The organism is Hoskinsella mucinilytica (genome assembly GCF_045223415.1).
Lineage (GTDB): Bacteria > Bacillota_I > Bacilli_A > Erysipelotrichales > Erysipelotrichaceae > Hoskinsella > Hoskinsella mucinilytica.
Genome location: NZ_JBEQZJ010000006.1, coordinates 1 through 97,796, shown reverse-complemented (window position 1 = coordinate 97,796; position 97,796 = coordinate 1). Strand labels below are relative to the sequence as shown.

Annotated in this window: 80 protein-coding genes, 6 tRNA genes and 1 CRISPR repeat array; of the genes, 15 read left to right on the top strand and 71 right to left on the bottom strand. The window is 35.2% G+C overall.

Features of this window, described 5'->3' with window-relative positions:
• Positions 1-444: 444 nt before the first annotated feature.
• The 4 genes from UGRO018_RS03475 to UGRO018_RS03460 all read right to left on the bottom strand — a co-directional run bounded on the left by UGRO018_RS03475 (position 445) and on the right by UGRO018_RS03460 (position 5,010).
• Complete coding sequence (locus UGRO018_RS03475; RefSeq protein WP_416325062.1) at positions 445-1,446, bottom strand: LacI family DNA-binding transcriptional regulator; 1,002 nt, start codon at positions 1,444-1,446, stop codon at positions 445-447.
• A 93-nt stretch (positions 1,447-1,539) separates the two neighbouring features.
• Positions 1,540-2,181, bottom strand: a complete 642-nt coding sequence (locus UGRO018_RS03470; RefSeq protein WP_416325061.1) for a putative bacteriocin export ABC transporter — start codon at positions 2,179-2,181, stop codon at positions 1,540-1,542.
• A gap of 12 nt (positions 2,182-2,193) precedes the next feature.
• Positions 2,194-4,302, bottom strand: a complete 2,109-nt coding sequence (locus UGRO018_RS03465; protein ID WP_416325060.1) for a hypothetical protein — start codon at positions 4,300-4,302, stop codon at positions 2,194-2,196.
• A 117-nt stretch (positions 4,303-4,419) separates the two neighbouring features.
• A complete protein-coding gene (locus UGRO018_RS03460) occupies positions 4,420-5,010 on the bottom strand; it encodes a TetR/AcrR family transcriptional regulator (protein ID WP_416325059.1) in 591 nt (196 codons plus the stop codon).
• Between the two features lie 126 nt (positions 5,011-5,136).
• Here UGRO018_RS03460 and UGRO018_RS03455 point away from each other — a divergent pair, with 126 nt between their 5' ends.
• Complete coding sequence (locus tag UGRO018_RS03455) at positions 5,137-7,131, top strand: oxidoreductase (RefSeq protein WP_416325058.1); 1,995 nt, start codon at positions 5,137-5,139, stop codon at positions 7,129-7,131.
• 82 nt (positions 7,132-7,213) lie between these two features.
• On the top strand, positions 7,214-8,338 hold the full coding sequence (locus tag UGRO018_RS03450) for a DUF2974 domain-containing protein (protein ID WP_416325057.1): 1,125 nt from the start codon (positions 7,214-7,216) through the stop codon (positions 8,336-8,338).
• A 16-nt stretch (positions 8,339-8,354) separates the two neighbouring features.
• Here the strand turns inward: UGRO018_RS03450 and UGRO018_RS03445 are convergent, their stop codons facing one another.
• Positions 8,355-9,419, bottom strand: coding sequence for a metallophosphoesterase (locus UGRO018_RS03445; protein ID WP_416325056.1), 1,065 nt, complete (start codon positions 9,417-9,419; stop codon positions 8,355-8,357).
• 223 nt (positions 9,420-9,642) lie between these two features.
• Here UGRO018_RS03445 and UGRO018_RS03440 point away from each other — a divergent pair, with 223 nt between their 5' ends.
• Positions 9,643-10,782, top strand: coding sequence for an anaerobic ribonucleoside-triphosphate reductase activating protein (locus UGRO018_RS03440; protein WP_416325055.1), 1,140 nt, complete (start codon positions 9,643-9,645; stop codon positions 10,780-10,782).
• A 15-nt stretch (positions 10,783-10,797) separates the two neighbouring features.
• Positions 10,798-13,176, top strand: a complete 2,379-nt coding sequence (locus UGRO018_RS03435; RefSeq protein ID WP_416325054.1) for a ribonucleoside triphosphate reductase — start codon at positions 10,798-10,800, stop codon at positions 13,174-13,176.
• A gap of 545 nt (positions 13,177-13,721) precedes the next feature.
• Here UGRO018_RS03435 and UGRO018_RS03430 read toward each other — a convergent pair.
• From UGRO018_RS03430 to UGRO018_RS03380, 11 genes are all read right to left on the bottom strand, one after another.
• Positions 13,722-14,381, bottom strand: coding sequence for a Crp/Fnr family transcriptional regulator (locus UGRO018_RS03430; RefSeq protein WP_416325053.1), 660 nt, complete (start codon positions 14,379-14,381; stop codon positions 13,722-13,724).
• Between the two features lie 18 nt (positions 14,382-14,399).
• The gene (locus UGRO018_RS03425; protein ID WP_416325052.1) at positions 14,400-16,211 is read right to left on the bottom strand and encodes an aryl-sulfate sulfotransferase; all 1,812 of its coding nucleotides are present in this window, start codon (positions 16,209-16,211) and stop codon (positions 14,400-14,402) included.
• Positions 16,212-16,228: 17 nt separating this feature from the next.
• The gene (locus UGRO018_RS03420) at positions 16,229-17,398 is read right to left on the bottom strand and encodes an NAD(P)/FAD-dependent oxidoreductase (protein WP_416325051.1); all 1,170 of its coding nucleotides are present in this window, start codon (positions 17,396-17,398) and stop codon (positions 16,229-16,231) included.
• A 2-nt stretch (positions 17,399-17,400) separates the two neighbouring features.
• Entirely contained in the window at positions 17,401-18,864 is a 1,464-nt protein-coding gene (locus tag UGRO018_RS03415) for a hypothetical protein (protein ID WP_416325050.1), read from the bottom strand.
• Positions 18,865-18,968: 104 nt separating this feature from the next.
• Complete coding sequence (yunB, locus tag UGRO018_RS03410) at positions 18,969-19,646, bottom strand: sporulation protein YunB (RefSeq protein ID WP_416325049.1); 678 nt, start codon at positions 19,644-19,646, stop codon at positions 18,969-18,971.
• Positions 19,618-19,935, bottom strand: a complete 318-nt coding sequence (locus UGRO018_RS03405) for a hypothetical protein (protein WP_416325048.1) — start codon at positions 19,933-19,935, stop codon at positions 19,618-19,620. The genes yunB and UGRO018_RS03405 overlap by 29 nt, the downstream gene beginning before the upstream one ends.
• Before the next feature lie 56 nt (positions 19,936-19,991).
• On the bottom strand, positions 19,992-20,666 hold the full coding sequence (locus UGRO018_RS03400) for a potassium channel family protein (RefSeq protein ID WP_416325047.1): 675 nt from the start codon (positions 20,664-20,666) through the stop codon (positions 19,992-19,994).
• A 14-nt stretch (positions 20,667-20,680) separates the two neighbouring features.
• Positions 20,681-22,081 (bottom strand): TrkH family potassium uptake protein, encoded by a 1,401-nt coding sequence (locus tag UGRO018_RS03395; protein WP_416325046.1) that lies wholly within the window; start codon positions 22,079-22,081, stop codon positions 20,681-20,683.
• 339 nt (positions 22,082-22,420) lie between these two features.
• Positions 22,421-24,430 carry a hypothetical protein gene (locus UGRO018_RS03390; RefSeq protein WP_416325045.1) on the bottom strand — a complete coding sequence of 670 codons (2,010 nt, stop codon included), beginning with the start codon at positions 24,428-24,430 and terminating at the stop codon, positions 22,421-22,423.
• 81 nt (positions 24,431-24,511) lie between these two features.
• On the bottom strand, positions 24,512-25,207 hold the full coding sequence (locus UGRO018_RS03385) for an alpha/beta fold hydrolase (protein WP_416325044.1): 696 nt from the start codon (positions 25,205-25,207) through the stop codon (positions 24,512-24,514).
• A gap of 4 nt (positions 25,208-25,211) precedes the next feature.
• Positions 25,212-26,051 carry a radical SAM/SPASM domain-containing protein gene (locus UGRO018_RS03380; RefSeq protein ID WP_416325043.1) on the bottom strand — a complete coding sequence of 280 codons (840 nt, stop codon included), beginning with the start codon at positions 26,049-26,051 and terminating at the stop codon, positions 25,212-25,214.
• Positions 26,052-26,206: 155 nt separating this feature from the next.
• Here UGRO018_RS03380 and UGRO018_RS03375 point away from each other — a divergent pair, with 155 nt between their 5' ends.
• A complete protein-coding gene (locus tag UGRO018_RS03375; protein ID WP_416325064.1) occupies positions 26,207-27,514 on the top strand; it encodes a uracil-xanthine permease family protein in 1,308 nt (435 codons plus the stop codon).
• Between the two features lie 54 nt (positions 27,515-27,568).
• Here UGRO018_RS03375 and UGRO018_RS03370 read toward each other — a convergent pair whose 3' ends face one another.
• From UGRO018_RS03370 to UGRO018_RS03345, 6 genes are all read right to left on the bottom strand, one after another.
• Positions 27,569-30,139, bottom strand: coding sequence for a calcium-translocating P-type ATPase, PMCA-type (locus UGRO018_RS03370; protein WP_416325042.1), 2,571 nt, complete (start codon positions 30,137-30,139; stop codon positions 27,569-27,571).
• A gap of 115 nt (positions 30,140-30,254) precedes the next feature.
• Positions 30,255-30,707: a hypothetical protein gene (locus tag UGRO018_RS03365; RefSeq protein WP_416325041.1), complete on the bottom strand. Its 453-nt coding sequence runs from the start codon at positions 30,705-30,707 to the stop codon at positions 30,255-30,257.
• A gap of 2 nt (positions 30,708-30,709) precedes the next feature.
• A complete protein-coding gene (ftsZ, locus tag UGRO018_RS03360; protein ID WP_416325040.1) occupies positions 30,710-31,786 on the bottom strand; it encodes a cell division protein FtsZ in 1,077 nt (358 codons plus the stop codon).
• 21 nt (positions 31,787-31,807) lie between these two features.
• The gene (locus tag UGRO018_RS03355) at positions 31,808-33,067 is read right to left on the bottom strand and encodes a cell division protein FtsA (RefSeq protein WP_416325039.1); all 1,260 of its coding nucleotides are present in this window, start codon (positions 33,065-33,067) and stop codon (positions 31,808-31,810) included.
• 160 nt (positions 33,068-33,227) lie between these two features.
• Positions 33,228-34,646 carry a cadherin-like beta sandwich domain-containing protein gene (locus UGRO018_RS03350; RefSeq protein WP_416325038.1) on the bottom strand — a complete coding sequence of 473 codons (1,419 nt, stop codon included), beginning with the start codon at positions 34,644-34,646 and terminating at the stop codon, positions 33,228-33,230.
• A gap of 17 nt (positions 34,647-34,663) precedes the next feature.
• Positions 34,664-36,619 carry a dockerin type I domain-containing protein gene (locus tag UGRO018_RS03345; RefSeq protein WP_416325037.1) on the bottom strand — a complete coding sequence of 652 codons (1,956 nt, stop codon included), beginning with the start codon at positions 36,617-36,619 and terminating at the stop codon, positions 34,664-34,666.
• A gap of 233 nt (positions 36,620-36,852) precedes the next feature.
• On the opposite strand from UGRO018_RS03345, the gene rpmB reads away from it, so the two are divergent.
• The gene (gene rpmB, locus UGRO018_RS03340) at positions 36,853-37,044 is read left to right on the top strand and encodes a 50S ribosomal protein L28 (protein WP_416325036.1); all 192 of its coding nucleotides are present in this window, start codon (positions 36,853-36,855) and stop codon (positions 37,042-37,044) included.
• A 103-nt stretch (positions 37,045-37,147) separates the two neighbouring features.
• Here rpmB and UGRO018_RS03335 read toward each other — a convergent pair whose 3' ends face one another.
• The 19 genes from UGRO018_RS03335 to UGRO018_RS03245 all read right to left on the bottom strand — a co-directional run bounded on the left by UGRO018_RS03335 (position 37,148) and on the right by UGRO018_RS03245 (position 58,970).
• Complete coding sequence (locus UGRO018_RS03335) at positions 37,148-38,770, bottom strand: nucleoside kinase (protein WP_416325035.1); 1,623 nt, start codon at positions 38,768-38,770, stop codon at positions 37,148-37,150.
• Between the two features lie 69 nt (positions 38,771-38,839).
• A complete protein-coding gene (locus tag UGRO018_RS03330; RefSeq protein ID WP_416325034.1) occupies positions 38,840-39,448 on the bottom strand; it encodes a thiamine diphosphokinase in 609 nt (202 codons plus the stop codon).
• Positions 39,436-40,101 carry a ribulose-phosphate 3-epimerase gene (gene rpe / locus UGRO018_RS03325; protein WP_416325033.1) on the bottom strand — a complete coding sequence of 222 codons (666 nt, stop codon included), beginning with the start codon at positions 40,099-40,101 and terminating at the stop codon, positions 39,436-39,438. Before rpe ends, UGRO018_RS03330 begins: the two co-directional genes overlap by 13 nt.
• 13 nt (positions 40,102-40,114) lie before the next feature.
• On the bottom strand, positions 40,115-40,984 hold the full coding sequence (rsgA, locus tag UGRO018_RS03320; protein ID WP_416325032.1) for a ribosome small subunit-dependent GTPase A: 870 nt from the start codon (positions 40,982-40,984) through the stop codon (positions 40,115-40,117).
• A gap of 3 nt (positions 40,985-40,987) precedes the next feature.
• Positions 40,988-42,697, bottom strand: a complete 1,710-nt coding sequence (gene pknB / locus UGRO018_RS03315; protein WP_416325031.1) for a Stk1 family PASTA domain-containing Ser/Thr kinase — start codon at positions 42,695-42,697, stop codon at positions 40,988-40,990.
• Positions 42,694-43,434, bottom strand: a complete 741-nt coding sequence (locus UGRO018_RS03310) for a Stp1/IreP family PP2C-type Ser/Thr phosphatase (protein ID WP_416325030.1) — start codon at positions 43,432-43,434, stop codon at positions 42,694-42,696. Before UGRO018_RS03310 ends, pknB begins: the two co-directional genes overlap by 4 nt.
• 5 nt (positions 43,435-43,439) lie before the next feature.
• Positions 43,440-44,492: a dual-specificity RNA methyltransferase RlmN gene (gene rlmN, locus UGRO018_RS03305; RefSeq protein ID WP_416325029.1), complete on the bottom strand. Its 1,053-nt coding sequence runs from the start codon at positions 44,490-44,492 to the stop codon at positions 43,440-43,442.
• Positions 44,493-44,603: 111 nt separating this feature from the next.
• Positions 44,604-46,388: an ABC-F family ATP-binding cassette domain-containing protein gene (locus UGRO018_RS03300; protein ID WP_416325028.1), complete on the bottom strand. Its 1,785-nt coding sequence runs from the start codon at positions 46,386-46,388 to the stop codon at positions 44,604-44,606.
• Positions 46,389-46,473: 85 nt separating this feature from the next.
• Positions 46,474-47,802 (bottom strand): RsmF rRNA methyltransferase first C-terminal domain-containing protein, encoded by a 1,329-nt coding sequence (locus tag UGRO018_RS03295; RefSeq protein WP_416325027.1) that lies wholly within the window; start codon positions 47,800-47,802, stop codon positions 46,474-46,476.
• A gap of 30 nt (positions 47,803-47,832) precedes the next feature.
• The gene (locus UGRO018_RS03290) at positions 47,833-50,271 is read right to left on the bottom strand and encodes a P-loop NTPase family protein (RefSeq protein WP_416325026.1); all 2,439 of its coding nucleotides are present in this window, start codon (positions 50,269-50,271) and stop codon (positions 47,833-47,835) included.
• A gap of 146 nt (positions 50,272-50,417) precedes the next feature.
• On the bottom strand, positions 50,418-50,963 hold the full coding sequence (locus UGRO018_RS03285) for an NADH peroxidase (protein ID WP_416325025.1): 546 nt from the start codon (positions 50,961-50,963) through the stop codon (positions 50,418-50,420).
• 89 nt (positions 50,964-51,052) lie between these two features.
• The gene (locus tag UGRO018_RS03280; RefSeq protein ID WP_416325024.1) at positions 51,053-51,829 is read right to left on the bottom strand and encodes a TMEM164 family acyltransferase; all 777 of its coding nucleotides are present in this window, start codon (positions 51,827-51,829) and stop codon (positions 51,053-51,055) included.
• Positions 51,830-51,911: 82 nt separating this feature from the next.
• Positions 51,912-53,282, bottom strand: coding sequence for an MATE family efflux transporter (locus tag UGRO018_RS03275; protein ID WP_416325023.1), 1,371 nt, complete (start codon positions 53,280-53,282; stop codon positions 51,912-51,914).
• Positions 53,283-53,328: 46 nt separating this feature from the next.
• The gene (locus UGRO018_RS03270; RefSeq protein WP_416325022.1) at positions 53,329-53,886 is read right to left on the bottom strand and encodes a DUF1836 domain-containing protein; all 558 of its coding nucleotides are present in this window, start codon (positions 53,884-53,886) and stop codon (positions 53,329-53,331) included.
• 92 nt (positions 53,887-53,978) lie between these two features.
• Positions 53,979-54,623 (bottom strand): ECF transporter S component, encoded by a 645-nt coding sequence (locus UGRO018_RS03265; protein ID WP_416325021.1) that lies wholly within the window; start codon positions 54,621-54,623, stop codon positions 53,979-53,981.
• Positions 54,624-54,833: 210 nt separating this feature from the next.
• A complete protein-coding gene (locus UGRO018_RS03260; RefSeq protein WP_416325020.1) occupies positions 54,834-55,805 on the bottom strand; it encodes a P1 family peptidase in 972 nt (323 codons plus the stop codon).
• Between the two features lie 60 nt (positions 55,806-55,865).
• Positions 55,866-56,144 (bottom strand): hypothetical protein, encoded by a 279-nt coding sequence (locus UGRO018_RS03255; RefSeq protein WP_416325019.1) that lies wholly within the window; start codon positions 56,142-56,144, stop codon positions 55,866-55,868.
• Positions 56,145-56,195: 51 nt separating this feature from the next.
• Positions 56,196-58,286, bottom strand: a complete 2,091-nt coding sequence (fusA, locus tag UGRO018_RS03250; protein WP_416325018.1) for an elongation factor G — start codon at positions 58,284-58,286, stop codon at positions 56,196-56,198.
• Positions 58,287-58,298: 12 nt separating this feature from the next.
• Positions 58,299-58,970 carry an ankyrin repeat domain-containing protein gene (locus UGRO018_RS03245; protein WP_416325017.1) on the bottom strand — a complete coding sequence of 224 codons (672 nt, stop codon included), beginning with the start codon at positions 58,968-58,970 and terminating at the stop codon, positions 58,299-58,301.
• Between the two features lie 390 nt (positions 58,971-59,360).
• Between UGRO018_RS03245 and UGRO018_RS03240 the strand changes: the two genes are divergently transcribed.
• The 6 genes from UGRO018_RS03240 (at position 59,361) to UGRO018_RS03215 (ending at position 64,400) form a co-directional block, all read left to right on the top strand.
• Positions 59,361-59,822 carry a MarR family winged helix-turn-helix transcriptional regulator gene (locus tag UGRO018_RS03240; RefSeq protein ID WP_416325016.1) on the top strand — a complete coding sequence of 154 codons (462 nt, stop codon included), beginning with the start codon at positions 59,361-59,363 and terminating at the stop codon, positions 59,820-59,822.
• A complete protein-coding gene (locus UGRO018_RS03235) occupies positions 59,812-60,450 on the top strand; it encodes an HAD family hydrolase (RefSeq protein ID WP_416325015.1) in 639 nt (212 codons plus the stop codon). Before UGRO018_RS03240 ends, UGRO018_RS03235 begins: the two co-directional genes overlap by 11 nt.
• An 11-nt stretch (positions 60,451-60,461) precedes the next feature.
• Positions 60,462-61,268 carry a putative ABC transporter permease gene (locus tag UGRO018_RS03230; RefSeq protein WP_416325014.1) on the top strand — a complete coding sequence of 269 codons (807 nt, stop codon included), beginning with the start codon at positions 60,462-60,464 and terminating at the stop codon, positions 61,266-61,268.
• Positions 61,265-61,810 carry a CDP-alcohol phosphatidyltransferase family protein gene (locus UGRO018_RS03225; RefSeq protein ID WP_416325013.1) on the top strand — a complete coding sequence of 182 codons (546 nt, stop codon included), beginning with the start codon at positions 61,265-61,267 and terminating at the stop codon, positions 61,808-61,810. Before UGRO018_RS03230 ends, UGRO018_RS03225 begins: the two co-directional genes overlap by 4 nt.
• A gap of 12 nt (positions 61,811-61,822) precedes the next feature.
• The gene (gene ytvI / locus UGRO018_RS03220; protein ID WP_416325012.1) at positions 61,823-62,896 is read left to right on the top strand and encodes a sporulation integral membrane protein YtvI; all 1,074 of its coding nucleotides are present in this window, start codon (positions 61,823-61,825) and stop codon (positions 62,894-62,896) included.
• 163 nt (positions 62,897-63,059) lie between these two features.
• Positions 63,060-64,400, top strand: coding sequence for a polysaccharide deacetylase family protein (locus UGRO018_RS03215; RefSeq protein ID WP_416325011.1), 1,341 nt, complete (start codon positions 63,060-63,062; stop codon positions 64,398-64,400).
• Between the two features lie 110 nt (positions 64,401-64,510).
• Here UGRO018_RS03215 and UGRO018_RS03210 read toward each other — a convergent pair whose 3' ends face one another.
• From UGRO018_RS03210 to UGRO018_RS03115, 20 genes are all read right to left on the bottom strand, one after another.
• Complete coding sequence (locus UGRO018_RS03210) at positions 64,511-65,461, bottom strand: L-lactate dehydrogenase (RefSeq protein WP_416325010.1); 951 nt, start codon at positions 65,459-65,461, stop codon at positions 64,511-64,513.
• A 139-nt stretch (positions 65,462-65,600) separates the two neighbouring features.
• The gene (locus tag UGRO018_RS03205) at positions 65,601-66,644 is read right to left on the bottom strand and encodes a ribonucleotide-diphosphate reductase subunit beta (protein WP_416325009.1); all 1,044 of its coding nucleotides are present in this window, start codon (positions 66,642-66,644) and stop codon (positions 65,601-65,603) included.
• 14 nt (positions 66,645-66,658) lie between these two features.
• Positions 66,659-69,172 carry a ribonucleoside-diphosphate reductase subunit alpha gene (locus UGRO018_RS03200; RefSeq protein ID WP_416325008.1) on the bottom strand — a complete coding sequence of 838 codons (2,514 nt, stop codon included), beginning with the start codon at positions 69,170-69,172 and terminating at the stop codon, positions 66,659-66,661.
• Between the two features lie 260 nt (positions 69,173-69,432).
• Complete coding sequence (locus UGRO018_RS03195; RefSeq protein ID WP_416325007.1) at positions 69,433-70,074, bottom strand: hypothetical protein; 642 nt, start codon at positions 70,072-70,074, stop codon at positions 69,433-69,435.
• 69 nt (positions 70,075-70,143) lie between these two features.
• Positions 70,144-72,768 (bottom strand): heavy metal translocating P-type ATPase, encoded by a 2,625-nt coding sequence (locus tag UGRO018_RS03190; RefSeq protein ID WP_416325006.1) that lies wholly within the window; start codon positions 72,766-72,768, stop codon positions 70,144-70,146.
• A 10-nt stretch (positions 72,769-72,778) separates the two neighbouring features.
• Positions 72,779-73,045 (bottom strand): metal-sensing transcriptional repressor, encoded by a 267-nt coding sequence (locus UGRO018_RS03185; protein ID WP_416325005.1) that lies wholly within the window; start codon positions 73,043-73,045, stop codon positions 72,779-72,781.
• A gap of 277 nt (positions 73,046-73,322) precedes the next feature.
• A complete protein-coding gene (gene deoD, locus UGRO018_RS03180) occupies positions 73,323-74,039 on the bottom strand; it encodes a purine-nucleoside phosphorylase (RefSeq protein ID WP_416325063.1) in 717 nt (238 codons plus the stop codon).
• 599 nt (positions 74,040-74,638) lie between these two features.
• A tRNA-Gly gene (locus tag UGRO018_RS03175) sits at positions 74,639-74,712 on the bottom strand.
• Between the two features lie 6 nt (positions 74,713-74,718).
• Positions 74,719-74,794: transfer RNA gene (locus UGRO018_RS03170), tRNA-Lys, on the bottom strand.
• 17 nt (positions 74,795-74,811) lie between these two features.
• Positions 74,812-74,887 (bottom strand) — tRNA-Gln (locus tag UGRO018_RS03165).
• Positions 74,888-74,895: 8 nt separating this feature from the next.
• Positions 74,896-74,979, bottom strand: a tRNA-Tyr gene (locus UGRO018_RS03160).
• Between the two features lie 16 nt (positions 74,980-74,995).
• Positions 74,996-75,071 (bottom strand) — tRNA-Thr (locus UGRO018_RS03155).
• Between the two features lie 6 nt (positions 75,072-75,077).
• Positions 75,078-75,153, bottom strand: a tRNA-Val gene (locus tag UGRO018_RS03150).
• A 159-nt stretch (positions 75,154-75,312) separates the two neighbouring features.
• Positions 75,313-75,606, bottom strand: coding sequence for a cyclic-di-AMP receptor (locus tag UGRO018_RS03145; protein ID WP_416325004.1), 294 nt, complete (start codon positions 75,604-75,606; stop codon positions 75,313-75,315).
• A gap of 176 nt (positions 75,607-75,782) precedes the next feature.
• Complete coding sequence (locus UGRO018_RS03140; RefSeq protein ID WP_416325003.1) at positions 75,783-77,204, bottom strand: deoxyguanosinetriphosphate triphosphohydrolase; 1,422 nt, start codon at positions 77,202-77,204, stop codon at positions 75,783-75,785.
• Positions 77,205-77,230: 26 nt separating this feature from the next.
• On the bottom strand, positions 77,231-79,807 hold the full coding sequence (locus tag UGRO018_RS03135) for an NYN domain-containing protein (protein ID WP_416325002.1): 2,577 nt from the start codon (positions 79,805-79,807) through the stop codon (positions 77,231-77,233).
• Between the two features lie 233 nt (positions 79,808-80,040).
• Entirely contained in the window at positions 80,041-81,021 is a 981-nt protein-coding gene (locus UGRO018_RS03130; protein WP_416325001.1) for a diaminopimelate dehydrogenase, read from the bottom strand.
• Between the two features lie 475 nt (positions 81,022-81,496).
• Positions 81,497-82,219 (bottom strand): DUF5131 family protein, encoded by a 723-nt coding sequence (locus UGRO018_RS03125; RefSeq protein WP_416325000.1) that lies wholly within the window; start codon positions 82,217-82,219, stop codon positions 81,497-81,499.
• A gap of 80 nt (positions 82,220-82,299) precedes the next feature.
• Positions 82,300-82,704: a VOC family protein gene (locus tag UGRO018_RS03120; protein WP_416324999.1), complete on the bottom strand. Its 405-nt coding sequence runs from the start codon at positions 82,702-82,704 to the stop codon at positions 82,300-82,302.
• A gap of 244 nt (positions 82,705-82,948) precedes the next feature.
• Positions 82,949-83,599, bottom strand: coding sequence for a type 1 glutamine amidotransferase family protein (locus tag UGRO018_RS03115; RefSeq protein ID WP_416324998.1), 651 nt, complete (start codon positions 83,597-83,599; stop codon positions 82,949-82,951).
• Between the two features lie 217 nt (positions 83,600-83,816).
• Between UGRO018_RS03115 and UGRO018_RS03110 the strand changes: the two genes are divergently transcribed.
• On the top strand, positions 83,817-84,752 hold the full coding sequence (locus UGRO018_RS03110; protein ID WP_416324997.1) for a helix-turn-helix transcriptional regulator: 936 nt from the start codon (positions 83,817-83,819) through the stop codon (positions 84,750-84,752).
• Between the two features lie 668 nt (positions 84,753-85,420).
• Here UGRO018_RS03110 and UGRO018_RS03105 read toward each other — a convergent pair.
• From UGRO018_RS03105 to UGRO018_RS03090, 4 genes are all read right to left on the bottom strand, one after another.
• The gene (locus tag UGRO018_RS03105) at positions 85,421-85,873 is read right to left on the bottom strand and encodes a transposase (RefSeq protein WP_416324996.1); all 453 of its coding nucleotides are present in this window, start codon (positions 85,871-85,873) and stop codon (positions 85,421-85,423) included.
• Positions 85,874-86,326: 453 nt separating this feature from the next.
• Positions 86,327-87,103, bottom strand: a complete 777-nt coding sequence (locus UGRO018_RS03100) for a protein NO VEIN domain-containing protein (RefSeq protein WP_416324995.1) — start codon at positions 87,101-87,103, stop codon at positions 86,327-86,329.
• A 40-nt stretch (positions 87,104-87,143) separates the two neighbouring features.
• A complete protein-coding gene (locus UGRO018_RS03095) occupies positions 87,144-87,956 on the bottom strand; it encodes a TdeIII family type II restriction endonuclease (protein WP_416324994.1) in 813 nt (270 codons plus the stop codon).
• Entirely contained in the window at positions 87,949-89,136 is a 1,188-nt protein-coding gene (locus UGRO018_RS03090) for a DNA adenine methylase (protein WP_416324993.1), read from the bottom strand. The genes UGRO018_RS03095 and UGRO018_RS03090 overlap by 8 nt, the downstream gene beginning before the upstream one ends.
• 132 nt (positions 89,137-89,268) lie before the next feature.
• On the opposite strand from UGRO018_RS03090, the gene UGRO018_RS03085 reads away from it, so the two are divergent.
• Entirely contained in the window at positions 89,269-89,961 is a 693-nt protein-coding gene (locus UGRO018_RS03085; RefSeq protein ID WP_416324992.1) for a DNA-methyltransferase, read from the top strand.
• 189 nt (positions 89,962-90,150) lie between these two features.
• Here the strand turns inward: UGRO018_RS03085 and guaA are convergent, their stop codons facing one another.
• Positions 90,151-91,458, bottom strand: a complete 1,308-nt coding sequence (gene guaA, locus UGRO018_RS03080) for a glutamine-hydrolyzing GMP synthase (protein WP_416324991.1) — start codon at positions 91,456-91,458, stop codon at positions 90,151-90,153.
• A gap of 383 nt (positions 91,459-91,841) precedes the next feature.
• Positions 91,842-92,276: a CRISPR direct-repeat array (repeat unit 32 nt; unit sequence GTCAAGCCTTATTCCGGCTTGGGGATCTAAAT).
• A 232-nt stretch (positions 92,277-92,508) separates the two neighbouring features.
• A complete protein-coding gene (locus tag UGRO018_RS03075; protein WP_416324990.1) occupies positions 92,509-93,927 on the bottom strand; it encodes an amidophosphoribosyltransferase in 1,419 nt (472 codons plus the stop codon).
• A gap of 639 nt (positions 93,928-94,566) precedes the next feature.
• Between UGRO018_RS03075 and UGRO018_RS03070 the strand changes: the two genes are divergently transcribed.
• A complete protein-coding gene (locus tag UGRO018_RS03070; RefSeq protein WP_416324989.1) occupies positions 94,567-94,746 on the top strand; it encodes a rubredoxin in 180 nt (59 codons plus the stop codon).
• Positions 94,747-94,835: 89 nt separating this feature from the next.
• Here the strand turns inward: UGRO018_RS03070 and UGRO018_RS03065 are convergent, their stop codons facing one another.
• From UGRO018_RS03065 to UGRO018_RS03050, 4 genes are all read right to left on the bottom strand, one after another.
• Positions 94,836-95,165 carry a hypothetical protein gene (locus tag UGRO018_RS03065; RefSeq protein ID WP_416324988.1) on the bottom strand — a complete coding sequence of 110 codons (330 nt, stop codon included), beginning with the start codon at positions 95,163-95,165 and terminating at the stop codon, positions 94,836-94,838.
• Positions 95,166-95,209: 44 nt separating this feature from the next.
• Entirely contained in the window at positions 95,210-95,623 is a 414-nt protein-coding gene (locus tag UGRO018_RS03060) for a hypothetical protein (RefSeq protein ID WP_416324987.1), read from the bottom strand.
• 14 nt (positions 95,624-95,637) lie between these two features.
• Positions 95,638-95,808 carry a hypothetical protein gene (locus UGRO018_RS03055; RefSeq protein ID WP_416324986.1) on the bottom strand — a complete coding sequence of 57 codons (171 nt, stop codon included), beginning with the start codon at positions 95,806-95,808 and terminating at the stop codon, positions 95,638-95,640.
• Between the two features lie 468 nt (positions 95,809-96,276).
• A partial coding sequence (locus UGRO018_RS03050; RefSeq protein ID WP_416324985.1) for an AAA domain-containing protein occupies positions 96,277-97,796 on the bottom strand: 1,520 nt, incomplete at its 5' end.

Sequence of the window (97,796 nt, the reverse complement as noted above, 5' to 3'; positions counted from 1 at the left end):
ATACGATGCATGGATATACCTATCCTACAATCATATTATACTAAGTTAACCATAAAATGTAAACAGATAAAGAAAATTTTACATACTTTTTATGATTTGAAACACATCAAATTTTGTTAACGATACTCATTCATCACCAACGTTTTGATCAAAACAAAGTACGATATTCTTTAATCACTATGAAATACTATGACCATCACCACAAACCCCCTTTCATTTTTTATGGTAGATATGATAACACAAAACTTTGCATTTGTATCAATTATTAAAAAAACTTATATTTTTTGGCCAAATTCTTCAAATTTTCTTTCATTTTGATACTTGGTTGGTTATGTTATTGCAGTTATACACTTATCTTACAATAAGCTGATATGATTAAAATATTTCATAATTCTCCTAGTTCATGATAAGTAAATAAGCACTTAATTGTAAAAAAACAGACACTTAGGTCTGGTCACTCATATCTTTAATGCTATCTCCCTCTAATAATTCATATCCTACAATTTGTACACTAGGGACTGGTTCTTGTTTCAAAAGTTTTGCCATTGTTTCAGCAGCAATATATCCTGCTGTATCACTATCATATCGTATCGTGGTCAGTTTCGGTGTTAATAAAGAGCTGATTTCATAACCACCGAAACCAATCAATGATATTTCATCCGGAATATGAATTCCCTTTTCTTGAATGGCTTTATAAGCACCTAATGCCAGTTTATCTGTCGCACAAATGATCATATCAGGAACTCTTTTCGCTAACAATTTTTTCGTCTTATCATAAGCAACATCAAAATTAAAATCCGCATATAGTTGTTCCACATTTGTGATGCCATGTTCTTTTAACGCCTGAATGATGCCATCCCTTCGCTCTACACCAACGGATTGATCACTTTCATGCACACCAATATAAACAATATCTTTATGTCCATGCTTTGCGGCAAGCTCGCCTACCTTTTTTCCTGCTCGATAATCATCATATAATATGGATATCCCATCCTCATATTTTTGACCAACAAAAACAAAAGGCAGATCCATTTTTTTCACCAAAGAACAGTGTGCATCACTAACTTGTGTTGCGATCAAGATGATGCCATCAACATTCATCCGCCATAAGCTTTCCATATATTTTAGTTCCAACTTTTCATCATGATCCGTATTCATAATCAATGACATATAATTTTCTTTTCTAAGATATTCATCAATCGCCATCATTGTACGACTGGTTACTGTTGAATCTAGACAAGGTGCAATGACACCAATGATCCGACTCGATTTTGCCTTCAGACTTTGTGCAAATGCATTGGGTTCATAATGGTATTTTTCTATGATCTCCCTTATTTTTTTCCTAGTATCGTCTTTGACATATCCCCCATTAAAATATCTTGATACTGTACTTTTTGTGACACCACTCATATCTGCGATATCCTGCATTGTCAGCTTCTTTTTCATGATTTACTTCATCCTTTACTTTGAATCTATTATAAGCTACCTCATCCAAATATACAACGATATTTTAAAAAGGCAGCGAACACATAGCTGCCTTTACTTGGTTAGTTTTGTTAAGGTGAGGACTCTATCGGCGATTTCTGATACTTCCTTATCGTGAGTCACTACGATGATCGTTTTCCCACTTTGCTTCATTTTTTTCAAAAGTTCCATCACAATTTGTTTATTATGCGGATCTAGACTTCCCGTTGGTTCATCAGCAAGGATGATTCTACATGGTTTTAAAAGTAATCTTGCTATAGCAATACGCTGTTGTTCCCCACCTGAGCATTGATAGACTTTTTTATTCTCAAATCCACTTAATCCCACTTCTTCCAAAGCCTTCATAATTTTGTCTTTTTTATTTCCTTTTTGATAAGTAAGAGCCATCTCTAAATTACGATATACGCTTTCATCGTCTACAAGTGCAAAATTCTGAAATAAATAACCTATTTCATATCGCAGTAACTTTTCCGCTCCTCGAGAATATGGTGGATAACCTTTTTTATCAAAGTAGGTAATGGTTCCTTGATCTGGCTTTTCCAATTCGCCGATCATATTCAACAACGTACTTTTTCCACAACCGCTTTCTCCTATGATACAGACAAATTCCTGTTCCTCCACGTCTAAATCAAAATCTTTGATTACTATATTTTTTCCATAAGCCTTTGTGATGCCTCTTATCTGTAATGCTTTCATAGTACCCTCCTTTTATTTCAAAGCTTTTAAACCAGAATGACGTTCAAAGCGTCTAATTTGATATATGATAAATAAGATTTCAATCAGACCAAAGAATAAAATGTAGTAGAGAATAGCAGTTAACGCTATTTCATATAACATATATACAGCAATACTGGCTAAGATATAAGCACATAAATTAAGGATATAAATCTCATAGTATCGTTTTGCATAAGAATACCCTTGTAAATATTGTATAGATAGTTTCTTTTGATATACATCCAGATATACAAACACACTTTGAAATACAAAGGTCAAATAAACACATAGATAACCAAAGAATAAAAATGCCATAGACGTAAAAGTGATAAATTGTTTATTAAACTCTCTTTCTATTTCCGGTAGCATAGAATTGAAATATATCATCTGATCTAAATTTTGTGCTTTTAATTTTTCATCTATGCCTTGTAAATCATCTGTATCAACATAATAATCACTCATATAATAAGCACTCATTTCATCTTGTTCATCATATAAATAGATGATTGGATTATTTAGATATTCTCCAGCTTCGTCCACTTCCGAAAACTTAAGTGGTCGTAAGGAACGATCTAAATCTTCTATCCATATCGTTTGAGAAGGATGAAGTTGATTGATATAGTTTTGTAAAGATGCCGTGTTCTCATAGCGTTTTGGCACAAGCAATACACCTTTCGTTAAAGCATCAGTATCTATTATTTTATGATTTTCATCATGCTTTATTTGATAATCTTTTAAATAATTTCGATTCACAACAACATAAGGAATTTCATATTCCTCCTTAACACCATCCTTTTGCGCATCGTGATAATGAAGCATCCAATCAAAAAAATCAAATGTTTTACCATGACATTCCTGAACAACAAACTGATTGATCTTCATAATCATTTCTATATCTGATTGTGTTTGGTAAGACTCTACATTATTTATTACCTGATATCGATGTTGGCTTTCTTCTTTCATTTGATACATGGCTACTGTTCGAATCATTTGATGATAGCTATCTTTAGCCAAGGAGACAAATGGTGAAATCAACCCAACCGTTAATATAATTTTTAAAATAATATTTATTCGAATACTCATCAAATTCATTTTTTTCTTTTTCAAATCTTTAAAATCACAAAACATCCATAAATACCCATATAAAAACGCAATCACGATTAACATTAATACAAAAAAGCCAACGATTGCAAGCCCTATCACTTGATATAACTCTCGATTTATATTTCTATAAGGTCCACTTACAAAGTATAATAACAATAATTGTGAAACACTAAAGCCACAGAAAATACTCAAAAGATAGGTTGAGAATTTCTTTTTTATAATGTTTGTTTTACTAATTCCATTCAATTGCGCTACTGCAACATACTTCTTGTGTTTCACGATTTCCACAATCATCATCAAAAGCAAAGACGCAAAGGATAATCCCATACTGACACTTAAAAGATGATAGGAATCAAATTGAATTCCCTCTTCCGTGACTGAGTTTTTAATCGAATATGAATCCAGTTCTTTTACATCTCTTAAACTTTTCTCCCAAGGAGTACCTTTGATTACCCTTTGAAATTCTTCTACACTGATACCATCAACATTGATCAATACAGGCATACGATAATTTTTCGCCTGATGCCAAGGATGATAAGAGATAACATTGGAGTAATTATAAAACATAGGATTCAAGTAATCAATCAAAGCTCCTTGTTGATCCAAAGGATCCGATGTATAATACGATGTTTCCGTATTGCTTGAGTAATCAATTTGTACTTGATCCTTAGATTCAAATTGTCCTTCGTAAATATTGGTTTCTGCATAGACATATGTAGCAGTATTTTCTAGTTCAATGCCCCTATATTGAGCAGTACCTACAGCAACTGCATGATACTTTTTGAAAAGTTGATAGAAAAAGTTTTGACATTCTTCATCTGATGCAACTTCTTCCTTTAAATAAATTTGTATGGCTTTTCCTTTTGATAAATCAACGGTATTAAAATAAGCATTTGTATCTATGATGGTCATGAAATTCTGATTACCTAATGAAAAAAACACCGTAATAAAAAATAAGGTGCTTAGTAAAACAGACATGATCACAGATAACTTTTTCATAGAATATCATCCCCTCTAAAGAATGAATACACCCTCTAAAGAATGAATACACCCTCTAAAGAATGAATACACCCTCTAAAGAATGAATACCATCACATCATCTATATATAGTATAGTTTATTCCTTTGTCTTTGTCAAATCATGAATCAAAAAAAACACATATTGCATTAATTCCTCTATACTGCTTTGATACCAATTGGATGGTATTTGTTCTTTTTCTATACAACAGATATGGAAAATCAAACCTCTTGCCATGGTTAAGATACGCATTGCGATTTGTTTACTGGCATCTAGATCATGTACGATGCTTTCGATTTCATGATAAAGGCGAATAAACACCGGACGGTTTTCATCAAAAAAATAAGGATCATGATATTTGATATGACATACATAAAGCTGTCTTACCGTGGACATATCATTCAAATATACCATATGCACATAGGTATCTAGTATCTGTTCTATATTTTCTAACGGTGTTTGGGATAATTCCATATCATCAAAAACTTGATCTGCTTGCCGATAACAATACAATACTGCTGCTTCTTTACAAGGAAAATACAAATAAAAGGTACCGATCGAGATACCGGCATCTTTACAAATTTCTCTCACATTTAGTTCAGAAAGATCCACACATTTCATCAGCTTTGCGACAGAATGTTGGATTTTCTCTTTGGTCAATTCTGATTTACTCTTTTCTTTTATCTGCATAACGACCCCTCGTTTCTATTATCTTTATTTTACACGTTGAAATGAAGGAATACAAGGGTTGACACAGCTTTAAGAAAGCGCTATCATAGACATATATGAACACGTTCATTTTTTGGAGGTATGAAAATGAAAACATCTTATGAAACTGCATTTACTCCGTTACACATCGGCAAGATCGAAATACGCAATCGTTTCGCAATGGCTCCTATGGCCATGGGGCAATTAACGGATCATTGGGCGTATGCACAGGAATCTATTGACTATTTCAAAGAACGTGCCAAGGGTGGTACCGGTTTGATCATCACTGGAGCAAACTTCATTGAAAATCGGATTGAAAAACATCGGAAAGCCAGTTTTCCATGTCCATTAGAAGATCCACAGGAGTACATGACACAACTAAAGAAAATGAGTGATGGCATTCACAGCTACGGGTCTAAACTCTTTGTTCAATTGAGCGCAGGATTGGGACGTAGTGCAATTCCCGCAATGATACTAGACAATACCTTTGTAGCACCAAGTGCAACTACCAATCGTTGGGATCCTTCCATTCAACATCGTGCTTTGACAACTGATGAGGTTTATGAGCTGATCAAAGATTTTGCGACATGCGCTATGCTTGCGAAAATGGGGGGTGCTGATGGCATTGAGGTCCACGCTGTACATGAAGGTTATTTATTAGATAACTTTACCATGACATTATTCAATCAACGTGAAGATGAATTCGGTGGCGATATGATGGGTAGACTACGTTTTCCTTTAGCCATATTAAAAGCCGTAAAACAAGCATGCGGTGAAGACTTCCCTGTCATGTTACGATTCTCGTTAAAAAGCTTTATCCGTGCGAAACGTCATGGTATTCTACCTGGGGAGGACTATCCGGAAATGGGTCGAGATGTCGAAGAAGGTCTACAATTTGCGAAGATTTTAAGTGAAGCAGGTTATGATGCTTTGAATGTGGATGTAGGTAGCTATGATGCTTGGTATTGGGCACATCCTCCTTTCTTCCAAGAACGAGGTCTTTACATGCCATTCGCAAAGAAAGTGAAAGAAGTTGTGAAGGTCCCTGTTCTTATGGCCGGTCGTATGGGATATCCTGAATTAGCAAGTGATGCCATCAACCAAAATATTTGTGATATGGTAGTATTAGGAAGACCATTGTTAGCTGATCCTGATTTCGTCAATAAAATGCGTATGAGTAAGGAAGCAGATATTCGTCCTTGTTTATCTTGCCATGATGGTTGTTTTGCTCGTGCACATTCTATGCGTTTGATGTCTTGTGCAATCAATCCACAATGTAATAGAGAAAAAGAAGCGGCATTCACTCTTGCACAAGAAAGAAAACATGCACTTGTCATCGGTGGTGGTCCAGCAGGCTTAGAAGCCGCAAGGGTCCTTGCTTTACGAGGACATGAGGTCACCTTAGTAGAAAAAGAAGATCATCTAGGCGGTATGTATACTTGGGCTAGTGTTCCTTCCTTTAAGGATGATGGAAAATTATTGATCAAATGGTATGAACATCAATTAGAAGAATTGAAAGTCAATGTATGTTTGAATGAAGAAATCAAAGAAGATGATCCACGCATCATGCAGGCAGATGTCGTACTTTGTGCGACCGGAAGCAAACCTTTCTTACCTGCCATCAAGGGATTGGATCAGGCATATACAGCAGTGGACGTGTTAAAAGGCACTAAGACAATAGAAGAAGATGCTATCATCATTGGTGGTGGTCTTGTTGGTTGTGAATTAGCGATTTGGCTTGCTCAACAAGGTAAGAAAACAACGATCATTGAAATGGCAGATAAGTTGATGTCAACCGGTGCTCCAGCAGATATGAACTTACAGATGATCATGGAACTTTTAGAGCATTACCATACAGATATCCACTTAAATACAACGTTAATGGAAGTCAAGAATGGTAGTATCATCGTAAAAGAAAAAGAGGAACAAAAAGAACTTCCTGCATCAAATGTTATAGTTGCATTAGGTTATCGTAGTGAATCTACTTTATATCATAACATCCTGACCAGAGCAAAAGATATTTACAATATCGGAGATAGTTCTCATCCTAAAGATATCATGGAAGGCATCTGGGATGCTTACGAGCTTTGTTCTCACCTTTAAATCTTTGTGATCCTGTTTTGTATTTTTTGCATTGTTTTATCCTTGTGATATAATAGATGGGAAAAAGAACAGGAGTCATTTTATGGATAATATATTAACTTATATCAAATGGCGTGGTGATCTTTCCTTTTCAAATGCCCCTTTTCAAGAAGTAGATAATTTGGTGTTCGCCACGCTTTCCTATCTTCGTTTTTCCAAAGTATTTCAAAAAACCAAGAAGAAGTCACTTACCATCAAGGAAGCAAGCAATTTGTTTTTTTCCTTAGATGAACAACGCTATCGTAGTGAACATGATCTCACATTACTACGTATGATGGCAGAAAGTGTTCGTTATGGAAAGGTAAAAATACATTCTTATGTAGACCATATCGATGAAGAACAACAAAAACAGTTCTCTGCTTTAGCCTTCCAATTTCATGGCTCAGATACTTATGTTGCTTATCGTGGTACGGATAATACCCTCATCGGTTGGAAAGAAGATTTCAATATGACCTTTCTGGATACCATTCCAAGTCAATTAGAAGCACAAGAATATCTCACTAAAATTGCTCAACATACACATGGAGCATTATATGTCGGTGGACATAGTAAGGGTGGTAATTTAGCTGTATATGCAAGTGCAAGCGTGAAAGAAGAGATACAACATCGGATTCAGGCAATCTATAACAATGATGGTCCTGGATTTAATGATTCGATGCTGAAAAGAGAAGGCTATCAACGAATCGTTTCAAAAATTCATAGTTATGTACCTCAATCTAGTGTTGTTGGTATGTTATTAAATCATGAGGAAGAATATCATGTTGTCAAAAGTACACAGATTTCCTTATGGCAACACGATCCCTATTCTTGGCAAGTCATGGGTGCCGGTTTTTTAACCCTTACCATGGTGGATACATCTAGTATTTTGATGGATAAAACGATGAAGAACATGCTTATCAAGTTAACCCCTGAGCAGCGTGCTACCTTTATTGATGCCATGTATGATATCTTTCAATCTACGAATGCCAAAAGTCTAAAAGAACTGAAGGAAAATAAGCTTAAAAATATGACCATCATCGTCAAAGCATTGAACAATATCGATCCTTCTACTAGAAAAATCATGAATGAAACCTTATCTTCATTTTTCCTCAGTATGCGCAAAGCAATAGAAGAAATGTCTTTTTCAACACTAAGTGAAATAAGCAGTACGCCCGATCATGTTTCCTAACGGTGTACTGCTTTTTCTATTTTGCTGTATTTACGATATGTAGGATAACATATTCATTTTGACTTGCAAGTCGCATCGGAAATCCCCATGTACCATAGCCACTCGTCACGATCATCGGATAAGGATCATCATAACTTCCGTAAATATGAGGATAAACGATGCTGGTGAATAGCTGATTTATCGCAATTTGTCCATTATGCGTATGCCCGCTCACCTGTAATGCAACCTTTGTTTCATCATATACAGGTCGATGGTCCATCACCAACACCATTTCATTTTGAGAAACGAGATCCGCAAGTGGTTTCCGATGTTTTTCCATTTTATCTTTTCTTCCTACCAATAATAATTGATGATCAAGTAGCACTGTTTCATCTTGTAATATCTTCACATTGGCTTTCGTTAACATTGCCAGATATGCTTGTTTATTTGGGGATAGCGATTCATGATTTCCTAAGGCATAATATATTTGTTGTCGAGATCGTTTTGCTTGATCACAAAAATATTGCATATCCTTTTTCGTCGTTGATTCATCAAATAAATCACCAGCAATCAAAATCGCTTCTACACGCTCTTGTGAGGCTAACGTAAATAGCTTTTGAATCTGGGTATGTTTCACACTGGTAGAAATATGAAGATCACTAACCAACATCAGATCCATATCCTTTGTGAGCCCCGCTATTGGAACCACATATTCCTTTTTCTTGATCTGTGTAGCATTCCATAAGCTAAAACTTGTGATCAAACTAGCCATAAGCAGCGTAATCAGAAACCACCGTTTTCCGATTGCATTTGGATGATAGCGATGATAGAAACGATAGGCCCAATATACAAAAAATAATAGAATATATACAAAAAAGCTATAACTACATATATATAAGATCATGGTAGAAAGTAAATCAGATTCGATTTGATAAAAATGAAAAGAAAAGCGTAGGATCATTGATATCGCCACCAAGATACTACAACCGATATAGCATTGTTTTTGATATCGAAAGTTCATACTGACAGTGAAAAACCGATATACATCATACATACAAAAGACCATGAGGCATAAACAAGCCAAGAGAAATAGCATCATCATATGTAATACCTTCTTTCTACATTATCATAACATAGTATGGCACTTCATGGTTCTTACAAAAACGAAAGTTAGACAAAGTCATCTTTTTGACTAAGATATCGATAGACATCAATGTATTATTATGAAAATTATGAAAGTGATTTCATGCTATTGAAATGTGTCGAACTGCGTGGTATCATACCAATAGTTGAAAGTTCAACTAATTGAAAAAGGATAACAACATATGGAGAGCAGTAACTATTTATTGATGAACAATTCCATTCTGTATCGCTGTGCGCAAAAGTTTTATGACAAACAGCTTGAAGATTATCAGATTGGTGCAGGGCAAATTTTATTTTTGATCCTGATCTATGAAAATGAAGGTATTACCATGCAAAATCTAGCATATAAAGGAGCTTTTGATAAAGGAACGATTACCAAAAGCATTCAAAAGCTAGAAGAACTTGGATATGTCAAAAGTGTACCAGGTAAGGATGATAAACGTGTTCGTTGCTTATATACAACAGATGCCACCAAAAATATCATCAGTGAACTTTATCTGATTCGAAGAGAATGGTGGGAACGTTTGACCAAGAATCTCACTCAAGAAGAAATACATCAGTATGAAGTCATTCAAGAAAAGATCACCGAAAATGCAATGCAATATGATGTAGAGCAAGCAAGTGAAGATGTAAAGATCTTCGGCCTTCAAAAGCTTACCCTATTAGATTATCCGGGAAAGATGGCTTGTACCATTTTCACGGGTGGATGTAACTTTCGTTGCCCTTTCTGTCATAATGGAGATCTTGTATTTCTTCCGGAAAACATGGCAGAACTACCTGTTGATGATGTACTATCCTTCTTAAAAAAACGTGTTTCTATATTAGAAGGAGTTTGTATCAGTGGAGGAGAACCATTGCTCCAAGGAACCCTAAAGCCTTTTTTAAGAAAAATCAAAAAACTCGGATATGCCATTAAATTAGATACCAATGGAACCAATCCGGATAAGTTGAAAGAACTGGTTGCGGAAGGTCTGGTGGATTATGTTGCGATGGATATCAAAAACAGCAAAGAGCGCTATGCAGAAACCTCGGGAATACATCATATGGATCTGACTTCCATTGAAGAAAGTGTACGTTTTCTCATGGAAGGCTCTATTCCATATGAATTTCGTACTACAGTGGTAAAGGAATATCATCGCTTAGAAGATATCTTAGCCATTGGCACATGGCTAAAAGGAGCAAACGCCTACTATCTTCAGAATTTTGAAGATGGAGAATGTGTCATTCAGCAAGGACTTCATGGGCTTGAAAAAGAAGAACTAGAAGCTTATCAAGCACAGTTAAAGCCTTATATAGAGAATACTTTGATAAGAGGAATCTGAAAGGAAGAATGAAAAATGTACAACGTTATCAAAAGAGATGGAAAGATTGCAGAATTCAACATCACAAAGATTGCCAGCGCAATCAGTAAGGCCTTTGATGCTCAAGGAAAACAATATCACCCTAGTGTCATTGATATGATGGCACTACGAGTTACCAGTGATTTTGAGCCAAAAATTAAAAACGATACCATTGCTGTAGAGGATATCCAAGACAGTGTAGAATCTGTTTTGATTCAAGCCGGATATGCTGATGTCGCAAAGGGTTATATTTTATATCGTAAACAAAGAGAAAAGATCCGTAACATGAAATCAACGATTCTAGATTATAAAGATCTTGTGGATAGTTATGTCAAAGCGACTGATTGGCGTGTGAAGGAAAATTCTACTGTTACCTATTCTGTTGGTGGATTGATTTTAAATAATTCCGGTGCCATAACCGCTAATTATTGGCTTTCTGAAATTTATGATGATGAAATTGCGCAAGCACATAAAAACGGCGATATGCATATTCATGATTTAAGCATGTTAACCGGTTATTGCGCCGGTTGGAGCTTAAAGCAACTGATTCAAGAAGGTTTAGGTGGCGTTGTTGGTAAAATCACCAGTAAACCGGCAAGTCATTTGGCTACCCTATGTAATCAAATGGTAAATTTTCTTGGTATCATGCAAAATGAATGGGCCGGTGCTCAGGCATTCTCCTCTTTTGATACGTATCTTGCTCCATTTGTAAAGGTAGATCAACTAGATTATGATCAAGTTAAAAAATGCATTGAAAGCTTTATATATGGTGTGAATACGCCAAGTCGTTGGGGAACACAAGCTCCTTTTTCCAATATCACATTAGATTGGACGGTTCCAAATGATCTAGCTGAATTAAATTGTATCGTCGGTGGAAAAGAAGTAGATTTTAAATATAAAGATTGTAAAAAAGAAATGGATATGATCAACAAAGCTTTCATCGAAATTATGATCGAAGGCGATGCTCATGGACGTGGATTCCAATATCCGATTCCAACCTATTCCATTACAAAAGATTTTGATTGGTCTGAAACAGAGAACAATCAGCTTTTATTCGAAATGACTGCCAAATACGGCACACCTTATTTCTCTAATTATGTGAACAGTGATATGGAACCTAGTGATGTACGAAGTATGTGCTGTCGTCTGCGTTTAGATCTTCGTGAATTAAGAAGAAAATCCGGTGGCTTCTTTGGTAGTGGAGAAAGTACAGGAAGCGTTGGTGTTGTAACTATTAACATGCCTCGTATCGCCTATCTTGCAAAAGATGAAGATGATTTTTATAAACGTCTAGACCATTTAATGGATGTTGCCGCACGTTCCTTAAAAGTAAAACGTACGGTCATCACCAAATTGTTAGATGAAGGTCTTTATCCTTATACCAAGCGTTACCTCGGTACCTTCAACAATCACTTCTCTACTTTAGGGTTGATTGGGATGAATGAAGTTGGTTTGAATGCTAAATGGCTTCACAAAGATATGACAGATACCGAAACACAGCAATTCACCAAACAAGTATTAAACCACATGAGAGAGCGTTTGATTATTTATCAAGAAGAATATGGTGACTTATATAATCTAGAAGCAACTCCTGCAGAATCTACAACTTATCGTTTGGCTAAACACGACAAAGAACGCTATCCTGATATCATAACTGCTACAGAAGATGAAAATACCCCATATTACACGAATAGCTCTCATTTACCGGTTGGTTATACGGAGGATATCTTTGATGCTTTGGATGTGCAAGATGAGCTTCAAACATTGTATACATCAGGTACCGTTTTCCATGCATTCCTTGGAGAAAAACTACCTAATTGGAAGGCTGCGGCTTCTTTGGTTCGTAAGATTGCGCAAAACTATAAATTGCCTTACTATACTCTATCTCCAACCTATTCTATTTGTAAGAACCATGGTTATATCACTGGTGAAGAATATACCTGCCCTATTTGTGGTGAGAAAACGGAGGTATGGAGTCGTATCACTGGATATTATCGTCCTGTACAAAACTGGAATGAAGGTAAATCACAAGAATATAAGGAACGTAAAACTTATGATATCGGACATTCTGTATTAAAAGGAAGAGATGCAATCGCAAAAAAAGAAACAACAACCACTATGGAAAATCAAGAAATTAAGCAAGGAAAAGTATTATTATTTACAACAAAGACCTGCCCAAATTGTAAAATTGCAACAAACTGGTTACAAGGTGCCGGTATTGAATATGAAAAAATCGATGCTGAAGAACGTCAAGAACTAACCAAAAAATATGCAATTATGCAAGCACCTACTCTAGTTGTTATTGATCAGGATGATTATCAAGTGTATGCGAATGCAAGCAACATACGAAAATATATCGAACAAGTACAATCCTAATAAATTTGATGAAGAAAGAGTATAAAGCCTATATTCTTTCTTTTTTAGTTATGTAAACCTAAAAATTCCCAAGAACGGAAAAGTTTTCATTCATGAACTTCTGAACAGTGATAAGGACCAATCCAGAATCTCTATCATCATATCTCTACGTTATCTTTTTAGAATTACGCAGATTAGAATCAAGATTACGATCAGTGAGACTGTCGCATCCATGGTATGTACTCCTTTTCCACTCTAAATAGGAATGCTTTTCCATTTCAAAGTACCTCCCTACTTACTTATATACGTAATTTTTTTATTTCTTCATTTTTTTATTATGATCTAAAGTAGGGGGAATCAAATGAATTACAATCATTCACAAATTTTTTATGAAACTTTAATATACATACTATGATTTTGATATCATCACCATACAGAAAAATGCCGATGAACCTTAGTTTAAAGGATTATCGGCATTTAATTTTAAATAATAAATCATATTTACTTAACAATGAAAACAATCTAATATTCGAGATATGAGCTTACAAAATCAAATCATTTCTTATTTATAAAAGCTGTTCTAATCCATCTTGATTTAAAAGAATTAAAGAATGACCTTCTATTTTGAAATATCCATCCTGTTCCATATGTTTGAGCTCTTGATTCAAAGATGATCTAGATACATGAAGCGTATTTGCCCACATTGTTTGTGATTTAGGCAAAGGAAGCTTTTCCTCTTGTTTCATATGATTCACATGAAGAAGCCAAAATGCGATGCGTTCTTTGATTGTCTGATAATGTAGACAATTTAACAGCATTTGATTTTTCATACCTCGTTTTGATAGGTATAACATAAAGGAGTACATCATTTCTGTATCCTCTTTTAACATATGCTCAAAAACAGAAGCAGGCATCCAAGCTACTTCTGTTTTTTTCACTGCAATTAACGTATAGGTATATTCTTTTTTTCCTGTAAAATACAACAATTCCGGAAACACATCATAATCTTCAAAATAGGCACAACAAAGTTCATTGCCATTCACTGTATATTTCTCAGCTTTTAAACAGCCATCTACAACGAACCCAAACGCTTCTATCGGTGTGTGAACCGGACATAAAACGGCAGCAGTTTTATAAGTTTCATAACGAAGCTGTTCTGCATAAATGGGATGATGTAGACAACGATATACAAATGGTGCTTGGTGAATGTTACAATCTGTTTCCAAAAGAATACCTCCTAACGTTTATATCAAAGCCTGATCTAAAAAATCACAGACATCATCATAGTCTTTTTCTCCGTTAAAGCGCTGTAGTTCTTTTCCTGCTTTGAATAATGCCACAACAGGAATGCCTTGTACATGATATGCTGTTACCAAATCTTTACATTCATCAACATTGACATAGTAGATATGGAAACTTCCATGGAATTCTTCATTCAATGCCTCTTCCAATACAGGATGAAGGGCTTTACAATGTACGCAACGCTCTGCGCCAAACAATACCAATACCGGCTTATCTGTAGCTTGTAAGACTTGTTCATCAAATGCTCTGATACTGGTGATTGGTTCAAATAGGCTATGATCTATGGTGAATAGCTTTTCTCGTTTGGTCATATCTTCCTCATCATCTGTGGCGACACATAAGGCTACATCCTGATAATAAGGAAGGGTACCTTCTACATCAATCACTGTCTTTGCGCCAAGAGCGCCTGCATTTGCCACACGATAGGTGGTATTGTCAATACGAGGGATGGCTACCTCTTTAGGTTGTGGCTCTTGAGGAACATAGCTGTATGGATAACGATAAGCACGATAGATCATATTGTTTTTTGGTCCTGTTTCATTATGACTATAGTAAGGAGAAATCCATTCCCATACAATTTCATGTTCTCTACTTACCTCTATTATACGACCATCGCTGCCTTCTGTCACGAGCGTATTTCCATTAGGTAAGCGTTGTGCACTGGAAACATAAGGACTATAAAACTTACTTGCATCTGTTGGAATAGCATGTCCTAATTCTTTTGGTGTCAATTTCCATACAACTTCTAGCGTTATCGGATCAAATTCAAGCACTCGACTATAATCACGTTGTGCATTTTTACTACCATTTCGTGAACCGGGATTTGGTGTTCCATAACCTGCCCAACCACCATTATCAAATACCAAGAGATTTCCTTCCCCTGGAAGACCTTTAGGAATCATATGAAAATGGTGCTGTCCAATGATCCATCCTAGTTTTTTCAATTCAGGAGTGGCATTAAAATCAGGACCGATCTTCCAAACGATCTTACCACTTTCCTTATCTAAAATTGCCAGAATATTAGCTTCTCTACAATCAAAGATAATATTATCCGGTTTAAATCGTTCATCGCCTTGATCATACCACTTATTTTCACCAAGATAACTCATACAGTTTACATGTAAATAATCACCGATACCACCATCAGAAGATCTCATATTTGGATCTCTAGCAAGAATATTCAATGCTGCCTCATCAAAGCCCAATTCCTCAAAATGATCTGATATAGACCATTTCCATAAAATGTTTCCTTCCCAATCAACCTCTATCATACAATCATCTAAAAGCTTTTTATCTGATATCATAGGTTGATGTATCGTCTGATGTACCAAGATCAAGGTATTTCCTGATAAAGGTTTTGCGTCCATGCCTGGAACATAATAACCAACCGGGTTTCCCTCTCTTTGATAATCATGATGCTGACGTGCCATAAAGCGATGATCTCTACCTGGGTCATTGATTTCTTCAAAATGATCAAATTCCCAAACGATATTTCCATCATAATCAATTTCGATCAGATTAACACCATCTTGCATACCATAATCCGGATGGCGATAACCTGATAGACCCATGACATAGCCTCCAGGTAATAACTTCGGTGGCATTGCATGCATATTCCATCTTCTGATTTCATTCCCATTCATATCAAACAACAATACACCATCATTGATCAGTGGTACGATGGTATACCCATTCCAGCATTTCTCTGGATCATAAACTGTTACTCCATGTGGGAATACACTTGGTTGTCCCATTTTTCATTCCTCCGTTCTTAGTTTTCTATCTTCATCAGCTTGCCATTTTCATAATAGGCAATTGCTGGAGATGCCTTGATATTTAATCGATCATATAACAATGTCTGTCTGGTAATATCCTGACGTATGACACGATAGGTATCCTTTAATTGTTCTTCTTTCATAGACATTTTCTCTATTTGCTCATTCTCATAAGGCTGATAGAATAAGAAAGCAACCTTACCGCTATCCGGTGTCAATATCGCATCTATTTGTTTCTTTTCTTTCACATAACGCTCACTTGCTGTTGCCGCAATTGCACCATCCGCTGCAGACGTTACCACTTGCCTTAAAAAGGTTTGTGTACAATCTCCAATTGCATAGATACCCGCTATATTAGTTTCTTTTTTCTCATTAACCAGGATGTATCCCTTATCATCACATGCAAGCAAATCTTGAACTAGCTCGGTTTGGGGAACCATACCGACAAAGAAGAAGATACCATCTGCTTTGACCTCTTGAATCGTTTGATCCACAACATTTTTGATTACAAGTGAGGTAACCTCTTCATCCCCTTTGATTTCTTGAAGCGTTGAATTCCATACAAAATCAATCTTAGGATTTTGATATGCAGTTTGTGCCGCCACCTCATTACAATCTAAATGGCCTTCTTCATGAAGTACAATGATGGTTACCTTGTTCGCAAAACCTGTCAAATAATCAGCTTCTTCAATTGCTTGATCTCCTGCACCTAACACATAGATATCTTTTCCTTTGAAAAATTCAGCATCACAAGTTGCACAATACGCAACACCATGTCCTGCGAATTCTAATTCGCCTGGAATACCTAACATTCTAGGCTTTGTGCCAGTATCTAGAATGATGCAATGTGTCAAAAAATCTCCACGTCGTTTTGTCTGAACAAGAAAGCTTCCATCCTCTTGTTTCACGATACCTGTTACTGTTGTTCGTTTCCATTCATTGGTTGGATAGCTTTGAGCATGTGCTTTAAACTTTTCCATCAATCCTGCACCACTATCTGATATGACTCCCGGATAATTTCGAATTTCTCTTGTATCATTGATTCTTCCACCATAGCTTCCTTTTTCAATTAGAAGCGTTTTCCGCTGTGCTCTTCCAACATAAATGGCTGCGGCCAAACCTGCAGGTCCTCCACCAATGATAACGACATCATACATTTCACTCATATTTACCACTCCTTTGCGTATTTATCATGACGTGAATGTTTTACTTTTTCATGAGATCTACCTAATCCAAACACTACCCACCCAATACATATAAAGGTAAGAATCAGACAATAATAAGATGATAAAAAGATTTTAAATGGACCAACGATCGGTAACATTGCATTTTTGGACGAAAGCTCTTGAATCACAGTTACCGCACCCATCACAAAGGCTGAATTGATGGGGATGATTGCGGTGATATTCGTTGTCATTGCGGTCAATAGGATACATCGTCTACTAGGTGGAATATCTGCTTTTTGTCCAACCTCATCCGCTACATCCTTAAACATTAAGATGGATGGCAATACACACCCTGCCAATAATACATTAACGATACCGACTCCTAAGGCAATGATGCTCTCTGCGCCTTTTCTTGTCTTGCTCATACGACAAGAGGTTACAAAGTTACAACATACATGCATCATACCTCCTTCTACTGCGACTTGTATTAATCCATAAAGCAATATCGTAGAAAGGATGATATCTATCACCTGATAAATCCCATCTATGAAAATACCATGCATTTGCGCCCCAATTGGATCCAGATAAAACAAATCCTGTAATTGAAATACACCAAAACATAATCCAACTGCGATACCGCTTAAAATGCCAAAAGATACGCCAATAAATAAGTCACTGGTACGAAAGCATAGTAACAATAAAATAGCAATCGGAATGAGCATCCATAATCCTTGAACATTTGCCAGCTCGCTTAACTCCTTAACATTTGTGATCGAAGATGTCGATCCACCAAATAGATAAAATAGAATCATTGACAAACATCCGGCAAATAAGATATATCCCAAGCGTTCTTTCATTGTTTCAAGTAGTTTGGCACTTTCTCCTGTTGTTTTATCATGTTGAGAAGCAATCGTTGTATGGATGACTTGGGAACTTGGCGATAAAGCATCACCAAAGAAAATCCCGCTCAACATCGCTCCTGTGATGACTGTCGGATCAGCTCCTAACATCACACCTGCTGGATAGAAGATCGGTATGACCGCTAACAATGCCGCTATGGGTGCCCCAGCTCCCATGGAGATGATGCTACATCCTAAAAAAGTAAAGACCACAAAGGCACCGCCATGCAAACCTAGTTGTAAGCTAAGCCATATAAAACCTCCGCCGATATTGCCATCTACCAATACTTTGGAGAATATACCGATGACCATAAAAATCAAAATCAATCGTGCATTTCCATATTGTGCTAAACCACGAACGATCGCATTCCAGTATTCTTTTTTGTTTTTACATAATATAAAACCAAAGAATAAAGAGATGATCGCAGCCAAAATCAAGGCTTTCATGGCATAATAATGAAAACCGATCATGATGATCGCACTCAGCAATACATAAAGTAGGATTGGAAGCATAGAGAAATATTGACTCATATAAAACCTTAAAGATGCATGTTCCTCCTCTTTCATGATTTCACCAGCTTTCCTTTACCATCCATATGATAACACTACCCTTTTCACAAAACTTGTTGGATGTCCAACAGTTTCGCACATTTTGTGAATCATCTAGCAAGTCAATTGGTAAGGCTATATGGAGCAAGATCAGGTACAGTTCCATTGACTACTTGAATGACCAAAGGAAGCTCCATGGAAGTCTGATATTCACTCGTACCCACAAAAGTTATGACCTGTGCATCTACATTGACCACCAAAGATATTTTGATCAACGTATTATTGATTCCATATGCTTTTGCCTCTGTCTTGATATTACCCGTTACATCATTTAACATCTTCATTCGAACCTTTATCTTAGGGCCATGATCATACAACAAATAGGACTTCGTAAAATATCCCAAAGGGATTTCATATAAAATACCATCTTCATAGAATACTTCTTTGGTTTTTGGATCCTTTTTTCCATCTTGCGCCGCAAGCAAAGAAGCATCAATCGTATTCAATGCAGAATACAGCATTTGATTTAATTTATTTGAATCATATTCTACACTGGTTATTTGTTGGTCTTGGTTACGTTCAACCTTTAAGAAATCTGAGCTATCGTATTCCATATCTGCTAGTACTTCTTTCACGATATTATTGATGGCAAATCCTGTATGTTGCTTTGCGATAGCTTGAAGCTGAGGTTCTACAGATTGATTAAAGGAATGAATCAAAAACCATATGCCGATGCATAACACAAAGAGCCAACAAGCCCATTTCCACTTTCTACCTCTTTTTTTCTTTCGTATTTTCACAAAGCATCAACGCCTCTTTCGCTTTCATTCCAACATTCACTCCTGCTTGTTTCGCTATTTGATTGATTCCTTTTACTTCACTATTGAGCAATCCATCAAAACCATAACAATAATGACATAGCATGATGGCAGTATCCTTATTCTCATCCTCAAAATGTGATATGGATAATGCATCACTAGCTAATATGGTATGTGTCGATACGATCAAATGAATCGGATATCGTGGTAACTTCAAATAAATACCGATAAAATCTTGTTCCTGAATGCGTAATCTTTTGATTTCCACCATAGGCATTTATCCCCCTTTCTACCAGTATATGAAAAAAGAGATACAAATGTGTATCTCTAATCAATCATGTTATCAAATTTATTAATGGTATCTCCATCAGCGATAACGACCATATGATCATCACGTTCAATCTTACACTCGGCATCAGGACAGACATTCAGATCTCCTGTCACATGATTACGTATTCCTACAACATTGATGCCATATTTTCTTCTCAGATTTAATTCAATCAAGGATTTACCGACCCATTCTTTTGGTGTAGGTATTTCCACAACACTATATTCGCTATCTAAATCAATAATATCAATGATATTCTTTCCTAAAATACCCTTGGCGACCTGTTCACCCATTTCTTTTTCCGGACGAACTACTTTATTGGCACCAATCTTTGAGAAAATCTGCATATAGCGTTTATTTTTTGCTTTCGCTACAATATAAGGAATGCCCAACTCTTTTAAGTTGATGATTGCCATCACACTTTGTTCCAAGTGATTGCCCATACTAACAACCGCCACATCACAATCTTGAATTCCGGCAGCTCTTAGTTGATCGATATCTGTGATATCACACTGCATCGCTTGCGTTACGACATCAGCCATTCGATTGACACATTTCGGATCAATATCTACTGCAATGACTTCTGCATTGTATCTACTTAATGTTTTCGCAACGGTAGAACCAAAGATTCCCAAACCTAAGACTGCGTACTGACGATTTTGATATTTTTTCATAACTTACTCTCCTCTTATCCTACAATGATGGTTCCATCAGGATAATTGATCTTATCCTTACCAGCCTCATGTCGAGCCTTCACTAAGGATATGATCAGGGTAGAAATACCGATTCTACCGATATACATTAATACTATGATAATCACTTTTCCACCAAAGGTCAAGAGTCCGGTCAATCCAAGACTACTTCCAACGGTTGCCATGGCACTGACACATTCAAAAGCTATCATATTAAAGGCTTCAGGTTGAACAATAGACAACAAGAACATTCCGGTCAAAAGTGCAACGATATTGATAAAGAAAATACCCATGGCACGTATGATGGTACCATTGCCAATATGTCTTCTCATCACAACAACATTTTCTCTGCCCTTTAACATATTGATCATATAGATGACCAACATTGCAAAGGTCGTAGTCTTGATACCACCTGCAGTTCCTCCCGGAGAACCTCCGATGAACATAACGATCATCATCAACATTTGAGTACCTGCCATAATATTTGCATAATTAACAGTAGTAAAGCCAGCTGTACGAAGAGCAATGGATTCAAAGGTAGATGACATCAACTTTTCAGGAATACTGAAACTTCCCATCGTTTGCGGATTATTGAATTCCAAAGCCATGATCAAGATAGCAGGAACAATAATCAATATGATGGTAACCAACAATACCACTTTTGTATGAAGACTTAGAGATTGATGAAACTTCTTGAAGGTGATCTTTTTATGAAATAGATTACCTAGTTTATCTCGAACATCAAACCATACCGCAAAACCTAGACCACCAAGTACGATCAAGGTCATAATCGTAATACAAACAAGAGGATCATGCACATAACCTTGTAGACTGATAGATCCCAAAGTATCAAAACCAGCGTTACAAAACGCTGATACAGATAAAAATGCAGCCTTTAAGATTCCATCAATCGGACCATAGTCATCAATCATACGAAAACTTAAGATGATCGTGCCGATCGCTTCAAAAAACAGCGTATAGCGAAGAATATCCAGAAGGAATTTCTTCATATCAAATACTTTATCCTGATTCAGCATCTCTTTCATGACTTTCTTTTCATTCAAAGACAATCTGTTTTTTAATATCAGGATCAATACGGCCATGAACGTCATCAGTCCTAAGCCACCTATTTGTATCAGCAATACGATCACAAGATGCCCAAACCAGTTAAACTGATCTGCAATCGTGACGGTCGATAATCCTGTAACACAGGTAGCACTAGTAGCTGTGAACAATGCATCGATTGGAGAAAAAAACTCACCATTACGATTACTGATCGGAAGCATCAATAAAATCGTACCTGCCAAAATCACAAACAAGAAACTGGTTGCGATTTTTTGTGCAGGAGAAAGTTTTTTGAAATCCAATACCGTATGAACAAAATTCACCATTTTCATTCTATACCTTCTTTACCCTTCTCATATTCATTTGTTTTTCATTTCTTTTTAACTCATCATAATGATGTACATACATTTTACACACTTGCCCCTCAATTTACAACCGCATTTGTTAAGATTTCTCATTCTTTTGTTAAGATATCGTTAATTTGCCATACCATAAGATAGTCTAAAGACTAAAATTCAAATGAACACGATCAAAAAATAGCGTCTTTCATTGATAAACGCTATTTTTTTTAATTTGATATGCACACTACTCTGATACTGACCAAACATCACACTTACATCTCTACTGTCATCCCTTATGATAGATCTGCATAAGCTTTGATTTTACAAATGTCATGCTTCCTCCATATCACTTTTTTTCTTCGCATAAGCATGGTTTTGTTTCAGCCAAATCACCAAGTTTGTTTTCACTAAATAAACTGCCTCTGTTTCTATTTCACTCAATCCTGCTTCTTTTCTTAATGTATTAAGCATTTCTTTTGTTGTATATTCCATATAACCACAATGCTGTAAGAAGAGGACACATTCTCTCATATCGCTTCCATCCTCTTGAAGATAACGATGTAATTGACTTTCTTCCCATTGTAAAGCATACCCTTTTTTCTGCAAATATGGGGTTAGACTAAAATGATCGAATAATTCTTCTAATTTTTCCATCGCCTCTACAGGATCCTTTGAAATACCCATCAGCATATCACTTAGGATTTCTTCTTCCTCAAATCGTAAATCTTTTCGTTTGGTCGCATAAAGAATCGTTTTCTTCGTCTTATTCATAAAGAATGGCATTAAAACGGTAGTACCATCTACAAAGATCGCAAGAACTAATAAAAATAATGCTGTATAAAAATCCTTGTGTTGTGGATGAAGTCTAGATAAAGCAACCAGATTACTGTCCTCAAATTGAAGTGCATCTTTCATGGATTCTAATGTCGTAGAATAATAAGCGAAAGCTGACGCAAACTCTTGATCTGATAAATCGGTATTGATGAAGTTGTCATTGATTTCTTTTGTGATCAAAGATTGTAGCTGGAGAATATCTGACACATTGGTCATATCTTTTTTGCTGGTTGTGATCTGTGATCGTAGTGTATCATAGTCCATACATTTTTCTTCTTGTAATTGTTTCTGTAACGCAAAGCTTTGATAGTAACTTCCTAATGTCGCAGGTAACTCTTTGATTTCCATATTGGAATCGATAGATTTCATATATTGAGCCAAATGATCATATGCCTGTTTCATTTCATCGTATCCCGTGGAAGGATCATTCAAAAGCTTTTGTTTTTCTTCCATATCCTTTTGCGCAAAGGAAGCATCTTTTAAAAAAGAAACTTGTAGTTCATCAGGGCGTAATAGTTCTTCCAGTTGAGATAATCGCTGTATCTGTTGATTTTCTTTATCAATAAGATTTAAGAGCGTGCTATCTTTATTCGTGGTATCATAAATAGGATAACCATGTTCATCATAAGATATTTTGACAGAAGCATTTAGCTGTTCCTGATGTCCCTTTAAGCTTTGTTCAATCGATTTACGCATAGCCTCACTATTTTTTTTCAATTGGTTCGCATCTTGTATCAGCGAGGTAATCGTAAAAGTATCTGCAGTTTGGTTAGATTTAGATAACATATCATTACGCAAATTCTCATAATCCTTATAAAATGCTTGATAATTCTTTCGAATATCAATCTCAGGAGAAATTTGTTGATTCACGATTCCTGTATAAGAGAAAAACATCGAGGTACACATAAAATAAAGTAACATCAAAGTTCTTCCTAAGGTAAAACGCTGACGATGTACGATAGCATTCGCCAATACCAAAAGACTACATTGAATAACGAATGTGATCAATACCGCAGCACCGGGTGCCATCTCTTGAAAATAGAAGCTAATACCACGATAGGTTGTCGCAAATGATACATATTGAAGAAAAATCGTTCCAACCAATACAACTGTTTGAATCGTTATGTTCACAAAGCTATGGGTATCCTTTAATAAGGCTTCCTTATATAAATGAACGCCTTGCTTGATGTAATGTTGTCCATCATAGCGTTTCAGGTATCTTGTCGTTTTCTCCTTACAGCTTTGATCAAAATGAGTAATGACGATACCAGCTGATGTAAACGGCAACAACAACATATGTAATAGCTTTAATATAAAATCTGTCATAATCGATGTAAATTCAAAACATAGCTGAATCACTAATACGATCGGTGCACTAACGATGTATGCTATTTTTCCAATATATGTCTGAATTTGTTCCAACGTTTGTTTTCTTGTCTTTTTATTAACGATAAAGTATACCAATAACATCACAAGCATAAAAATTAAAATCATTAAAAGATTCATGTATATCCCTCTTTCCCACCACCATTATAATAAAAACTTATAAGAAAACAGGAAAGGAAAACGAAAAAATTTCTAAAGATATCATTTCTTTAGAAATTTTTTTACATGTTGATTGACAACTTCATATTGTTTATTCGCAATAAAATGATCTCCTGGTATGATATCTAACATTGCATTTGGAATCGCTCGGGCTATGTTCATAGAATGTTCTGTTTTGATCATATCATTACTTCCACATAACACCAAAACAGGACTTTTGATTGCATGTAGCTGTTTGATCGAAATCTTAGGCTGATGCATCATTAAATCTAATATCTGTAGTTTTTTGTTTGCTTCTTTATCTATGAAGGAACGTATTTTTGTCATTTCATATTGTGCCAAAAGAGTAAGCTGTACCCATTGTTTCATACCCATCGTATTAAGATTTGCGCCATTGGCAATGATCTTATTACAACGTGTTGGATAATGAATCCCTAGGGTCAATGCCGTATTTCCCCCATCACTGAAACCAAACACATGACAACGTTCGATATGTTGCTCATTCCATAGCGCAATCACATCTTCCGCAAATAATGCAAAATTCAAAGGTCGTTCTCCAAAGTCTGAAATACCATGTCCTCTCATATCCATGACGATCACTTGGTAATCATTTGAAAAAGCTTCTATTTGATGTTGAAAATAAGTATGATCCTCTCCATTCCCATGAAGAAATAAGATAGGTTCCCCACTACCATATATTTCATAATAAATATGACAATCCTGTCGCTTTAAATACATGTTCTTACCTCTTTTCATCAAATCGAGTACGATAACTACATTTCTGACAAAGCTCTTCTACTACGACCTTATTCTGAAATCCAGTTTTTATGGCTTGTGCTCTTTCTTTTTCTATGATTGAAGAAAAGGATTCCTCAAATATATTTCCCAGTGCAATATCTCCCTTACTATCTAAACAACATGGAGTGATCGTTCCATCTGATAGGATCGCACACATTTGTTTCATGCCAAGACAACTTCCTTTTGTGGAAACATGGAAAGATGAAAGATCTGGCCAAGCAAATACCTCCTCAAAATGCAAATAGGTATGTTCTTTTAAACGAATTGCACCTTTTTCAATTACCGGAATATCACAATGATATGCTTGTTTTAAATAATCAACGATTTGCATGGTCTCATGATCCAGTTCCCCTTGACGCATGCTCCATAAACGATAACTTATATAAGTATGCTTTTCAGCCAACTTGTCACATATTGAAATCACATGTTCTAAATATGCCTGTTGATAATGTTGGGGAAAGCTATGAAGAGATACATTAAGTTGACGTATCTTACCACGTAATAATACATCTTCTTTTTGTTTGAATAAGGTTCCATTACTTGTCATATTGACATTCATTCCATATTCTTCACAAAGATCCAGTATTGTTTCAAGATCAGGATGAGATAAAGGCTCCCCAAGTACATGCAAATAAACGTAGTTGGTAAAAGGTTTTATTTGCTTCAGAATATGTCTTAGCTCATCCACGCTCATCCTTCTTGGTGGACGTTGATTTTGTACACAAAAACTGCAAGATAGATTGCAGGTATTGGTAATCTCTATATATATTTTTTTAAATCGCATACTATCACCATGGTAATCTTACCATAATTGATAGAAATTTCCTAGGACAGCAGTATTTTCTTTTTCATAACTCCTATAATTATGGTATACTATGAGTGTTTTGAAATAAAAAAGGAGTAAGTATGAAAAAAGAATTTCACGAAACTGTTGAAGAAATGCCGTTGATTCTTGATGAAAATGAATTTCATGAAGAGCCTTCTGGCAACATGATCTTGGATGTTAATGAACGTCCTGATCCATTAAAGTGGCTGTTTTTAAGCTTTCAGCATGTATTTGCAATGTTTGGCGCAACCATTTTGGTTCCGACCTTAACAGGTCTACCGGTCAGTGTCGCATTATTCGCAAGTGGTATTGGTACCCTGATTTATACTGCTTGTACCAAAGGAAAGGTTCCGGTATATTTAGGTTCTTCCTTTGCTTACATTTCTGCGGTTCAAATCGCCATTGCAGCGTTGGGTGGGAATCCAAGTGCCGCACAAACAGGCTTAATGTTAGTAGGCTTGATCTATGTGATCGTTGCGATCGTTGTAAAGTTCATTGGTAAAGATTGGATCGATAAATTATTACCGCCAATCGTCATCGGACCTATGATTGCGGTGATCGGATTAGGGCTTGCGGGAAATGCTGTTGGCAATGCCGGCTTTGTTGCCGGAGGTGACCCAAAAGCAATGATCGTTGCATTGATTACATTCTTAGTTGCTGCATTGATTTCCACAAAAGCAAAAGGCTTTTTCAAAATCATTCCTTTCTTGATTGCGATCATAGTCGGATATATCATTGCATTATGTTTTGGTCTGGTTGACTTTACAGCAGTTACCAAAGCGGATTGGTTCGCATTACCGGAATTTATTTTACCATTCCACTTAGGAAACTTTAAAACCTATGAATTATATTTTGGACCTGAAACATGGGCAATTCTACCTGTTGCCTTTGTGACCATCGCTGAACATATCGGTGATCATACGGTATTGGGAAAGATTTGCGGTAAAAACTTTTTGAAAGATCCAGGTCTTGATCGTACCTTGTTAGGTGATGGAATCGCTACTGCAGTATCTGCCTTTCTAGGTGGTCCAGCAAATACAACGTATGGTGAAAATACCGGTGTCATCGGTATGACAAAGATCAGTAGTGTTTATGTTACTGCAGGAGCAGCATGCATTGCCATCGTTCTTTCTATGGTAGGTAAGATATCTGCCTTTATTTCTACCATACCGGTTTGCGTACTAGGTGGTATGAGCATATTGTTGTATGGCGTGATTGCCAGCAATGGTTTACGTGTTTTGGTAGATAACAAGGTTGATTTCGGTAAACAAAGAAACTTAGTTATCGCAAGTGCAATGTTAGTTATCGGTCTTGGTGGTGCCATACTTCCTATCGGAAGCTTTATGACATTATCCGGTACTGCATTGAGTGCTTTGGTTGGTATCATTTTAAATCTGATCCTTCCATCTGATAAAGCATAAACAAAAAGTGATGTTTTAGGTCCATCCTAACAACATCACTTTTTTTATATCAATTTACTTATCCTTAGCAATCCACTTACTGATTTCATTGATCAAAATGACACTCATACTTAAACCAAATACAATGCCCCATTCCATCAAAGAAAGCGATACTGTTTTCAAAAGTGTATGAAAGATCGGAAGCTCACATACCGAAACCTGTAAACCCAATCCAATCAATAAAGTCAAAAACAGCCATTTATTCTTGAAAACACCAACTTCGAAAATAGAATGCCTCATACTTCTTAAATTCAGTGAATGAAATAGTTGAGACATAGACAATACCATAAATGCCATGGTTTGAGCTTTTTCTCCACTGGTATTCAATCCATAACGAAATGCAACCAAGGTGATCGTACCGATAAAGAACCCATTCATCAAGGTAAAGATCATACCACCATGCGCAAACAGACTTTCTTCACGATCTCTGGGCTTTTCCTTCATGATATATCGATCTTTCGGATCCACCCCCAAAGCCAAAGCCGGAAATGCATCGGTTACCAGATTGACCCATAAAATCTGAATTGCACTCACGCAAGATACCACATTGGGCATGAAAACGATTGCCAGAAATAATGACATTACTTCACCGATATTACAACTTAACAAATATAAAACTGCTTTTTGTATATTCAAATAAATGTTTCTTCCCTGTTCTACTGCTTTAACGATGGTCGCAAAGTTATCATCTGCCAAGATCATATCGCTTGCTTGTTTACAAACATCCGTACCTGTTTTTCCCATTGCGATACCCACATCTGCATTCTTTAAGCTAGGCGCATCATTCACCCCATCCCCAGACATAGCAACGACTTCTTTACGCTTTTTAAAAGCATTTACGATTCTTACCTTATGTTCAGGTGTCACACGAGCAAATACACAGATATCCATGATCTGACTAATCAAATCCTCATCATTGATCTCATCCAACATTCTTCCTGTCATAACCTGTTTTGGATGCTTTGCGATATGCAGTTGTTTCGCAATCGCAAAAGCGGTCAATGGATGATCTCCTGTAATCATAACTACACGAATTCCTGCTTCATGGCAAAGTGCAATGCTATCTTTCACTTCTTCTCGAGGTGGATCGATCATTCCGGCAAAACCAACAAAACACATCTTTCCCTCTACAGCCTCTTCCTGTGCGCTTTTTAGGCTTTTTCTTGCAAGCGCCAATACTCGCTGAGCATCACTGCTCACTTGCTTACTGGCTTCTAAGATCCTATTTTTTTCAAAAGCTGTCATTTTAACTTGTTTACCATTGATCAAAACACTACTACATAACTCAAGGATTTTTTCAGGAGCACCTTTGGTATATGCTACATATCCCTTTTCACTTTGATGAATCGTCGTCATTAGTTTACGTGCAGAGTCAAAAGGAATTTCATTGACACGAAGATAGCTTCGTTCACAATGCGCCTTATGAACCCCTTGTTGTTCACAATAGGTTAATAACGCTACCTCTGTAGGTTCTCCTAAAATCTCTTCACTTACCACAGCATCATTACATAATGCAAATCCTCTTAACAATTCCTCGTTTTCCTTCTGTAATTCTCCATCCGCATACGTACTCACTACTTTCATATGGTTCTGGGTTAACGTACCTGTTTTATCACTGCAAATAACGCTGACTGAACCAAGTGTTTCTACAGCATGAAGCTTACGAATGATCGCATGATTTTTACTCATGACCTGAACACCAAGTGCCAAAACAATGGTTACTACCGCAGGTAGACCTTCAGGTATTGCCGCAACTGCCAAAGAGATAGAAAGCAACAGCATGTCAAATAGATTTCTACCTTGAAGTATCGCTACAATAAACATTGCTACACAAATACCCACTGACAAAATACCGAGCAATTTAGATAAATGCGCCAATCGCACTTGTAATGGTGTACTGTCTTCTTCATGTTTGGATAGCATTCCCGCAATATGGCCGACCTCACTGTCCATACCACAGCGAACTACTACACCTCTTGCCTTTCCATATGTAACGTATGTGGACATAAACACCATGTTGCGCTGATCATGAATATCTGTCACTTCCTCATAAATAGCTTCTGCATTTTTTTCTACCGGTTCACTTTCACCGGTTAGCGTACTTTCTTCTACCTTTAGATTTGTTGATGTTAAAAGTCTGATATCTGCAGGAATATAATTACCGACACTAAGCTCAATGATATCACCCAATACCAGATCTTTGGAATCTATCTCTTTTAGATATCCTTCTCTGATCACACTTGCTTTGGGACTTGATAGCTTCTCTAAAGCATCAATAGCTTTCTCTGCTTTAAATTCTTGTACAACTCCTATCATTGCATTTAATAGAATAACTACAAAGATAATAGATGCATCTATGATTTCATTTAGAAAAATGGAAATGATCGCCCCTATGATCAGAATAATGACCATTGGGTCTTCAAATTGTTCAATGAACATTTGAAATGGGGTTTCTTTCTTTTGTTTGATCAGCTCATTCTTTCCATTCTTTGCGAGTCTTTTCTCAGCCTCACTCTCACTTAGTCCAACATTTTCATCACTGCCAAATTCATGTAATACAGTATATCGATTCATTCGATACGGCATACGAGATCCCTCCTTCATAGTAAAGACTATGGAATTCAAGGTTCATTTATGTGCTGTTCGACAAAAGGACAAAAAAAAGGACAACATTCATTGTCCGATCTTCTGAAATAGAGTATCAACTGATTTGCTCTTTCTTTTTCTTAAAACTTTTCACTTTTTTCCCAAGCATATTCTCAAGAAAATTTTTCAATAGATCCAATTCACCTAATTGAAGATGTTCTGGAAATAAATCGAAATAAATTCTCTCACACTGATGTTTCTTTGTATCATATTCTATACAGCTACCACTAAAGGTCTGCATACAATCAAAATCTTCAAGTGCCAAATAAGTACCTCTAAGATTTCCCCGAATGCCATCAATATCAAATACTGCAGGACTTTCCAAAACAGCAAACCCATCAGATAAATTTCTTTTAAACTGTTGAATCTCCTTGGAATAGTTATGAGAACTACTAATCAATATAATTCCTTTTTCAAAACGTTCTACCCTTAACAAAAAACGTTCATACATTTCTTTCGCAAAGGCACTGTCTTGAAAAAAGCTATCATCGATATAATAAACCACCATAATTATCGTCTAAAAAATGATGGGATTCCTTCATCATCGTCGTCTTCCATCGTTTCTTGAAAACGAACTTTTTCAGGTTCAACCTTTACAGTTTTTTGTACAGGCTGTGTAAATACCGGCTTTTCTTCTTCTGCAGGAATTTCAAATCCGGTAGCAATCACCGTTACAATAATGCTATCTCCAAGATTTTCATTGATAGCGATACCGAAAATAGCATCGATATCATTACCTGCCGCTTCACGAATCACAGCCATTGCATCTTCTGCATCAAACAAGGTCACAGATTCTCCACCAGTAATATTGACGATTGCATTTTTTGCGCCTGTAATCTGTGCTTCTAACAATGGAGATTGAATTGCTTTTTCTGCCGCAATCTTCGCTTTATCTTCGCCATCGGCCATACCGATTCCGATCAAAGCAGATCCTTGATTTTCCATAATAGCACGTACATCCGCAAAGTCCAAGTTAATAAATGCAGGAACGGCAATCAAATCAGTTACTGTCTGTACTCCTTGGCGAAGTACATTGTCCGCTGCTTGGAATGCTTCAGTCAATGGTTTTCTACCAATGACCTCAATTAGATTATTGTTTGAAACAATGATAAGAGAATCCACATATTGTTTCAACTCAGCCAATCCAGATTCCGCAGATTGCAGACGTTTTCTTCCTTCAAAAGTAAATGGTTTCGTGACGATACCAACAGTCAAAGCTCCTTCATCTTTTGCAATCTTTGCGAATAAAGGTGCAGCTCCTGTTCCTGTTCCACCACCTAAACCAGCAGTGATAAATACCATGTCGCTTCCTTTGATTGCTTCACGAATTTCATTTTCACTTTCTTTGGCAGCTTGACGTCCTACATCCGGATTAGCACCTGCACCTAATCCATGTGTTGTTTCACGTCCCAACACGATTTTATTTTCAACCGGAGAATTCTTTAATACCTGTAAGTCTGTATTAGCCACAAAGAATTCTACACCTTTGACACCTTCACTCACCATGCGGTTTACTGCATTACAGCCACCGCCACCAATTCCAAAAACTTTGATATTTGCTACTTGTTCAAATCGTAAATCGCTCATAAAACAGTTCCTCGCTCTCTTCTATTTATCGTTATTGAGTAAAATACTTTTCAGTTTTTTTGTAAATCCACCTTCATCATCGACGGTGCTTTTCTTTGTTACACTTTCAACTGCAGATTCCATTTCATTCATATCACAGCTGATACGTTCATCTTTACGAATATTCAAGGCTTCCTTCCAGCTATAAAACAATCCCAAACAAGTGACAAGCGAACAATCTCTTGCACCTATGGTCTGTGGAACATATACCGTTGCCTTCGCATTAAACACAGGCAATAACTGTTGAAGCGATTGAATTTCACAACCTTCACCCGTAATCAAATAGCGAACATCGCCACTTTCAATTATCGGAGCACATGCTTCATTGACTGTTTCCACCCATGACGTTATGTAAGGAACTACAGCTTCCTGTACACCTTTTTCAGTGATTTGTTTCTGCATACCGCCTTCACTCCATATGTAAATCACATTGTCTTTTACAACATCATCTAAAAGATTGCATGTGTTTTGCATCAAACGAAATCCGATATGTTCTTGCAAATGGTAATCATCATGAAGACTGGTTAGCCATTTTCCATAGCCGTCTGCTAACACCTCGCAATTTACTAGTTTACCATGCGTAAATAAAGAAAGTGTTGTATTCTGTCGAGCTATATCAATTAATACCACATATTTATCAACTGTCTGCTCAAACACAGCCGCTTCCTGTGCGATTGCATAGGAATCCAAACATACATCCAGAATTTCCAGCCCCGCCTTTTCTACACACCTTGCATAAGAATAAACGATTTCTTTGTCGGCATATAACAAATCGATATCCATGATCATCATATCCGCACTTTCATCGATTGGCATTTTTCTAGAAGTGATTCCATTGGTAATATACTTGATACAACCAACATTCACAAGTTCTAGATCAGGATTTGGTTTATAGGTAATGGCCTCATTCAAACCTCCCTGTATGTGTGACAAGCGAATACGCTTGCTACCTCCTTCTGGATAAACATTTACTCGCTTGTTATGTCGTTCTACATTTACACTCGGTATTGCCAATAAAACACGTTCTATCGTAAAGCCAAGTGCATCATTTGCCTGCTTTACCACTTTACGGATTCCATTCACAACATCCTGCTCATTCGTGATTCTTTTATTTTCTACGCCCTTGATCATTGTTCTTTCAACACGTAAAATATTGAATCTAGTATCAAAGAACTCACCAACGATGAGCCTAATTTCATGATCCGCAATTTCCACTGCGGCATATATCTCTTTTCTAAACACTAGGCTTGACCCCCTTAGTTTATCATTTCATTTCATTCCTTATAATAATACCATAATTTCAAGGGTTTAAAAATACTTTCCGAAGAAAACTAAGAATTTTTTCATATTTTTTAAAAGCCTTTTCATTCCCATGTGAAAAAGAGGATGTTTCTTCATCCTCTTACTGATCTTTTTCTATATGAAATCGTTCTTCATAGTCTTCCTTTTCAATATCTATCTTTTTATGTTTCGGTTGCTTAGGTTTTTTATGAAAGAAGAAATAACCTGCTAATCCGGCAAGAATCACACAACCTGCGCCTAGACCATAAATGATATACATCAACAATTGCTCTTTATCTTTCTTATCCTTTACATAAGCATCATATTTTTCTTGTGTGATCGCTGCGGCTCCTGAAAATTTTTGTAATGTTTGTTCACTTTTATCATATTGGTAATAGGCATAGTTTCCTTGTCCATCCATAACATAAATCAAAGCATAATTTTCAAAAGCTTTATCTTCAAAGGTCCATCCGGGGAATTTTATTTTATCGATTTCCACGGTTGTAAATTTCATACCATTTCGTGTTTGAAGTTCATCTGGCACATTAATCATGATCAGATTTTTTCCAAGAACTCCAACAGGACGATAAATAGAAGTTACCTTTTGTTCTGCTTCATCATAAATATAGAAGTCATCTCCATCTTCACCATTCAAATATAATAATGTAACATTTTGTGCTTCACTTTTCCATGCCGGTATATCTTTACCACTAATTTTCACTGTTGTTTTCGTAAATGCTTTGTTATCTAGATTAGCCCCTTGAATATTTTCAAATACATTCAAGGTCTTTCCACCCAGTTCCATAGTTGTAACAGGCTTTTCCTCAACATAAACATCAATGGTATAGACACTCGTACTTCCATCTTCTGCTGTACAAGTTACTTTTACTTTATTGTTTCCTGCCTTTACACTGATTTCGCCATCACCTGTTACATTTGATTTTGAATTATTTGCTTTAGCGGAAACATTCACCTTAGTCGTACCTTCTGCTACTGTTACCTTATAAGAAGTTGTTCCTGCCTTAAAATCAGGTGATAACTTTCCATCTTTGATACTCAATGCAGATAAAGAACTATCGGAATTCTTAGGCGCTTCTTCTTTAGGTGTTTCATTTTGTGATGGAGTTTGTGTCTGTTGTGAAGACGAAGATCCTCCTCCACTATTAGATGGTATGTTAGGTGTTGGATTAGCAACAGATACACTGCTAGACCCTATTACCTGACCACTATAATCTGTTGGATTAGGAGTATCAGCATTACCAGTAGCATCAACACCAATTAATTGAACTGTTGCTGTTCCTGCACTACCTGCTGTAGCAGTAATCTTAATGTTCTTGCTTCGCTCACACCAATTTTCGCTAATTCCAGTTACTGAAGCATTTTTTCCACTTGCCGTTATGCTTCCTTCAACATTACCACAAGATATATTGACAGTAAAACTTTCTCCCGGCTCTACAGAATCTGCTGATATTGCAGTATAGCTAATAAGTTCTAAAGCAAGTATACTGCTACAAATAATTTTAGCTCTTTTATTTTTCATCAATTTGCTCCTTCATTTCATTTGATTTGGGAAATACCTAATATATGATTTTTAATTAAAACATAATCCATAGATGAGATTTTTCCATCTCCATTAACATCAGCTGCTTTTGCAGCATTCCCACTTAACTTTTTTATGTTTAAGATATGATTTTTCACTAAAACATAATCCATAGAGCTTATCTTACCATCTCCATTAACATCACCTTTTTTGTAGTCTGTGTTTGTATTTCCACCTGTGGAACCTCCACTACTACTTCCATCTGATGTATTACTGTTAGTGCCTTTTGTTAAAACCGTAATTAAAGAAGCATTCACATAACCATAAGAACGACTGAAATTATATGCATAACCTTCAATAAAAACACCCTTTTTTTCATCATGTGCATACATAGAGCTACGATCATTTACAAGTCCTGTATCTAATTGAACCTTATACCAAGTTGAGTTTCCATTCACACTGGTTCCTTGCACTTCGCCCAATATCACAAACGGATAGTTATCTACACGTGCTGAAGATCCATTTCCATTTCCTGTATTGTATAAGATTGTGGAAGAGGTGTTGGGTTCCTTTCTGATATTTATCGCATCATCACCCGTATAAACACCTGTGCTATACTTACTGGAATCTTGTTTCCCTGATTGCATTTCTAAATAATAACTTTGTGCTGCTGCTTTCTCTCCCCAATATGGATCAGAAGCATATTTTACATTCATCCCACTAGATTTATCACCTAAATGAGCTCCAAAATAACGCCAATCTGCTGGATCAGTGTATCCTTTGTCTATGTAAAATTCTGCGTGATATTTAATACTATCAGATACACTTTCATAACCAGTCGCACCATAATAAGGGTTACTATCAACTGCACCATGCCCAAATAGATTATTTTTATTTTTTGCGATAGAACTTTGTCCCCATGCACTTTCATTTGCCGCAACACCAAACATCAAAGAAGCATTGGAAGCATAATCATCTTGATTTTGAATAAAATAAGCTCCTGTATTTGACATTTTAGAAGTACCACCATCTAAGATTGCATTTACCCTTTTGTTGAAATCATCAGCAGTAAATGTCGTTTTTGTACGATGGGATAAAAATTGATAATAGTTATAAAATGGATTGTCTTTATTTACAGAACGTTGATACTGATCAACCTTATAATCTTCAATCATATTTGCATAGCTTGTGTAGAAATAATGACCATCATAACTGTAATATTTAGTTCCACTTTTCAAATAAGAAGGTGCTTTCCCTACAACCTGTGTTGAAGATGTACTACCTTTATTTAGATTGGTACTGATATAGTGATATAAATAACCATTTGAAACAGCATAATAGCTCAATGTTAAGGAACTACTATAAGGTACGATCGATACATCTTTTTTATCGACCCAACCGGTAACTCCCGCCATTTTAAATTTTACTTTCGTACCACTGCTATTGGTTCCGATATAAGCAGCATCGGCTGCATACCCACCATAGGTATAACCAGAAGTTCCGGTATTTACCTCAGTATAACTGGTCGTATCATCTTTGGTATTGAAATTCACTACACTATAAGAGGAAGATGCTCGTAATTGATTATCGGAATAAACCTCTAAATCACCAATGCTTCTAAATAAAGAACGTCTAGTCATTGCTGCATTCGCTTCTTCAAATGTATCATATTCTCCTATGGTTTCACTTTCATCACCAAAATTTAATTTCAATTCAAAAGTCGTATCCTTTGATGTTTCTTCCGGTAACTCCAGTTCCTTTTGCATATCGTTAATTTCAGGTTCCACATAAGATACGTTTCCGTCCTCATCCATGCTCAAAAACAACCCTGTCTGATCTGCATAAGACAAGCCCTCTAATTTCGTATCATTATCCCCCTCTTCTGCGAATAAGCCATGAGCTGGCGTTAGTACAGAACAAGCAAGAATTCCTGCAAAAGATACCCCAAACAATGCTTTGCTTCTTCTTTTCATATCATCACTTTCCTTGTTTTTATTAAATCACAAAATTGTCTCACTTTAATTTTAAACGATATAAATACAAAATGCAATTAACAAATAATGTGAAATCACTTACAATCCATCTAATCTGTAAATTATTCTATATTTGTTGATAAAAAAATAAATTACGTCTTGCATTTTCATAACGTAAATGGTATGATATCTAAGCAAATTATGTTTAGTATTGTACGGAAGGAGGAAACGGTATGTCAAAAGTTTGTGCAATTACAGGTAAAGGACCTTTATCAGGTAATAAACGCTCTCACTCTATGCGTGCTACTCGTCGTAACTGGAATGTAAATTTACAGAAAGTTAAAGTCGTTGTTGATGGAAAACCTCAAACGATCCGTATTAGTGCTCGTGCATTAAAAACATTAAAAAACAAAAACGCTATCTAAGAGTGATAAATGAACAGGGTGACCTGTTTTTTTTCTACTCTAATATTATAAAAAGCTCACATGAGTGAGCTTTTTTGTTTAAGCGACATCAAAGATACTGATTCTAAGCGACATCAAAGATACTGATTCCTAAAAATTCCGCAAGGATCGAACTGTTTGGAATTGCTTTTTCATCACCATCCATAAAATATTCTAATAGTTTCTTTAAACGATTTGCTTCCAAATAGGTTTTATCTTCTATCGGTACTTCTTCCAATAATGGAATGACGATTTTTTTCAATATACTCAATTCATAGACCATACTGGTGTTGAATATCATGTTAGTTTCTTCTTGGAATGGATAAATATACTTGTCTTCATTATCTCTAACATTTTTCCAAAAAGATATTGTTTCTCTGGCATTCCAGCCTCTAGTTTGATGATCTCTAGCTAGCCTTCGTATGAGACGATAATCACTTGTTGGAATACGATTATGAGCATCTAAATTCATATGGGTCAATGCATTGATATAAATTTTGTATTTGGCCTCTTGTGGAATATAAGCACTGGTTGCAGGATTCAAGCCATGAATTCCTTCTATGATCAAAATCTGATCGTCTTCTAATATAGTTTCTGCGTTTTTCCATTCACGTAATCCTGTTTTGAAATTAAAGTAAGGAAGCTTTACCGGCTCTTTATGCATCAGCTTCAGCATGGTTTCATTAAACAAATTCAAATCCAATGCATCTAAACTATCAAAATCATAATTACCATCAGGAAGTTTCGGACAGTCTTCTCGATTTTTATAATAATCATCCATAGAGATTGCCAATGGTTTCTTTCCTAATATCTTTAAATGAATAGATAAACGTTTTGAGAAAGTCGTTTTTCCGGCACTGCTTGGTCCAGCAATCAGAATAAATTTTGTTTGAGGATGATGATTTACGATATCATCTGCGACCATCCCCAGTTTCTTTTCCACCATCGTTTCACTCATTAATACAAGCTCATCCATACGATTGGCCAGAATGTTTTGATTCAATTCTGCGATATTACTAACATGGATCATTTCGCCCCATCGTTCGAATTCTTGAAAAACTTGAAATAGCTTTTGTTGATCCTTTAACTCCTTAGACCCGGATAACCATATACCAGGAGCATAATATTTTACAGCAAAATGAGTCAAATAGCCTGTATGCGGAAGCATGATTCCATAGAAATAATCATGAATACCACATAGTGTATAAATACTACTTTGCTTACTCTTTCTACAATTTAATAAACTAGCTTTATCATGCATTCCTATCCCATCAAAAAAAGCAACTGCTTCTTTGGTAGGAACCACCAATCGTTCTATAGAGGCTTTTTCTTCGATCAGCTCCTTCATTTTTTGTTCAATACACTTCACATCTTGAGGACCTAAAAATACTTTTTTATCCACCCGACAATACACACCGTCACTTAAAGCGTGTTCTAAAAACACCTTAGCTTCCGGATAAAGTAATTTTACTGCGGCAATAAATGCAAAATGAAGGGTACGCTCATAAATCATTTTTCCTGTATCACTGGTATCATATATCAATAAGAGCTCTCCGGATTCTTGAATCGGATAGGATAGATCATGTAATTTTCCATTTAACATAATTGCATAGATATGAGCAAAATCCTCTCGTTTTCTCAATAGTTGTAATCCATTTACTCCTTTTTCTACCGTTACCGTTTGATGATCAATGATGAGATCGATCATATTATCATCTTCTTTCTTTTCTTTTATTATACCTTATTTTATGCTACCAACAATGAAAAAAACCAGAAATCATGAATCTCTGGTTTCAATCATCAATACTTTTCCATAATGAATGCTTACTTGTGCAACATCTTCTATGATTTCATTTGATACGGTAAAGATATCTTGATTGGTGATCTCACAATGATCAAGTGGGTATGCTACACCGGTTTCACTGATGCAGGATGGAATCAAAGCAAGAAAGCTTAAATATGTATATTCACTTTGGGGAATTTCATAATTCCCTTCTTTTAACAAACGAATGCGATTTTGTTCATTCATTAGGATCAATGGTAATTCTCGATTCATCAACAAATATAAGTTCGCTAATTCATGGTCAATTCTTCCACCTAAGCCCCCATACAATATGATTTCTTGATAGGCTTGTTCTAAAGCATAGTGAACTGCCACTTCGGTATCAGTTTCATTTTTATGAGCAGGTAGAGGCAATACCTTTGTTGTTTCCTTGATCCATGCTTTTTCTTCTTCATTGACGCTATCAAAATCGCCAACAGCACATACCATTGAAATTCCTTGTTTGAGACAGCTCACTGCGCCATGATCGATTCCGATATAATCATATCCTTCTAATATCGGAATGGTTTGACTCATTCCTGCGACAAGTACTACTTTTGACATGATAACAAGCGGTTCACAGCTTCTTTGATATCTTGTTTGAATACATAGCTACCTGCTACCAAAGTATCACAGCCCGCTTCCACTGCCAAAGTTGCGGTTTCTTCATTGATACCACCATCGATTTCAATTCTTGTATCTAATCCTCTTGTTTCTATTTCTTTACGAAGGATTCGAACTTTATCTAAGGTATCTTCCATAAAGGACTGTCCACCAAAGCCCGGCTCTACGCTCATGATCAATACCAGATCCATTTCTGATAAATAAGGCAACAATGGTTCTACAGCTGTGTTAGGTTTGACAGATACCCCTACCATCACACCTGCTTTTCTGATTTTCTTACACAATGCAATACAAGCATCCATGTCCTTAACTGCTTCTAAATGAAAGGTAATCATATCGGCTCCTGCTTTCGCAAAAATATCTGCCATCATATCCGGTTGATCTACCATGATATGAACATCCATAAACATATCGGTACATGCCTTAAAGCCCTTTAAAATATCCGGTCCAAACGTTAAATTAGGCACAAAATGACCATCCATAACATCAAAATGCATCCATTTTGCATTGCTTTCATTTAATTCCTTCAATTGTTCACTTGTTCGTGCATAATCAAGTGATAATATAGACGGTGCAATTACTAATTCTTTCATATTGATATCCTCCTTAATATTTTGGTTTATAGGAACGAATCATAGATACGACCTCTTTGTAATGTTCATAACGAATAGGACTGATGTCCCCTTGTGCTACAGCCTCTTGAATGCGACATCCTGGTTCATTCATATGAATGCAATCATTAAACTTACAATTAAAGATATAAGGTTTAAAATCAGGGATACGTTCTTGAAGCAATGAAATTTCCATATGAGAAAAATCCATGGAAGAAAACCCTGGTGTATCCGCTACCCAACCACCTGCGACTTCATGTAACTCACAATGGCGTGTCGTATGCTTTCCTCTTCCTAATGCCTTACTGATTTCCTGTGTTTGAAGCTGAAAGGCAGGTTCAATACGATTCAACAAAGAGCTTTTTCCAGCACCGCTTTGTCCAGTTAACACACTGATTTTTCCCTTCAAAGCTTCACAAAGATCCTCTGTAGCATATCCCTTTCCACTTTCAAATACTTGATATCCGCTTTTTCTGTAATCTTTGATTTCGTTATGGATAGGATCATCTTTCTCTATCAAATCAAGCTTGGTAATACAAAGGATAGGTGTTATATTCGCATAAGCTATTTGAAAAATCAAACGATCGATCAATGTCGTAGAGAAATCCGGATCTTTACAAGACATCACAATGATGGCTTGATCTACATTTGCGATTGCCGGACGTATCAATTCGTTCTTTCGCTTTTCAATTTTTTGTATTCCAATCTGATCGGAAAAACGTTCAAAACTAACCAGATCACCAACTACAGGAGATTGATGTTTTCTTAACTTTCCCATTGCGACACACAAGTTACGATGGTTAGAAGCATCTAGTACCTCATACTGATTGGAAACAATTTTTATGATTCTTCCTTGTTCCTTCATAGGCTATTCATAGTAATACAGCATGATGTATTCTTCTCCTTCCTGTGTATATTTCGTTCCTTCTTTGGGATCGGTTTGAATTACGACATTATGTTTGATTTCTGCCAATTCCTCTTCACTGAGCTCACTTGTAGAAAGTGTGGACGTCACAACGACAAAGCCTTCTTTTTGAAGCTCATCTTGTACTTCTTCCACATTTCTCCCGATCATATTTTCCAAAACTTTCGTTGGTTTTGCGGTTACGACAAAGGTAATGCTTTCTTTTTCGTCAGGGTCTAATTTATCCCCTTTCACATGTCCTTTTTGTTCAATGATGTATCCTGCTTTTTTATCAACAGCATAAGAGTATTCTACCTTTACTTCCAAATTGGCGTTTTCCTTTTCTAATTGTGCCTTGACATCCTCATATAATTGATTGGTATAGTCATCCACAACAAAATAGATTCCTTTACTGATCGTTAAGGTAAAGCTGGTACCTTTCTTGGCATCACTTCCGATTTCAGGACTGATAGAAATTACCTTACCTTTTTCCACATCATCACTTAATGCTTCCTTTATCTTTATATTGCTGGCATCAAATCCGGAAAGTTTTAAGGTCTGTTGGGCATCTCGCTGATTTACACCTTGCACATCCGGTACCACAATCGTTTTTTCACTTGTAAGCATACCGGAAAAGAATAAGATCGCAATGGTTGCGGCAACACAAATGATACCAAGTAAGATGACGATGATGAGCTTAGTATGACTTTTTTCCGGACGATCTTCTTCCTCATCTTCGATAGGAATGACTTTCGATTTCGCTTTGTTTTGCTTTTTTGTTGGAGATGATTTCTTAGCATCCATCACCAAGGTTGGCTGACTTTCTTCTTGAAATACTAATTTAGCTACGTTTCTTTTTTCCGGTAACAAGCAATCATCTAGATCGATCAACATATCATTGGCGCTTTGATAACGCAAAGAGCGATTTTTTACCGTCGCTTTGATGATGATATTTTCTACGGATTGCGGAATCGTCGGATTAAATTCTTTGACACTCGGAACTTCTTCTCGTAAATGCTTCATCGCAATCTGTACTGGATTATCTCCATTAAATGGTACACTTCCTGTCAATAATTCGTAAAAAACGATTCCCAATGCATAGATATCTACTTGATTGGTTGGTGTTTCTCCTCGTGTTGTTTCAGGTGCTAAATAATGTGCACTTCCTAACACCGCATTGCTTTGTGTAAGCTGAACAGCATCATGAGCAAGTGCTATGCCAAAGTCTGTAATCTTAACGGTACCATCATCTTTCACCAATACATTCTGTGGTTTGATATCACGATGAATGATATGATTTTCATGTGCATGTTGTACTGCACTGGTTAATTGCATCATGATATTGACAGCTTCATCACAATTAAGTGCTCCACGTTGAGATATCAATTGTTTTAAAGTTCTTCCCCTTACATATTCCATAACGATATAGTGTCTTCCTTCGCATTCTCCAACATCATACACATCTACAACATTAGGATGGTTTAACTTACTAACAGCATTTGCTTCTCGCTGAAAACGTAGCAATGCGACAGGATCTTTTCCTAATTCCCCACGTAAGACTTTAATGGCAACCTCTCGATTTAAAATGGTATCCACTGCCAAATAAACATCCGCCATTCCACCCTCACCAAGTGAGGTAACCAACATGTAACGTTCTCCTATCATCTTATTCATGCATCATTGTCCTCCTTCTCAATGATGATGACACTGACATTATCATAGCCACCAGCATCCAAAGACATTTGAATCAAAGCATCTACTTTATCTTTGACACTATGATGCGCCTTAAGTACATATTGAATATCCGCTTCCGCTACATAGCCATGTAACCCATCGCTACAAATCAATAACGCATGATAATCATTTTTGATCTTATTGATATCGATACGCATGCTATTCCAAATACCAAGTGCATTGGTCAACATATTACGATTAGGATGCGTAGCAGCCTGTTCTTGTGTCACTTCTCCACGCTTTAATAAATCCGCAATATAAGAATGATCCTCTGTTAAACACAAGAAATCATCCTCATATAACCCATAAGTTCTGGAATCTCCCGCATTGAAACTATAGGTTTGATCTGATTGAATCAAAACCCCTACCACGGTGGTTCCCATTCCTTTCATTGATTCATTTCTGGTAGATTGTGTAAACACTTGATCATTGGCTTCTTGAATCACTGTACTAAGCCATTTCTTTACCTCTTGATCATTTTCAAAGGTTCCACAACGAAGAAAACTTTCTTTGATATGATCTACTGTCATTTTACTGGCGATATCCCCTGCATTACCACCACCTATACCATCACATACAACAGCAAGTAAGGCATGATGACTATTTTCCATGATACAGAAACTATCCTGATTATTTTTTCTTCTGAGTCCTTGATGGGTAGCACCATAATATTTCATTCGATTCACCTCATTTCTTCTTTTTCTTTTTTTAGATGTTTCACACGTAGTTGCCCACATGCCGCATCGATATCTGCACCATGTTCTTTTCTGATCGTACAACGAACACCTTTTTTCATCAATGCGTCATAAAATACCATAGCTTCTTCATATCTAACACCTTGAAATCCATTCTCATCTACCGCATTATAAGGAATCAAATTGATATAAGCATTTAACCCCTTCATAAGCTTAGCTAATTGAGAAACATGTTGCATAGAATCATTGACTCCTTTTAATAGGATATATTCAAAAGTCAAGCGACGATTGTTTTCATTTGCATAATAGTGAATGGCTTTCATTAATTCTTCTAATGGATATGCACGATTGACAGGCATTAGCTCATTACGTAATTCATTATTAGGAGCATGAAGCGATATCGCTAAATTATATTGTGTATGTTCTTTCGCAAATTCATAAATTTTCGGTACGACTCCACAGGTAGAAATCGTAATATGACGTGCTCCAATTCCAAGACCTCGATCATGATTGACCGTTGAAAGAAAATTCATGACATTCTCATAATTATCAAAAGGCTCTCCGGTTCCCATAACAACGATATGACTTAGACGTTCCTCTTGTTTGTCTAAATCTTGTTGTACATATAAGACCTGCGCCACCATTTCGCCACTGGTCAAATTACGTTTTTTCTTTGTCAGTCCACTTGCACAAAAGGCACAAGCCATATTACATCCAACTTGGCTTGTTACACAAATACTTTTTCCATAATCAAATTGCATTAGAACGCTCTCAATCAAAGAGCCATCTTCTAATGCAAATAAATATTTACAAGTTCCATCACTAGAAACCTGTTTATCTCTTAACTCAAGAGGCTTCAACTGATAATTTTCATTCAGAATTTCTCTTGTTTCCTTAGAAAGATCACTCATTTCATCAATAGAAGTTACTCTTTTACGATATAGCCATTGAAAAATCTGGTGTCCACGAAACTTTTTCCATCCATGTTCCAATGCCATTTCTGCCATTTCATCATAATTAAAATCATATAAACTTTTCATTTTATCACCGTTTACTATTTTACCATGAAACCAATGAGGAAACACCATCAAATAACTTTTTTAAGGAAACTTTTATAATTTCAAAAAGAAAAAAGAAACGAATCGGTGTAGTTACCGTATTTCGTTTCTTCCCTTCTTCATTTCCTCGATTTGATTTTGTTTCTCACTCAAATACTCCCAACGCTCCATCAATTCTTCTAGTTTAGATTCTAATGAGCTTCGCTGTTCACTTAAGCTATTTAACTTCACAAAATCCATAGCATACTTTTCCATCTCTTGATCAATATCGTCAATAGAATGTTGTACCTTATCCATTTCTTCATCCATATGTTCCAACTCTTTTTTCTCTTTGCTGGACATACGTAAGGTTTGCATGGTTTTATTTTCTTGTTTTGTTTCGCTTATTTTTCCATTATCTTTGATTTGATTGATCACAGATAGCTCCATATAAGCGCTATAACCACCGATAAAGGATTTGATTTCGCCATCTGCTTGAAAAATAAACAAAGCGTCACAAATACGATCTAAGAAATAACGATCATGACTGACAACGATCAAGGCACCGTTGAATGCATCAAGATAATCTTCTAATATTTGTAACGTTGCGATATCTAGATCATTGGTCGGTTCATCTAAAAACAAAATATTAGGTGCTCCCATCAATACCTTTAATAAATATAAACGACGCTTTTCTCCTCCTGATAACCGCCCGATATTTGCATATTGTTGCTTAGAATCAAATAAAAATCGTTCCAGCATCTGAGAGGCACTATAGGTTCCTTCAGCTGTTTCAATCGCATTGCTTGTTTCCTTGATATAATCCAATACTCTCATACTTGGATCCATATCCTCATGTCCTTGTTTAAAATAAGCAATTTTTACCGTTTCACCATGAATGACTTCCCCATGATCAGGTGTAAGCTCTTTTGCTAAAATATGTAGCAATGTGCTTTTTCCACAACCGTTTGGTCCTATGATACCGATACGATCATTTCGTTTCATCTGATAAGAAAAATCATGAAACAACGCTTTTCCATCAAAAGCTTTAGAAATCTCATGGATTTCAATCGTTTTTTTACCTAGTCTGGAAGTTAGCGTATCCAAGGTAACATTACCATCTGCTTTCACATCTTCAATTGCACTCATTTGATAAAAGCGATCCAATCGCTCTTTACTTTTGGTACCACGTGCTTGTACTCCTGCACGTACCCATTCCAATTCTTTCTTTAAAATACTTTTACGTTTTTTCTCTTGCGCCTGCGCTATTCTCATTCGTTCTTCTTTCATCTCTAAATAAGAAGAATAATTAGCGTCATAGCTATAAAGTACACCTCGATCGATTTCTATCATTTTCGTACAAACACGCTCTAAAAAATAACGATCATGCGTTACCATAAAAATTGCTTTCGAAAATTTCTTTAAATAGTTTTCCAACCATTCGATCATCGTATTATCCAAATGATTGGTGGGTTCATCCAAAAGCAATAAATCACATGGCTTCAACAAAGCTTTTGCCAAAGCAACACGTTTTCTTTGTCCACCACTTAAGACATTCACTTTTTGATTCACATCTTGAATACCTAGCTTACCTAAAATGCTTTTCGCTTCAAATTCCTGAATATCTTTATCCATTGAAAGAATCTGATGAAGGATGGTTTCTTCTTCATCAAACACCGGCTCCTGTGGTAAATAAGATATGCGTAAACCATTCTTTTTCAAAATCGTTCCTGATTCGATTTGTTCTTCCCCTGTCAATATCTTTAACAGAGTGGTTTTTCCTGTACCGTTGATACCAATCAACGCAATCTTATCCTTGTCCTCGATTGTAAAATTGGCATCCATTAATATTTCCTTCACATTTTGGTGCTTTGTGATATGTTCTGCAGTAATTAACATTTGCTTCACCACTTTCCATCGTCTATTTTAACATGAATTACACACTCTTCCAACAAAAGAAAAAGGAACATGAATATTGGTTCCTCTAATGTATCCTCATACCTTTTGGATACTTATTTTTGATCACTAAGCCATCTCCCTTACCAAAACCAATAGGGTGATGATGCCAAGTCAAACAAGTATATCCTTTATATCCCTCTACCATCAATGGGTTACCTTGTAGAAAAAGAATACATTCTTCATCACTCATATCATAACGCTTTTGATACTGATCTTGTAATAGGTGTGCCGTATAAAGATGTTGATGTGGCTCCATTCTGTTTTTGATCATTTCTCCTGCTAGTATGCCTTGTCTTAACACTCTTGTTTTTTTCAGTTTTATAAATGGTGTTGCTTTTACATATACCTTATCTTGTAAGAGCATAGTATATGGTGGAACTTTCGTTAACTGTTCCTTTAACAACGTTTCCACATAAGGTGGTTTTTTATCGCTTGTCAGAACTTTTAGTTTCGCCTTAGATTGTTCTCCATGCTTTTTCATTTTCGCAATAAAATGACCTTCCCCTTGATCCATTGGCAATATCCTTCTAAGCTTTTCATATGCCAGATCTTCGTAGGCAAATCCACTTCTTCCAAAATTCACAGATGTATCGACCAATTCCATATCAGGATGCTCTTTCAAAAAGCTGTAAATGACCTGTTCATTTTCTTCCATTGCATAAGTACAAGTAGAATATACCATGATACCATCCTGTTTCAACGCTTCATAGGCACTATCTAAAATCAATTTTTGTCGAGCAGCACACGCACAAACATTTTCTACTGTCCACTCTTCCATGGCTCTGGAATGCTTTTTGAACATCCCCTCGCCACTACAAGGAGCATCTACCAAAACCTTATCAAAACAACCATACATTTCTTTACATAGGATATCAGGATGCGTGTTGGTGATCATACACTCACTGAATCCCATTCTTTCCATATTTGACATTAGAATGAGAGAGCGCTTTGCGTCAATTTCATTACTGACAAGAAATCCCGTATCCGCAAGCTTAGCAGCGATTTGCGTACTTTTTCCCCCGGGTGCAGCACATAAATCCAATACCCAATCTCCTTGTTTGACATCCAATACTTCTACAGCACTACTTGCGCTAGGCTCTTGCATATAGAACAGCCCCGCCAAATGTGCTGGATGATGACCTAGATGCTCTACATCATATGGGATATAGAAAGACTCTGAGCAAATCGCAGAAGGCCTTAGCTCACATAAAGCCAGTGCTTTGATTTCTTCTATACTGCTTTTACATGGATTCACACGAATACCACGATACATATCTTCTTTCAATGTTTCCAGATATGCCTCATATTCTTCTTTTAAATACCCTTTCATTCGTTCTAAAAATTGTTCCTTCATTAGCTTACCTCTTTCAACACGATGATTATATCATACCTTTTTCACTTTATGAGAGATATCCAATATATTTCGAAGCTTTACAAAGCCATAGACTACTATGGTATATAAGAGCCAAGTAACCAACATATAAATGATCGGGATCATAATATAAGAAACGATCGGAATATCAATGGTCATAAAATCCTTATAAATAAAATATATCAAAACATAAATGATACTAAGACTGGCAAGTCCGGCAAATACACTATAACGTAATAAATTCATACTGGCATTTTTTACATATAAGTGCTCTAATCTTAATCTTGTTTCTCCAAACAAATAATAAATGGTCATTTCTTTTAAATTCGAACGTCGATTACGATCCATCAGATATAGAAAGCCAATCAGATAGAGAATACCGAAGCCAGTACCGATAAACAATAACACATTTCTTAATGCGCTGATGTCTACGACAAATGCCTGAAACATACGAGAATTAGAAACAAAGGCCAAATAGAACGGATGTTCCTTTAAATAATCCAGTGTATCGATCAACTGTTGTCGATCATTGCTTTGATATAGTAGCTTATCCACTTGATAATTCTGTTTGAGATAAGGTTCTAAGACTTGTCGATTCATGTATATACTACCTTTTCCAAGCGTTGCATCAAAGCCTTCATCAAAAATATGTAAGGCATTGGCATCCGTTTTGATGCCTTTAATGGTTACGGTAGCATTCATCAACGTACTGTTGGATTGTGCTCCGCTGATGCGATAAGTTTCTATCTGCATCGTTTTTCCTACCAAAGTTGCCGCATGGTTATAATAATCAGCGTATTTTTCCTCATAAGTCATATCGTCATTGACCAAGACATCATGATAACGATTTTGATATAGTAACTCATATACGGTATAGAAATCAAGGTAAACTTCTTGTTTGTTTAAATGACTATCATAGAGGAAGTTTTCTCCATCATAATAAGAGAATGCGTCTTCATTGATATATTGAAGCTGATCTATGTATACGGTATTGGATGTGATAGGATCTTTGATTTGTTTGATAACATTAGGAAAGGTCAATTGTTTGGAAACATCATGATGTTCCATAAATCCTGTTTTCACGAATAAGTTTCCTTCATAAAGCATGGTAGTCTGTTTACTTCCGTTTTCATCTACTTGTTGAATCTGAATATTCAAATTCGCATTTTCATCTACAGGTAATACACCGGAAATTTTAAGTATACGATTATACCATTTCACACGCTTTCCGATCACATCCTCGATACTACTTTGAGGATTTAATTCCGGAAAGTATCCGTTGATGATCAATTGTCTGGCAGTATAGGAGCTAATACATGTTTCAAAATAAGATTTCGGAAAACTTCCGATGATGGAAGATAGTCCCAGTTGTTGAAGATCGTTTAATTCTATGATTTGATAGGAATATAAGTCCATATCATCCCAAAGAGATCCATAAATACGATTCAATTCTTGTCTGGCATTTTCTACTTCATAACTGTAAATGACATTCGCAGATAGTTGACTTTCTAACTCTTTTCCATCCTCTTGATTTAATGCTTCATAATTGGTCGTATAAACTCTTCCATCATTTCCGACAGCTTGTTTCTCAATCTGTATGGCATTTTGCCCTCTGCTTGATAGCACACTTTCTTCTAGTTCAACTAGATGAAGTTGTGAATTGAACATGACGATATTAATTGCCATTGCGCTAATCAACAAACATAAAAACAGCATGCGAAACTTCCAAATGGAACGTTGATTGATATCTTTACATACAGCTTTCTTTTTCATTTTGGGCAGATGAAAACAGCGTTGGGGAACGCTTAGCTCTTGCATTTGTTTGCATAGGCTATCTGAAAGCAAATAACCGTCTTCACATTCAATGATATGGTCTGCGTATTTGTTGGCTTCTTGATCTCCGCAAATAACGACAAGCAACTGGGTGCTGCATTTTTTTAATAACTGATACAAACATTCTCTTTCCTTTGGTGAAAACAAAGAATCGTATACATCAAATACGATCATATGACATTTTCGCAATAAACAACGAACGATTACGATTTTCGCTTGGTCCTCAAACTCCAGATCCTCTACAGCGACATATTTTTTATGATCCAATCCCCATGCGATCAGTAATTTTTCAACATCTTGCTTAGGATAGGATAAATCTAAAGTAACATTATAAAGTACGCTTTTATTTAAGATCAATTGAAAATCGTGAAATAATCCCTGTACAAAACTTGAACGAAGTTTTCCACTCATCATACTGGTTTTGTTTAAGCGAGTCTGTTGAAACCAGATATCACCATTCATGGGATAACGCTCAGCACTTAATAGTTTCGCCATCAAAGAAGCTGCTTCATCTGATGCGCAAAAAGACACAAATCCATTTTGTGCTAACGTAAAGGAAATGTCCTCAAAAATGATATGATCGTTATGTTTGATGTTCAGATGTTCAACTTTAACCATAGATTGCTCCTTTATTCCTTTTAACGCTATAACAATCCTATGATTTTGTCAACATTTATGAAAAAATCGTAAGATTTTAATAGGATACCAAATTTCACAAAAAAAGCCATCAGCATCTAATGATACCAATGGCATATGATTTCATCTTATTTAAAATAACGATCTAATAAGCCTTTAAATGCTTTACCATGACGAGCTTCATCACGAGCCATTTCATGAACAGTATCATGAATTGCATCAAGGTTCAATGCTTTTGCACGTTTTGCCAAATCGAATTTACCGGCAGTAGCACCATTTTCGGCATCGACTCTCATTTCCAAATTTTTCTTTGTAGAATCACTGATCACTTCACCTAATAGTTCTGCGAATTTTGCCGCATGCTCTGCTTCTTCATAAGCTGCTTTTTCATAATACATTCCAACTTCTGGATAACCTTCACGATGAGCAACACGAGCCATTGCCAAATACATACCGACTTCGCTGCATTCTCCTTCAAAGTTCATACGTAAATCGGCGATGATATCTTCAGGAGCACCTTTTGCCACACCTACAACATGTTCTGCAGCCCAGCTCATTTCTCCTTCTTCCTGTTTTGTGAATTTTTCTGCAGGAGCTTTACATACTGGACAGAATTCAGGAGCTGCATCTCCTTCATAAACATAACCACATACCTGACATACAAATTTAGCCATTTTTTAAATCCTCCTTTTAACTTTACAAATTTATTGTAACGCATATGTGACAAAAAAGAAAACGTTTTGCTTACAAAATTTGTAAAATTTTAAATATCATAAATTATTTTTGAAAGTTGACGATGCTTTGTATATGTGATCATTTTTTTCAACCCATAAACAACGATTACCTGTAGAATAGATAAGATCAATAAAACCGTAGGTAGGAAAAATACGATACCTGTCATCTGATATAGACTTGCGACAAAGGTGATCTTTGGTGGAATACCCACAAACATATATTGTGTATGATACATTACATTCACGGTAAATGCGATGGTAAACATACATGCTAAGATCATAAAATTCTTTTTCATATGATGATAGCTCAACAATGCTTCCTCCTTTAATTGGATAAAAGAGAATAGTAAAAACGCTCCATGTAGCATATAAAAATTGATGGTACGATAGCTGAATACAGGATATAGTCCACTGATATTTGCCGGATAGATCATCGCAACACCACCTGCAACCAAACCGACCACAGCACTGAAAAAGCGAAGTGTTTCCTTTCTTGTAAATACACTCAAAGCATTCATGTATACACATAAAGAACATAACTCTAACGGTAAGATTTCTAATAATACCTGATCATGACATTTCCATAGCAACCAAGCAGTATAAAGCGCTTCTTCCACTAAAAAATAAATCGCCATACCGATCTCGAATTTTCGTTGTTTTGCTTGTGACAAACTGCTGTACAAACGATATAAAGACAAGATGATCCCTATAGATATCAGTAAAAAGACGATATGTATCCATGAAAATGCAACAAATGGCAAAGACATCGTTGTAATATCTTTATAAAAAGTAAAAAAATCTTTCATTTCCTCATCACCAAGAAAAGTTTACCATAAATCTTATGATTTGTGGCAAGGGATATTCTTAGAAATTCTTAAACCTTAGCTTTTATTCTTGTACTAGAAGATGTTTTGCACATAAAAACTCCGGTTTTCTTAAATCGAAGTGGAACCATGCAAACAATACAGTTCCCTTCCCTATGGAACTGATGGTGATGGCCCACCATATACCATTCAATCCCCACATGCTGCTCAACAGCATTGCCAATGGGATTCTTGCGGCTGTCAATGAAATACCCACAATAGATGGTGGAAGGGTCTTACCCAGTCCTTGAAAGGCTCCTGCTGTGGTGATTTCCATACACATAAAGAGTTGAGATATTCCAAGGATTCTAAGATAATCAACACCGAGAGGAAGGATCTCTTGTTCGTGAATAAAGATTTGAAAGATGAAGCGTGGACATAGTATCAATACGATACTACAAAAAACACCCCATAATAGCATCACTCTCATTGATATTTGATATCCTTTTTTTACTCGTTTTGGATTTTGAGCACCGTAATTTTGCGCAACAAAGCTATTTAATGCGGCAGCATAACCCTCTGCACTCATCCATGAAATAGATTCGATTTGAGAGCCTACTTTTTGTACCGCAACAGCACCATCTCCCCAACCTGCAATCAAACGTGCAATGACCATGGATATTCCGGAAAACAGCATGCTTTGTAAAGCCGTAGGTAAGCCGATGCGAAAGATAGCGAGAAGATATGATCGCTGCGGTTTTTGAAATATATGTACCCTTGGAAATAATACAGTATCCTTTTTCATTGCATATAGAAATAATAACATGACGATTGCTTGTGAGAGTATGGTCGCCATAGCAGCACCAGCAACACCCATGGAAGGAACCACTCCCCAACCAAAAATAAACCAAGGATCAAGAATGATATTCAATGCCAATCCAATTGCAGTCACGATAAAAGAGGTTTTACTATTACCCATTGCTGTTAAGATCCCTGTCATGATCTGGTTGATAAAAGAAAATATCACAAGACCGCAAGTGATCATCAAATAATATTTTGCATCTAAAATAACTTGTTCGCTATTCAATTGAAAAAAAGCGATCATTTCATCAGCGCATACAAGTGACAATATCCCAAAACCTAAGGCAAATACGATCCCCATTTGAAGTGAGCTTTTGGCATACCCTGCGGCTTCTTTTTTGGCGCCTGCCCCTAAGGCATGGGCAACTTTGATTTGTCCTCCCATTTTCGCAAGCGTTGCAAGTCCATTGGATAACCACATAAACATTCCGGCAGCACCTATGGAAGCTACTGCATTACTACCCAAGGCACCGATCCAAATCATATCGATCAGATTATATGCCATCTGTATCAAACTGGTTGCCATAATAGGAAGTGCCAATGCGCCTAACGAAGGAAGGATTGCTCCTTGTAATAAATCTATTTGCTTTTTCATACCATGCTCCTTTATCATAAAAAGCCCTTATCCGAAGATAACAGGCTTACATGTTCTTTTTTTGTTCTTCTTTATAAGAATTCTGTAGTCGTACCATTTTCTCTGCTACAAGCTTTGAAGAAAAGGAAATGGTAACTAATTTCATTGCCGTATTTCTTAATTCAATGCTCCCTAAGGGAAAATTTCCCTCTCCATTTTTTAATTGATGTGCTACCGTTTTTAAACTGATCTCAAGTTCCTCACAAAACATGTTATAGGCTTCTTTTAGTCCACTGATATCCGCTTGATATTCGATACCTTCCTTTACCTTTGTAATGGTTAATACTTGTTTTAAAACCGTAATTGCAATCAAATATGCCATATGAATCTTATTATATCGCTTTTTTTCTGCCTTTGGAATGAGCTTTAGTTTCACATAATTATTGATCATTGCGCTGGTCAATACGTTTTCTTTTCCATCTGATAATATATAGAGATATCCCTCAATCAGAGTGATGACTTGATCCATATATAAATCGAAATTCGGTAATTCTTCCCATCTAGGCAAATGAAACTTTGTCAAAGAGTCACTCCAAATGATCAGATCTTCTTTTAGTCTTGTCACATATACCCCTACTTTCTTCCTTATTAGTATACCGTTAAACAAGAAAAAAGAAAAGAGCAAAACTGCTTGCAAGGTTTCGCTCTCTCATCTATTTATGCCGTTTTTTGTTTCAAACGCATGTTCTTTGTTCTCATAAAAGGCTGAATTGCTTTACATACGACAACACAGATCCCAGCACCGATGGCTGCTTCAAAGGCTCCATTGGTCGTAACTACGGTCATGATTGCGCCAATCAAAGCATTGTAACTGATACCCAATGCTGAGGCATAAGCTTGTCCGAAAAATACATAAATGCCACCCATGACCAGAATGGTATTGGTCATTGCACCGGCCAATGCCGCTATGATGACACTGATATGCTCATTTACATGTTTCTTAGATAATATTTCGAATAACCAACCTGAGAAGAATCCTAAAAGGATTCTAGGAATAAATGCAATGATCAAGCTCGTCCAATTTCCTGATACCGCACCGATACTGAAGAATGGTGTAAACACAAAGGATGTGATACCTGGGCGAAAGGTTGCATTTAAAAAGCTACATAAACCAAATACAAAGCCCATTTGTGCACCTGCTTTTTTACCAAGCGTGATACCGGCAATGATAACCGGAATGTGCATCAAAGTAGGGTTCAATGGTGGAATCGGGATAAATCCCAATGGTGTAAACACCAATACGATTTCAATGGCTAAAAACATTGCCATGAACGCAAGTCGTCTTGTTTTTTCTGTATTCATAAGTTCCTCCTACTGTCGCTCTTTTTAGATGCGACGTATTGATAAAGGTGTCAATCATATTCATTGTCCCGTTTGATTGATGTGCAAGCATCACCACCAAACATCTTCTATATGAATCACTGACGGTTTTATTATAGTGAAATTGGAAAGATTTTACAATACAAAATGAGGGAATCTTACAATGTAATCGCTATCAAAAAAAGATATCGATTATTGATATCCTTTTAGATCTTGATAAGCTTTCAATCCATATGCTCCCTTCGCTTTTTTCACAGCTCTGTTGATTGCTTTTGCCATCATCTCTGTTGCAAGAATGCCAATGGCATCGCTCATCGCTTCTACCTCATTGGTACTTAATACAAAGATGGTATCCCCATCACTCATGGTATGTACCGGATGAATTGCTCTGGCATAGCCATTATGTGCGATACCTGCGATTTTGGTACATTGTGCCTTATCTAATTTTGCATTGGTTACGATGCATCCGATCGTTGTATTCCCTTGCGCAAGGGCTGCCATTTTTTCAATTTGCATGATAACTGCATCCTTTGCATCTATGATCTGATTGGTTTTCTCATCATAAATACCGGCTAAAAGCTCATTGGTTTCATAATCTACCACATTACCGCAAGCATTCACTGCGACCACTGCACACACTTGTATCCCACCGATTTCAATACCACTCATACCGATTCCACTTTTCATCGCATGCTCAAAGCCTAGAACTTTTCCTACACTGGCACCTGTTCCTGCGCCATGATTGCCTTCTTCAAAATTATCTTCTTCACTATGAACACAGGCTTCATATCCCATATCTTTATCAGGACGAATCTTAGGATTTCCTAGTGATAGATCAAATAAAGAAGCTCCACAAACAATAGGAACATGTGCTACTTGCATATCAAAACCACAATCATGTTCTTCTAAATATTTCATTGCACCACTTGCGGCATCTAAACCAAATGCACTACCACCACTTAACATCACTGCATGAATTTTTTGCACCATATTGATGGGATTCAATAAATCTGTTTCTCTAGTGGCCGGACCTCCACCTCTCACATCAACACCGGCTGTAGCTCCCTCTTTACATAAGATAACGGTACATCCTGTACCTGCTTCTACATTCTCTGCTTGACCGACCTGAATACCTTTGATATCTGTCATTTTAATTTCTTTCATTTTGCTCGCCTACCTTTTCTTTATTGTAAAATGAAATGAAAAAAATAGCTATCCTTTTTCTTATTTTGTGATACTCTTTTGAAGGATCACATGCGTATCAGCATCCATCATAAACCCTATACCGATAAATATGACGAAATAAAAACGATGGTCATCTATTCTTTGTACACCTGTACAAACTTCATCAAAACCTACTGCCTCCTTCATATTCCATTCTTCCCTGCCTTGTTCATCATATAAGATGAGATTATTACAAGGCAACTCAGCTGAAGATGAAATGGTATCGTCCCAAATCCAACTTAATGTTTTCTTACCTAAAAGAAACTGTTTTTCTTTCATGGTTATCACCTTTCCTTGCTTATAGTGAAAAAAAGCTGAAACTCAGCTTTTTTAGGATTGTTCTTCTTCATCTTTCTTTGCGTTCGCAATGATGGCATCTACTAAATTAGAAGGAACTGGATCATAGCGATCGAATTCTTGTGTATAAGTTCCTCTACCTTGGGTCATTGCTCGAAGCTCTAGAGGATAACGCATTACTTCTGCTAGTGGAACTTGCGCTTTGATTTCCTGATAGCCATCTTCCATATCCATACCCATGATCGCACCACGACGTTTATTAAAATCGCCAATGATCGTACCGGTAAATTCATCTGGTACCTTAACTGTGATATTTACAATAGGCTCCAACATGACAGGACTAGCCTGTTCCATACCTGCCTTAAATGCTAACCTTGCCGCAAGTTTAAATGCCATTTCACTTGAATCGACATCATGATACTTACCATCTAATAAGGTTGTTTTGATATTCACAACACGATAACCGGCAAGTGGTCCATGATGCATACATTCACGAAGACCGGTTTCTACTGCTGGGAAATATTGGCGTGGTACTGCACCACCGAATACTTTTTCCTCAAATACCATTTCCTCTTCATCAGGGTTCGGTTCAAATTCTACGAATACATGACCGAATTGACCATGTCCACCGGATTGTTTCTTATGACGCCCTTCTCCGATTACTTTTTTGCGAATGGTTTCATGATATGGAACCTTTGGTGTTTCCAAACGTACCTCTACTTTATATTTATTTCTAAGCTTTGCCAAAATGACCTCAATATGCTGATCACCAATACCATAAAGGATGGTTTGCTTGGTTTCTGGATTATTTTCCAAACGTAAGGTTGGATCTTCTTCAATCATACGTGCCAAAGCATTGCTCATCTTATCTTCATCATTTTTAGAATTTGGGAACACTGCCATACCATACATTGGTGTAGAGAAGATGATTGGTTCTGCGATATAGGCCTTGCCCTTCTCACATAGAGTGTCATTGGTTTGAGTATATTGTAATTTAACTACCGCACCGATATCACCGGTAAATAACTTACCTACTGCAGTTTGATGTTTTCCTTTTACAATAAAGATAGATGAAATTTTTTCCATTTTATCCTTATTTGTATTATACACATTAGAATCAGAACTTAATACACCTGATAGCACTTTGATATAAGAGATCCTTCCGACAAATGGATCAACAATGGTCTTGAATACCTGTGCACACAAAGTTTCTTTTTCATTGGTCTCTAACATGACCTCTTCTTTACTTTGCGCATCTGTAACAATGATACTTCCGGCTTCACCATAAGTTGGGAAATATTTTACGATCAGATCCATCAAACGTTCAATACCGATCGTATGCGTCGCACTACCGGAGAAGACAGGTCGTATTTCACCATTACGTACACCAAGACGTACTCCTCGAGTTAATTCTGCTTCTGTGAATTCTTCACCACTGAAATATTTCTCCATCAGCTCATCATCGCTCATCGCAATTGCTTCCGCAATTTGATTTTTATATTCTGCAACAAGATCTTCCATATCTTCCGGTACCGGTTGGGCTTTTTGCGGATCTGCCAATGGTCCTTCAAAATACCATGCTTTATCTCTTAGGATATTAACGGAACCGATCGTCTTTCCTTCTTCCATGATCGGAACTTCAAATGGAATGACAGCCTTACCGAAAGCATCACGTAATTCATGATATGCTGTTTCAAAGGAAGTATTGTCTTCATCCAGTTTATTTACGAAGAAGATGGTCGGTAGTTTTCTTTTCTGTGCTCCCTCCCATGCCTTAATGGTACCTGTTTGAACCGCACTTTTTGCGTCGACGACGATCAATGCGCTATCTCCTACAGATAAGCCGGCTTCACTTCCTCTCACAAAGTCCATATAACCCGGTGTATCAATAAAATTGATCTTACAATCTTTCCATTCGATTGGCACAAGACTCGCATACACGGAAATTCCTCTGCGCACTTCTTCTGGATCATAATCAATCAAAGAGCTACCTTCACTTGTCTTTCCGAACCGATCACTTGCTTTGGTATAATACAGCATACTTTCCATAACTGCTGTCTTACCAACACCGCTATGACCTAATACAACAACATTTCTTACTTCGTGGGATAAATAGTCTCTCATGATCGTTTCCTCCTACTTCAGTATCGGCTTCAGTTGAGCCAGACAATCTTCACGCACATAGTGAATTGCCTTATTGCCTTCTTTATCGATCAGCTCCTTATCTGCGCCACTGGCGATCAGCTCTTCAACCAATCCTACATATCCACCATATGCAGCACGCATCAATGCAGTACATCCATTATTATCGCTTAGATTTACATCTGCACCTCGTGTGATCAACAAGTGAATGACTTCTTTTTTAAATGCCACACAAGCCTCCATCAATGCTGTTCTACCTACTTCATCCTGTGCATTGATATTTGCGCCTGCATCCAATAATACATCTACACAACGATCATGTCCTAAAAATGCTGCACGCATCAACGCTGTTCTTCCACGATCATCCTTCACATTGACATCTGCCCCTGCTTCGATCAACTTTTTACAAATGGTCTTATTGCCCTTTTTCGCAGCACCCATGATTGCTGTTTTCCCTTTATTATCTTCTAAATTCACATCAGCGCCATTGTCTAATAACACACGTACGATATCTTTATAATCACGTTTTGCCGCACGCATCAATGCTGTTCTTCCATCACCATTCTGATAATTGATATCTGCGCCCTTTTTGATTTCTGCACAGACCGTTGCAAAGTCTCCGTTTGCACATGCATCCCAAAATGCTTTGTTGAATTTCTGATTCATAATGTTTTCCTCCTTATATTTCTGAATCAAATGAAGAAAAAAATAGACGTGATATACGTATATAAACGTTTCACATCTATTTCATGCCGTGTTGAAACCCAGTACACTACTTACTGGTACGTCTTCTAAGCGCTCGCCAACTTCTTGTTTGATTACCATATGACTCACGCTCCTTTCATCACTTTAAATCTATCTTTATTGTATCGTATTTCGTATTTTTTGCAAGCGATTTCATAACTTTTTTAGATAAATTTTAAATGATGAAACGTTTTCTTTTATTTTCAATTTATTTCTTACGATTTCGTCATTTTCTTACAGTGAAATTGACTTCTATATAGAAAACGTTTAAAATATGTAAAACACAACTAAATAAAGAAAGGACAATGATCAATGGATAGTTTTGCTTATCAACAAAAAATACAAGAGTTGGATCAAAAGATGCATCATCATCTATCACCATTGCTACGTATTGATTTTGAGCATTATCATATCACAGATATGCAATATCATGTGCTTTCCTGTATCAGCGAACATGATGGCATCACCATCAGTGAACTTTCAAAGATCCTGCATCAGGATGCGGGCAATATGAGTACGGTATGTAAAAAGCTGGAAAAGCTTTGTTACCTGTTTCGCTTACGCAGTAAAAAAGATGAACGTGTGTTCCACCTTCATTTGACAAAAGAAGGTATGTATTGTGTACAACGTATTAGTGAAAAGATACGTCGCTACTATGAAAAAGAATGGAATCGGTATAATGAAGCCGATAAAGAAATGATTCTTCATGCCCTGAATAAGCTGAATCAGTTCTTCGAGTCATTTTCAGGAAGGAAGGATGAATATGAGTTATAAAAAGGGTGTGCTATTCGATATGGATGGCACCTTGATCAATACATATGAAAATATTAACTTTAGACAAGCATTGAATGAGCTGAAAAGCGTACAAAAATCTTTGATATTAAAGATACTTGCTTCTCGAGTCAAAAGCTTTGCGGATCTGGAGACAAAAATCAAAGAAGAAGTCGAAGATCCTTTAGAGGCACAAGAACTTATTCAGCGAATCAGTGAATTTTTAGTGGAACATTATGATAACACGACATTAAAAAAGGAAGCACTCAGTTTTCTGACTTATTTAAAACAAAGAGATTATAAAATTTGTCTTTGTACCAACAATGCAACTGATGTTGTCAATCATATCCTTGAAAAAAAGCAGTTGGTTTCCTATTTCGATTATGTCATTACTTCTCAACAAGTAAACAAAGCAAAACCAGATCCGCAAATGTATCTGATGGCTTTGCATGAAATCGCTTTGAGCGCTCAACATTGTGTTGTATTTGAAGATACCGAAAGTGGTGTTCAGGCGGCTCAAAATGCTGGAATCGATGTGATTGCGGTCAGCGAAAAAGAGAAGAAGAAATTTGCAGATTGTCATATGATCATACGTGATTTCAGTGACGAGCGTCTGTATGATTTATTCTAGGGGGTATGCAAATGAACTTACTTTTATATTTTTTTATGTATAGCTTTCTTGGTTGGCTATCAGAATGCATTTATTGTGGTATCCCCGCAAAGAAATTTATCAACCGTGGCTTTTTGGCAGGCCCTTATTGCCCGATCTATGGCTGTGGTGCTATTGTTGTCATTCATTTATTACAACCATGGCAGCAACATCCTATCATGATCTTTGTAGCAGGTATCGTATTGACAAGTACGCTGGAATATATCACCAGTTATGTCATGGAAAAACTGTTTCATACAAAATGGTGGGATTATTCAAAAAGAGCTTGTAACCTTCATGGTCGTATCTGTTTGAAAAATTCCTTACTGTTTGGCTTGATGGTACTTGTTGTATTTTATGGAGTCCATCCTTTGGTCATAGATTTGATAGATTTACTACCTATTTCTTATCAAAATATTCTAGCAACCTTAATATTCATTTTCTTCTTATACGATCTTTATGCTACGGTACGTGCATTACTACGTAAGAATGCCGATTTCGTTCAAATCGAACAAAGTATCAAGGAATTAAGAGAAGCATTTAAGTCCTATAACATCTTCCCTTTAACACAACCTTTGACAGATAAAGTACAAAGCGTGTTAGATAGTACCAATGCAGATGAAATACTATTGGGTCATATCGAGCGTTTGAAAAATAGGTTTGAAGATCTCCAAAAGAAAAGCAAACACACCTATGATCGTTTAAGCAGGGCATTCCCTACGAAAGTCGAAGAGCTTTCAAGAAAAAATGCAGAACGTTTGTTTGATATCATACGTCAGCATAAGGAGGAAAATGAATGAAAAAGAACGAGCTATGGACAATTCCTAATTTTTTAACCCTATTGCGTATACTTTTTGTCCCTGTTTTCATATATTTATATTTGAATGGATATCACATCTACAGTGCTGTCATGATCTTGTTATGTGGAGCTACTGATTTTCTAGATGGCTATATTGCTCGTCATTATAACCAGATATCAGAGCTTGGAAAAGCAATGGATCCTTTTGCGGATAAGCTATTACAATTTGCAATCGTATTCTGTTTGATCTTTACGATAGATCACATGATATGGCTATTCATCCTCTTTTTGATCAAAGAAGCTAGTATGCTCATTTGTTGGTTTGTATTGAAGAAAAAGGGAGGTTACATCAATGGTGCTATGTGGTTTGGTAAAATCAGTACTGCTGTCTTCTATCTTGCAATGTTTGCCTTAATTGCACTACCCATTCAAAATACGTTTACAGGAGAACTGCTGATGATCATAACCGCATTCTTCCTTGGATTATCCTTCCTCATGTATATGCACACATATTTCACCATGTTTCAAGAATTAAAACGATAGGTAGGTGACTTTATGAATACAGAAAAACAGCGTGCATTTATTATTCATTTTCTATACTTTCTGATTATCTTTACTTTCATTTTCTTATTATTTCGCTATGTCATCTATGTTATCATGCCCTTTCTGATTGGCTTTGCCATAGCGTTTATGCTTCGTCCACTCATCAAAAAACTTAGTAAACACATTGGTGGGTCTGAAAAAATATGGTCTATTATCACTATATTACTATTCTATCTAACGATTGGCTTATTTATCACCTTGTTATCTGTGAAAGGATACAATATGATAAAGGAATTCTTTATGAACATTCCTAGATTATATGAAATTTATTTTGTGCCTTTCTTGGATCGTACACTTGGTGAGGTAGAAACGGTTTGGCAAAACATGGATGCTGAAACTGCATCCACCATCACATCTTTTTTAGATGATATCACCTCTTCTTTAAGTTCTTTGATTTCTTCTCTATCACAAGGGGCGGTAAGTATGTTCACTGATTTTGCGACAAGGATTCCAAATATCGTGATTTCCTTCTTTTTCGCCATTATCTCGAGCTTTTTTATTGCGGCGGATTATAACCATATCACTTCTTTTATCGCAAGACAGCTGCCAAACAAGCAAAGAGACATTTTATTTGCGATTCGCCATTATATAAGCGATACCGTTATGAAATTCATTCTTGCATATGGAAAGATCATGACCCTAACCTTTATAGAATTAAGTATCGGATTAACGATCCTTGGCGTAGAAAATGCCTTGGTCATCGCTTTTATCATTTCCGTATTTGATGTACTTCCGGTACTTGGAACCGGTGGAATCATGATTCCTTGGATATTGATTTCCTTTCTAAATTCCACGCCAAAACTAGCTGTCGGCTTGTTGATCTTATATCTTGTCATTACCATCATACGTAATATCATAGAACCAAAAATCGTGGGAAAACAAATCGGACTACATCCTCTTCTAATGCTATTATGTATGTATCTGGGAGTAAAGCTCTTTGGTTTCCTTGGCCTATTCATCATGCCATTCCTCATTTTGATTTTACAAAATCTAAATGAAGAAGGATTGATCAAGCTTTATCGTTAAGTCGCAAAAAGCGGCTTTTCTTTTGTTACTGATTAAGATTTATTAAGAGAAATTCTTTTGTGTTTGGTTATCAGCTATGCCATAATAGACATGCTTTGGAATAAAATTCATTCCTATTCACAAACTAACGTAGAAGTATACAATGAGGAGGCATTCATTTCTTATGATAGATCAAAAAGAAAACAGTAAAAGTAAGATCAGGCTTTGTATCATGACTGTGTTATGCATCATTGCGATCATTACCTCGATTGTTGGCTATCGTTTTATGACACGAGATCCTTATCAAAAATATGTTATGGTATCTGATGATCATAAACATGTCGGAACAGCCAAACATGAACTTCAGGATGAAGATACCTATTATCTTTCCCTATATTATCCACAATTTGGTATTGAGAAACTGGATCAAGCCATTGAAACGTATCTCAAGACTCAAATCCATACAGATTTAAAACAAAACAGCAAAGTTATTATCAGTGTAGATTATGACAGCTATGATCTTTATGATGCTTATATTTCTATCGCATTTCATCAAACATTGATGAATGAACAAGGAAAAGAATTAAATGTTACAACATCAACGATCAATTATGATAAGAAATTAGATAAACTGATGACTCATGAAGATGTATTACGAAATGATTATCTTCCTCTTTTGAAAACGATGGCAAAAAACCAACATTTAGATGCGTCCGCTATCACAAAAGATGCTTTGAATACCTTTCTTTTAGGTGATACCGATGTTACTTTTTACTTTGATCAAGATAGCACACGTTCGCTTAGCATTCCTTATGCGCAACATAAAAACTATATTGCTTTAACCAATCCGAATATCCCTTCTCTTTATCAAAAAGATGCAATCATTCCTGTCATCAAGGATAAGGATATCGATCCCAAGAAACCCATGATCGCCTTTACCTTTGATGATGGTCCTAGTGATCTCACAGAAAAGCTTTTGGATGCCTTTGATCAATATGATGCAAGTGCAACCTTTTTCATGGTTGGTCCTAGAGTGAAACAACATCCAGAGGTGGTTGCTCAAATATATCAAAGAGGCTTTGAGTTAGGTAACCATACATGGAGCCATGAAGTAGAATTGACCAAATTATCAGAAAAACAATTAGATAAAGAAATTTATGATACACAAGATGCAATCTTTGAAGCATGTGGACATGATGCTACGTATTTACGTGCACCTTATGGTAGCTATGATGAGCAAGTATTAAAGGCCAGTACAATGCCACTTGCTTATTGGGGAATTGATTCTGAAGATTGGCGTTCACGTAATGTGAAAGCAATCAAAAAAGAAATCATGAACAATCTATTTGACGGTGCGATCATCCTAGAGCACGATATCTATGATACAAGCGTAGAAGCCGCAATTGAATTACTGCCAGAAATCAAAGCACAAGGATATCAAATTGTCAGTCTTTCCACTTTAATGAAATATCGTGGAGATATGCTAACAAAATCAAACTTCATCATACCTTCTCTATATGAGTAAGAAAAAACGATACTGAACTGGTATCGTTTTTCTTTGGTAAACTAGTAGATGTGATCATCAATCATGCGATTTCATATCAGAGGATGAAAAAAAGTCATGCGAACATGACTTTATAAGATACCTTCCATACTTTGTTGATTCACTTGCATTAATGTTTCACAACTTTGATCAAATTTTGCTTGATCTACTTCATTCAAATGTAACTGTATGATTTCCTTGATTCCTGATGCATTAACCATTGCCGGAACACCTATATAAAGATCTGTTTGTCCATACTCACCATTTTGATATGCGGATATCGTTAAGATAACATTTTCATCATCTAATATGGCATGGACCAAACGATTCAAAGATAATCCAATACCATAATAAGTAGAACGTTTGCGCTTAATAATTTCATAAGCGGCTTGCTGTACCTGAGTATAGATTTCATGTAAATCAGATAAATCTTTTCCTTTTTCATCTAGAAACTCTAATAAACTTTTACTGCCGACATATGCATGTGTCCATGGTACAAAGCTTGAATCACCATGCTCTCCCATGATGTAAGCATGAATATTACTGCTAGATACCTTAAGATATTCACTCATCATATAACGAAGTCTTGCGGTATCCAAGATCGTACCTGATCCAATCACTTTTTCTTTTGGAAAACCACTTACTTTCCAAGCAAGATAGGTCATAGAATCAACCGGATTACTGGCAATGATCAATATTCCTTGAAATCCACTATCACGAACTTGTTCAACCACACTTTTCATGATTCTGGCATTTCTACTGGTGAGCTCTAATCTGGTCTCACCTTCCTTTTGAGCAACTCCCGCTGTTACAACAACGATACTTGCATCCTTACATTCTTCATAACCTCCTGCACGTATGCTCATTTTCCCACGTGCATATGGTAAGCCATGTTGAAGATCCATCGCCTCTCCGATTGCTTTTTCTTTATCTACATCAATGAGGACAAGCTCATCGATTCCACCTGTATTCAAAAAGCTATAAGCCATACTCATTCCAACAAAGCCCGTTCCTACCAAAACTAGTTTTCTTTTATCCTTCATCGTAGAACCTCCTTGCTTTTAGCATCGTCAAAATTTGGATTTCTATTCTTTTTTTCTAAAGTTTTCCAAATCTAACAATAGTATAGCATGAACGTCTTTCTTGCTTGTATCCATATGCTCAAAAATTCAATAAAAGATATTATAGATCATCTACTAAAGCGCTGCTTTTCGCATAAGCACTACTTTTTGCTTCGAAAAAATCGGTTTTGATCAAATTGGCATTGGCATACATAGAAACCCATTCCATGCTTGCCGGTTCTTTTTCAAATCCTTCATATAAGGGACCAAAACCCAAAGAAGTAGAACGAAGATTTCCCAGGTAATGTATGTAATCTGACACCATCTCCATGGTCAATCCTTCTATATCATTGCCCAATACATATGCTCCCCAACGAATTTCTTCCTCAACACCTTGTTTCAACATCCCCTTATATTCCTCAACCAATTCAGGTGTGAATAACGCTTCCTGTTCCTTTTGTAATTCCAAGATCATAGAGCGAAATAACCATAAATGAGTATTTTCATCACGATTGATATAACGAATTTCCTGGACAGAACCAGGCATTTTCCCCATTCTTCCTAGGTTATAAAAGAACATAAATCCAGAATAAAAATAAATCCCTTCTAAAATATAATTGGCCATCATCGTTTTCATTAAATGGATGGCATCCTTATGCTCTTGAAAATCGTTATAAAGATCACCGATAAACTTATTTCGTTCTAAAAGATGTGGATCATCCTTCCATTGATACAAAATATCATTGCGTTCCTGTGGTGAACAGATACTATCTAACATATAACTATAACTTTGTGAATGCACAGCCTCTTGGAACGCTTGGATCGTTAAACATAGATTTACTTCGTTTGCCGTAATATATTCTCCGACATTTGGTAAATTTGCTGTTTGAATGCTATCAAGAAAGATCAAAAAACTCAATGTCTTATCATAAGCTTTTTTTTCCGCTTCTTTTAATCTTCGATAATCCTTGACATCCTGTTGTAAATTAATTTCTTCAGGTATCCAAAAATTATTCATTGCTTGGCGATACCAGTCACTTGCCCAATGATATTTCATATTATTGAAATCATTCAGATTGGTTGTATTTCCATTGATCATACAACGATTTCTTACATCACAATCCCCAAATTCATTAAATAGCGGCTTCTTTTTTAATTGTTCCATATCTTTGTCCTTTCTTAAGAGGAACAGGATTCACATTCCTCAACCTCTAATGATTTACTTCTAACATAATAAAGTGTTTTCACTCCATATTCCCATGCATGAATCAATAACATCAAGACCTGGCGAAGTGTAAATTCATTGGTAATATATAAATTCACAGACTGTGCTTGATCGATATGACGAGAACGAACGCCAGCACTTTTCACTACCCATTCTTGATCGATCAAATGGGCATTCTTATATAACCAAAATGTTTTTGCATCTAAGTCTGGTGCTACTCTGGCAATCATACTACCCTTTTTCTCTTCTAAAAAGTATTTGTTCATAATAGGATCTACGCCGGCACTTGTACCAGCTATGATACTTGTAGAACTGGTTGGCGCAATCGCCAACAAATAGGCATTGCGCATTCCTTGTGTATGAACTTGATGAGCTAATATTTTCCATTCTTCACTATCATAACCTCGCTTCATAAAATAAGCTTGGTTATCCCAATCACTACCTGAGAAACAGGAATAAGCTCCCTTTTCCTTAGCCAGTGCTGTACTGGCTTCTATCGCATAATAATTGATATGTTCAAACAATGTATCCACAAAGCATAAATGTTCTTCAGATTCAAAGCGTAATCCTTGCTTTACTAGCATATGATGATAACCACTTACCCCTAACCCGATTGGTCGATATTTCTGATTGGTCACTTTAGCATAAGGAATAGGGTAGAAATTCAAATCGATCACATTATCTAAGGCCCGTACCACATTGAATATGACATGCCTTAATGACTCAGTATCATTCACATCTAAATTTCCCAAGGAAAGAGAAGCAAGATTACAGACAACAAAATCCTGCGGTTTGCTTTTTGATACAATGATTTGTTCGCCATCAATCTCTACGATTTCATCAGGATACAATTCGATTGGACTCATATTCTGAGCTATTTCTGTACAAAGATTACTACAATAAATCATACCCTTATGTGGGTTAGGATTCATACGATTGACATGATCTCGATTGAATGTGAAAGGTGTACCTGTTTCAACTGCACTTTTCAATATAAGGCGAACCACATCTTTCAGAATCATAGGACGCTTGGATATACGTGGGTCTTGTACACAATCAAAATATTTCTCTTCCCAATCCTCTCCATAATGATCTTCCAAATGATAGCCTTTGATCTTATGAATTTCATGTGGACACATCAGATACCATGTAGCATTCAAGTCTTCTTTTGCCATCTTCCAAAACAGATCCGGATAACAAATCGCAGGGAATACATCATGTGCTTTCATACGATCATCTCCGTTGTTGGTTCTCAAGGCTAGAAATTCAGGAAGATCTTTATGCCATGCATCAAGATAAACTGCCACAGCTCCTTGTCTAACTCCCAATTGATCAACAGCTGTCGCTGTATCATTTACCAGTTTGATCCAACGAATGACACCACCTGCTGCACCCTCAAACCCACGAATATCACTACCATTTGCACGTACTTTTCCGAAATACATCCCCATGCCTCCACCATATTTACTGACCTGCGCAAAATTATCTATGCTTTTATATATGCCTTTTAATGTATCATCTACGGTATCAATAAAACATGAAGATAATTGGTGATATGGCTTTCTGGCATTCGACATCGTTGGTGTTGCCATCGTTACCTGTAAACGAGACAACATATCATAAAATTGTTTTGCCCAATACAGCTGATCTTTCTCCTTTAAAGCTAGATGCATGGCAATTCCCATAAACATTTCTTGAGGAGTTTCTAATACTTCATGCTGATGAGAGGTGATCAAATACCGTTTCACCAGTAGATCTAATCCACTAAATGTAAATAAGGTGTCTCTTTGATCATCTATATAATGTTCAAGCTCATCTATGGTTTCTTTTTCATATCCGTCAAGAATGTAGCTACCATAGATACCTTCTTTGGTCAAATAATTGATTTTATCATAAAAGCTATTGATCTGTAATCGTTTCATTCTAGCTGCTATCTCATTATGCAACTGATAAGATAAAAATCTTGCCGCAATCTTCTCCCATTTCGGCGTTTCCTTACTAATGGATTCTACACATGCCTTGATCAACATAGCTAAACGCTCATCGAAACGCATATCATCCTTTAAGAACGCATGAAATTTTTGATTCAATAAAGAAAGTTGATACCCATCCTCCGTAAAATCTTTCTGTATTTGAATAAAAACAGGAAGGATCGCTTCATCCTGTAAATCCTCACATAATTGTTGAAGCATTCTTCTGTTTTCAGTTCTTTTTTCTCGATATAAAATATAATTTTTCGCCTCTTGAAAATACGCATGACGCATCAACTGTTCTTCTACTTTATCTTGAATCAACTCTACACTGATGATTTCTTTTTGATCTAATTGTTGTTTGATTTCCTCACATAAAAGCTGTGCTTCTTGCATAGATATCTCATTGTGATTACTAACAAATGCTTTTTGTATCGCATTCACAATTTTTCTTTCATCAAACTCCTGATCACTACCATCTCGTTTCACTATTCTCATAACATACACATTCCTTTCATGGTATTAGTATAACGAAAGAAGGAAAGATTACACAATTTATATGACCGTAAGAAAAGATTTATTTTTGATTGGTCAAAAACTTAGGAATATAACGTAAACTTTTATCTTAATTGCTTTTATGTAGAAGGTAGATCATAATGTAAACAAAAGAGATCATTCATCCATATTAAATATTTAAATAAAGAAAAAAGTAGCCACTTCGATTTTGAATAATAGCTACTAATTTACTTGATATAGATTCAATTTTCTTTTATCATTTTTTCTATTTTGCCGGCATATGGTGTTTCCTTTAAATCTTCTTCCGCCAACTTCAAATATTCTGCTTTTTTCGCTTTATCACCCTTATTTTGATATTGAATGGCCAGCATATAACAAAGCATTCCTTTATTCCATCCTTCTGCTTTTTTCAATTGTTCTTCCATAGAATCAATATAATTTGATTTTTCACACAAAAAGATATCATACATCATCTGACATTCTTGAAGCGCATTTTCATCTCCCAGTGTTTTGATACGATCCAAAAGTTCTTTACATTTCCCCTTTTTTTCCTCATCTATATAATAATAAAATGCTTTGACACTGACATCTAAGTTCTGCTTCTTATTTAATCGAATATGCAATAATTCTTCGAAAGTTTCTTCTACTTTTTTTTGATCCGGCATCAGCATATAAGCATTCATTTTCATATAAAGTCGATTGAAGTATGGGAAAAAATATTTGCTTGGAAGACTATCTGCAGTCTTGAAAAATTTATCAAAATCCCTATCCTTCAAGGTCTGCATAAAGGTTTTTAATAAATGTCGTTTATACAGTTGAGTTCCCCCTATCATAACCACCATAATAACTGCAAAGACGATCCAAAAAGTCACATTATCGTTCATAAGACACCTCTTTCTTACATGATACTATTGTACTATATTTTATCATCAAACGCATTAGAAATTGTGTGCTTATTTAAAGTTACGCAAGCGTAGTGCATTGGATACCACACAAACGGAACTCAATGCCATCGCCGCACCGGCAAATACCGGTGATAATAGTGGTCCACCAAATAAGTGCAATAAACCGGCAGCAACCGGTATACCTAAGGAATTATAGAAAAATGCCCAAAATAAGTTCTGATGGATATTGCGTATCACAGCTTTGGATAAGCGGATTGCCAAGGCTACATCTTGTAGTTGATCCTTCATCAAAACAACATCCGCACTTTCAACAGCGACATCACTGCCTGAACCAATAGCAATACCAACCTCACTTTGTGTCAATGCGACTGCATCATTAATACCATCTCCAACCATCGCCACCTGCTTACCTTGTTCCTGTAGCTTCTTGATTTGGTTTCCTTTTTCATCTGGAAGTACTTGAGCTATTACATGATCAATTCCAGCTTGCTTTGCGATCGCCTGTGCGGTAATGTTATGATCTCCGGTTAACATGATTACATCGATATGCTGTTGTTTTAACTGCTGAACCACATCGTTTGCCTCATCCTTTAGTTTATCTGCAATTGCGAAAATAGCAAGTAATTCATCATCATAGCACAGGTATACCACTGTTTTTCCTTCTTTTTGATATTTTTCCTCTTGTGTAAGATAACGATCTGTTGCTTCGTTAAGGAATGTTTTATTTCCTATGGACAATGTTTTTCCTTGATACTTTGCCTGTAAGCCTTTTCCATTGATGGTTTCAATTGTTGCTAATACCGGCACTTGGATTTGATGTTGTTGGGCCTTATCTAAAATTGCTTTGGCCAATGGATGACGACTTCCCTGCTCCAATGCTGCAGCTAATGATAACACATAATTCTCATCATGAGTAGAAGTGATATCAGTTACTACAGGTTGACCAATCGTTAAGGTTCCTGTTTTATCAAAAACGATCGTATCGATATGACTTGCTGTTTCTAAAGCCTCTCCACTTTTGATGAAAATACCAAGCTGAGCTGCTTTTCCGGTTCCGACCATGATGGCTGTCGGTGTCGCTAGACCAAGGGCACAAGGGCATGCGATTACCAGAACACTTACAAAAATAGTCAATGAAAATGAAAAATCTTTCGTAGCTATATACCAAAATACAGCAGAGACAAGGGCAATTAGCATCACAGTCGGCACAAAATATAATGAGATACGATCTGCGATTCTTGCGATAGGAGCTTTCTTACCTTGTGCATCTTCTACCATTTGAATAATTTTAGAAAGTGTTGTATTTTCTTGAGTTGCACTGCATTTCATCAAGATTTTTGCGTCAAGATCAATTGTTCCTTGAATCAATGCATCACCTTCCTGTTTTTTTACAGGCATACTTTCACCTGTCAACATACTCTCATCTACATTTGCTCCTGTGCCGATCACGATACCATCAACCGGTATATGTTGCCCCGGTTTTACGACCAGCATATCGCCTTCATTAATCTCATCAATTTCTATTTCAATTTCCTTATCATCTCGCAACAGCGTTGCTTTCGTTGGTCGAAGCTGGAGAAGTGCTGAAATAGCACCTGTAGATTTCTTTTTAGAAAGACTTTCCAGATGCTTACCGAATTGGACCAATGCAACCACAACTCCTGCAGATTCAAAATATAAAGAATGTACTGCATGAGAATTACCTTGTAATATCTGAATCATTGATACTAAAGAATATAAATAAGCACTACCAGTTCCTACGGCAACCAAAGTATCCATATTGGGTGCCTTATGAAACAATGCTTTTATACCTCGGGTAAAGAAATGATTGCCTAAGATCAGAATAGCTGTTGCTAGTATAAATTGAATGAAAGCAAAATTAAAGGGATGCGTTTGATAATAAATAATATCAGGAAGTGGTAACTCAAAACCTCCTAACATATGTGACATACCAATATAAAGTAAAATGGCCGCAAGTAGCAATGTGATGTAGATACGTAAACTATCTCTATCCTTTTTCTCCACGTTGATTTCTTTTTCTTTGTGGACATGTGCTTGAAATCCGGCTTTTTCAATTACCTGAATCATTTCTGATACCTTTATTTTGTGTTTTTCAAATTGAATAAGTGCTTGGTTGGTTATCAAATTCACATCTACACTCAAAATGCCTTCTTTTTTTCTTAACAATCTTTCGATAGAACTACTGCAGGAAGCACAACTCATTCCTTTGATATCCAACACAACTTCATCATTGTTATTTTGTGTGATCAATTCAAAGCCTGCTTTTTCTATTGCCTGTTTCCATTTTTCAATGTTTTTTTCAGTAAAAGTAATAGAGACTTGATTTAAGACAAGATTTACACTTGCTTGCTTTATTTCATCAAACTTAGAAAGGATACGTTCAATGCTTGCTGCACATGATGCACAGCTCATTCCTTGAATTTGATAGGTTTCCGTTTTTGCTGTGGATTGATCAATTAAGGAAAATCCTGCCTTAGCTAGAGCTGTATTACATATTTGCACATCAATAGCATCATGTGAAGTGATCGTCACCTCGTTTAAGATCAAATTCACCTCAGCATTCTCGATATCTGATTGTTTCTTTAAAATTCTTTCAACGGCTGCTGCACAAGATGCACAACTCATACCGTCTACATGATAGGTTTTTCGCATAGTTATCTCCTTATTTTAATAGAATGCCTAATACATCCTCAATTTCTTTTAATTTTTCATCACTATTTCCATCTTGTTCCATTGCCGTTTTTACACAAGTTTGTAAATGCCCGCTTAGTATATGCATATTTGCCTTTTTTAACAAGGCAGTTGCGGCCATGATCTGATGTGAAATATCAATACAATAGCGGTCTTCTTCCATCATTTTCAGAATTCCTTCTATCTGACCTTTTGCCGTTTTTAAATTTTGTAAAGCCTTTTTTCTTTCTTCTGTCATCTTTATACCTCCCCCCATGGGTAGTGGGGTTGGTTTTATTATAAAACAAGACATGATAAAGGTCAAAACTTTTGCTTCTCATGGATACGATATAGAAAAGAACTTTAATTTAAATGATACGTTAATGGCTGAATGTCCATTAAATATATGAAGCGTGATAAAGAATGTAAAAAATAACATCTCAATAAACAAAAAAAGGATTCAAAACCAATGAAATAACAAGAGTTTTGAATACCTTTATAATGTTGAATAACCTGATTTAGTAATCATGTAAAAATTATAATTTGATTGCCGCCTCTAATGCTACCTCCATCATATTATGAAATGAAGTTTGGCGCTCTTCAGCAGTAGTAACAGCATGTGTTACCAATGAATCGGAAATCGTTAAAATACAAGCTGCACGTTTGCCTAGAATTTTAGCATTGTGGAATAGTGCAAAGCTTTCCATTTCTACACAAACACATTGATGTTTCTCAAAGAAATCTTTATGGTCGTCTACGTTATCTTCATGATAAAATACATCACTTGAATGAATGCGTGCTTTCGTAATATGTTTATTTAGGGTAGTAGCGGATTGCTCTATCACTTGATTTAAATCTTCACTTGGATATTGGATATCACCTTCTACACCTGCTTGAGCAATTGCAAAAGAGGATTCGCTCCATGCACTATTTGCTAGAACTAAATCGAATAATTCCAACGTATCCGTATATGCACCAGCACTCCCAATACGAATGATGTTATCTACATCATAAAATTTAAATAATTCATAGGAATAGATACCAATGCTTGGCATTCCCATACCAGATCCCATGACTGAAACCTTTTTTCCTTTGTAAGTTCCAGTATAACCGAACATATTTCGAACAGTGTTAAATTGTACCGGATTTTCTAGATAGGTTTCTGCAATAAATTTTGCTCTTAGTGGATCACCTGGCATTAATACCGTTTTAGCGATATCACCAAGTTTTGCTGCATTATGTGGTGTTGACATCATCACATACCTCCTTTTAAACTTTCCTTTTTTATTATAACATTGATGAGTAGGATTTGCATTCATTTTCCTTATGATTATTTTGTAAAATGAAATGAGTAAAGTAAAACAAAGTGCTTAAAGAAAGTAGTTTTCTTAACTAAAAAAGAATTCAATAATAAATAAAGTTTGTTAATTATCGTTATATTTCTTAATATTTTATTTTGTCTAGTTTAGATTAAAGCTACTCCTTGTGATATTTGATAAACTCTTAACCAATAAGTATTTTTATTTATTGGTTTCTTCTATTTTAATATTATTAATTGATTCCAACACTGTTTTTTCTATCTAATGGTTCTCGCTCGCTTTTCAGGTCATGGCACATTAAAGGTGTTGCTCGCTTTTGTTTTAGTGCTCGCTATTTATTTTTTAAAGATTTTCTTTAAAAATTTTTATAAGTTAAGAAAAAAAAGGTTGGTTTTTAACATATGTAAATAAATACATAGTCTAGAACCTACCCTTTATACGAGTTGAAGATATAAAACGAACTCATCCGTTTTTTTCGTATAAATGCAAAAAAGGCCGCTATTTATCATAGCAAACCTTTTTATAGAACTTTCTGGAGCGGATGATGAGAATCGAACTCACGTAGTCAGCTTGGAAGGCTGAAGTTCTACCATTGAACTACATCCGCAATAAATGGTGACCCGTGGGCGATTCGAACGCCCGACCCTCTGATTAAAAGTCAGATGCTCTACCAACTGAGCTAACGGGTCATTTATTGTTTTTAAATTGGCTGGGGTAACTGGATTCGAACCAGTGGAATGCCAGAGTCAAAGTCTGGTGCCTTACCGCTTGGCTATACCCCAAGAAGTAATGGTGGGGAGGGACGGATTCGAACCGCCGAACCGTAAGGAACTGAGTTACAGTCAGCCGCGTTTAGCCACTTCGCTACCTCCCCAGCTCATTCATAAAGATGGTGCCGACTAAAGGAATTGAACCCTCAACCTACTGATTACAAGTCAGTTGCTCTACCAATTGAGCTAAGTCGGCACATCATGGTGGAGGTTGAGGGACTCGAACCCCCGACCCTCTGCTTGTAAGGCAGACGCTCTCCCAACTGAGCTAAACCTCCACGGTTTTATTTGCCGCACCTCGTTGCCTTAGTGCCCTAATATAATACCATTCAGGTACATATCTGTCAACAACTTTTTTTCATTTTTTTAATTTTTTTTTAATCTGTATTGAACCTGATAAAATTCACCTAATAAAAGGCTTTTTCATTCATTACAGATTATTTTAACTCTCCACCTATTATTTTTGCATACTCATCTAAAGCCACCACGTAAATTGAAACCTTACCAAAAAAGGGTTGATTCTTATCTGTGGAATAACGACTAGCATTTCTTAAGATATCAACTACATCTTGATCTTGACCATCCTCAACACCCAACATAAGTATCGTATCCCCATATCTAACAAATTCTCCTGTGCTTGCGACCTCGGTTGCTGTATATCCACTCTGAATCAACGCAGAAGTTATTTCATCGATAAACTCATCATTTGCTATAATCAATAATAATTTCATTATTCAATACACCTCGTATCCTATCATAACATAAATAATCTCGAAAATACACGCCATCTATAAATGAAAATAGTTACAAAAAAAGGATGAACCTTTCATTCAAATTCATCCTACTAACAATTCATATTTAGGCTACCATAAACTTACCAAACAAATTTTTTACTAGCGACTCTACGTTATCCGATGCCTCTAAGCTCTCGATATAATCTTTTCGCATAACTATCCGTCATACCTGCTATAAAATCCGTAGCCAATAATAATCGATGATAAAGTTTACCTCCGATATCGTCTATTTCCTTACATTCATCATGATAATTATCCAAATAATTTTTTGAAAGTAGTTGGATATACTTTTCCTGTATCTCTCCCATTTTTGTTTCTCCATCATAAGGAATCAATGCCTCAACAAATCGAGTCAATAAAAATGAAATCACCTCATTGCCCATTAACTCAATTTTCAAAATGGACGAATGCTGATAAATACGCTTGTATGCAAATTTTTTTAGCGCCGATATTAATGCTCCCTCTTTACTTTTCATAAGCAATTCTTCTTTAAAACTACCAGACATAATTTCATCATAATGTTCAATAAAAGTAATACTGACTTGAGATACACAAAATAGTTGCTTTCTTGTAAGCCATGTAAAAACAGCCGTTTTATATGGATCAAAATCTTCCTGATTTTGGTTTCCCGATATTAATTCTTTTTCAAGATAACCATCTAACAAGTTAGCACTATAAGTGTCGCCACTTTGTAGGATAATCTGCTTTAAATCGGCAAATGTATACATTCCCTTATTATATCCATCCTCTAAATCAGCAAATGTATATGCTAGATCATCTGCTGCTTCCAAAATAAAACAAAGTGGATTTCTACAATCTTGTGTTCCTGTATTCTGTTTTATTTGTTGATATAAATCTGTTTCACTCTGAAAATAACCAATTTTTTTCTCTAATAAAGAACGATTATCTTTTTCCTCTGCCTTGACCTTTGCCAAGGAACTTACAGGATACTTTATAATTGTATCCATAACAGCAGACGTTAAATGCAATCCATTCACACCCATAACTCTATGTAGCTTTGAGATAATCCTAAGTGCCTGCGCATTCCCCTCAAAATGATATAAATCGTATAATTGTTGTTTATCTAGATGTTTACTTAATGGTAATCCACGATACATTAAATGATCAAGATTTTGTTGAAACCATGTTCTGATTGCAGTCTCACCAAAGTGTCCAAATGGAGGATTACCGATATCATGCAACAATCCTGCGCAATTTAATATTTCTACTACCGTTAATATGTCTGGTAAGTTCTCATCTTGTTCTAAATGTCCTTCTTTGATGGCATTGCATACTTGCTTACCAATTAGCTTTGCTAAGGAAGCGACCTCTAGTGAATGTGTCAATCTTGTCCTTACAAAATCACTTTGATCTAAAGGAAAGACCTGTGTCTTATCTTGAAGTCTTCGAAAAGAGGCGCTACGAATAATCCTGTGATAATCACTTTCCATTTCGCTACGAAAACGATTCGCATCATTTTTATCGTGTTCTGGTATTCGTTTCTCACTGGTGATATCTTTCCATGTTAACCTCATACACTTATCCTCCTGAATAGCATTATCTATTCATCCTCTTCTTCATTATAATCACGCACATCTTCTAGTAAATAACTGATATGCCGTTTCTGACGACTTTCATAATCCTTTAATTCTTTCTTATTAATATGTTCAAGTTCTAATTGAAGCTCTCTAGATGACATACGATGTGCGCCTTGTCCAATAACGATCAATTGTTCCATAACATCCGAAGTTACAACTGTCACTTGATAATCTTTAGCCATTTTATGTGTTGCTCGCTCAATATACATATCTGCCGTTTGTGCTTTTCGTGTGTAAACAATATAAATATTATGATAAGCGTTCATAGAGCCAATTCCTTCTTTTACCTGATAAGCGTCAAACACAAGAATCAATAAACAGTTTTTATACCCTTGATAATTGCACATAGCATCCATAAGCTTCATTCTAGCTACATCCAAGTGAGTTGTTGCCAATTCAGCTAAATGTTTCCATGCGTGTATCACATTATAGCCGTCTACCAAAATACATTGTGGTTTTTTATCTAAGGATATGTTTTGCTTTTCTATCAACTCTTTTTCTCTAGGTCGAAGAGATAAGGTCTTGGGTTCACCATAGGTTCGTTTAAAAATTTCTTCCAGCTCCTCTTCTTCATTTTTCCCTAATATCCTTTCATGATTTATATTTGTTTCTTTTATTGTTTGCTGTTGTTGATAACAGCGTTTTATATGCATATAATCATAGACCTCATCGTATTTAACATAGAAACCTGCTCCGTTTGCACAAAAGATTGACCCTGTTGGATTTTCTATATCTGATTCACTATCATATCCATTATGGGCTATCATTGCTTCTTGATCTATACAGGGCTCATAATCTTTTAATACACAAGTGAGCTTTCCTTTTCCCTTTGTATAGGAAATGACCTCAAGTGCATAATTCTGCATTGCGGATACAGGTGCTTTCCCTTCTATTATACTGAAATCTCCATCAATATCACGAATTTCAAATGTTCCATGCATTCGTTCAATATCATATACTGCTTTACTTATAAAAGCATTTGGTAGTTCAAGCTGAAATTGATAATAGGGTTCTAAAAGTATACATTTTGCTAATTTCAGTCCATGGCGAATTGCTCGATAGGTTGCTTCTCTAAAATCTCCACCTTCTGTATGTTTAGGATGTGCCTTGCCAGCAAGGAGCGTGATCCGCATATCTGTAATTGAAGAACCGGTTAATACGCCTACATGCTCTTTTTCTTCTAAGTGGGTAAACACCAATCTTTGCCAATGCCTTGCTAGTTGATCTTCTGGACATTGTGTATGAAAACTAAGTCCGGAGCCTCTTGGGGCCGGTTCTAATAACAAGTGAACTTCTGCATAATGTCGCAAAGGTTCGAAATGTCCTACGCCTTCGATTGGTTCCATGATCGTTTCTTTATAAATGACACTACCTGAATCAATTGATACCATCACATTAAAACGATCATATATTTGTCTTTTCAATACTTCAATTTGAATTTCTCCCATCAATGCAACTCTGATTTCTTTTTGTGGTTTCACAAAGGTGATATGTAGTTGTGGGTCTTCCTTGGTTAATTGTAGTAGCTGTGTCATCAATAAATGTTGATCATATCCAGCAGGTGGAACGATACGATAGTTCATATAAGAAGATAGTACAGGTTGATTTGATGAAGGTTCTATTCCAAGACCATCTCCCGGTAAAAAGGATGTGAATCCTTTGATTGCGCAAAGCTGACCTGCAGTAACCTCATGCACCATTTGATATTTATTACCAGAGTATAATCTGATTTGATCGACTTTTTCTTCATTTTCTAGTTTTGTTTTCGTTTTCAAAACTCCTCCGGTTATTTTCAGATGGGTTAGCTGATTTCCTTGTTCATCACAGCTAATCTTATAAACCTTTGCGCCAAATTCTTTTGGATATTGTTTGGTAATGGTATATCGTTGCAAACCATCCAAAAAAGCTTCTACACCCTCTTGTTTTAGTGCAGATCCAAAATAGCATGGAAATAAGATGCGTTTTGAGATTGCTTTTTCAATTTGTTGTTTCGTTATCGTTCCTTGATCCATATAGATATCCAGTAACGTATCATCACACATAGCAATTCTTTCTTCCAGATCCTTTTGAGTGGTAAAATCGACGCATGATCCATCTAGCTTTTTTTGCAATTCCAGCATCAGTTCCTTTGAGTCCTTATAACTCATATCCATTTTATTAATAAATAGGAAGACAGGTATATGATAATGTTTCAGTAGCTTCCAAATGGTTTCTGTATGTGCTTGCACACCATCCATTCCATTGATGATCAAAACAGCATAGTCTAGTATTTGAAGTGTACGTTCCATTTCTGTAGAAAAATCTATATGTCCTGGTGTATCTATCAAAGTAAGCTCAAGATCTTTCCAAACCATCCTTGCTTGCTTCATATAAATCGTGATTCCTCTATTTTTTTCAAGCTCATGGTAATCTAAAAATGCATCTCCATGATCTACACGTCCTAATTTACGTATACTCTTACATAAATACAGCATAGCTTCACTCAAAGTTGTTTTACCTGCATCTACATGTGCGAGTGTTCCAATAATCGTATGCTTCACGATATCACCTGCTTTCTGTATCAGCTTTATTATAGAAAACTTCATGAAAATTGTAAACTGAAAGAATGATGTACTTTAAAATTGATAGTATTTGAAAAATTCAAACATGAAGTAAATAAAAGAAACTATAAAAGCTGGAACTATAACATACTTCTAAAGCATGAAGCTATAATGCTTCAAAAATAGAATTGTTATATATTACAAAAAGAAAAGGCCTTTTCGCCTTCTCTGTTTTATAATAATTTTTTTCTCAATTCTTCTGCTGATGCCGGGTGAAGATAAGCTGGAGCAATGTCAAATACGGTCTTGCATCCACACTGCCCTTCTTGATATAGACGATATGCTGCTCTTGCATATGCTACCAAAACACTTGAAGTAAACTCTGGATTAGAGTCAAGTGTTAATTTATATTCCATTACATGTTTATTTTCATTGTTAAAACCAGTTGTACCACTTCTTAATACAACACCACCATGAGGTATTCCTTTGTGATCTCTCATCAATTCTTCTTCACTGATAAAATGCACTGTAGTATCATAATCTGCGAAATAATTTGGCATTGTTTTGATAGCCTCTTCAATTTTCGCAAGGTTTGCGCCTTCTTCAGCTACCACAAAGCATTCTCTTGTGTGCTTTTGTCTAGCACTTAGTTCAGGATTCTCTCCGTTTCGTACACTTTGCATCGCTTCTTCAACCGGAATGGTATATTGCCTTGCATCCTTAACACCATCAATTCTTCGAATAGCGTCAGAGTGTCCTTGACTAACTCCTTTGCCCCAAAAAGTATAATCCTGTCCTTGAGGAAGGATAGCTTGGCCATATAACCGATTCAGAGAGAATAATCCCGGATCCCAACCTACTGAAATAATACTGATATGTTTACCATTGATACTAGCTTCATGAACCTGATCAAAGTGTTCAGGGATATTTGCGTGAGTATCAAAGCTATCTATCACATTAAAATCCTTCGCAAGCTGTGCTGTTTGTTTTGGTAAGTCATTTGCGCTACCTCCACATAAGATCAACACATCTATGCAATCCTTCATATCTTCCAATTGCTTCATTTCATATACAGGTGTATTCGTATGTGTAGTCACAGAAGCTGGGTCTCTTCGTGAGAATACGCCTACCAATTCCATATCAGCACTTTTACTAATAGCACATTCTACACCTCGTCCAAGATTTCCATAACCTACGATTCCAATTTTTATCATAAACAAACCTCCTTGCTGTTTTTCACAGGTATATTTTACCACCTTTCACTTTCATCGTATAGAAAAAGTTTCAGAAAATGAATGGAAATTTTCAAGAAGGTTCCTTTCCTTTATCTTCAAAGTGAATCCTTATCTCATGCTCATTGATATCCACATATGGATTCATTACATCATCTTATCACCAATGGTTGTTAGAATAGTGTATTTAATTAAGGATATCAGATGCAGACTTATTTTTTCTAAGATGATAAAGAAGATGATTCATCACGCCTTATGTATTTATAAAACACGATCTTTATTTTAATTTGATATTCATGATTGTTATTGTTTTTTACCATTCTATGATCATCAAACAGAGAAAAAATACTGTATTACAGTATCTGAAACGAGCTATTGATCTTTAAGATATCGAAGGTTTTTATGTTCTTCAAAATATTCATTTTTTTCAATGTTTTTTTCATCGCCAAAGAGCGTCTTAAAACAATTTTTTTCCATTCAATATGTTGATATCCAATTCTTTTGCAAATGCAGTTTGTTTAAACGGATTGATTTTTTCTAGAGTCCCATTACGCATAAAAAGGGAGCCGGTATTTTTAAACCAAAAAGTTACGTTTGCTTCTACGCATTGTTTTCGGATATCCAAAACCCAATCATAATTGCATTCACGGGCTTCTCTAGATGTTTCTCCTCCAACCGTTACATGCTCTACACCATGTAAATAAGGTGTTAGATCAATCGCTTCTAACAAAGGAGCACATGCGATAAACCGTCGTTTGATCGGATAAGATAAAAATAATGGAAGTCGTCGATCTGCTTCTGCCTGATTTTCCACTGTGCATCCAATAAAAACATTATCATATCCATCATTCCAATCTAAAGGTAAGGATACAAGAAATCGATCGATTCGTTTTGTCAATATCAAAAATTCGATATCTGATCTTTCCTTTATCATAGACCAAATATCTTTACGCCATTCATCTGCTTCTGGCAGAAAAAAATCAGTTGCAAAACAAGTCGCAAGAATTTTATTACCTTTGATACTATATTCACCTTTTTTATTTTTTCTGATCGGCCAATCAAATTTATCTGTTTTTTGAATGGTACTCTGCCCATAACGCTTTGCATGAGGTCCATAAAAATAACAATTTTTACATCCTTCACTGATTCTATAACATCCAGTCCATGGTTCCCAATTCATAAAATCTCTCCTCGTATATCATCAATTTTCTATACATGTTATCAGTAATTTGAATATATCGCTATAAAACTCTTATTATATTATATTGTAGAATCTGTTAATTCAAAAAGATTTCCTTCCGGATCTCTGAAATAGGTACATCGCATTCCCCATGCTTCAATAAATTGAGGTTCACCTAGGAAAACAACTCCAGCATGTTTTAATCGCAAATAATCTTTGTCTAAATCATCGCTTGGTATAATTCCTGCGATTGTATCTGGTTGTGCATCTGTTTTGGGTTGTTCATAGCCTTGAAACAGTTCCATTGCTGAGCCTAAAAATATTGTGAAACAAGGAGCAACATCTTTATTCACGGTAAAGGAAGTATATGGTCCGTTTCTATCACCCCACACAGGAATCAATCCAAGCTTTTGGGTATAAAAGTCATAGCATTCTGCATAATTTTTTCGTACAAGAATACGAATTGTAGTCTCTTGAAATCTCATCATTTAATCACCTCTTTTAATTACCTCTTTCTTTCACTATGATTATTATATAGAGTGTATTTTATGATTGAATTGTATAAATCAGACATATCGCTTCATTTCTGATGAAATTATGTTTTTTCACCTCTTTAAGTTCTCTCAATCTGATAACATCTTAATCATCAAAGGCTATAATTGAAACATCTTTTTGACCATTTCAACCGTATGTGATTCATTTTTACTTTCTAACTAAATTATGTTCTAATTACTTTTGTGTTATTGTTGGTAAACTTTGCATAAGAGCAAAAAAATATTGGGGTTCTCCTGTACGAAAATACTGATACCAATACTCTAAAGTGTTCATTTGAAAAACATCTAGATGTTCAATGATTTGTTTTGCCCATAATAAAGCACCAGAAGAACTTGCTGTTATAAGATTTTGGTCTTTCACTGCAGGCTTATCAATATAGAAATCTTGCCCTTTATAATAAGGAGAAAACATCTCAAGGTAACCTATTCCATTACTTGTATGTAGACGCTTATCTAATAATCCGACATCTGCAAGTGCAGTGGTAGCTCCACAGATTGCACACACAGCAGCACCTAAAGTTAGAAGCTCTTTTGCTTTCTCAATGATATTGATATGTTCAGGTTCATTCCATGTATCTGCTCCAGGTAATAGCAATACACTTGTTTTATTCAAGTTAATATCTTCAATTAAACAGTCTGGCGTTATCGTAAGTCCTCCCATGGTATGAATTGGTTTTTTAGTATGACTGACTGTTTTTAGATCAATTCTTTGTGAATCTTTTTTAAAAAAACGTCCTGATTTAAGCTCCGATGTTACATATCCTAACTCCCAATCTGCTAAAGTATCCAAAACATAAACGTAAATGTTTTCATATAAATTCTCCATTCTATTGTCATTTTTTTAATCTTTTATTTCAATCCATTATTTATATTGCCAATAATCTCTTTATAATGTTTCTCATATTATTTTGAATATTCATAATCACCTGCTTTCTTTCTCATTTTGTGTCCTCCTTTCTTATTTCCAGTATATCATGCGATTGTTGACACCATTATGGCAACAATATATAATAAAATTAAAATATCTGAAAGATGGTGAGAAGATGAAGATAGACAGACTGATGAGCATTATTTTAGTTCTTCTTGACAAAAAACGTATGAGTGCATGCGAATTAGCTGATATGTTTGAAGTTTCTTTGCGTACCATCTATCGTGATATAGATGCTATTGACTTAGCAGGGATACCAATTCGTTCAACCCCAGGTGTTGGAGGCGGTTTTGAAATTATGCCAAACTACAAACTTGATAAGAAGTGCTTCTCAGCAACTGATTTATCGGCTATCCTAATGGGACTTTCAAGTCTTTCCAATATGATGCGAGGAGATGAATTGATAAACGCCATTGCAAAAGTAAAAAGTTTTATTCCTTCTGACAGAGCAAAAGAAATCGAATTTAAGGTTAACCAGATTTTGATAGATTTAAATCAATGGAGCGGAAATAGTAACATTCAGTCTTATTTAGAAATCATTAGAATATCTTTACAACATAACAAACTACTTTCATTTGGATATATTGCTCATCATGGCTATCAGACTAAGCGTATTGTTGAACCATATCAATTAGTATTCAAAAGTAATCATTGGTATTTATATGGCTTTTGTCAGAAAAGAACCAATTTTCGTCTATTTCGATTATCACGCATATCAAATTTACAATTACTAGAACAAACTTTTATGCCAAGGGACTATCAGAAACCACAATTAGAATTTGATGAAACTTTATCAACATTACAAATAGAAATTAAAATACGCATTCATATATCGATCATGGATAGAGTACTTGATTATTGTTCCTTTGAAAACTTTTCTGCTGATGGTGATGAACATTATATTGTTACATATCCTTTTGTTGAAAATGATTATCATTATGATATTCTTTTGAGTTTCGGAGAAAAATGTGAATGCTTAGAACCTGCACGAGTTCGTGCAAAGATGAAAAAGAAAATATATGATTTAGCAAATATCTATCATAATGGATAAACAAGAAAAAACGGCGAAGGTTTTACTTGACCTAAACCGTTTTTTTAATGTTAACTTGAATTATTAAATAAGTTGAACATTGGATTCATATTTTTATAAACTATCACTTGAAGGTTAAGCATCATATTGTTTTACTCAGTTAGATATAAATAAAGTATTTTAGATTTCATGTTAAAATAAAATCTTCTAATATTATTATCTTAATGGTATTCTCATTATATTACCATTTTTTCAAAATATTTTAAAGATAAATTAAAGTTTTAAAAGGTATCCGATAAAAAAAGTTCTTACTCGAATTAAGGTAAAATAGCATGAGATACAACACAGGAAAAAGTGCTGTATCTTGGGTAATCTAATAACTTTATATCATCTTCCCCCATCTCTATATATTTTTAACAGCTTGATATGATAGTGAAAACTCCTCCATTAAAATTTTGCTTTTCTTCTTTTCAAGTTCATCCGTTCATCCCCATCTTTTTTTACTTGAATTATCATATTTTGTTTTTTTTTCATCTTTCCGCCTACTTCAAGTGTTGTGCATCTTGTTTATCAAAGTTTTTAGAGTCGAAACATATGAGGCTTCAATCACTATCTATGGGTTTATTATTATCATAGTCGTACTGTTTTTATTTTTTTGATGAAAGATCAACTTTAAGAATCTTAACTTTTTATGGCAGGTCATTTAGAATTCCTCTACCTTTTATAAATATCTCATAAGGAAGTTCCTCTTTGAATATTTCATTCATCTTATCAATCAAGTTTTGAAACAGGTGAAAACGCTCTGGGACATGTATGCATTCCAGCAGTACTTCGCTGCTAGCTACAGCATAGGTACTGGCCCTGTTACGGAGCGCTATCTTTATTTTTTCGTGGTTCAACAACCAAGCAACTACTGTATCTTTGTCTCTGCCATCAAGTAAAGCAATTAGATGATGGTCGTTCAAATCATAAACAGCGGTCGCATAGGTCTGTCTTTTTCTTATTGTGGCATCATTAATACCAATTCCGTCTACATTAGGGTTGTCTACTATAGAAATCTTATCTATCAGTCTCTTAATGGAATCGTTGCTAATATTAACTCCAATAAGTTTCAACACTTTACTAGCGCCTTCATTACTCAAAAGTCGCGACATGGCTAGAACAAGACAGTTAAGCTCATCAGTTCTCCTTTGAGAAGCTGAGGCAAAAGGTAACTCCTGTGCAACAACCTATCTTTCACAATCTTCATTCTAACAAATATACTTATAAGCATTAATATCAACATAAGTGGTGGTCTTGCCTCCAAATGGGGCTTGGATTCTTCTATGATATGTGTTATGAAGCTTGTCAATAGGGTGTCCACATGAAGACACGTATTAATATTAATCATGGATTTAACAAAGATTACTATCTCATCATCTGTTTCCATCTATTATAATATCAAATCCTTAACTGAATAATGAATTATTGATATCAATTTTACTATATTTATTCCAATACTATTTATGAGAAGTGATATCACGAAGAAAGACAGCACTTTGTCCTGTGCTGTCTCTCATGCTATTTCACCTTAATTCGAGTAAGAACCTAAAAAACTAACACTTTTTCTTTGCCACTATAAACGAAACAGGATCAAAATCATAATCACTAAGTAAAGTTGTTGCTTCAATAATCTCTATTTTTCCTCTTCTTGTTAATTTATTAAACTCATAAACTCGATATAAATATACGTTGTCATCTTTGTAAGTTTCAAAAAAAAGTTTCTCATTTTTACTCATAAAAAACGGAGTGTTTAATCCACCTGTTGTGGTCTTCACTTCAATTCTACGAGTTGTTCCATCTTCATTTACTGAACTTATATCATATCCAAATCCATCTCCTTGTAATCGGCTCAAATGTAAGACACTTGTAACTAAAGTAGGATCAAAATTAGATACTCTATCTTGTTCAAATTCTAAAACAAATTCTTCACCCATATTACCTATATCATCATTCTTTTCCCTTAACACTCCCCAATCAATTTTTCTACCTTTAAATAATTTAGCCTTTCTCTTTCTTTCGGCAATCTTTGTTTCTGAAATTTTCTTTTTAGATTCACCAGTACCAGATAAAGCAAAAAACTTTGCAGGTTCTTGAGTTTTATCTAGAATGAAGCCTTCTTTATAAATCTTTATATCATCAAGTTGATGGCTTGCTATATTTCCAATTCTTTGAAGAATTTTAATTTCATTACGTGAAGAAGATAATTCTTCATCCTCTTTATCATATTCTAGTACTTCTTTAAGCATTTCTTTAGCTTCTGTAATATTAATTTCTCCATACTTATCTAGCAATAACCTTACTGCTTTTCTAATATCACCTTCTGAATGCATTGCTTATTTCTCCCTTCCGAGTTTTTAACCCTTTATTATTTTATAAAAAATATAATTCTTTTATTCTTTCCAAGGCATCTTCAATATATGAAGCACTTTGTTTATATTGTTCAAAAATTATATTGAAACCATCTTCATCGTCACAAACAAAATCCCAATAATCTTTACCAATTAACAGCTCTTCTTCAGAAAAGAATTGTTTAACTCTCTCTTGCTTCCATTCCACGCCTTCTCCATACATGTTGTACGCAGTCCCAAAATAAATTTTGATTTTTTCTTCTGATTTACCTATCAAAGAATTCTTTAAAATAAAATATTCTTGTAATAAAGCCAACTTTTCAGTTTTAGCTTTTTTATTATCTAAATCTCCACCAGATTTTAATTCAATTAGATAATGTTCTTTCTTTTCTTTATTATAAAAATAATGATCTGTAACATGTGATTTTTGAAAACTCCTAATATCAGCCGGTATCATACAGTTAAATTCATTGTAATCAGAAACTTTAGGTTTAGCATGTCTTTCATATTCTAAAATTATATAATCCATATGTTGCGATTGCTGTGGTAATAAAAATGATTCTATGTTTCCACGCACATCATAAGATAACTTTGCTATACTATTGCCAATATTTTCTAGTATTCGTCCGAAAGAACTGTCAAAGCTTCGTACAAACGCACTATAGAACATAAACTCTTTACCTAATCCTGCAATAAAGCAATTATTCTTTTTTCGATTAATAACACCTTCAGTATCATTGACTTCACTTATATACCTTAATTCAAATCCTTCTGCAAAGCTTTTGATATTTGAATCAATTATTTGTTGTATTGCTTTTTTCTTATTATCATCCATTGAAAACACCTCCATCAATTGGATAATTTGTTATTACAAGATGTTGTGCATTTTTATCATTTCTATCTTGAAAACTTACAAAATATTTTTTATCAAAACTGCTTATATATATTTTTCCACCATTTGCAGTCTTTTGACCCACTTGATATAAAGAAGAAATATAATCAGTATTTTTGATTACTAGCATAAAATTACCAAAACACTCATATAACAAATAACTAGATAATCTCAATTGATCATTTTGATTAAATTCATTTTTAGCATAAGTGCTAAACTCTGTATCATACGGAGGATCCAAGAAAACAAAATCATCCTTTTTAGGTGGGTTTTGATACATAAAATCATAAAAATCCATATTTCCAATTAGGGTTTTATTTAAATGATCAATTAATTTCTCATCTTGATAATATAAAATTTTGTTTGAAAAACTTTTTCTATTATAAGATATTCCACCATAAGGAACATTAAATTGTCCATTTTTGTTATACCTAAACATTGAAGAATAGCACGTCTGACGCATAAAAAAGTAAATTGCTGTTGTAAAAGCTTCAGAAAGATTGAGTTCATCTTTATGGTTAATCAAATATCTAAAATGATTATAAAATGCTGTTTTTAAAGAACATTCAATGTTTGATATTAAATCCGTCTCAGATAAATTACACTTTTGACTTTCTAACCTTTTCATTCTTATCATTTTATTTTTAATACTTTTAAATAGCTCATTAACAAAATTTTCTATCTGATAATTAAAATTTCTTGTAAGGAGACCATTAAACTCATCAGTATTGGTTAATACAAATTGAGTAATTTCATCACTTAATTGCTGTTCATTAATTTGATTACTCTTATATGAGTTATATAACTTAATTAATAATTTCGAATGATTATCTACAACATTACTAATTATTTTCCAATTATGATCAAAAGCCTTTAATTTTTCAAAAAATTCTACATTTTGATTTTTTACCATTGTATAAAGTGAAATTAATTCAACAGATTTATCATTTATCAAATACCTATTAGCCTCAATAGAAAAATAAACTGCACCTCCACCCACAAATGGTTCATAATAACTATTTATTTTCTTTGGAAGATTTGGTAAAATATATTTAAGTTCTTTTTCTTTACCCCCTGGGTATTTTATTAATGAAGATAGTTTTTCATTCAGAATGTGGCCCATTTAAAATCACGTCTCCTTTATTTATTATTATAGCAAAATTACACAACACTTAAAAGATAAAAGTAAAGTAAAGACCTTAACATATCTAATTCTCATTATAAATATAAACAATATTATAAGGAGGATCTTTACATGAAAGAAAAAATTAATTTAATTAATGGAGATGCATTTAAAGAATTAAAGAAAATTGAGAATAGTTCTATCGATTTAATTTTAACAGATGTTCCATATAACATCTCAAAATATTCAAAAAGTAATGTTTATATCGGAAACAGAAAATTAAACACAAAAATCGCAAAATGGGATGAGAAACATTTTAATCCTAGCTTATTAGTTGAGGATTTTAAACGAATTTTAAAACCAAATGGGAACATCTTTGTATTTACCAGTTATAACCAAATAGGTCTATGGCATGAATTTTTTGATGAAGAATTTGATACTTTTCAATTTATGGTTTGGCATAAAATTAATCCAACTCCTTGCATATACAAAACAACCTTTTTAAACAGTTGTGAATTAATAATTTGTTTATGGAACAAAGGACATAAATGGAACTTTATTTCACAAAATAAAATGCATAACTTTATTGAAACACCTATATGCGAATATCCAGAAAGATTAAGCAATCCAAAACATCCGACTCAAAAGCCAATTTCTGTATTGGAGCATATCATAAAGATTGCATCAAATGAAAACGATGTTGTTTTAGATCCATTTATGGGAGTTGGTTCAACGGCAGTTGCATGTAAATTTTTGAACAGACAATTTATTGGTATCGAAATTAATAAAGAATACTACGAAGCTGCACAAAAGCGAATTACTTAAATTTGATTTTATATGAATCAACTTCTTAATCGGGATTATAACGAGTTATAAGTTATAAAAATCGAAAAAGCACTTATCCAAAACTGGAAAAAGTGCTTTTTATTAGATGGCTTTATCCATAACAGAGTAAGCCCTCTCATAGCCATTATTCTTTAACTATTTTTACAATCCCTTTCTTTCATTTCCTCATCATTCCCACTCAATTGTAGCAGTTGGTTTTGGTGATAAATCATAACAAACACGATTTACATTTGCTACTTCCTTTAAAATGCGATCTGTAATTTTCATTAAAATTGGCCAATCAATCTGTTCAATTGTCGCCGTCATAGCATCTATTGTATTAACAGCACGCAAAATCACAGGATATTCAAAGCATCTAGCGTTATCTCTTACACCAACAGATTTAAAATCAGGTACAACTGTAAAATACTGCCAAACCTTTTTATCTAAACCTGCATTATGGAATTCTTCTCTTAGAATTGCATCAGCTTCACGAACAGCCTCTAAACGTTCTTTGGTAATCGCACCCAGACAACGTACTCCAAGCCCTGGACCTGGGAACGGCTGACGGAATACCATTTCATCAGGCAAACCTAATTCTAATCCACATGCACGAACCTCATCTTTGAATAACATACGTAACGGTTCAACTAAATCAAAATCAAAATCTTCAGGTAATCCACCAACATTATGATGTGACTTTACCATTTTAGCTGTTTTCGTTCCACTCTCCACAATGTCAGGATAAATTGTACCTTGACCCAAGAAATCGATACCTTCCAGTTTACGTGCTTCCTCTTCAAAAACTCTGATAAACTCAGCACCTATTATTTTACGTTTTGCTTCTGGATCTGCAACACCTTCTAATTTCCCTAAGAATCTATCACTCGCATCCACATAAATTAAATTCGCATCTAATTGATTTCTAAATACTTCAACAACACTTTCAGATTCACCCTTACGCATTAAGCCATGATTTACGTGAACGCATACTAACTGCTTCCCTATTGCTTTTATCAGTAAAGCAGCAACAACAGAACTATCTACTCCACCAGATAAAGCCAATAACACTTTTTTATCTCCAACTTGCTTTCTTACTAATTCGATTTGATCTTCAACAAAATTCTTCATATTCCAATTAGCCTCAGCATGACACTCATCAAATACAAAATGTTTTAAAACAGTAAGTCTTTCATCCGTATCATCTGACCAATCTTCCAAATTTTCTTTACATTTTGCAAGATCATGCCCTACTGACATAATCGGATAACCAGTTTCATATACACAATCGCATACATCAATCCTTACTCCATCTACAATATGATTTGGTCCACCATTGATAATCATACCTTTTACATTTGGTAACTTTTCTAGTTCTTCTTTTGTTATATCGTGGGGATAGATTTCACTGTATACGCCTAATTCACGAATCTCTCTAGCCAAGCGTGTATTTTCTTCACTACCCAAGTCTAAAATTACAATCATGTCTTGTTTCATGCTTCAATTCTCCTATCTTTCTTTTTGTCCACCATAAGTTTATCACACTTATAAAACGCTTGCATCAATATGTAAAAAAATAAAGGAAAATTTTGATAAAAATTAGTGTTATTATTCCATTATTTAGCTTCTTTGACTTATTTTATGCAAAAATGTATTTTTATCTGGTTGATCATTCATAGAACTGCTATAATTATATTGTAAGGGTGTTATAACAGTTTTCTTGATTATCTATTTTGCGAACCTTATGCTCACACGGTTTTCCTAGGGGATTCGCATTTAGAATTAGCATTATCAAGTCTATATGAAATAAATTGTAAAAAAATGATATTAATAGCGCTCTTATTTCTGTTTCATTTAACTAGATTTATGCTATTTTTGCTGTCAAGCCTTATTCCGGCTTGGGGATCTAAATATAAAGCATCTGCACATAAGAAAGACAAGAAAAAGGTCAAGCCTTATTCCGGCTTGGGGATCTAAATTTGAAATTGTAACGGAACTGCCAACATCACATCAGGTCAAGCCCTATTCCGGCTTGGGGATCTAAATATCTTGGTGTAAGATCCTTTTAGCACCTTTTCTGTCAAGCCTTATTCCGGCTTGGGGATCTAAATAAGAATATAGGTTTAAATACGATTATTCAATCAGAAAGTCAAGCCTTATTCCGGCTTGGGGATCTAAATCATCAACATACTCCATCTGCTTTGTAAAGCGTTCCATGTCAAGCCTTATTCCGGCTTGGGGATCTAAATTTGGAAGGATAACAAAGTTTGCTTCCAGTGCACTGTCAAGCCTTATTCCGGCTTGGGGATCTAAATCAAAAATGACCTAGATACCGCACACTCCATAAACTGTCAAGCCTTATTCCGGCTTCGTGGATCTAAATTAACTAACTCTTCTAAAACTGCTCTGCTTGCAAAAGTCAAGCCTTATTCCAAAAGATTACCTCATATATAAAAAGCCCAAATCTTCCTAACACTTTAGGTTTATTTGGGTCTTTTATTATATCAATTCATATACTAAAAATTTTCAAATATAAAATTCTTAACCTTACTCATCGTTATCTTCCTTACCATCCCAACAATAAGTACAAAGTTTACACTTGTCCAATCCAATAGCCGCAACCATATCATCAATACGATGATAGCGCAGGGATGTGAAATTTCCACGTTTACATATTTCATCACACATTTTTTTATAACGTTCACTATCAGGATCAGCATATTCAGCAAGCACTGCATCAGACACATCATCACCCTCTAATTTACGAATCACACGACGTGTAATCAAATCCATTTCAGAGCTAGAACGAGAAAAATTTAAATATTTACAGCCAAAAATAATAGGTGGACATGCAGGACGAACATGAACCTCTTTAGCTCCACTATCATATAAGAATTCCGTTGTTTCACCTAACTGAGTTCCACGAACAATGGAGTCATCAATTAATAACAGCTTCTTATCCTTAATCAACTCTTGAACCGGTATCAATTTCATTTTCGCAATCATAGAACGTTGCGCCTGACTAGTTGGCATAAAGGAACGAGGCCATGTTGGTGTATATTTAATAAAAGGACGAGCAAATGGAATACCAGATTTATTAGAGTACCCAACTGCATGTGCAATACCAGAATCAGGAACACCAGCTACGCTATCTGCCTTTACATCATCACGGTTTGCTAATAATTCTCCACAACGATTTCTCATGCATTCAACATTGACTCCTTCATAGGTAGAGGTTGGATAACCATAATATACCCATAAGAAAGAACATATTTTCATTTGATCCAATGGTTTTTGTTTAACATCAACTTTATCAGGTGTAATGTAGACTATTTCTCCAGGTCCAAGATCACGATGATGGTGATATCCAAGATTTAAAAAAGCGCTGCTTTCGAAGGTTGCACAGAATCCTGTTGATTTTTCTCCCAATACAATCGGTGTTCTGCCAAGGCGATCTCTTGATGCATAGATTCCTTCAGGTGTCAAAATCAAAATACTCATACTTCCTTTTACCAAATCCTGCACATATCGCAATCCATCGACAATGGTTTCTTTATGATTGATCAAAGATGCAACTAGTTCTGTTGGATTTACTTCTCCAGAGCTCATTTCCAAAAAGTGTGTTACACCTTTTTCAAAGCATAGGTCTTGTAGCTCTTGAATATTATTGATACGTCCGATCGTTGTAATAGCAAAGGACCCCAAATGAGATTTCACCAATAATGGCTGCGCTTCATTATCAGATATACAGCCGATTCCAAGATTTCCCTTAAATTCATCAATATCCTTTTCAAATTTTGTACGGAATGGTGAATTTTCAATGTTATGAATGGCACGACTAAATCCTTTATCACCATGGATTGCCATACCGCCTCTTCGTGTTCCTAGATGTGAATGGTAGTCAACACCAAAGAATACATCTAAAACACAATCTTCTTTTGAAGCTACTCCAAAAAAACCGCTCATAATTACCTCCAATTTACTCTCTTTTTGTTGTTCTTGTACAAAGCGTACATAGTAATTTTACTCTATTTTTTCTATATTGAATACAAAAATGTAAAAATTTATGAAAATTTGTTAGATTGATACCTTAAAGTACTGTTTTTCTAAAGATTTCATTTATATCTCAAAAATAACATGTGGCTTACCATCGATGTTTCTTTTAGCTAGAAAATAATAATATATCGATACTGGTTTAAAATGAAAATTGTAACAATGATTTCATGATTGTTATGATTGAAATTTTAATCAGCGATGATTTTATTGTATAGATTATTCTTGAAAACCTTATTCTATATTAGAAATGGGAAAAGAAATAATCTTTAATCCGATAACTTCAAGAATGAACTTTGGAAGAACTAGTCATATGATCGAGTGATGTTGATTACATTGCTAATACGAAGGATGCCTTATAATGCTGGCTATAAGGTTGAAAAAAATTGATGACCAAAGGTTTCTTAAAACCAAATAATACTAAAAAACAATAAATATTAGTTTTAGAAAGAAATTTTATAGTCATTCTCAATCTATCCTAGGAGCATTTTAACTGACAAACATAAGGAATATCAGTATAATGATTTACATAAAGAAAGCGAGGACATTGACATGAATTATATGTGTAGTGTATGTGGTTATATCTATGAAGGTGATGACTTTTTAAAAGAACCTGCTGATTATCAATGCCCATTATGTGATGCAGGCAAAGATGAATTTCGTCCTAGAAAAATCGATATTGAGGTTCATGCAGCAACAAATGAGTACCATGAAATCAAAGCAAATAAATAAGGCATAGCTCTTATCGATATAGAGCCATGCCTTTTAATTAAGGATTAAAATCTATATAATTTTTCCTATCTCCATATAAGATTATCATTCTATGCTAATTCTTTCAAAAGTTCTTGATATTTGTTTTTTAGATAATCTCTTGGTTCTATTTTCATTTTTGTAATTGCATAGCGATAAACATCTATCCAATCTTCATCAACTCCGAAAATGCTAATATAATTTAACATACAATACAAGCTTACTTCTGCACGATCTTGACTATATTTAAAATATTCATCAACATCATTTTGTGTAACACCAAAAATAGCTGATATAATAAAGGTAATCTTATTCAATTCCTCAAGAAGAGAACGTTCTTCATAGGGAATTTCATATTTTGTTTTATATGATTTCAATTTCTGATATTGTTCTTTTCGCATACTTATTGCGATAGATAAAAGATCCTTTCTCTGCTCCTCAGTATTTAAAATACTAAGTAAACGGTCAATGAGTTGTTCATGTAAGCAATCAAGCTAAGATCTACATTGACTGCAAGTAAAATCAACTTTCTCATAATTTCTTCATTTACACCAAGAGAAATTATTTTTTCTACAACAGATGCGTATAAATCATCTTGATCAATACCAAGTGATTGAAATGGGACCTCACTTCTAAATATATATACTCCACAGCTTTGACATATAAATTCATATAAAGAAGTTAGTGCAGAAACTGCTTTTGGATAACAGGGATTTTCTATTGAACAAGCTAATAATTGTTTTATAAAACCTTTTACTTTAAACCTCCATTTAGGGCGTTCCGATTTTGAAATCACTCTGTTTGGTGCAAAGTAATATCCCTGTTTTGCACATTGAATAAAGTAATCTATTTCGGTCAATAATTCAGGATAATTTACGATATCACTCTTTTCTGTTTTCCTTTTCCAGATGAGATATCTGCAATCAAGACATCAGCATCTTCCTTTTTATCCTTTGGCAATAACTTATAAACTTCAACCAATATATTTTCTAATACTTTACTATCTTTTTCCTTTACTGAATCACGTAGCTCTTTTATTTTCATTTTTTTATCCTTTCTTTATAAATAAACATAAACACTTTTTGCAATCATCCAGTTTATTCATTTCATTTTAGATAGAAACTATATTTTCACTTTTAAAGTAAAATATATGATATTCAACATTGATGTGAATTTTCCTTACCTTTAAAGGATTTGTCAATCACAGCACTTTCTTTATATATTTCTCTATCTGTATAAGTATTCATAAAATTACTCCATAATTATTTTTTATTTTCTTATTTCATGTACATGTGATATCAGCTTTGACAAAATCACGCTAGAAATTATGGAATAAAAAAGGTTATATGACAGCAAATAGTATTCTAAATTTATCTGATCCATCTATCAACATTATTTGAGCTTAATTCTTAAAACTATTTACATAGCCCATATATTTTCCTTACTATACTACACCTTTAAATAAGTTATTATGATTACATATTTAATAGACATATACAATATTTTTCATATTTAATTTTGATTTAGATACATTTTAATTCTTTCTTTTTCATTTGATTCATTTGTTTTAAGTCTCAATAAAGGTATTTTACCTTTCGTAAAAATACTATCTTTTAAATTATCTTTAATTAATTGAACAGGGTTATTTTCATGAGACATAAATCCATCTACCTCAATTCCCAATAAAGGTTTTTTATCATAAATATTGTATATCACTATATCTACTCTTGAATTATTTTGAATATAGGTAACTTCTTCAACTGTAAATAATGATTTTTCCTGAAACATTTCTTTTAGATATACTTCTCTAACATATTTATATTTGCGATTATCCAGTATATCATCTAATAGTTCATATAATAGATTTTCAGAATTAAACCTAGATTTCTTCCACTTTCTATTTTTCTCTTTCTCTTTTAAAAGAGTTGAATAATCTGAATATAATAAATCAAAAATTGATTTTACTTGACTTTCATATATCAAACAATCTTCCTTATAGTACTGGATATATCTAATTAAATCACTTATATCACCATCTTCTTCTAAGAATGTATCAACATGTGAAACTAAAATAAATTGTTCTTTTGCTCTAGATATGGCTACATTCAAAAGATGAGGCTCATCTACAAAATTCATTAATGCTTTTGATTTAACCTTTTTATCTAAAACAGAAGAAAACATTACAATATCACACTCTCTACCTTGAAATTTATGAACTGTATCTTTTTGAAATTCCGAAGGTAAAATCTTACTTGCTATATTAGCCTGTCCTCTAAAAGGAGCAATAAAGCCAAATGTCTTATCACCATCTAATTTAATTCCCATTTCTTGTATAAACTCTTTATCAATTAATGATTCAATTTCTCTGATATTTGTGATTTTATTAATTGCTTTTTTCCCATATCTTAGATGATTACCAGATACTGTTTTTAACAAAATCAAGGGATTCCTTTGTTCATTTTTAGAAAGGCAAATTAATTTTCCATCGTAGTACTTTTTATTACAGAATTCTATAATTCGTCTATCACATCTATAATGTTCTCTCAATAGAACTTTAATATCGTCTTTGAAAATAAAATCAAATGAACTTAACAGACTATTTTCATAATAATCATATTCAAAACTAATGTTATATTGCTCACTTAGTTTTTTATATTCATCTTTTTTTATACTTTCTTCAGGTATATGAGAAAGTTGATTTTTATCTCCAACTACTACTACATTTTTTGCAGTACTTAATGCTATAATCCCTGGTATTAATTCGACTTGTGAAGCTTCATCTATTATTAAATAATCAAATTTAAAATCATGGTTTCTAGAAAGTGAGATAGCATGAGTAGTTGATAAAATAATAGGATATTCAAAAATAAACTTCTGAAAATTTTCCTTATGTAAATAATCATTTAAACAGAAATTTCGTCTTAATGAGTTTCTATACTTAATAGCTAAAAAAGATTTAAAATATCTTTCAGATTTTTCTTGCAAGCTCTTTAATTCAGTATCATAATTTTTATCTTTTAAGAATTTTTCAA

Coding starts and splice junctions, on each gene's coding strand:
- UGRO018_RS03475 (WP_416325062.1), bottom strand. CDS start 1,446: ATGAAAAAGAAGCTGACAATGCAGGATATCGCAGATATGAGTGGTGTC.
- UGRO018_RS03470 (WP_416325061.1), bottom strand. CDS start 2,181: ATGAAAGCATTACAGATAAGAGGCATCACAAAGGCTTATGGAAAAAAT.
- UGRO018_RS03465 (WP_416325060.1), bottom strand. CDS start 4,302: ATGAAAAAGTTATCTGTGATCATGTCTGTTTTACTAAGCACCTTATTT.
- UGRO018_RS03460 (WP_416325059.1), bottom strand. CDS start 5,010: ATGCAGATAAAAGAAAAGAGTAAATCAGAATTGACCAAAGAGAAAATC.
- UGRO018_RS03455 (WP_416325058.1), top strand. CDS start 5,137: ATGAAAACATCTTATGAAACTGCATTTACTCCGTTACACATCGGCAAG.
- UGRO018_RS03450 (WP_416325057.1), top strand. CDS start 7,214: ATGGATAATATATTAACTTATATCAAATGGCGTGGTGATCTTTCCTTT.
- UGRO018_RS03445 (WP_416325056.1), bottom strand. CDS start 9,419: ATGATGATGCTATTTCTCTTGGCTTGTTTATGCCTCATGGTCTTTTGT.
- UGRO018_RS03440 (WP_416325055.1), top strand. CDS start 9,643: ATGGAGAGCAGTAACTATTTATTGATGAACAATTCCATTCTGTATCGC.
- UGRO018_RS03435 (WP_416325054.1), top strand. CDS start 10,798: ATGTACAACGTTATCAAAAGAGATGGAAAGATTGCAGAATTCAACATC.
- UGRO018_RS03425 (WP_416325052.1), bottom strand. CDS start 16,211: ATGGGACAACCAAGTGTATTCCCACATGGAGTAACAGTTTATGATCCA.
- UGRO018_RS03420 (WP_416325051.1), bottom strand. CDS start 17,398: ATGAGTGAAATGTATGATGTCGTTATCATTGGTGGAGGACCTGCAGGT.
- UGRO018_RS03415 (WP_416325050.1), bottom strand. CDS start 18,864: ATGAAAGAGGAGGAACATGCATCTTTAAGGTTTTATATGAGTCAATAT.
- UGRO018_RS03405 (WP_416325048.1), bottom strand. CDS start 19,935: ATGGTGGAAATCAAAAGATTACGCATTCAGGAACAAGATTTTATCGGT.
- UGRO018_RS03400 (WP_416325047.1), bottom strand. CDS start 20,666: ATGAAAAAATATCAAAATCGTCAGTACGCAGTCTTAGGTTTGGGAATC.
- UGRO018_RS03395 (WP_416325046.1), bottom strand. CDS start 22,081: ATGAAAATGGTGAATTTTGTTCATACGGTATTGGATTTCAAAAAACTT.
- UGRO018_RS03390 (WP_416325045.1), bottom strand. CDS start 24,430: ATGAATCTTTTAATGATTTTAATTTTTATGCTTGTGATGTTATTGGTA.
- UGRO018_RS03385 (WP_416325044.1), bottom strand. CDS start 25,207: ATGTATTTAAAGCGACAGGATTGTCATATTTATTATGAAATATATGGT.
- UGRO018_RS03380 (WP_416325043.1), bottom strand. CDS start 26,051: ATGCGATTTAAAAAAATATATATAGAGATTACCAATACCTGCAATCTA.
- UGRO018_RS03375 (WP_416325064.1), top strand. CDS start 26,207: ATGCCGTTGATTCTTGATGAAAATGAATTTCATGAAGAGCCTTCTGGC.
- UGRO018_RS03370 (WP_416325042.1), bottom strand. CDS start 30,139: ATGCCGTATCGAATGAATCGATATACTGTATTACATGAATTTGGCAGT.
- UGRO018_RS03365 (WP_416325041.1), bottom strand. CDS start 30,707: ATGGTGGTTTATTATATCGATGATAGCTTTTTTCAAGACAGTGCCTTT.
- ftsZ (WP_416325040.1), bottom strand. CDS start 31,786: ATGAGCGATTTACGATTTGAACAAGTAGCAAATATCAAAGTTTTTGGA.
- UGRO018_RS03350 (WP_416325038.1), bottom strand. CDS start 34,646: ATGAAAAATAAAAGAGCTAAAATTATTTGTAGCAGTATACTTGCTTTA.
- UGRO018_RS03345 (WP_416325037.1), bottom strand. CDS start 36,619: ATGAAAAGAAGAAGCAAAGCATTGTTTGGGGTATCTTTTGCAGGAATT.
- rpmB (WP_416325036.1), top strand. CDS start 36,853: ATGTCAAAAGTTTGTGCAATTACAGGTAAAGGACCTTTATCAGGTAAT.
- UGRO018_RS03335 (WP_416325035.1), bottom strand. CDS start 38,770: ATGATCGATCTCATCATTGATCATCAAACGGTAACGGTAGAAAAAGGA.
- UGRO018_RS03330 (WP_416325034.1), bottom strand. CDS start 39,448: ATGTCAAAAGTAGTACTTGTCGCAGGAATGAGTCAAACCATTCCGATA.
- rpe (WP_416325033.1), bottom strand. CDS start 40,101: ATGAAAGAATTAGTAATTGCACCGTCTATATTATCACTTGATTATGCA.
- rsgA (WP_416325032.1), bottom strand. CDS start 40,984: ATGAAGGAACAAGGAAGAATCATAAAAATTGTTTCCAATCAGTATGAG.
- pknB (WP_416325031.1), bottom strand. CDS start 42,697: ATGAATAAGATGATAGGAGAACGTTACATGTTGGTTACCTCACTTGGT.
- UGRO018_RS03310 (WP_416325030.1), bottom strand. CDS start 43,434: ATGAAATATTATGGTGCTACCCATCAAGGACTCAGAAGAAAAAATAAT.
- rlmN (WP_416325029.1), bottom strand. CDS start 44,492: ATGAAAAGTTTATATGATTTTAATTATGATGAAATGGCAGAAATGGCA.
- UGRO018_RS03300 (WP_416325028.1), bottom strand. CDS start 46,388: ATGTTAATTACTGCAGAACATATCACAAAGCACCAAAATGTGAAGGAA.
- UGRO018_RS03295 (WP_416325027.1), bottom strand. CDS start 47,802: ATGAAGGAACAATTTTTAGAACGAATGAAAGGGTATTTAAAAGAAGAA.
- UGRO018_RS03290 (WP_416325026.1), bottom strand. CDS start 50,271: ATGGTTAAAGTTGAACATCTGAACATCAAACATAACGATCATATCATT.
- UGRO018_RS03285 (WP_416325025.1), bottom strand. CDS start 50,963: ATGGCTAAATTTGTATGTCAGGTATGTGGTTATGTTTATGAAGGAGAT.
- UGRO018_RS03280 (WP_416325024.1), bottom strand. CDS start 51,829: ATGAAAGATTTTTTTACTTTTTATAAAGATATTACAACGATGTCTTTG.
- UGRO018_RS03275 (WP_416325023.1), bottom strand. CDS start 53,282: ATGAAAAAGCAAATAGATTTATTACAAGGAGCAATCCTTCCTTCGTTA.
- UGRO018_RS03265 (WP_416325021.1), bottom strand. CDS start 54,623: ATGAATACAGAAAAAACAAGACGACTTGCGTTCATGGCAATGTTTTTA.
- UGRO018_RS03260 (WP_416325020.1), bottom strand. CDS start 55,805: ATGAAAGAAATTAAAATGACAGATATCAAAGGTATTCAGGTCGGTCAA.
- UGRO018_RS03255 (WP_416325019.1), bottom strand. CDS start 56,144: ATGAAAGAAAAACAGTTTCTTTTAGGTAAGAAAACATTAAGTTGGATT.
- fusA (WP_416325018.1), bottom strand. CDS start 58,286: ATGAGAGACTATTTATCCCACGAAGTAAGAAATGTTGTTGTATTAGGT.
- UGRO018_RS03245 (WP_416325017.1), bottom strand. CDS start 58,970: ATGAATCAGAAATTCAACAAAGCATTTTGGGATGCATGTGCAAACGGA.
- UGRO018_RS03240 (WP_416325016.1), top strand. CDS start 59,361: ATGGATAGTTTTGCTTATCAACAAAAAATACAAGAGTTGGATCAAAAG.
- UGRO018_RS03235 (WP_416325015.1), top strand. CDS start 59,812: ATGAGTTATAAAAAGGGTGTGCTATTCGATATGGATGGCACCTTGATC.
- UGRO018_RS03230 (WP_416325014.1), top strand. CDS start 60,462: ATGAACTTACTTTTATATTTTTTTATGTATAGCTTTCTTGGTTGGCTA.
- UGRO018_RS03225 (WP_416325013.1), top strand. CDS start 61,265: ATGAAAAAGAACGAGCTATGGACAATTCCTAATTTTTTAACCCTATTG.
- ytvI (WP_416325012.1), top strand. CDS start 61,823: ATGAATACAGAAAAACAGCGTGCATTTATTATTCATTTTCTATACTTT.
- UGRO018_RS03215 (WP_416325011.1), top strand. CDS start 63,060: ATGATAGATCAAAAAGAAAACAGTAAAAGTAAGATCAGGCTTTGTATC.
- UGRO018_RS03210 (WP_416325010.1), bottom strand. CDS start 65,461: ATGAAGGATAAAAGAAAACTAGTTTTGGTAGGAACGGGCTTTGTTGGA.
- UGRO018_RS03205 (WP_416325009.1), bottom strand. CDS start 66,644: ATGGAACAATTAAAAAAGAAGCCGCTATTTAATGAATTTGGGGATTGT.
- UGRO018_RS03200 (WP_416325008.1), bottom strand. CDS start 69,172: ATGAGAATAGTGAAACGAGATGGTAGTGATCAGGAGTTTGATGAAAGA.
- UGRO018_RS03195 (WP_416325007.1), bottom strand. CDS start 70,074: ATGAACGATAATGTGACTTTTTGGATCGTCTTTGCAGTTATTATGGTG.
- UGRO018_RS03190 (WP_416325006.1), bottom strand. CDS start 72,768: ATGCGAAAAACCTATCATGTAGACGGTATGAGTTGTGCATCTTGTGCA.
- UGRO018_RS03185 (WP_416325005.1), bottom strand. CDS start 73,045: ATGACAGAAGAAAGAAAAAAGGCTTTACAAAATTTAAAAACGGCAAAA.
- deoD (WP_416325063.1), bottom strand. CDS start 74,039: ATGTCAACACCACATAATGCAGCAAAACTTGGTGATATCGCTAAAACG.
- UGRO018_RS03145 (WP_416325004.1), bottom strand. CDS start 75,606: ATGAAATTATTATTGATTATAGCAAATGATGAGTTTATCGATGAAATA.
- UGRO018_RS03140 (WP_416325003.1), bottom strand. CDS start 77,204: ATGAGGTTAACATGGAAAGATATCACCAGTGAGAAACGAATACCAGAA.
- UGRO018_RS03130 (WP_416325001.1), bottom strand. CDS start 81,021: ATGATAAAAATTGGAATCGTAGGTTATGGAAATCTTGGACGAGGTGTA.
- UGRO018_RS03125 (WP_416325000.1), bottom strand. CDS start 82,219: ATGAATTGGGAACCATGGACTGGATGTTATAGAATCAGTGAAGGATGT.
- UGRO018_RS03120 (WP_416324999.1), bottom strand. CDS start 82,704: ATGAGATTTCAAGAGACTACAATTCGTATTCTTGTACGAAAAAATTAT.
- UGRO018_RS03115 (WP_416324998.1), bottom strand. CDS start 83,599: ATGGAGAATTTATATGAAAACATTTACGTTTATGTTTTGGATACTTTA.
- UGRO018_RS03110 (WP_416324997.1), top strand. CDS start 83,817: ATGAAGATAGACAGACTGATGAGCATTATTTTAGTTCTTCTTGACAAA.
- UGRO018_RS03100 (WP_416324995.1), bottom strand. CDS start 87,103: ATGCATTCAGAAGGTGATATTAGAAAAGCAGTAAGGTTATTGCTAGAT.
- UGRO018_RS03095 (WP_416324994.1), bottom strand. CDS start 87,956: ATGGATGATAATAAGAAAAAAGCAATACAACAAATAATTGATTCAAAT.
- UGRO018_RS03090 (WP_416324993.1), bottom strand. CDS start 89,136: ATGGGCCACATTCTGAATGAAAAACTATCTTCATTAATAAAATACCCA.
- UGRO018_RS03085 (WP_416324992.1), top strand. CDS start 89,269: ATGAAAGAAAAAATTAATTTAATTAATGGAGATGCATTTAAAGAATTA.
- guaA (WP_416324991.1), bottom strand. CDS start 91,458: ATGAAACAAGACATGATTGTAATTTTAGACTTGGGTAGTGAAGAAAAT.
- UGRO018_RS03075 (WP_416324990.1), bottom strand. CDS start 93,927: ATGAGCGGTTTTTTTGGAGTAGCTTCAAAAGAAGATTGTGTTTTAGAT.
- UGRO018_RS03070 (WP_416324989.1), top strand. CDS start 94,567: ATGAATTATATGTGTAGTGTATGTGGTTATATCTATGAAGGTGATGAC.
- UGRO018_RS03065 (WP_416324988.1), bottom strand. CDS start 95,165: ATGCGAAAAGAACAATATCAGAAATTGAAATCATATAAAACAAAATAT.
- UGRO018_RS03055 (WP_416324986.1), bottom strand. CDS start 95,808: ATGAAAATAAAAGAGCTACGTGATTCAGTAAAGGAAAAAGATAGTAAA.